The 82118-nt window shown below is 38.1% G+C and carries 63 protein-coding genes; 55 read left to right on the forward strand and 8 right to left on the reverse strand.

Features of this window, described 5'->3' with window-relative positions; genetic code table 11:
• Window positions 1-178: 178 nt before the first annotated feature.
• The gene (locus EDD61_RS09180; protein WP_008978117.1) at window positions 179-505 is read right to left on the reverse strand and encodes a MazG nucleotide pyrophosphohydrolase domain-containing protein; all 327 of its coding nucleotides are present in this window, start codon (window positions 503-505) and stop codon (window positions 179-181) included.
• Between the two features lie 199 nt (window positions 506-704).
• Window positions 705-941 (reverse strand): hypothetical protein, encoded by a 237-nt coding sequence (locus EDD61_RS09185; protein ID WP_132225105.1) that lies wholly within the window; start codon window positions 939-941, stop codon window positions 705-707.
• A gap of 236 nt (window positions 942-1177) precedes the next feature.
• On the opposite strand from EDD61_RS09185, the gene EDD61_RS09190 reads away from it, so the two are divergent.
• The 3 genes from EDD61_RS09190 (at window position 1178) to EDD61_RS09200 (ending at window position 14600) form a co-directional block, all read left to right on the forward strand.
• Window positions 1178-4987: a collagen binding domain-containing protein gene (locus tag EDD61_RS09190; RefSeq protein WP_165877203.1), complete on the forward strand. Its 3810-nt coding sequence runs from the start codon at window positions 1178-1180 to the stop codon at window positions 4985-4987.
• Between the two features lie 162 nt (window positions 4988-5149).
• Complete coding sequence (locus EDD61_RS09195; RefSeq protein WP_165877204.1) at window positions 5150-12763, forward strand: SpaA isopeptide-forming pilin-related protein; 7614 nt, start codon at window positions 5150-5152, stop codon at window positions 12761-12763.
• 241 nt (window positions 12764-13004) lie between these two features.
• Window positions 13005-14600, forward strand: a complete 1596-nt coding sequence (locus tag EDD61_RS09200; RefSeq protein WP_132225111.1) for an ABC-F family ATP-binding cassette domain-containing protein — start codon at window positions 13005-13007, stop codon at window positions 14598-14600.
• 139 nt (window positions 14601-14739) lie between these two features.
• Here EDD61_RS09200 and EDD61_RS09205 read toward each other — a convergent pair whose 3' ends face one another.
• Complete coding sequence (locus tag EDD61_RS09205) at window positions 14740-16095, reverse strand: MATE family efflux transporter (RefSeq protein ID WP_008690402.1); 1356 nt, start codon at window positions 16093-16095, stop codon at window positions 14740-14742.
• Between the two features lie 194 nt (window positions 16096-16289).
• The gene (locus EDD61_RS09210; RefSeq protein ID WP_132225113.1) at window positions 16290-18998 is read right to left on the reverse strand and encodes a sensor domain-containing phosphodiesterase; all 2709 of its coding nucleotides are present in this window, start codon (window positions 18996-18998) and stop codon (window positions 16290-16292) included.
• A 373-nt stretch (window positions 18999-19371) separates the two neighbouring features.
• Here EDD61_RS09210 and rpsF point away from each other — a divergent pair, with 373 nt between their 5' ends.
• The 9 genes from rpsF to EDD61_RS09255 all read left to right on the forward strand — a co-directional run bounded on the left by rpsF (window position 19372) and on the right by EDD61_RS09255 (window position 27027).
• Window positions 19372-19665 carry a 30S ribosomal protein S6 gene (gene rpsF, locus EDD61_RS09215; RefSeq protein ID WP_008690404.1) on the forward strand — a complete coding sequence of 98 codons (294 nt, stop codon included), beginning with the start codon at window positions 19372-19374 and terminating at the stop codon, window positions 19663-19665.
• A 22-nt stretch (window positions 19666-19687) separates the two neighbouring features.
• Window positions 19688-20155: a single-stranded DNA-binding protein gene (gene ssb, locus EDD61_RS09220; protein ID WP_008690405.1), complete on the forward strand. Its 468-nt coding sequence runs from the start codon at window positions 19688-19690 to the stop codon at window positions 20153-20155.
• Window positions 20156-20176: 21 nt separating this feature from the next.
• Window positions 20177-20407 (forward strand): 30S ribosomal protein S18, encoded by a 231-nt coding sequence (gene rpsR, locus EDD61_RS09225; RefSeq protein ID WP_008690406.1) that lies wholly within the window; start codon window positions 20177-20179, stop codon window positions 20405-20407.
• A 71-nt stretch (window positions 20408-20478) separates the two neighbouring features.
• Complete coding sequence (locus tag EDD61_RS09230; protein WP_132225115.1) at window positions 20479-21414, forward strand: DUF2232 domain-containing protein; 936 nt, start codon at window positions 20479-20481, stop codon at window positions 21412-21414.
• Window positions 21392-23383 carry a GGDEF domain-containing protein gene (locus EDD61_RS09235; protein ID WP_132225117.1) on the forward strand — a complete coding sequence of 664 codons (1992 nt, stop codon included), beginning with the start codon at window positions 21392-21394 and terminating at the stop codon, window positions 23381-23383. The genes EDD61_RS09230 and EDD61_RS09235 overlap by 23 nt, the downstream gene beginning before the upstream one ends.
• Window positions 23361-23807 carry a 50S ribosomal protein L9 gene (rplI, locus tag EDD61_RS09240; protein ID WP_008690412.1) on the forward strand — a complete coding sequence of 149 codons (447 nt, stop codon included), beginning with the start codon at window positions 23361-23363 and terminating at the stop codon, window positions 23805-23807. Before EDD61_RS09235 ends, rplI begins: the two co-directional genes overlap by 23 nt.
• Window positions 23808-23815: 8 nt before the next feature.
• On the forward strand, window positions 23816-25162 hold the full coding sequence (dnaB, locus tag EDD61_RS09245; RefSeq protein WP_008690414.1) for a replicative DNA helicase: 1347 nt from the start codon (window positions 23816-23818) through the stop codon (window positions 25160-25162).
• Window positions 25163-25183: 21 nt separating this feature from the next.
• Window positions 25184-25942: an MBL fold metallo-hydrolase gene (locus EDD61_RS09250; RefSeq protein WP_008690417.1), complete on the forward strand. Its 759-nt coding sequence runs from the start codon at window positions 25184-25186 to the stop codon at window positions 25940-25942.
• Window positions 25939-27027, forward strand: a complete 1089-nt coding sequence (locus EDD61_RS09255) for a S1C family serine protease (RefSeq protein WP_008690419.1) — start codon at window positions 25939-25941, stop codon at window positions 27025-27027. Before EDD61_RS09250 ends, EDD61_RS09255 begins: the two co-directional genes overlap by 4 nt.
• A gap of 97 nt (window positions 27028-27124) precedes the next feature.
• On the opposite strand, the gene EDD61_RS09260 is transcribed toward EDD61_RS09255, so the two are convergent.
• Window positions 27125-27961 carry a type II secretion system protein gene (locus EDD61_RS09260; RefSeq protein ID WP_132225119.1) on the reverse strand — a complete coding sequence of 279 codons (837 nt, stop codon included), beginning with the start codon at window positions 27959-27961 and terminating at the stop codon, window positions 27125-27127.
• A 94-nt stretch (window positions 27962-28055) separates the two neighbouring features.
• Between EDD61_RS09260 and rlmH the strand changes: the two genes are divergently transcribed.
• From rlmH to EDD61_RS09345, 18 genes are all read left to right on the forward strand, one after another.
• Window positions 28056-28532: a 23S rRNA (pseudouridine(1915)-N(3))-methyltransferase RlmH gene (gene rlmH, locus EDD61_RS09265; RefSeq protein ID WP_008690423.1), complete on the forward strand. Its 477-nt coding sequence runs from the start codon at window positions 28056-28058 to the stop codon at window positions 28530-28532.
• 14 nt (window positions 28533-28546) lie between these two features.
• On the forward strand, window positions 28547-29032 hold the full coding sequence (locus EDD61_RS14100; protein WP_243642712.1) for an SseB family protein: 486 nt from the start codon (window positions 28547-28549) through the stop codon (window positions 29030-29032).
• Window positions 29032-29628 carry an enhanced serine sensitivity protein SseB C-terminal domain-containing protein gene (locus EDD61_RS14105; protein WP_243642713.1) on the forward strand — a complete coding sequence of 199 codons (597 nt, stop codon included), beginning with the start codon at window positions 29032-29034 and terminating at the stop codon, window positions 29626-29628. The genes EDD61_RS14100 and EDD61_RS14105 overlap by 1 nt, the downstream gene beginning before the upstream one ends.
• A gap of 497 nt (window positions 29629-30125) precedes the next feature.
• Window positions 30126-31115, forward strand: coding sequence for an ABC transporter substrate-binding protein (locus tag EDD61_RS09275; RefSeq protein WP_008690425.1), 990 nt, complete (start codon window positions 30126-30128; stop codon window positions 31113-31115).
• A 25-nt stretch (window positions 31116-31140) separates the two neighbouring features.
• Complete coding sequence (locus tag EDD61_RS09280) at window positions 31141-32025, forward strand: ABC transporter permease (RefSeq protein WP_117547882.1); 885 nt, start codon at window positions 31141-31143, stop codon at window positions 32023-32025.
• Window positions 32009-32764 carry an ABC transporter ATP-binding protein gene (locus tag EDD61_RS09285; RefSeq protein WP_008690427.1) on the forward strand — a complete coding sequence of 252 codons (756 nt, stop codon included), beginning with the start codon at window positions 32009-32011 and terminating at the stop codon, window positions 32762-32764. The genes EDD61_RS09280 and EDD61_RS09285 overlap by 17 nt, the downstream gene beginning before the upstream one ends.
• 293 nt (window positions 32765-33057) lie before the next feature.
• On the forward strand, window positions 33058-34194 hold the full coding sequence (locus EDD61_RS09290) for a glucose-1-phosphate adenylyltransferase (RefSeq protein ID WP_117547883.1): 1137 nt from the start codon (window positions 33058-33060) through the stop codon (window positions 34192-34194).
• Between the two features lies 1 nt (window position 34195).
• The gene (gene glgD / locus EDD61_RS09295; RefSeq protein WP_132225121.1) at window positions 34196-35311 is read left to right on the forward strand and encodes a glucose-1-phosphate adenylyltransferase subunit GlgD; all 1116 of its coding nucleotides are present in this window, start codon (window positions 34196-34198) and stop codon (window positions 35309-35311) included.
• On the forward strand, window positions 35311-36750 hold the full coding sequence (glgA, locus tag EDD61_RS09300; RefSeq protein WP_008690432.1) for a glycogen synthase GlgA: 1440 nt from the start codon (window positions 35311-35313) through the stop codon (window positions 36748-36750). Before glgD ends, glgA begins: the two co-directional genes overlap by 1 nt.
• 252 nt (window positions 36751-37002) lie before the next feature.
• A complete protein-coding gene (locus EDD61_RS09305; protein ID WP_020990927.1) occupies window positions 37003-38514 on the forward strand; it encodes an IMP dehydrogenase in 1512 nt (503 codons plus the stop codon).
• A 210-nt stretch (window positions 38515-38724) separates the two neighbouring features.
• Complete coding sequence (locus tag EDD61_RS09310) at window positions 38725-41628, forward strand: sigma 54-interacting transcriptional regulator (RefSeq protein WP_243642714.1); 2904 nt, start codon at window positions 38725-38727, stop codon at window positions 41626-41628.
• Between the two features lie 152 nt (window positions 41629-41780).
• Window positions 41781-42215: a PTS sugar transporter subunit IIA gene (locus EDD61_RS09315; RefSeq protein WP_008690436.1), complete on the forward strand. Its 435-nt coding sequence runs from the start codon at window positions 41781-41783 to the stop codon at window positions 42213-42215.
• Entirely contained in the window at window positions 42209-42700 is a 492-nt protein-coding gene (locus tag EDD61_RS09320) for a PTS sugar transporter subunit IIB (RefSeq protein ID WP_008690437.1), read from the forward strand. The genes EDD61_RS09315 and EDD61_RS09320 overlap by 7 nt, the downstream gene beginning before the upstream one ends.
• On the forward strand, window positions 42697-43491 hold the full coding sequence (locus EDD61_RS09325; RefSeq protein ID WP_008690438.1) for a PTS mannose/fructose/sorbose/N-acetylgalactosamine transporter subunit IIC: 795 nt from the start codon (window positions 42697-42699) through the stop codon (window positions 43489-43491). The genes EDD61_RS09320 and EDD61_RS09325 overlap by 4 nt, the downstream gene beginning before the upstream one ends.
• Complete coding sequence (locus EDD61_RS09330) at window positions 43484-44305, forward strand: PTS system mannose/fructose/sorbose family transporter subunit IID (RefSeq protein ID WP_132225123.1); 822 nt, start codon at window positions 43484-43486, stop codon at window positions 44303-44305. Before EDD61_RS09325 ends, EDD61_RS09330 begins: the two co-directional genes overlap by 8 nt.
• Window positions 44306-44342: 37 nt before the next feature.
• The gene (locus EDD61_RS09335; RefSeq protein ID WP_008690440.1) at window positions 44343-45404 is read left to right on the forward strand and encodes an SIS domain-containing protein; all 1062 of its coding nucleotides are present in this window, start codon (window positions 44343-44345) and stop codon (window positions 45402-45404) included.
• Between the two features lie 93 nt (window positions 45405-45497).
• A complete protein-coding gene (locus tag EDD61_RS09340; RefSeq protein ID WP_008690442.1) occupies window positions 45498-45755 on the forward strand; it encodes an HPr family phosphocarrier protein in 258 nt (85 codons plus the stop codon).
• Window positions 45756-45764: 9 nt separating this feature from the next.
• On the forward strand, window positions 45765-46400 hold the full coding sequence (locus EDD61_RS09345; protein ID WP_008690445.1) for an HAD family hydrolase: 636 nt from the start codon (window positions 45765-45767) through the stop codon (window positions 46398-46400).
• Window positions 46401-46492: 92 nt separating this feature from the next.
• Here EDD61_RS09345 and EDD61_RS09350 read toward each other — a convergent pair whose 3' ends face one another.
• Window positions 46493-48070 carry a GGDEF domain-containing protein gene (locus EDD61_RS09350; protein WP_132225125.1) on the reverse strand — a complete coding sequence of 526 codons (1578 nt, stop codon included), beginning with the start codon at window positions 48068-48070 and terminating at the stop codon, window positions 46493-46495.
• Between the two features lie 229 nt (window positions 48071-48299).
• On the opposite strand from EDD61_RS09350, the gene EDD61_RS09355 reads away from it, so the two are divergent.
• Complete coding sequence (locus EDD61_RS09355; protein ID WP_008690448.1) at window positions 48300-49478, forward strand: phosphoglycerate kinase; 1179 nt, start codon at window positions 48300-48302, stop codon at window positions 49476-49478.
• Between the two features lie 25 nt (window positions 49479-49503).
• The gene (gene tpiA, locus EDD61_RS09360) at window positions 49504-50250 is read left to right on the forward strand and encodes a triose-phosphate isomerase (protein ID WP_008690451.1); all 747 of its coding nucleotides are present in this window, start codon (window positions 49504-49506) and stop codon (window positions 50248-50250) included.
• Between the two features lie 247 nt (window positions 50251-50497).
• On the opposite strand, the gene EDD61_RS09365 is transcribed toward tpiA, so the two are convergent.
• Window positions 50498-50980: a hypothetical protein gene (locus EDD61_RS09365; RefSeq protein ID WP_128125067.1), complete on the reverse strand. Its 483-nt coding sequence runs from the start codon at window positions 50978-50980 to the stop codon at window positions 50498-50500.
• Between the two features lie 170 nt (window positions 50981-51150).
• Between EDD61_RS09365 and EDD61_RS09370 the strand changes: the two genes are divergently transcribed.
• Complete coding sequence (locus tag EDD61_RS09370; RefSeq protein WP_008690455.1) at window positions 51151-51573, forward strand: PH domain-containing protein; 423 nt, start codon at window positions 51151-51153, stop codon at window positions 51571-51573.
• A gap of 46 nt (window positions 51574-51619) precedes the next feature.
• Here the strand turns inward: EDD61_RS09370 and EDD61_RS09375 are convergent, their stop codons facing one another.
• Window positions 51620-53293 (reverse strand): putative bifunctional diguanylate cyclase/phosphodiesterase, encoded by a 1674-nt coding sequence (locus EDD61_RS09375; RefSeq protein ID WP_132225129.1) that lies wholly within the window; start codon window positions 53291-53293, stop codon window positions 51620-51622.
• A gap of 210 nt (window positions 53294-53503) precedes the next feature.
• Between EDD61_RS09375 and EDD61_RS09380 the strand changes: the two genes are divergently transcribed.
• From EDD61_RS09380 to proC, 22 genes are all read left to right on the forward strand, one after another.
• On the forward strand, window positions 53504-54064 hold the full coding sequence (locus EDD61_RS09380; protein WP_017144746.1) for a VanZ family protein: 561 nt from the start codon (window positions 53504-53506) through the stop codon (window positions 54062-54064).
• 90 nt (window positions 54065-54154) lie between these two features.
• The gene (locus EDD61_RS09385; RefSeq protein ID WP_117547890.1) at window positions 54155-54817 is read left to right on the forward strand and encodes a response regulator transcription factor; all 663 of its coding nucleotides are present in this window, start codon (window positions 54155-54157) and stop codon (window positions 54815-54817) included.
• Window positions 54814-55806 (forward strand): sensor histidine kinase, encoded by a 993-nt coding sequence (locus EDD61_RS09390; protein ID WP_132225131.1) that lies wholly within the window; start codon window positions 54814-54816, stop codon window positions 55804-55806. The genes EDD61_RS09385 and EDD61_RS09390 overlap by 4 nt, the downstream gene beginning before the upstream one ends.
• Window positions 55807-55899: 93 nt before the next feature.
• Window positions 55900-56664: an ABC transporter ATP-binding protein gene (locus EDD61_RS09395; protein ID WP_117547892.1), complete on the forward strand. Its 765-nt coding sequence runs from the start codon at window positions 55900-55902 to the stop codon at window positions 56662-56664.
• Window positions 56651-58600 carry an ABC transporter permease gene (locus tag EDD61_RS09400; protein ID WP_132225133.1) on the forward strand — a complete coding sequence of 650 codons (1950 nt, stop codon included), beginning with the start codon at window positions 56651-56653 and terminating at the stop codon, window positions 58598-58600. Before EDD61_RS09395 ends, EDD61_RS09400 begins: the two co-directional genes overlap by 14 nt.
• A 199-nt stretch (window positions 58601-58799) precedes the next feature.
• Complete coding sequence (locus tag EDD61_RS09405; protein ID WP_008690463.1) at window positions 58800-59465, forward strand: site-2 protease family protein; 666 nt, start codon at window positions 58800-58802, stop codon at window positions 59463-59465.
• A 390-nt stretch (window positions 59466-59855) separates the two neighbouring features.
• Window positions 59856-60011, forward strand: a complete 156-nt coding sequence (locus EDD61_RS13840; protein WP_008690464.1) for a hypothetical protein — start codon at window positions 59856-59858, stop codon at window positions 60009-60011.
• Window positions 60008-60370 (forward strand): hypothetical protein, encoded by a 363-nt coding sequence (locus tag EDD61_RS09410; protein ID WP_132225135.1) that lies wholly within the window; start codon window positions 60008-60010, stop codon window positions 60368-60370. The genes EDD61_RS13840 and EDD61_RS09410 overlap by 4 nt, the downstream gene beginning before the upstream one ends.
• A 582-nt stretch (window positions 60371-60952) precedes the next feature.
• Window positions 60953-61396 carry a hypothetical protein gene (locus EDD61_RS09415; RefSeq protein WP_008690466.1) on the forward strand — a complete coding sequence of 148 codons (444 nt, stop codon included), beginning with the start codon at window positions 60953-60955 and terminating at the stop codon, window positions 61394-61396.
• Between the two features lie 11 nt (window positions 61397-61407).
• A complete protein-coding gene (locus tag EDD61_RS09420; RefSeq protein WP_008690467.1) occupies window positions 61408-61647 on the forward strand; it encodes a hypothetical protein in 240 nt (79 codons plus the stop codon).
• A gap of 573 nt (window positions 61648-62220) precedes the next feature.
• A complete protein-coding gene (locus EDD61_RS09425) occupies window positions 62221-69036 on the forward strand; it encodes a discoidin domain-containing protein (RefSeq protein WP_165877205.1) in 6816 nt (2271 codons plus the stop codon).
• Window positions 69037-69349: 313 nt separating this feature from the next.
• Window positions 69350-70546: an ABC transporter substrate-binding protein gene (locus tag EDD61_RS09430; RefSeq protein WP_132225139.1), complete on the forward strand. Its 1197-nt coding sequence runs from the start codon at window positions 69350-69352 to the stop codon at window positions 70544-70546.
• 96 nt (window positions 70547-70642) lie between these two features.
• On the forward strand, window positions 70643-71524 hold the full coding sequence (locus EDD61_RS09435; protein ID WP_008690473.1) for a branched-chain amino acid ABC transporter permease: 882 nt from the start codon (window positions 70643-70645) through the stop codon (window positions 71522-71524).
• A gap of 13 nt (window positions 71525-71537) precedes the next feature.
• On the forward strand, window positions 71538-72494 hold the full coding sequence (locus tag EDD61_RS09440; RefSeq protein WP_008690475.1) for a branched-chain amino acid ABC transporter permease: 957 nt from the start codon (window positions 71538-71540) through the stop codon (window positions 72492-72494).
• A 1-nt stretch (window position 72495) separates the two neighbouring features.
• Window positions 72496-73272: an ABC transporter ATP-binding protein gene (locus tag EDD61_RS09445; protein ID WP_008690476.1), complete on the forward strand. Its 777-nt coding sequence runs from the start codon at window positions 72496-72498 to the stop codon at window positions 73270-73272.
• Window positions 73273-73274: 2 nt separating this feature from the next.
• Window positions 73275-73979: an ABC transporter ATP-binding protein gene (locus EDD61_RS09450; protein ID WP_008978154.1), complete on the forward strand. Its 705-nt coding sequence runs from the start codon at window positions 73275-73277 to the stop codon at window positions 73977-73979.
• A 3-nt stretch (window positions 73980-73982) separates the two neighbouring features.
• Window positions 73983-74630 (forward strand): CBS and ACT domain-containing protein, encoded by a 648-nt coding sequence (locus EDD61_RS09455; RefSeq protein WP_132225141.1) that lies wholly within the window; start codon window positions 73983-73985, stop codon window positions 74628-74630.
• Between the two features lie 717 nt (window positions 74631-75347).
• Entirely contained in the window at window positions 75348-77510 is a 2163-nt protein-coding gene (gene nrdD, locus EDD61_RS09460) for an anaerobic ribonucleoside-triphosphate reductase (protein ID WP_132225143.1), read from the forward strand.
• An 11-nt stretch (window positions 77511-77521) separates the two neighbouring features.
• Window positions 77522-78049 (forward strand): anaerobic ribonucleoside-triphosphate reductase activating protein, encoded by a 528-nt coding sequence (gene nrdG, locus EDD61_RS09465; protein WP_008978156.1) that lies wholly within the window; start codon window positions 77522-77524, stop codon window positions 78047-78049.
• 137 nt (window positions 78050-78186) lie between these two features.
• Window positions 78187-79851 carry a hypothetical protein gene (locus EDD61_RS09470; RefSeq protein ID WP_132225145.1) on the forward strand — a complete coding sequence of 555 codons (1665 nt, stop codon included), beginning with the start codon at window positions 78187-78189 and terminating at the stop codon, window positions 79849-79851.
• Window positions 79852-80141: 290 nt separating this feature from the next.
• Window positions 80142-81194: a suppressor of fused domain protein gene (locus tag EDD61_RS09475; protein ID WP_132225147.1), complete on the forward strand. Its 1053-nt coding sequence runs from the start codon at window positions 80142-80144 to the stop codon at window positions 81192-81194.
• 11 nt (window positions 81195-81205) lie between these two features.
• Entirely contained in the window at window positions 81206-82009 is an 804-nt protein-coding gene (gene proC, locus EDD61_RS09480; protein ID WP_008978159.1) for a pyrroline-5-carboxylate reductase, read from the forward strand.
• Window positions 82010-82118: the final 109 nt, after the last annotated feature.

The raw sequence follows: 82118 nt of genomic DNA on the forward strand, positions 1-82118 counted from the left end.
ACTTATGGTTAATGAAATTTTTACATCTCGTATTGAAAAATATCTTAAATAGATGTCTTAATCAATTTTACTTACACACTTTTCTTGACAAACCCTGAATTTTTTACTGTGAAAAACAGCATAGCTTTTTCAGTATCTTTTTATAGCTATCATGAACTGTAATCAAACATCTTTTTATTTACCAACGCTTCATATTCTTTTCAAACTTATGAACATATGCCGTTTTTAATTCTTCGGATGAAATATCGTAACATAATAAAACATCATTGTAATACATCAGTACATCTGCTAATTCTTCAATCAAATCCTTTCTCAAATCTTCATCTTGACTGGCTTTTAATCCGCTATGCTTTTTTACAATATCAATTACTTCGCCAATTTCTCCAACCATCCATAGTAATTTGTTTTGCCCTACTTCAGCAGAAATACCTTCCCATTTGTCTTTGTATTTTTCTTGTAGTATTTTTTGCATTTCTTTCATTTCATTGATTGTAAATTCACTCATATAAATATCTCCTTCAAATTTCAATTTATCTTTGCCTGCATTATACCATGCCATTATAAGTACTGTAATTTTTTTCTGCTTTTGAAAAGCTAATAATAGCCTATACTTTGTAAAGGGTGCTATTCAGTATTGCATATGCAACAAGCCTTTGAAACTATAGACTAATAAGTTTTAAGGTAATCCGGCAGAAATGCAATGTCTATTGTTTACGGAATGGAAAAAGCCCCTCTTTCAAACGGCTTTCTTCCATAACGCTGTATTTCTTTGTATAAGTCGTTACATAAGACTCTTTCATTTGTTGTAATTTCGTTGTCATTTTCCCTGTTTTATTTCGCGGTTTTTCTGATAAATGCTGTATTTCTGTGGATTTACGCAATTTTGTATCTGTTTTTAGCTGAGAATTAGAGGTTATATAAATAGCGTCAATAACTAACAAACAAAAACCCCCATCCGTAAATGCAATAGGTGTGTGGATAGCTAAATCAGTAATTTGTTTAAAGCTATCATGTGTTCCAATAATATTTCGTCTTAATTTTTCCTTTTTTTTCTAGGACTATGCTATATTTGAAAACGTAAAAAAGAAAGGGATCATTAGTTATGAAAAGACGAAAAAAACGAAACATCAGGGCATTTCAAAACTTTTCAAGAAAACTTGTAGGAGTATTTGTTGTTATGCTCATGATCATATCTCTTTTTCCTAACAATTATTTGTATGCACAGGAAAAGGTAGAAACGAATAAGGAGCTGGTAAGTGAGGAACAAACAGCAAAGCAAGAGGAGCCTGTACTCAGGGAAAAGCTGGTATATGATGAAAACAGCGATATTCTGAAATGGCAACTGGAAGGTCTTTTGGTACAAACAAAAGACACTGTTTCAGAAATGATCCAAGTGAAAGAGGGCCATCTTGATGCTTCTAAGAAGGATTTGACACAATCTGATAAGTTACAGCTGTTGTTATCCTTTGCTGTGAAGACGATAGATGATGAAACCTATGTCGTGCAAGGAGATCAAGTATCCATCCAATTGCCGGAAAACCTAAGTGTGAAAAAGATAACAAAGCCTCAGCCTCTTTATGCTTATGAGAAAAGCCGTTATACAGAAAAGGGCTTTGATGAAACTAAAAAACAGGAGCAACTTGGGGAATATACTATTGATGAACAACATATCTTGCATATTACCTTCCTTAAAACCATTACAAAGGAAGATAAAAATGCAGTTTTTGCGTTGTTGCCAATAGATATAGCGCTTGCGCAATCGGCCTCCATTATAAGCATGCAACTGCAATCAAAAGATACGCTTGAGATACATTTCCCTGCTTATGTGGATGCTTCGCATAAACAAGATCCTAGCAATCCTTCTAACAATAAGCAGAACAATGATAAATCACCGACCCAGGAAACGATGGAAGAACATAAGGAACAAGCGAATCCTGTGGAGGCAGCCGGTTCAGAGAACGTTGATAACGATAAAAAAGATACATCCAAAACGAATCCATCGCAAATACAAAAAGAACAGAAGGATAAGCTTACCACACATGCGCCTGCGTATCACAGAATGACTTTACTGAGTGAACGCGTGGTTGAGCGTGTGAAACAGACATTGGCGACAAGCCCATATCGCATAACAATACAGGATGGCTTGCCAGATGGTTTTGAACAGGTAAAAATCAATATCCTAAATAAAAACGGAGGTTATAGCGCAGATGACGATGATCGTACAGTAGGTTTTAAATTTGAAGTATCCTTACAAGATGATACTTTGATTACGGCACTAGAACGCGTCTTAAGCACCCTGCCAAATGCTCCTGTCTTTCATGGGGATTATGAACAATATGATAAGGATATGCTGGCTTTTTTAAATCGTGAGGACGTAAAGAAGGCGTTGGCAAAGTTAGAATATACCTATCCATTGGGTGATTGTTTCAATGATGCGAATGTAGCGATAAAGGAACTGTACGATGATCTTGGAGATAAAATCGGCGAATACTGGGTAAGTGAGGGTGTTGTACATGTTGTATTCACTTATGACATGTATTATTATTCCAATGTTTCTGCGGTATGTAACTTTGACATTCCCCTTGATGAGGATGTTGCATTGGATGATACACCACAAGATGTAGAATTTGAAAATGGGAAGCTGATCATGAAGCAGATAGGAACAATCAACGATGGAGATGATTCTGAGAATGCTGCTAACTATAGCATTGATAAGGATGCGCCTTTAAAAGTCAGCGGTACCGAAATTTCTTATACGATTACGATCAAAGCCCTTACTGCTAAAAAAACATTAGAGAAGACATGGTTTGTGGATCGCATACCAGCGGGTTTAAAGGTAAAACAGCTATTCTTAGTAAACGGTAATGAAGAAACACCGATTACCAAGTATACATTGAAAGATGGCAATTTATCTTATCAGATAACAAAAGAAAATAGTAAAGAAATAGCTTTCCGTTTGGTATTAGAAGCGGATGATGAAACTTATCAAAAACTAATCAAAGCAGGCTCTATGGATACACCTTTTACCAATCAAGCATTTTTAAAAGATGAAAAACAGGCTGAAAATCTAGCCGAATCTAATGAAGTCGCAACACAGATGAAGGTCACCTTTTTGAAAAAAGAAGGAAAACAACAGGATTTGGAAGGTACGAAGTTTAATTGGACCATTCAGGCAGCTACGAAACTTCCTTATTTTAAAGAAGGCTATTTGGTAGATACTTTCTCTTACAGTGATCATATGTTGGCAAAAGGTTCAAGTCTTAACATCACAAGTAAAGGAAAGACCATTACATATCCTGTGGATGAGATAGCGATAAAAACCGCAAACATCCCTTATGAAGAGCTAACTGTTGAAAACATTAACGAAATTGGCGAAGGTACAAAGGAACCGTTCTATTATCTTTATGAAACAAAAGAAGCGAGTCCATTTGAAGATGAAACCTATCAAAAACAATGTGTTTTATTGATCCCATTTGATGACTATCATGGTATCAAAGAAAGCGAACAGGTAAAGATTCAGTATATCACAGAACTAAATCGGCATGGCTTAAGCATTGAGGATTACATCACGAACCATCATGATGATAATAAGCAGATTGGCAATAAGGTGAATCTGTTATGGAATAATCAAGGTGGAACTGGACCGAATCCGGCTACATGGGAAGATGTGGTAAACTTTAGTAAAGATGTGGATACCAATGTTGATGTGATGGATAAAAAAGGAACGTATTATGATCCGGCAACCCAGATGGCATATTGGGATCTGGAAATTAACCGTATGGGGGCCGTGATTCAGCCTGCACAAGGGAAAACACAGATTACAGTAGCTGATATTTTCTCTAAAGGTGCATATGATTTGCATTCCTTTCATATATCCTATACAGAATATCATCGTGATGATGCTTCTTCACAAACACAGGAAGTAAAAGATTTTGTCATTGCGGATAAAGATGCAGATAAGAAACAGTTGATATTAACAATGCCGGCATTTGATACAAATACATATCGCATTTATCATATTCAGGCAAAGCTGAAGGATCCTACAAGTCTTTCTCAACAAGGAGATGTGACCATATCAAACAGTGCTGTCATGGATGCTCAGGTGAACGGAAAACCAACTGATGTGACCATTTCGGCAGATATGCATATTAAAAATACACTTATCATCAAAGAACCTGTAAATGGATATGATTATAAAGCCCATGCCTTCACATGGAAGGTTATAGTAAATCCGAATAAATTGGATATCAAAGATGCTTCTGTAAAAGATATTTTGGAAAAACATACGAAATTTGGCAAGCTGGTAAGTGCGCTTGATCAGGATGGAAACGATGTGTCGGACAAAATCACATCACAATCAACGACAGAAGTACTTGATGGAGAAACACGAACGATTGAAACGTTTACGTTAGCAGATATAGCAGAAAAAAGCTATACGCTAGTCTATACGACGATTCTAGAGGATACTGATGTCTTAACGAATGTTACGGATAGTAAAGTATTTAACAATAAGGTCATTTTATCCGGTGATGTCATCGGCAGTGAAGATGTCAGTGCACCTATCGTAAATGCTACGGATACAGCGAAGATTGAAGTGAAAAACAATCAGATGGAAAAAGGCGGTATTTATGATTCGGAAGATGGCAGCATTACATGGACAATTATTATAAATAAAGATCAGGTTAATTTAAAAAATCTTATTTTTGTGGAAAATTTACGCGAACAATTGGCAGAAGACGAACCAAGCATTCAAACATTGGATCAAGATTCTCTGCACATTTATGAAGTTGGCATAAAAGAAGATGGTAGTATTTCTCCAGAAGAAAACGAGGTTACGCAAGATAAAGTAAATGATCTTACCATCAATGGTTATGATGGATTTACTTGGAAGTTTCCTACCGATGATACATCAACTTATAAATTGACTTTTAAAACCTATCTTAATGAATATGCGGCAGGTGCTACCATCGCCAATGAAGTGTACTAGAAAAATCCGGATGGAGACCCAGTCGAAGATTCAAATATAAGCGATGGCGGGTATGATGGAAGTTTTGATTTTAATGATAATGCCACAAAAAATCCACGACCAAAACTCGCTATTCGTAAGATCAGTACAAATAGCATTGATCCTGGCGAAAATAAAAATCATTTGTTGGATGATGCCGAATTTGAAATTAACGCATATGCCGTAGCAAAAGAAGCGGATGTATACGTACTTGGTGATGCGATCGAATCTTATAAAAAGATTAATGTTTCAACCGATGGCATGGCATATTTTCTGAATGTGATGAATAAAGAAAATGTCATTTATATGCTGCGTGAGACAGCATCACCAAAAGGATATAAGGCAATCGCAGAACCGCAGTTTTTCCGTTTTGTGGTAAAGGATGCACCGGATAAGGACAGTGTAGATAAGGTTTCTTATCAGGGGAAGGAATATCCGATATCACCTATTCTATATGGTGCAAATACACCTGTTCCACAAATAATTATTGAAGATGAACCTAATGATGATGCAGTATTTAGTTTTACGAAAAAAATACCGGCACTTGTTAAGGATGGGAAAGTAAGTGAGTATCAAAATGCCGGAAAAGGCATTACGTTTCGTCTGCATGCCATTCATCAATTGGAAGGCAAAGTGAAAGATCGCTATGTCAAAACCGATGATGATGGCAAAGTTACGATTGAGAATTTAGATGCGGGAGAATACACACTTACCGAAATCGCTACAGATACCAATTTAGATGTTGGAGGAAGCTTACAAGTTAATGTAACAATTCAAGCGGATGGCACCTATGCTTTTGCTTTCAGTGGAGCTGCCAACCATGGTTTAAGCTACCAAGACAATCATACTTTATACAACGATTATGTAAAAGGTTCCTTTACGTTTAAGAAATATGCAGCTTATCAAAACGGTGAGCAGCAACAGATTGTTAAAGATAATAAAGAACCTTTAGAAGGTGTTCACTTTACGTTAAAAGCGACAGGAACAACACCAACAAATCAAGGATATACAAGTAATGCCGTTTCTTTGTCCGATGGCAGTGTTACCTTTGCTAATCTGCCGGTTGGAGAATATGAATTACAGGAAGAAAAGAAAGATGGCTATGAACAAAACAGCATAACGTATAAGGTTACCATCAGTGAAGAAGAAGGCGATCAGCTTGTTATTGATGAAGATGGCAAAGTGTATAAGAGTAAAAAAGCGAAGAGTGTCATTTCACCAGAACTTCAAGATCGTGTGCTGACCAATACACCGGAAAAAGGCAGTGTGATTCTGCATAAGGTAATTGACAGTCAGAAGAGTGGCTTGTTAGGGCTTAATGGGAAACCTTTGCAGCAAGTATCTTTTGGTTTGTATCGTAAGATCGGAAATACCATTGCTGAAAAGCCATTGTATCTTAGTGAATCAAAAAGTGATGGCAGTGTTGTTTTCAAGGATGTGGAATATGGCGACTATGTATGCAAAGAACTCAGTGATTTACCACAGTTTAATAAAGTTGATGATATCACCATTCTACGTTCATCTTTCCTCTATGATAAAGAACATGCAACCTTTACGTATAAACAGGATGTTGCAAATGCGTTATATAGTAAAACATTACATGTTCATAAACAGGATCAAGATGGCAATGCCTTAGCAGATGTAAGCTTTGCTTTGTATCGTCGTGCTGTTATGCCGCTAGAGGAAGATAGCGAAGAAATAAGTTTATTACAGCCGGATGCAACAATTACAAGTTATTATCCTTATATGAAAAAGGTAATGACGACAAATGCTGATGGTAATTTTACCCTACATGAATTACCTGTTGGTGATTATTTGTTGATTGAAAATGGTGATCTGCAGGATTTACAAGACGGTCATAATAAAGTTGCTGTATATATGCATATTGAAAAAACAAAGGTAGAAGCGTATTATCATGATAATTTCGTACAGGAACTCATCGATCATGCTTATAATCTCAAGGCTGAAGATGTTACATTGGCGAATGGCTGGAAGGAGTTACCAGAAAAAGATGGATCTTATACTGTCATAAATCAGCGGAAATTTGCGTATGTCCAAGTTCAGAAGCAAACCGGTGAGTGGCAAGAGAACAACTTTGTCAAACCTTCTTACAGTAAGCCGTTAGAAGGCTGTGTATTCCAAGTAAATAAAGTAGTAGAACAAAAAGAAGTGCCTTATCTTCGATTAACAACCAATGCACAGGGTATGTTTCCAATCAGCGAAGATGGAAAACTTATCGGTAAGGATGAAAATAACAAGGAAGTGCGTAAACATTTATATTATGGCCGTTATACGATAGAAGAGATTGCCACTGTCACCGGCTATCAAATGATGAATGGTAAGGTTTCTTTTGATATTAATGATGAAAAGACAACCGCATCACATGGTGGAACGGTGTATATTTGTAATGAAGGGGCAGAACAGGGATATAGCATCGTAGGCGAAAGTGCTAATCAGAAAGCATTGATTAATACATATGTACGCCAAGCGATTACGCTACAAAAAAAGGGTATCGCGGATCGTAGTTTACTGGATGCCGTCTTCGCGATAAAAGATCAGGATACGATTGTGGCATATGTCAAGGCTGAGAAAGATAGCTATACACTAAGTGATACGTATCAGGATCATGTTGTACAAGCGACAAAAGATGGTATACCTTATTTGTATAAAGATGGTGATGTTTTTAAACTTTTAGCAGGTAATTATAGTATGGAAGAAATTGTTGTGCCCAAAGGATATCGCAAAGCCAGCTTGGAAGTGACAATTTCAAATACAGGAAAGGTAAGCTTCCACGATGTTCAAAACTGTCGCATGGAAGGAAATACGCTCTATGATCTTCCTATAGCGTTAGCGATTGATAAGTATGATACACAAGGAAAGCTTTTAACTGGAGCTAAGTTCGTTGTAAAAGGTGTATTTGCCGATCATACTACGGAAAAAACATTAGAAGATGCAAATCAAGCACAATTATTACCTAATACAGAATATCAGCTCATAGAAAGCAAAGCGCCAGATGGTTATCGCTGTACAAAGAAGCAGCCAATCATTCAATTTGATGTAAATGGAAAGGTTGAAGTAGTTAAGGATGAAGGCATTGTTCATGCAGAAGCAAATCGCCTGCAATTTCAAGATGATGCCATTCGCATTCAAGTGGTGAAAAAGGAACAGGGAAAAGACACGGGATTAGCAGATGCCTACTTTACTTTAAAAGGAACATTTGCTCATACCACGAAAACAGAAATTACGGATCTGAAGACAGATAAACAGGGAAAACTGGCTTTATATGATACAAATTGGAACCTAATTGGCGATCATTCCTATGAATTAATAGAAACAACGGCACCGCAAGGATATGCCTTGCCATCACAAAGTATCCATTTTACGGTCGATGCCTATGGTTACGTAACAGAAACGAAGGAACAAGAAGAGATCGTTGTTGAAAACATACCAATTCAGGTAACGTTGAAAAAGATTGATGCGACAAGTAAGCAGCCAATCAATGCGTCGTTTATCTTATTGGATAAGACGGCAGCGACTTCACAAAATATACAGACCCAAAACGGAACAATCGTTTTAACAAAGCTGTTGCAGGAACATGAATATGAAGTAATAGAAACAGCCGTGGATCAAGGGTATCTATTGCCTGCAGAAAAAGTCGCAAGCTTTCTTGTAAATACGGATGGTTCTTTAACGATGCGAAAAGGACAACTCCATGATAAGACCATCGAAATCATGAATGAAAGAATAGCAGGTAAACTACAGTTGAGCAAGTTGGATGATAAAACGAAACAACCGTTACAAAATGCTGAATTTACCTTATATGGGGAAGGGTATGAAAAACCCTTTACTACAGATGATATGGGAAGGATACAAGTAAGTGATCTGCCATGGGGCGAATATACTTTAAAAGAAACTCGGGCGCCGCATGGCTATAAGCTGAATCCAAAAGAATATCACTTTACAATTGATGCGCAGCACCTATCCATTGCCTATGTGCAAGCAGGTGCTATCACAAATACCGTCAATACATTTACGATTCAGAAAACAGATTTAAAAGGCAATCCATTATCACAAGCCATCTTTACGATAGAGGACTTAAGTGATCCTTCGAATAATGAGGTATTAGCTAAGGCGTTAGCGCAAAAAACAGGGGATCGTCTAAGCATCGAAGGGTTGTTAATTGCCAATCATCGATATGAACTCAGTGAACAACAAGCACCTTTAGGCTATCAACGTGAAAAAACTAAGGTACAATTCACAATGCAAAACGATGGAACCATAAAGGCGGATGGTGAATGGGATGCACACTATCAGATACTCGAGAATAGGGAAGGAATTCATCTGATGAATGCGCCAATTGTGGCTGATATGCAAAAGATAGCTGAACAGCAGCCGCAAGAGAATGTTATCTTTACCCTTACTCCAAAGAAGGATGCTATATTTAAGGATGGTACAACAAAGCCTAAAACATATCATACGGATGAAACAGGAACGATTGCTTTTGGTAAGGATGTACTACAAGGAAATGCATATTTGTTGCATGAAGAAAAAGCATTAAATGGTTTTACCTACGCAAAAGATGTAGAACTGCGCATAGATGCAGATGGCATGACTTTGTGGGATAATGAAAGGAAAGCAAAATGTGTAATTAAGGATAAAGCAATGGCCTTTCGTATCATCAAAACAGATGATCAAAAGAAGGCAATAGCCAACAAACTGTTTACCCTGCGTCAGCTTGACAGTGAGGCATCTTGGTCTTTGCTTAGTGATGAGCAAGGTGCATTAATAGAACGAAACAGTAAACAACCTGTTGCCGCAATCGTAGCAGCAGATGCTTCCTATACATTAAAAGAAGAATCAATGGATCATAGCAGTTATCTTGATCTGCACGATGAAATTCGTTTCACAATTACACGTGATGGTCTTTTCCATGATGTGCATTATGATGAAAAAGATGTAATAACCGTATCTGCTGATGGTAAGATGTTACAAGTTGAAAATAACAGGACAAACCTTAGCATTCAGAAAACAGATATGCAAAAGAATCCATTAATAGGCGCTGAATTAGCAATATTTGCAGATGTAGATGGTGTGATGGGTAAGACAATCGTCATGGTGGAAGGAAAAGCTTTAACTTGGACTTCTGATGGCAAGCCACATGAAATACGTGGATTACCGGTAGGCTGCTATTGGCTGAAAGAACTTACACCGCCATCCGGTTATACGACAGCTGATCCAATTTCGTTTATGTTAGATGCTCAAGGTGCTGTCACGATTCTCAGCGATCACTCCAAGGCAGAGGGAAACCTCATTACCATGCAGGATACAGCAATCATGGGTCAGTTTAAGATTCATAAAACCTCGTTGCAGAAAGAAGATATAGCGAATGTACAGTTTGATCTTTATAAAAAAGATGGAACAAAGATAGCAGAACATCTTACTACGGATATCCATGGTCTATGGGAAAGTCAACAGGCCGATATACAGCGTTTGGATAGTACCGCTAAGCTAAGTGATGGCTTAGCAGCCGGTGACTATTATCTGGTGGAGACACAGACTGCGGATGAATATCAACTGCCTTTTGATGAGGAAGCAAAAACGCACTTCACTATTCAAGGTAAAATTGAAGAAGAGATTGTCATGCAGCCAGATGTATTGACGATTGATATTCACAATAGGTCTTATCAGCGAAGTATAACAATTGTGAAAAAGGATCAGGAAGATGAAACTGCGATTGCGGATACCCGATTCAGTCTGCAAAGAGTTAAGGATGGAACAGGTAATGTTGTTGAAGAACCAAGTGTAGAAAAAACGACATTAGAGGATGGCAGTCTGCAATTCATAGTAAACCAAAAAGGAACGTATCTGCTTCGTGAAACACAGCCTGCGATTGGCTATGTGATCGAGGAAACACCCTATGAAGCAACCTTTGTGGTGGATGATAAGAGTGAAGCCCAAATCACTTTGAAGAATGGAAATACGGTTAAGAATCAACGTCAGTTAGGAACAATGCAACTGATGAAGAGTGATGCACTTTCTCTGGAAGCATTGAATGGTGCCGTCTTTGCCTTGTATCAAAATGGGCAAACATACGGTGAATTTACAACCGGAAATGAATATAGCAAAGATGCTCAAGGAAAATACCAAGCAAAAAGCACGGATACAGGATGCTTAACGATCCATGATTTGCCATGGGGCGATTATCGCATCGCAGAAGTAAAAGCACCTGCCGGTTATCAGCTAAAACAAAGGGAAGCATTCTTTACAATTGGTAAGAAAGGCAGCGAAATGCTGCTTGAGGTAAAAGGCTTAGCGATTACCAATTTAAAGACGAATGTTACCTTCCATAAACTAGCTTCTTATGTTGAAAGCTGTAGTGATGAGACATTAGGCACAAATGCACTTCCCCAAGATGCCAAAAAAGCATTAGCAGGAGCTGAATTCAGTGCTTATGATGAACAGGGAGTGTTAGTTAAAAAGGCGGTAAGTGATGCGACAGGAACAGTTGTATTTGAGAAATTGTTGGCTGATCACACATATACAATAAAGGAAACAAATGTACCAAAAGGGTTTGTCGACCCTGCTGATACCTATCAAATACATCTGGATGCTTCGGGACAGCCACAGGATATGATCAATTTGACAACCAAACAGGTGGTAAAAGATATTGTCAATGATGTATATCGCAAAGATATCGTATTAAAAAAAGTCAGTGAGAATGAACCGACAAAGGTGCTTCCAAATGCTGTGTATGGATTATATCGCATCGCTTCTATAGAGGATGAACATCCACAGCTGATTGCGACAGCTAAAACCGATGCACAAGGAATGTTGCGCTTTGAAGGGGTGTTATGGAATCAGCTTTATCAAATTCAGGAAATCGATGCACCAGTAGGCAGTTATTGTGCTAAATATCCTATAACTTTCCAATATATCATGAAAGACAATCAAATCATGATGGATATGCTGGATGATGGGCAAGGAAGCGTGAAACTGGATCCTACGGGTACTATGATTTGGTATGAAGCGGATGTAATAGTAAATGTGCACAAGGTGGATGCCGATGGAAAGGCATTGTCAAATGCAACTTTAGCCATTGTAGATAAAGATGGCAAGGTCCTTGAACGCTGGATATCCGACGGCAAAGCACATACAATCGTAAATACATTAACAGCTGGTGAAACGTATAGATTAAAAGAGATCAAAGCTCCTTACGGCTATCAGCTTGGGAAAGATATCTTTTTCACGATAACCGACAAAAAGGTTGGGGTGAAGGAAAACGATACGCAAGAAGTTACGATGCAGAATACCTTAACCTCGCTTACGATAGAGAAACGTGATAAGGATAGTAAACAACTGTTATCTGGTGCTGTATTTGCGATATACGATGCAGCTACGATGAAATTAGCGAAGGATTATCAAGGGAATGCTCTCACCTGGACTTCGCAAGGACGCGATAAATGCATCGGAATAGCTGAAGGAAATTATATCTTACGTGAAATAAATGCCCCAAAAGGCTATCAGACAGCGAAAGATCTGCCATTTACATTACAGAAAGATGGAACTATTCTGGTTGATGGAAACCGTGTAGATCAATTGATTGTTATGGATGAGCGAAAGGTTGATACAATGATCCAACCAGATCCTGAAGAAGTTAAGACATTTGATACATCTCATGTGTATGGCTATATGGGAATCTGTATCATGACGATGTTGGCACTTGGCATATTGTCAAAAAAGCGCCGACATAACGTATAAGGAAAGAAAAAGCTCTGATGTGTAAGAACAATTAACATATCGAGCTTTTTTCACTTTTAGATACTTTTTTGATAAGGAAAAGTGCATGGGACGCAAGAGCTTAGCAAAATGGATTTTTTGAATTAGTAATGCTAATTTATAAAGACATCATAAAAAGGATAGGAAAGTATCCTGGCGTGTGTATTTGTATTTCTGAAAGACACATGCTATAATGCACAGGCATGAAAAATGGAGGTTCTATATGATAGGGACAAACAATGTGAGCGTGCGTTTTGGTGCACGCACGTTATATAAGGATGTAAATTTAAAATTCACGGATGGTAATTGCTATGGGTTAATTGGCGCAAATGGAGCCGGTAAAAGTACTTTTCTAAAAGTGTTAAGTGGTGAATTAAAGCCGGATACCGGAGATGTTTTTACCGGACCGAATGAAACGGTTTTTACACTGGAACAGGATCATTACAAGTTTGAAGAATTTCCGGTGTTAGAAACTGTGATGATGGGAAATGAGCGCTTATATGCCATCATGAAAGAAAAAGAATACTTGTATACAAAAGAAGGCGAGTTTACCGATGAAGATGGAGTAAAAGCCGGAGAATTAGAAGAAGAATTTGCGAATCTTGATGGCTGGAATGCGGAAAGTGAAGCAGCCAACCTTTTGGAACAGTTGGATATACCGGTAAGCTTACATCAAGAATTGATGTCAGCCATGACGCCTGCACAAAAGGTTAAGATTCTGTTAGCGCAGGCATTGTTTGGCAAGCCAAATACACTGTTGTTAGATGAGCCTACCAATGGTTTAGATTTAAAATCCGTTGCCTGGCTGGAGCATTTTTTGATCAATTATGAAAGTACCGTTATCGTCGTATCGCATGATCGTCATTTCTTAAACAAGGTTTGTACGCATATCGCCGATGTGGATTTCGGAGGCATTAAGATTTACAGCGGTAACTATGATTTCTGGTATGAATCCAGTCAGCTGCTGGCAAAACAGATGAAAGATGCAAACAAGAAAAAAGAAGAAAAGATTAAAGAATTAGAAGCCTTTATTGCCCGATTCTCAGCGAATGCCGCAAAATCGAAACAGGCAACTTCACGTAAGAAAATCTTAGATAAGATTACGCTGGATGATTTACAGCCATCTACCAGAAGATATCCTTTTGTGGATTTTAAGCCGGAACGTGAATCAGGAAAAGCCATTTTATTTGTCGAAGATCTTTGTGCATCGATTGAAGGAAAAGAACTTTTGCATAACATTTCGTTTTCTTTAATGAATGGGGATAAGATTGCCCTGATCGGCAATCCTTTGCAAACTTCATTATTATTAAAACTTCTGGCGAAAGAAATAGAACCGGATAGTGGGAAAGTAGAAATTGGACAAACTATTACACCAAGCTATATCCCTGATGATAATGCTGCTTATTTTGAAGGGGAAGAAAGTATTTGTGACTGGCTGAGCCAGTACACGAGTATTGATGATATGAGTTATATTCGCGGGTTCTTAGGAAGAATGTTGTTTAGTGGGGAAGAAGCCTTAAAACCTGTCAATGTGTTATCCGGAGGCGAACGTGCTCGTTGTATGTTATCAAAAAGCATGTTGGAAGCACCGAATTTATTGTTGCTGGATGATCCTACCAACCATCTGGATCTGGAATCCATACAGGCTTTAAACAATGGCCTAATCAACTTTAAGGGAGAGATGGTCTTTACCTCTCATGACCATCAATTCATTCAAACAATCGCAAACCGTATTATTGAAATTCGCGAGGATGGCATCATTGATCGCCGCATGAGCTATGATGAATATTTAGAACGTGAATATGGTATTGAAGAGTAAATTCATCATGGCACTGCCTATAAAATTCATAAGCAATAATTATTTAAAATAAGCAAAAGAAAAGCTGATGTATATGTAATACCTTTATTGGTAAGAAACATAGAAACATCAGCTTTTTTTCTGAATGTAAGTAGACTTGTTAATACATGGAACGCTTCATCCAATTGCCTTTTTTATAATATAGGAAGAGCCATAAAGCACTGGCAGCCCATGTTAATGGCCAGCCCATAAAGACAACTCCGATATCATGGAAGATAGGAACACTTGCCAATATCCAGGTCATACGCATTCCACACCAGCAAGTAATCATGACAATCATAGGAATCGTGGTAATACCGGCACCGCGGATGATGCCGTTAAAGGCATGAGAAATAGCAAGGAAAATATAAAATGGAGCTAATACATGCATCATATACAAACCATAGGAAATAACCTTAGGATTATCAGAGAAGATGGATAATACCTGCTCACCGAATATTAACAATAAGGCTGAGATGGCGATGGTTGTGAGTAGGGACATGATGATACCAGAGCGTGCTCCCTGTTTCACACGATCATATTTCTTAGCTCCCATATTTTGTCCGGTAAAGGTTGTTAAAGCCATAGAATAGCTCATCACCGGTAAAATGGCAAAGCCATCAATCTTGGTATAAGCACCACAGCCAGCCATCGCTAAAGAGCCAAAGGCATTGATGTTACTTTGCACGATAACGTTTGAAAAGGAAACAACGCCGTTTTGAATACCACTCGGTAAGCCTAAGCGGATGATTTCAATCAACTTATCTTTATGAAAGCGAATCTTTTTTAAGGTGACTTTATATTCTTGTTTCGTTTTGATGAGTAATAAGAGGGTTAACACGGCACTGATGGTTTGAGCAATTAAGGTCGCCCAGCCTACGCCGGCTATGCCCATATCAAACACGATGACAAACAATAGATCCAGCAGGATATTGGTGATACTGGATACAATCAGAAAATATAATGGATTTTTAGAATCCCCAACAGCACGCAGGATACCACTGCCCATGTTGTACAACATAACGGATAGAATACCACCAAAATATATACGCAGATACAAAACAGAACTGCTCATAACATCTGATGGAGTTCCAATCCAACGCAATATGGTTGGAGAGAAGATGATTCCAAACAAGGTCATAAAGATACCGGCTGTCATAGTAAGGGCCAAAGAAGTATGAATACTGTCTTGTAAGCTTTCCATATTACGAGCGCCGAAATAACGAGAGATGATAACTCCAGCACCAACCGATAACCCCATGAAAAAGCTGACAAGCAGGTTAATAACGGGAGCACTGCTGCCAACAGCAGCTAAGGCCTGTGCACCTATATAATTACCAACAACGACAGAATCCACCGCATTATAAAGCTGTTGGAATAAATTGCCTAATAAAAGCGGCACGGAAAATAATAATAACTCTTTCCATATAACACCTTCTGTCATTAATCCTTTCTGTTTGGTTTTCTCCTGTTGCATGACATCACCTTACCCCTTATTTCTTATGGTTCTTTATTATACACCCGACTTTGAAAAAAAGATAGTTCACAAAATCATTCTCTTTCATAGAAGTTGCGGTTTTCTTTCATTTATCCTCAAAAAAACATCCTGCCCTATATTGGAGAAAGCTTGTGGCAGCTTACTAATATAAGACAGGATGGAGGGAAATGTGATTAGGATTTGGGGTGCATATACTTACGCTGATACTCATCAACAGGTAAAGGAATGCTGTAATAAAAGCCTTGAACAAGTGTTACACCGCAGGATGTGAGGGTCTGCAGCTGTTGCAGTGTTTCTATACCTTCAGCGATAATTGTAATATGTAATTCTTCACATAGTTTCATGATGGCAGTTACTATTTTTTGCGTCCGTGGATTACTGTCTAATTCATTGATGATACTCTTGTCTAGTTTCAAGACATCAAATGGAGCAGCGGATAATAATGCCAGATTGGCATACTCAGTACCAAAATCATCTAACGATATTTTAAAACCATGATGTTTTAATTCATGTATCAAAGTTATAAGGTCTTTATCAGAAAGATGATCGCCATGTTCACTAATTTCAATCTCCAGATAGGATGGAGCTACTTCATATTTTTGACAGATAGCTAATAAATCCTGAAGTAAGGTGGCTTTGATCATCGTTTGATGGGATAGATTAACGGAAATCGGGACAATCGTGGCATAGGCATCCAGCCACTCGCGAATGAGCATACAGATGCGTTCAAAGATGTAATAATCAATCACGGAAATCAGATGATGCTCGGCTAGCAGGGGCATAAAATCCCCTGGCGATATAATGGTTCCATCACGGTCTTCATAACGTATCAAAGCTTCGGCCCCAAACGCTTCTCCACTTGTCGAGCGAATTTTTGATTGCAGATACACATGAAAATGGTGCATAGCTATTTCTGCTTGTAACGTGTTGGGGTCAGAAAGATGCAACAATTCATCATTATAATGACGATAACGCTTTGTATTTTGACGATTCCGATAGAAAACACGTTTATCTTCATACATACAGGCATCTGCTTCGGCAATAAAATCATTGATGCCATCCGCCTGTGGTGACCAACGGCTGCCCAAAGCAAACTTCAGCATTTCCTGATCTTTGATAGAACCTCGCAGTTCACGGACTTGCCGCTGGAAAACATCTTGACTCAGGTTTGTGGATATGATAACAAATTCATCTCCTCCGATACGATAAATATCGGCCTGTGGGAAGACACGTCGCATATGTAAAGCCGCTTCGATGATAAGCTCATCGCCACGAGCATGTCCATACTTATCATTAATATCTTTTAAACCGTTGATATCCAGATAAACGACACCGACGGATTGATGAGAGTGCGCGATATGTTTTACATCTTCGATGTATCGGTTGCGATTATAGAACGAAGTTAATTCATCATGATAGCTTAAATGAGCCAGTTTCTTTTCTGCTTGATCTCGTTTGATGGTCAGCATGATAAAGTAACACAAGGTTTGTAACATCGAAGTAATATTTTGCATCATGTCCTTAGCTGGATTGTCAACTCCTAAGACAGCGATGATCTGATGATTACTTTCTAATGGAACAGCTACCATACGTTGGATGTTATGGTTTTGTAATATCTGATATTCTTCTTCAGAGAGCTTATTTATTTCCGCAAGATCACTGATGATAACGCTCCCCTTTTCACTAAAGGCCGAAAGCCAATGATGGATAACGGCTTGCGGGAGTTTAGCAAAATCTTGTTTGCGAGAAGCGATATGGGCATCACACCATTCTTGATTAGCAAACGGCATTTGATTATCAATGCTGATAAGGTACGTACAATCCGCTGTAAAGAATTTGCCGACGGCTTGTAACACGGCATGAATGCTGCTTGTGACATCTTGATTTTCATATAGATGATGAACACAGCGGACAATCATATTTTGCGCATCCAGCATGTTCTGTAATTGTTGTTTCTCTTTTTCATTTTCGGTCATGTCGAAAGCAATTTCCATACGTGCTTTACGTCCTTCCCACTCAATGAGACGATCTTTTAACAGGTAATGGCGTAAAGAGATGGGATTAGAAAATTCCCAGGTGATAATTTTGCCTTCATCCAATTGCGGATTTGTACAAAACGGACATGGCGAAGTTCTTCCCTGCAAAACTTCATAACATTTGCGTCCGTAAAAGTCTTTTGTATGGAAAGAACGCTGACCGGCTTCATTTAAAAAATATAATTCATAAGTTTCTAAATCGGCAATATACAAAGTTTCGGAGATTTCATTCATCGGAGCCTGTAATTGTTTTGCCAACAGCGATAAGGCTTCACTTTTTTTACGATTCTCAATTTCCACCTTTTCCATTTCTTGTTGGCGTTTACGCATTCGTGAAGTTATGGCGGCGACAAAAGCAACAATTGCCAAACAAAGAAGAATTTGTACCATCAGTATCCGCATGATCGAAGAGACGCGTTGCTCGGTATATATTTCAGCTTCTTTTACGGTATCATCACAGGCTTGAAAGTACTGTTCACTTAACCGTAGTAATTCGGCAGTATCCTTACTTTTGCGGACTTCTTTAATTTCCTCCTTGATTACAGCCCAATCTTTTTCAAGCTCCTGCAGCTGTTTTTGGTAGGTTTCATCATCCATGCGTGTTAATCCATTTGGTCCATCACCTGTTTGTAATTCGTTTAGGATTCCATCTAGCTTTTGAATAAGCGCATGATTTGTTTTGCCTGCCATTTCCTGTTTCACCAGAAGTTGCGTAGCTCCACGGACAACACCGGTATAATTAACCACGCGGGCATTTCCCTGCATGTTTCTGATAGCGTTTAAAGATAAAAAACCGGAAAGGATGAGGGAGAGTATCAGAATGGTGGGAATCAGCTTTTTCTGCATGGAAGACACCTCCTGCCTATACATCATTTCGATCATTGAGTGAGTATCTTTCTATATATCATACTATAAATAAGCAAAAAAAGGTAAAATTTTAGTGAATTCTATCGATGATAAAAAAGGATTTATCTAAGGGGAAGAGAATGAGGCTAGATAGCGTGGAAGTCTAAGTGAGCAGCCATGAGGAACGCTTCGAGAAAGAAAGGGTATCGTTTGAGCGTGACATGAGATGATCCAAGAAGAGAAAATACGAAAACTTTAAAATATCCCTTTACATTTCAAAAGCAACAATGCTATAATCAATAAACGGGTAGAAATCTCTACTCCCCGCTCTGCACATGAGGCAGGGCCATGAGACCATGAGGAGGTGTACAGAATGAAAAAATACGAAATCATGTACATTGTGAACGCATCTTTAGAAGACGCAGCACGCACGAAAGTGATGGATGGATTACATAAGATCATCACTGACCACAACGGAACTATCGATCAGGTAGACGAGTGGGGCGTAAAAGAGTTCGCATATGAAATCAAACACATGAACAAAGGTTACTATGTTGTTATCAATGTGACTGCTAACAATGAAGGTATTCACGAATTTGATCGTTTAGCACGTATCAACCACAACATCGTACGTTATATGATCGTTAAAACACAGGACGAAGAATAAGAAACAGGAAGGATGATGGACAATGATCAACCGTGTAGTATTAGTAGGACGCATGACAAAGGATCCGGTTTTACGTAAGACTGGAACAGGAGCCAGCGTAACATCCTTTACTGTAGCATGTGATCGCAGAATTAAGACCGAAGGACAGCCGACAGCGGATTTTATCAACTGTGTGTGCTGGAATAAAGTTGCTGATAATACGGCACAATTCACGCATAAAGGAAGCTTAGTTGGAGTGGAAGGAAGAATTCAGACACGCAGCTATGACGACCAGAGTGGAAGACGTGTCTATGTGACCGAAGTTGTCGCAGACTCTGTTCAATTTTTGGAGCCTAAGGGAACCAACAGTGCTGCAGCCGTTAATGCTTACACACCTGATTATGATGCAGGAAATCAAGGCTATCAGAGCGATAATGCATCACCGTCCTACTCCAGTGACTTTGCATCCAGCGATACATTGGATATCGCCAGTGATGATTTACCATTCTAATTGGTAGAAAGGAGATAAACTATGGCTTTCAAGAAACAGCGTATGGGACGCAAGAAAGTTTGCTATTTCACAAAAAACAAAATCGAATACATCGACTATAAAGATGTTGAATTATTAAAAAGATTTATTTCCGCAAACGGAAAGATCATCCCTAGACGTGTAACCGGAACACGCGCAAAATATCAGCGTATGCTGGCTACTGCTATCAAACGTGCACGTCAGATGGCTTTACTGCCTTACGTAAGCGAATAATATTCGTGTTAATGAAACCTCCAGCTGTTTTGGCAGATGGGGGTTTTTCTCTTAAGAAAGGAGGAGCACTTATGAACAATCAAACAAAAAAGATGACGGAAGGCGCGATGATGGTTGCGATTGTCGGTATGCTATTATTTATCAACCGTCAATTAGCTGGTATGCTAGAAATGGTCATGTATTGGGTCTTAACCTTTCCGATTTTAATGTATACCGCACGCTATGGAGTAAAAAGTGCATGCGTTCCTGCCATCAGTATGGTTCTGTTAAGCTTTATGATTGCCGCTCCGACAACGATCTTTTATCTGTTTAGCTGTGATGTAGTAGGCATCGTTTATGGTGCCGGGATAAGAAAGAAATGGAAGAATGGAACACTGTTACTTTGGACAGGGATATTCACGTTTGTTTCTTATCTGATTACTACCGTATTATTTGCGGCAATGTTTGGCTATGATCCGGCGGAAGATGTGGAAATGGTGAAGATGCTGTTAGACTTCATGCATATTGATATTGGGATACCACTTGCCAAAATCGTGATGTATGTTGTGATTGGCAGTGCGATCTTAATGACGGTTTTACAGACAATGTGCATTCATATGATTGCCAATGTCGTATTAAAACGCATGCATATCGAAACAAGAGCAATGAAGAGCATTTTTGAAATTAAGGTTCCCAAAAGTGTCGGATATACAATAATAATGATATGGGTTCTATTTTTAGTGCGAAATGTGCTAAAATTAAACCAAGATGTCTATGGGCTATTACTAGGTGTCTATGGAGCAGCGAGAATCTTTGCAATCGGTTATGGTGTTATGACCTTGCTTTGTATCCTATTGTTGTTTCGTAAACGCATCTTCTTATTATTTGTCATCATAGGCATGTTTCTGCCATATGTACAAGGTGCAATTGCTATCATCGGTGTTTTGGATATGATTGTCGATCTGCGTGGCATATGGTTAGAAGTACTGAAACGAGGTGTGGTACATGGAACGTCTGGAGAACATTAAGGTACAGATTGGAATCGTCATACTGGCACAGTTTGTTGCCTTATTTGCCTTATTTATGGCGGATATTGAAGGCGTTAAAATTTTACCGATGCTGATTTTGGTGATTATCAACTCTTTGGTTGTCATCTGGGTCGTCTATTGGTTTGAAAGTGATCGAGAACAGCGAGATATCGATATATCCAGAATTCTTGGACATGATGCAAAGGATGCCCTTTTAATAGGAGAAATGGGTATTATCACATATGATGAGCAATACTGCGCTACCTGGATGAGTGAATTGTTGCAAGAGCGCGGTGTGAATATCGTTGGAAAGAAGCTTACCAGCTGGATTGGCGATATCACAGAACTTTTTCAAGGAGAAGTTGACAGTATTACCGCACATGATGGTGAATATGTTTATGAAATAACTCGTAAAGAAAACGGGCAAGTATTATTTGTGAAAGATATTACCGAGTTTGCAAGGATATCCGAAAAATTTCAGGAAGATGGTATTGTCGCAGGACTGCTGCAACTGGATAATTACATGGAAATTCAACAATATGAGGATGAAACCAAGATGGCTCAGATCAATACTTGTCTGCGTCAGCCATTGGTTGAGTGGGCAGATAAATATGGCATGCTGATTCGTCGTTTGCGCAGTGATCGTTTCTTGGTTGTCTTAAATGAAAAAATATATCAGCAAGTCGTTGAAGATAAGTTTGCAATCTTAAATACAGTTCGTAAAAATGCTGAGGATATCGATGTTTCTATCACCTTGAGTATGGCCTTTGCACGTGGCACGGATGACTTTGCCCAACTGGATACGATGATCAGTGATTTGCTGGAATTGGCGCAGAGTCGCGGTGGTGATCAGGCCGCTGTGAAAAAATATGGAGAAAGTGTAAAATATTATGGCGGAAACAGTGAAGCTAGGGAAAAACGTTCAAAAGTTCGTGTCCGCGTGATGTCACAGGCTATTCGTGAGGCGATCATGGAGGCAAAACGGGTATTCGTGATTGGGCATCGGGATATGGATTTTGATTGTATGGGGGCTGCTTTGTGCATGTCACGTTTAGCAACTGCTTATAATAAAGAAAGCTATATCGTTTCGCAATCGTCAGGAATAGAACCGCAATTAGCGCAAGCTTTAACGGAATATGAAGATATCTTCAATGGGCGCCATCGCTTTCTACAAGATGAGGAAGCTGCCAGAATGATCGAAGATGAAGACTTGCTGATTGTTGTCGATCATAATAATCCCAAACAAACCGGCGCACCGTTGACATTGGAAGCTGCCAATCGCATCATTGTGATTGACCATCATCGAAGAAGTGAAGATTTTATCGGAAATCCATTATTAGTATATGTAGAAACAAGTGCCAGTTCCACTTGTGAATTAGCAGCCGAATTCCTGCCATATCAGACCAATCGCGTAAATCTGAGTGAGGAAGAAGCTACGTTGATGTATGTCGGTATTTTAGTCGATACGAATCGTTTCCGTAATCGTACCGGAAGCCGTACCTTTGAATCTGTAGCATATCTGAAAAAGCTTGGCATTGATCCGATAGCAGCAGAAAATATGCTAAAAGAAGACTTCCGCGATTTTGCGGCGAAGACGGAAATAATGAATTATTCACAGACCTATGCGGATAATATCATCATTGCCGCAGTGGAAAAAGATGCCCAAGTCAACCGTACGTTGATGTCGCAAGCAGCTGATAGTATGCTGGAAATCAAAGGTGTCGAGGCAAGTTTTGTTATTGCGCGTATTAATGAGAACGAATGTGGCGTTTCCGCGCGCAGTAAGGGTGTTGTGAATGTCCAGGTGATCATGGAAAAGATGCATGGAGGCGGACATTTTAATGCCGCGGCTTTACAACGCAAGGATACGAGTGTAAAAGCGTTGAAAGAAGAATTGAAAAAGAAGATTGATGAATATATAGAAGAAAACAAGGAGGAAACAAAGGATGAAAGTAATACTGCTAAGTGATGTGAAAAAAGTAGGTAAAAAAGGTGAAATCGTGGAAGTTAGTGACGGTTATGGCCGTAACTTCCTGTTAAATAAAAAGCTGGCTGTGCTCGCCACCAAAAAAAGTATGGAAATCTTAGATGAACAAAATCTGCAGCATGATTTAGAAGAAAAACAAAAAGAAGCAGATGCCCAAGCATTAAAACAAAAACTTACGAAAATTACCTTGGAATTTCATGTAAAAACAGGAGAAGGCGGAAGAGTATTTGGCAGTGTGTCAACCAAACAAATCGTAGAACAGTTACAGCGTGTACATGCTATCAAAATTGAAAAGCGTAAGTTTATCGATACCGATGCCATTACTTCTTTAGGTTATACCGATGTGAAAGTCGATTTATATAAGAATAAAGTTATCGGTGTAATACGTGTTCATGTGAACGGTTAGGAGGCAGTATGAGCAGAGAATTACCGCATAGTAATGAAGCGGAACAAGCCATCCTTGGCGGGATGATGGTATATCCCAGCGTTAGCGGCGTTGTATATGATCAGGGCTTAGAGCCTTCGGATTTCTATCTCGATATTCATCAGCGGATCTTCTCTGCCATGATGGATATTACCAATAGTGGAAAACCGGTCGATGTAACGACACTGATTGCCCGTTTGCAGGATATTGAACAATTACACTTGGTTGGCGGTGCTGACTATATCATCAAATTGAGTGATACCGCAATATCTGCGGCCAACAGTATGTATTATATTGAAATTATTAAAAGCCGTGCACATTTGCGCCGTTTAATAGAAACAGCACAGGAAATTGCCGAGGAAGGTTTTGACACGGCAAGTTCTTTAGACGATATTATGGATAAAGCTGAGCGTGATATTTTAAATGTAACAAGAGATCGCAAAGCAACGGATTTTAAAAGCAGTCGTGTTGTCATTTCCGATGTTATGCAGGAGCTGATCAAACTGCGCAACAGTGATTCTCATATTACCGGCATCAAGACCGGTTATACGGATCTTGATCGTATTACGAATGGTTTTCAAAGAGGCGATTTGATCATTTTGGCGGCTCGTCCAGCCATGGGAAAGACCGCTTTTGCGCTGAATCTGGCATTAAATGCATCTTTTTATAACACGGGAGCGATTGCCATCTTTTCCTTGGAAATGCCTGCTGAACAGCTGATGAAACGTATCCTGAGTGCGAAAAGTGCTGTGGAATCCAGTAAATTAAGAAGCGGTAATCTGATGGATGAAGAATTTAATAAACTAAATGAAGCTGCTAATGAATTAATGGCAAGCAAGCTGTTTGTCGATGATAGTTCAAATATCAAGGTCGGAGAAATCTTTTCCAAATGCCGTAAGCTGAAAAGTGAGCATGGCTTAGACTTAGTCGTGATTGACTACTTGCAGTTAATCAGTGGCAGTGGCCGTAGCGGTGGAGATAACCGACAGCAAGAAATTTCTGAAATCAGTCGATCCTTAAAACAACTTGCTCGTGAAATGCAATGTCCGGTCATTGCCTTATCACAGTTATCACGTTCGGTTGAAACACGTCCGGATAAGCATCCTATGTTATCCGATTTACGTGAGTCAGGAGCAATCGAGCAGGATGCCGATATTGTCATTTTCCTGTATCGTGATGAATACTATAATAAAGATAAAGAAGAAGAGAACACGAATGCAACCGATAAGACCGATGTTGATATATCAAAGCATCGTAACGGTGCTACCGGGCGTGTGGAACTGGCCTTTCAGAAATCCATATCGGCTTTCTTTAACATTGCCAGAGACAGCTATTAGAAGGGAAACGGTAAAACATTTATGAAGTTTGCGCTTTTGGCAAGCGGTTCTAAAGGGAACTGCTGCCTGATTAAACATAACGATACAAAACTGGTGATTGATTGTGGAAGTACCCGCAAATATCTGAAAGCCTGTTTTGAGCGTCTGCAATATGATCATTTATCATCCGATGCGATTCTGATTACCCATACGCATACCGATCATGTATCACAAATGAAGATGTTTCAATCCATTGATACCTATGCGACACAAGACATCGCAACCGATCATCTGCATGCCATACGTCCTTTTGAAAGCTTTGATATTAAGGATTTTCATATCACCGTTTTACCCATGAGCCATGATTGTGAGGGCACTGTCGGCTATGTCATAGAATGTGAAAACGAAAAAATGGTTTATGTGACAGATACCGGGTATATTAAAAAGGAAGTTAAGGATTATATTCGTGATGCTGATTATTATGTCTTTGAAAGTAATCATGATATTGAAATGCTGATGCAGACGTCACGTCCGGTTTATGTCAAACAGCGTATCATTAATGATTATGGACATTTGTGTAATGAAGACAGTGCGAACATATTAAGCGAGGTCATTTCAGAAGAAACGACAAAAGAAATCGTACTTGCCCATATCTCACAAGAAGGAAATACGCGTGATATGGCATTACGGACATTACAACAGACCTTCGATAAAAAACAAATACATCGTGAGCATATGCGCTTATATCCTGCAGATCAGTTTTCCATTTATGTAAGTGGAAATGGAGGTAAAAAGGAATGAAACGTTTTGTTGCCTTTATTCTGGTAGCCCTGCTTGGCTGGAATGTCTTACTCACCATTCAGGTGTTTCAGCTGAAACAGGAAACGGTGCCGCAAACAGATGCAACGACTGCTACAAACAACATCAAACAGGCCAGTGTGAATGTCACAAGCGATGTGACAAAACTGGTTGAACAAAGTGAGAATAAGGTAGTAACCATTACAGCCTCATCACGTGGGCAAACAATCGGAACCGGCAGTGGGGCAATTTATAAAGTTGAAGATAAAACCGTTTATATTATCACCAACAATCATGTGGTAGAAAACGGGGATGTGATGACGGTCACTTTTGCGAATGGCAAATCCGTGGAAAGTGAAATCGTTGGTATGGATAAGCTGACGGATCTGGCCTTATTGAAACTAAAGGTCGATTTTCAGGCAGAATCCTTTATCATGGGCGATTCTTCTTTAGTGAAAAAGGGCGAATATGTCATTGCCATGGGAAGTCCATTAGGCATTGAATATCAGGGAAGTGTATCTGGTGGCTTGATAAGCGGTGTCGATCGTCGTATGGAAATGGATATTGATAATAATGGAGTCGCGGATTGGGATGTGAATGTCCTACAGACAGATGCCGCTATTAACCCCGGCAACAGCGGTGGTCCATTGATCAATATGGCCGGTGAATTAATTGGCATTAATTCGATGAAAATTTCAGACGAATCTGTGGAAGGCTTCGGCTTTGCACTCCCGATTAATGAGGTTCTTCCGATTATTTCACAGTTGGAAAGAAACGGCAAAGTAGTACGTCCGATTTTAGGCATCAGTGTAGCGCCATTGGAACAACTTTCGCCATTTGAAAGAGCATATTTGGGCATCTCCATTCAACAAGATGAAGGCTTATTCATCGTGAATGTATCACGTAACTCACCGGCATCCAGAGCCGGCATTCAAGTTGGGGATGTATTGTTAGCATTTGATGGGAAAAAGGTAAACGATGTTAAGCAGTTCCGTCAATATCTTTACAGTAAAAAAGTCGGTGATAAGGTAACACTTGTCTATGAACACAATGGTAAAGAGAAAACAAAGGAAGTTACATTAAAATAAATTATAAAAGCAATCTTACGAAGAACAGTAAAATCAAATGTTCATGCGTAGATTGCTTTTTTTGTGTATAGCAAACAAAGTGTCCTTGCAATGGTGCTTATTCCCAAGTGGCATGTTCTACATCAAGGACTGGATACGTAACTTGTTGGTGGGTACTTTGATCCTCAGTTTTTTTAATTACAACGGGAACTTTTCCTTTCTTGATGGTCGGTTCGGTATGAAACTTACCGCCTTTTCCATAATCATACTGCACGATGTCAATTTGCTGCTGATGGGCATCTGCTATGGTAATCCGCCTTGTCGCAATAGTTATTTTACAATTGTTGTTATCGTTGTATATACGAAAACTATATGCATCTGCATCGATTCCGTTTTTCTCTAATTCGGCACGAATCTTGGAGCCGAAATTAGGCCCTTCACTATCAAGAGCACCGGTTTTATTCGGCGTTTGATCGGCTTTATAATAATACGAATACAGGATCTGATAAGCTTCTTTATCTTGATTTAGCAATTGCTTTATAATCTTATTGGCTTTCACAAAAGCATTATCATAGCTCTTTAAAAAGGTAAATTCCTGTTTTTCATCATTGTAAGAAAGATACTTATCTTCAATCTTCACAATAAAATCACCGGCATTATCTTGCGCTTTATTTAGATGAATTTCCAGCAATTCGCCTTCTACTTCGGCATCTTTCATGATCTTTTCCATGACTTCATCCGTCGACAATTTTTGTAATTCTTCCTTCATGTGCAGTCGTAAACCATAGTCTTTACTAACTACCAAGACATGTCTGGCTTCTTGCAACAGGCGGGAATCTTTTGCTTTTTGAACATAGCCGAGTATAGAAGGCGTGGCAATGGCCAGCAAAATTCCCAGAATGACTAATACTACAATAATTTCTATTAAGGTGAATCCTTGCCTCTTCTTTCGCATTAGATTTCCTCCTTTACTTATTTTATGGTATCATATTTTGGAAGACATGTAAGGAAAAGATTAAAAATTTATTTTATTGGAAAGGAAAACACGCATGATAAAAATAATTGCCGTCGGTAAAATCAAAGAGAAATTTGTGAAGGCACAAATTGCTGAATATGAAAAGCGGTTACGGCCCTTTACCAAATTAGAGATTATAGAAGTAAATGATGAAATCGCACCGCAAGCAAATAGTGAAGCACAAAATGCATTGGTGAAGGAAAAAGAGGGAGAACGTCTGTTAGCAAAAATAAAAGATCAGGAATATGTGATTCTGCTTGATCTATGGGGTGAGATGATAAACAGTGAAACCTTGGCTGATAAAATAGAAAAGTTACAGACTTATCAATCCAGTAATATTACCTTTGTGATTGCCGGTTCTTTAGGGCCTGGTAAAAAGGTAATCGACAGAGCGAATTGGCGTTGGAAATTATCAGATTTAACCTTTACGCATCAAATGACACGCGTCTTGGTGCTGGAACAGCTTTACCGTGCTTATATGATCTTACATCATAACCCATATCATAAATAAAGGAGAACTTGAAAATGAACAAACAGTTTAAAACAGATGCACAAGATTTTCTTAACAGTGTTCAGGTTCTGCGCGAAGTGCAGACACCGGAATCGGAAAATCATATGTATGATGAATTAATGCAGGTGAAATTCTTAATGCCAGTAGTAATTCACGGTGAACTTAAAGAAGGTGCAGATGGGAAACAAATATTGGATGAAAAAACGACGTTTACGTTTCCCTCCCTTGCGACAACAAAAGGCGATCAATATTTTATGGCATTTACAAGTGGAGAAGAGATGCAGAAATATCCAAACAAAGATAGGATGCATGCCTTGACGTTCACGTTCGATGATTATGCTAAGATTATCATTCAGAGTAAAGAAATAAAAGGATTTGTCGTAGATCCATACGGGATGAATATCGTCTATCCAAAAGAATTGGTTCTTTCTTTAAAGGAACAAAAGGAAATCAGAGAAAAGGACATAGAGAGCGCGTGCTTCATGCCCAGGAACATGTGATGATAGGAGAACCTGCGAAAGAGCCCAAGGAATTAAAAGCGGCTTTGAAAGCCTATGCGAAAAAAGATAAAATGATTCAAGCACTATATTTACAATTGATGATATATGAGGAACAACAAAGTTATGTCGTTGCAGTAGACGCAGATGCGACGAACCTTAAGGATGTGTTTGATCAATTAGCAGATGCCGGTAGAAAGCATTTAAAAGGGATGTATTTAGATTTCGTTGCTGTTCATAGTGAATTGGGCATTCATGTGGCAGAAAAAACAGAACCTTTTTATAAAAAGATGTTTTATAAGAAATTGGACATCCCTTTCTTAGCTGTTATTGAAGAATGTTTCCATCTGAAAGATGGACGCTGTGTCGTAGGTGTAAAGGTATTGCATGGAAAGCTTTCTGATAATGGTGAGATTAGTTGTTTGAATGAACAAAGGGAAAGGCTGTTTACTAGTTGTGTACAAGGAATTGAGTATGGCAGAGAAAGAGTGAAAGTCGCAAAAGTGAATGATACCGGACGATATGGCAGTCATTATGGGATTCTTATGAAAGATCATCCAGAGGATTTTAAAAAAGGTTATTTTTTGTCAGGTAAATGAAAATAAGAAAGTTAAGCAGCATTAATGAAAATGTTTTCAGAAATTATATTGAAAAATAATGTTGACATATGCAAATAAGAGGTGTATCCTAGAAGAAACCAAAGACAGAGAGATAAAACAAGATAGGTGCTTACAGAGAGTCCCATTAGCTGGAAAGGGATAGCGATGCCGTTTTGTAAATGGACTCTGGAGGGCAAGGGGAAACGCGGGAGCTTAGTATCCAAGACGTATGCCAACGTTATCAGGCTAGAAATGTTATTGCATTTTGAATGAGGTGGGTGTGAAAGTAACAAACACACCAAATCAGGTGGTACCGCAGATGAATGATACAGCATCTGTCCTGAAGTCAGAGGACTTTTAGGACGGATGCTTTTTTTGATAAAGGGAGGTGGTCATTGTGTTAAAAAACGCAGAAGAATGGCGATGGTGTATACATTATAACCATAACGTACAAGAAGAAAAGATAAAACACAATGTGAAAAGGAAGGGAAACTTATATGAAAAAATTATTGAAGATGGCAGCTGCAGCTGTCTTAGGAACAACGATGTTAGCAGGATGTGGCAACAGTAGCAAGGATGAAAAGGTGCCCACTGTATCCGTTGCCCAAATTGTAGAGCATAAATCATTAAATGAAATTCGTGACAGTTTTAAAGAAGAAATGAAAGCATTAGGGTATAAAGATGGAGAAAATATTAAGCTTGAATTTAAAGATGCCGGTAATCAGCAAAATACGCTAAATTCTATATTATCAACCTTTGCCGGTAATAACAGCGATGTAATCGTAGCGATAGCGACGCCAACAGCGGTAACGGCGGCAAATTACAGTGAGGATATTCCTGTTGTCTTCTCTGCTGTCAGTGATCCGATTGGTGCCGGCTTGATCACGGATTTAAAGAAACCGGATAAAAATATCACAGGAACAAGTGATGAAATTCAAGTTGATCAGATTTTAGCATTAGCATTAGAAATCGATCCATCCATGAAAACACTTGGTTTTATTTATAACAGCGGTGAAGCAAATTCGGTATCAAACCTAAAGAAAGCGAAAGCATTCTGTAAGCAACACGATATCAAATTGGTGGAAGGCAGTGGTAAAAATATCAGTGAAATTCAAAGTGCCATTTCGGTATTGACCGATCAATGCGATGCGATTTTTGCGCCCAATGATAATACGGTGGCAAGTTCCATCACCGCATTGGTTGAAACTGCAAATAAGAAAAAAGTGCCGGTATATACAGGCGCGGACTCCATGGTAAGTGATGGAGGCTTTGCGACGGTCGGCATTAATTATACGAACTTGGGAAAAGAAACCGCGAAAATGGTGGATCAAATCTTAAAAGGAAAAGCGGTTGCGGATATCCCGGTAAAAGTATTTAAAGATGATTTAAACACTTATATCAATGAAGATACGTTAAAAGCCTTGGGCATCCAGTTACCGGATACGGTGAAAAACCGTGAGAATCTGGTTATGATGAAGGGCGAATAAGCAATTTAAAGAGAGGATGAAGTGCATGTCATTAGCTGTTTTGCAAGACGCAATTGAATTAGGGATGATTTTCTCCATTATGTCATTGGGTGTCTTTCTGTCGTTTCGGGTATTAAATATACCGGATCTGACCATTGATGGAAGCTTTACGACTGGTTGTGCAATATCGGCAATCATCGCGCAAATGGGGCATCCGTTTCTCGGTGTTTTCATGGCTTTTGTGTTAGGCGCCATGGCAGGTGGAATTACCGGCATCTTACAAACGAAATGTCGCATACAGCCATTGTTAGCAGGCATTTTGACAATGACGGCACTGTATTCCATAAATCTGAAGATCATGGGCGGTCAGCCTAATATTTCGATCTTTGGAAAAACGACGATCTTCACTCCGTTAAAGGGAATCTTTGGCGCAAATACCAAAGCTTTCGTAATTCTTGTGATACTATTATTCCTGATGATCTTACTGTATGCCTTTTTAAAAACACAGCTTGGTATGAGTCTTCGTGCCACGGGAGATAACGAGGCTATGGTGCGGGCAAGCAGCATTAATTCCGATGCGATGAAAATCATGGGAATCACGTTAGCGAACGCGCTTGTGGCTTTTGCGGGAGGTATCTTTGCACAGTATCAAAACTTTGCGGATGTCAGTGGAGGCGTCGGTATGATGGTGGTCGGTCTTGCCAGTATTATTGTCGGTGAGGCCTTCTTCCGTAAAAAGACATTACCGTTTCAATTTGCGGCAGTCATCAGCGGTGCTATTGTTTACCGCTTTATCTTAACCTTTGCTCTGCAATTTGGCATTGGCGCAAGTGATTTAAACTTATTCTCAGCAATATTAGTGGCGCTTGCTATTTCATTGCCATATGTAAAAGGAAAGAAAAGGAGAAGAAAACATGCTGGACTTAAATGATGTATGTGTTACGTTTTATCCAAACACCAGTAATGAACGCATTGCTTTGGATCATTTATCTTTCCATATAGATGATGGTGATTTCATCAGTGTGTTAGGGACAAATGGTGCCGGTAAGAGTACCTTATTAAATGCAATCAGTGGTACGTTGGAATGTGATGCAGGAGAAATCATCTTGGATGGTCAGGATATCACTTATGCGCCCGAATATAAAAGAGCCAGAGTGATTGGGCGTTTATTTCAAGATCCGATGAAAGGCACGGCTCCCCATATGACGATTGAAGAAAATCTGGGACTGGCATATAGCCGAGGAAAACGTACGACGTTAAGTAAGGCTATCAAGAAAGGAGACCGTAAATTCTTTCTTGAACAATTAGCATCTTTAGGCTTGGGCTTGGAAGAGCGTATTACAACAAATGTCGGACTGCTCAGCGGTGGTCAGCGACAGGCCTTGACGCTTTTAATGGCAACCATCGTAACACCGAAATTATTACTGCTTGATGAGCATACAGCGGCTTTAGATCCGAAAACGGCCAAACAAGTGATGGACATCACAGAGCGTATGGTGAAAGAGCATCATATTACGACGCTTATGATTACACACAACATGAAACAGGCATTGGAATATGGCAATAAGACGATTATTTTAAATGAAGGAAAAATCGTAAAGGTCCTGGAAGGTGAAGAACGCCGGCAAACATCAGTAGATGATTTGTTGAATATGTATGATTTCGTTTAATTATACAATCGTATATGGAAGAAAATGGAATAAGAAATTGATAGGCATATGTTGCAACATACGTTAATATAATGAACATGCGGTTAATGAAGAGGACCATTTCGCCAAGGAGCTGGCAAAAAGGCACGGAAATTGGTTCTTGACAAAGCTGCATGTTTTTGCTTGATGACGAATTTTCACGAAAAAGGTTGAAAACGCATACATAATCTTCAATTTTCTAACAAAAAGGGTGGAAATTTAAAGCAAAAGCCTTTATACTTAATATATAGTAAATCCTAAAGGGGGGTTTCGACATGAGACAAAATAACATGCTGGCTATGATCTTGGCCGGAGGTCGAGGTACACGACTGTATGCCTTAACCAAAAAGATCGCAAAACCTGCAGTGTACTTTGGAGGGAAATACCGAATTATCGACTTCCCGTTAAGTAACTGTGCCAATTCTAACATCAATGTTGTTGGTGTGCTGACTCAATATGAAAGCGTATTGCTGAACTCATATGCGGCGGCTGGACAGCGTTGGGGTCTGGACGCAAAGGATAGTGGAGTATACGTGCTGCCTCCACGTGAAAAAGACGGAGCTGCTTTTGATGTATATCGCGGTACTGCCGATGCTATTTCACAGAACATTGATTTCATCGATCAGCAAAATCCGGAATATGTTCTGATTCTTTCCGGTGACCATATTTATAAGATGGATTATTCTAAAATGCTGGCTCACCATAAAGCATGTGATGCAGATGCCACAATTGCAGTATTGCCGGTTCCTATGAAAGAGGCAAGCCGTTTTGGTATCATGAATACGGATGAAACAGATCGTATTGTGGAATTTGAAGAAAAACCAGAAAAGCCAAAGAGCAACCTGGCTTCTATGGGTATTTACATCTTTAATTGGAAACAACTTCGTAAAATGTTGGTTGCTGATATGGATGATCCTAACAGTAATCATGACTTCGGTAAAGATATTATTCCTGCGATGTTGAATGAGAATAAGCGTTTATACGCATATCAATTCAAAGGCTATTGGAAAGATGTTGGAACTGTTGATTCTTTATGGGAAGCAAACATGGATTTGTTAAGTTCCAATAATGAATTAGATTTAAATGATCCGGATTGGAAGATTTATACAGAAGATGTTGCCACGGTTCCACACTTTATCGGACCAAAAGGCAAAGTTAATAATGCATATATTAATCAGGGTTGTGTCATCAATGGTGAAATTAATAACTCTGTCCTCTTCACAAGCGTAAAAGTAGCGGAAGGTGCGAAAGTTAATGACTCTGTGCTAATGCCAAATGTTGAAATCGGAGAAGGTGCAATCATTCATCGTGCGATTATCGCAGAAGGCGTGAAGGTAGATGCCGGTGCTGTTGTCGGCAGTCCTGACAGTGAAAATATTGAGCTGATCAGTAAGAGAGTGAGGGGTGAGTAATATGTGCAATGCATTTGGAATCGTAAATTATGAAGGACCTAATGTAAATGTCAAAGGAATGGAAGACTATCGCCCGGTATCCGCATTCTCCTTTTTGGGAAGATACCGTCTGATTGACTTTCCTATTTCTAATATGAGTAATAGTGGTGTTAACCACATCAAAGTGTTTGTTAAGACGAATCCTCGTTCTTTGATTGAACATCTGGGAACCGGCCGTCATTACAACATCAACTCAAAACGTGGAAAACTGCATATCCTGCCTGCAAAGAATATGGATGATGTGGATTTCTATAACAATGATATCAATTCCTATATGTTTAACATGCAGGCAATTGAAGATGTAAATCAGCCATATGTCATCCTTGCTCCTGCACATATGATTTATCGTCAGGATTTCTCAAATCTGTTGGATGCACATATTGAAAGCGGCGCAGATATTACCATGTTATATCAAAATGTGGATAACGCAAAAGAAGCTTTCATTAACTGTGATGTATTGAATTTAAATAAACAAAAAGGCGTTCTTTCTATTGAAAAGAATCGTGGGAACTCGAAGAGCAAAACAATTTCATTAGAAACTTACGTCATGAGTAAAGATTTGTTCATTTCGTTAGTGAAAAAGGCGGCTAATATATCATCATTATATTGGTTCCGTGATATTGTAAATGAAGAATGTTCAGAATTGGATATTCGTGGTGTGGCTCACCGTGGTTTTGTCGCATGTGTGAACGACTTCAAGAGTTACTTTAATGCGAATATTGATTTATTGGATTACGATAAGGCAATGGACTTGTTTAACAGTGACTGGCCAATCTATACACGTACAAATGACTCCTGTCCAACGCAGTACTATAGTGATGTCACCGTTCAAAACAGCATGGTTTCCAACGGTTGTATCGTTGAAGGCGACATTGCGAATAGTGTTATCGGACGTGGTGTTGTCATCAAAAAAGGCGCTGTTATCAAAAACAGTATTATCCTGCCTGGTGCCATCATCGGAGAAGATGTGCATATAGAAAATGTAGTAGTGGATAAGAAGGCTAGAATCGTTCGTAAAAAAGAATTGATCGGACATCCTGATCAGCCACTGTACGTGAAAAGGAATGATAAAATCTAATGGCAAGAATATTGATGGTCGCATCAGAAGGTCTTCCTTTTATTAAAAGTGGAGGGCTGGCAGATGTTGTAGGTTCCTTACCTCAGGAGCTGGTGAAAAAAGGACATGAAGTTCGTGTAATCATGCCTATGTATTTAAAAATAGCACAGAAGTTTCATGAGGAAATGCAGTTAGAGGCACAATATAGTGTATCCATTGCTTATCATGAAGTACCTGTGAATATTTGGTCTACAACACGTAAAGAAGTTAAATTTTATTTCGTAGAACATAAAGGATACTTTGAACGTGATGGCTTGTATGGTTATATCGATGATGGTGAGCGTTTTGCTTACTTCCAGAAAGCCGTATTAGAAATGTTGAATCAGCTGAATTACTTCCCGGAAATCATGCATTGTCATGATTGGCACACTGGTATGTTACCGGCAATGTGCAAAGAAGGGCACAGCTTTGATGAGCGTTATCGCAATATCCGCTTTGTTTATACGATTCATAATCTCGCATTCCAGGGTAATTTCGGACCTGAGATGCTGGATAGTTGCTTAGGCTTAGATTATCGTATTTTCGATAATGGCAATGTCCGCTATGACGGTGGCATCAGCTTTATGAAATCGGGTATCTTGTATGCGGATAAAGTAACAACGGTATCACCTACGTATTCACAGGAAATCTTAACACCACAGTATGGTGAACATATGGAAATGGTATTAAACATTCGTAAGTATGATTTATGGGGTATTACCAATGGCATCGATATTGAAATGTGGAATCCGATGAGTGATCCGGATGTACCATACCATTACAATAAAGTAAATGTAGCGAAAGAGAAAAAAGAAAATAAGATGGCATTACAGAAAGAACTTGGTCTTACGGTAGATCCTAATGTGATGTTGGTTGGGGCAGTATCTCGACTGACATGGCAAAAAGGTTTTTATCTGATGATGGAAAAACTTTCTGAAATCTGTGCAATGCCAATTCAAGTGGCCATCTTAGGTAGTGGGGAAAGCGGAATCGAAGAGAAAATGCGTCAGCTAGAAGAAGGCAATAAAGGTAAAATTGCATTCTATAACGGATACAGTGATTCTTTAGCACACCGTATTTATGCGGCAAGTGATTTATTCCTCATGCCATCTCTGTTTGAGCCATGTGGTATTTCACAGTTAATTTCCATGCGCTATGGAACATTACCATTAGTACGTGAAACAGGTGGATTGAAGGATACGGTAACTCCGTATAATGAGTTTGATAAGACTGGAAATGGATTCAGTTTTGCGAACTATAATTCAGATGAAATGGTGCAGGTTATGTATAATGCAATAGATGTATACTATAACCGTCCAGAGGATTGGAAGATTCTTGTACGCAATGCTATGAATACAGATGTCAGCTGGGAAAAGAGTGCTGAAACCTATTGTCAGTTATATGCCCAGTTACATCCTTAACCTGTAGATATAGGACAGCCTTTGTGCTGTCCTTTTCCTATTGAATGGATGTTTCAATAATCATCCCCATTTCCTTAAAGAGTGCCACATGTTAGAAAAGAGTGAAAAGGTAGAACTTTACCATCTGCCTCTGGTAATGAAAATCTTTTCAAAACTATATTGACTTCAAAACAGATAATCATTATAATGTATTAAAATATCAATTATAAATCGGGAAAGTTTATAAGTTGAGTAGAAAAGGAGATGTGAACTATGGCGTATTATTTTGAAGAACCCTCTCGTACTTTCAGCGAGTACCTATTGGTACCTGGATATTCCAGCTCTGATTGTACCCCAGTAAATGTTTCATTGAAAACACCTCTTGTAAAATTTAAAAAAGGGGAAGAACCTGCATTATCGTTAAATATCCCAATGGTATCTGCCATCATGCAGTCTGTATCCGGGGAGCGTATGGCATGTGCTTTAGCTAGAGAAGGAGGAATCTCCTTTATCTATGGTTCTCAGAGCGTAGAAGATGAGGCCGCAATGGTAAAGCGTGTAAAAATGACGAAGGCAGGTTTTGTTTACAGCGATTCCAACATTCGTCCGGATGCTACCTTACAGGATGTATTGGATCTGAAGGAAAGAACAGGTCATGCGACGATGGCCGTAACAGAAGATGGGACGGCGGAAGGAAAACTTGTAGGCATTATCACAAGCCGTGATTACCGTATTTCTCGTATGGATACAGCAATGAAAGTCAGTGAATTCATGACACCATTTGAAAAGCTGATCTATGGTAAAGATGGCTGTACTTTAAGTGAAGCAAATGATTTAATTTGGGAACATAAACTGAATCAGTTGCCGATCATTGATGAGGAACAGCATTTAAAAGCATTCGTATTCCGTAAAGACTATGATTCTCATAAAGAACATCCAAATGAATTGTTAGATAGCCAAAAACGTTATTTAGTTGGTGCCGGTATTAACACCAGAGATTATGAACAGCGTGTTCCTGCCTTGGTAGAAGCAGGTGCAGATGTATTATGTATTGACTCAAGTGAAGGCTTCAGTGAATGGCAGGCAATCACTTTAAAGTGGATTCGTGATCATTATGGTGACAGCGTAAAAGTCGGTGCCGGAAACGTTGTGGATGCTGAAGGTTTCCGTTTCTTAGCAGAAGCAGGTGCCGATTTTATCAAAATCGGTATCGGCGGAGGTAGTATCTGTATTACCCGTGAACAAAAAGGTATTGGACGCGGACAGGCTACAGCTACGATTGAAGTTGCGAAAGCACGTGATGAATATTATAAAGAAACAGGTATCTATATTCCTATTTGTAGCGATGGTGGTATCGTACACGATTACCATATTACCTTAGCATTGGCGATGGGAGCAGATTTCGTGATGTTAGGTCGTTATTTCTCTCGTTTTGAAGAATCACCGACAAAGAAGGTTACCATCAATGGTACATATATGAAGGAATATTGGGGTGAAGGCAGTGCCAGAGCACGTAACTGGCAGCGTTACGATATGGGAGGAAGTAAGAAACTTTCATTCGTAGAAGGTGTTGACTCTTATGTTCCATATGCGGGAGCATTGAAGGATAATGTCGATCTGACGTTAAGCAAGGTAAAACATACCATGTGTAATTGCGGTGCTTTGACGATTCCTGAATTACAGAAAAAAGCAAAAATTACACTTGTATCTTCTACATCTATCGTAGAAGGCGGCGCACACGATGTTGTCGTAAAGGATAATACGATTGATGCTAAAGTCAAATAACCATACGTTATATTCTGGCATAATCAACTATGTAAGATAATTAGGTAAAAAGATCACTTTGATGCAGACAATATGTTTGCAAGAAGTGGTCTTTTCTTTCTGCTCTGCACACGATGAATAGGAAAAGAAAAGATTCATTTTTTGAAAAAGTAAAGGTTACTAGAAAAGGTATCTAAAAACTCATTGTATATGTTATATAGAGGAGGTATAATGCAAGAAAGATATATACGTGATATGTATATTGGGGGTGCTTTTAATACAACCTTTTCGTTAGGAGAAAGGAATATACGTATGAATGATAAGGATATTCGGGAGAAATTACAGGAAACCTTACAAGTGGAATGCGAGCAATTAGAGAAGGATTTGCATTGGCAGGAAGAAAGATTAGAAACCCTTACCTCATCCTTTTTGAGTGCGCAATTTGCATGCAGCCGCAATTTGATTTCTCATTATATGAGTGAATTTCAACAAAAGGGTCTCGTCATTAAAACGAATACGCGTCCAGTATATTTTTTCTGGCGAAAAAGTTTAGAAAACCGCTTTGGCGTTATATTGAAAGCGGAGTTGTATGAAACGCTTGAAGATTTAAAGAACATATTAGAAAAAAAACAGCAGCATGCATTTCATAACCTAATCGGAGCAAATGATAGTCTTAGCTATGTGGTGGAACAATGCAAAGCAGCGATTAGCTATCCGGAGCATGGTCTTCCCATCTTATTACAAGGACCGACGGGAACCGGGAAAAGCCTGATTGCACAGTTAATGTACCAATATGGGGTTGAGATGGAAATACTGTCTAAAGACAGCCGTTTTATGACGATGAATTGTAGTGAATATGCAAACAATCCGGAGATGTTGATGACCAATCTTTTTGGTTATAAGAAGGGGTCTTATACCGGTGCGGAAAAAGATACCCAAGGGTTATTGGCTTTAGCGGATGGCGGTATCTTGTTTATGGATGAAGTGCATGGGTTAAAGCCGGAATGTCAGGAAAAAATCTTTCTTTTTATGGATAAAGGCATATATCATATGGTGGGGGATAATGATACTTGGTATGTATCAAATGCACGATTGATTTTTGCCACCACGGAACAACCGGATGAAGTCCTCTTAAAAACATTATTAAGAAGAATTCCGCTTATTGTGAAAGTGCCTTCGCTAGCAGAACGCCCTCTTCAAGAAAAACGGGAACTTTTACAGTTTTTAATTCAAGAAGAAGAGAAACATATTCAACGTAAAATTTCCATGTCTGACCTTGTCTTCCGTACATTAGAACGCCATACGTTTACAGGAAATATCGGAGAATTGAAAAATGTCATTCGCGCAAGTGTCGCCAAAGCATTCTTACGAAATCAAAAGGATATGGATGATGTCTCTTTGCATATATATGATTTATCAAGTGATTTATTAGAAAGTACCGGAAAAGATGTCACCTTGTATGATTACGATGATCGCGCGATGATTCACAGTGAAGATATGTTTTTGAGCATCCATAAAGATAGTCGCTTATATAATTTTAATGCATATCTGATTCACAAATTCCATACGTTGCATGCATATGAAAAAGATCTGAATGCTTATTTAGATAGCTGCTGTCTGAAATTGGAACAATATATCGATTCTTTATTTACTGAGCATACCTATCATTCTCCAAAGCTGGATATGATCAATCATCTATTGACCAATATCATGAATATTGTTATTCATAAATATGATTTAGAGAAATTTTCAAATAACGAAATCTCAATGATCGTACATTTTCTAAACGATTATATGCAAAGCCTTTCTTCAATTAATCAACTGAAAATACAGAATCGCAAGGAAGCTGAAGAACTTCAAAATCGTATCCATAATGAATACACAAATGAATACAATGTCATAGGTGATATCTGGCAGCTCATCTCAGATGCCTTAAGTTTTACCCCGGGTCCATTTGGTTATTTAGATTTATTTCTCTTTTTCCGTTATTTTAACCGTGAGATGGTTGCTTCTCCAATACCTGCTGTTATCATTGCCCATGGCTACGCGATAGCAAGCGGCATAGCAGAAGTGGCAAATCAATTATTGAAACAGCGGATATTTGATGCAATTGATATGCCGATTGAAAGTGATTTTAATGATACAGTAAAAAAATTAGGTGAATACATCAAAGGGAAAGAAAATTATAATGAAGTAATTGTTATGGTTGATATGGGGTCTTTAGAAGCGATTCATCAAAAAATGGAAGGCATGAAGCGTATGGATATTGGTATCATCAACAATGTCACAACAAAATTAGCGTTAGATATTGGCAGTATGATACTGGAAGAGATGCCGATTCAGGAAATCTTAAAGCAAGCGAGTCATCGCAATCAATATCGGTATGAATTTGTAAAAAATCGTAAAAAACAAGATGCTATTTTAGCGGTATGCGAAACGGGTATTGGCACAGCTGAAAAAATCAGTAAGCTAATGGAAGATTCTTTACCTAAGACCGTATCGATCGCCATGATACCCTATGACTATGATTCATTAGTGAAATCCGGAACGACATCATTGGTTTTTGAAAAATATAATGTCCTATTTACAGTCGGAACGAAAGATCCTAAAATCTTTGATGTGCCGTTTATCTCTTTGGAAGAGATGATCGAACAGAAAAGTGTGGAAAAGACGAATTCCGTGTTTGAAAGTATCATGCGGCCCGATCAGATTGAAACTTTTAATGAAAATATGATCAAAAATTTCTCAATGGATAATCTGTTGAGTTACTTAACGATTTTAGATAGTGATAAAATCATTGACAGTGTAGAAAAAATTATTAAGACAATTCAGAAAGAATTGCATATGAAATTAAGCAGCAGTGTCATTTTGGGACTGTATATTCACATCAGCTGTTTGATAGAACGCTTGATTATTAATAAAAATGTGACGAAATTTGAACATTTAGAAACTTTTGAAAAAACACAAACGGAATTTATACGCATTGTTAAAAAAGCATTCCATGATGTGGAACAGCATTACAATGTGAAAATACCGGTGTCGGAAATCGGCTATATCTATGAATGTATCTTTCAGCGTGATAGTGTCAAAGAAGTGGACGAGAGTGTCAACGAATTGTGGGATAGTATTGAATGATCCCTTCTCAGCATTTGTTTAGAAACTTTCTAAACCATGAAATCTCTCCTATTCATCGGGGAAATGTTATAAGCGTGTGACTTTGTATAAAGTTGGCACGCTTTTTGCTTATCATAGGTGAAGGACATAAAACAAGAAGGGAGGTAGAAACATTGCAGAATTTAATATTAGCTTCTCATGGCTCACTTGCCGAGGGTATGCTAAGCGCTGCGAATATGATCGTAGGTGATATTGAAGGAGTGGATGCTTATGGTTTAGATACCTATCACTCGCCACAAGATATTTATCAGCTGTTGAAGAAAAAAATCGCCGAAGATAACACACATGAATATATCATTCTGTGTGATATCTATGGTGGCAGTGTTCATAATCAGCTGATGCATCTCTGTGTTTATCCTAACGTATTTCTATTGACAGGCATGACATTATCTATTGTTTTAGAGTTGATTCTGGCGAATGAAACAGGGGATATCGAAGAAAAGCTTTTACAGGTAATTCAAAATGCAAAAGATAATATGCTTTTGTTTACTTACCAAAGAGTACATAATGCGATTGATAAAGGAATCGAGGATGAAAAATTATGGTAGAACTTTGTCGGATTGATGATCGTCTCCTGCATGGACAGGTGGCTGTGACTTGGGTTGGAGCAGTGGCACCGGAAGCAATTCTGATCGCCAATGATGAGGCTGCGACAAATGAGATGAGCAAGCTTGCGTTAAAGATGGCAAAACCGGCTGGTGTGAAACTGGCGGTTAAGACGATTGATGAAGCAGCTGCTCTTCTTAACAACCCAAAGGCAGCAAAGATCAAGATTTTTCTTATCACAAGAACTATTCAGGATACCTTACGACTTGTCAGTATGACAGATCAGATTCATCGTGTGAATATTGGTGGAGTCAAAAATAAGGAAGGAGGAAAGATGATAGCGGCTGCTGTATGTTTAGACAACGATGATTTACATGATTTGATGAAACTGCGCAAACGAGTTGATGAAGTAGAATTACGTATGGTTCCTACGGAACATAGAATCAGTATCGATAAATACTTACGAGAGGAGGAGGTTGAAGTATGATCGTTCAAGCACTACTTGTCGGAGTTACTGTTTGTTTACTGGACTTCTTGGATGTCTGGTTATGTAATCCGATGATCACACGACCACTTGTTGTCGGTACGGCAATGGGTATCGCTTTAGGGGATATTACAACAGGAGTACAGGTAGGGGCTTCATTGGAATTGGTATTTATGGGTGTTATGGCAATCGGCGGCACAGTGCCACCGGATTCCATTCATGGAACAGCTGTTGGGGCAGCTTATGCCATTATACTTGGTAAAGGTATTGAAACAGCAATTGCTTTAGCAGTACCGGCATCTATCGTTTGTCAAATGCTATTTGTTCCAGGCATTGGTATACGTTCTTTATTTACACCATATGTGGAACGTCAAGTAGAAAAAGGCAATTGGAAAGCTTTACAAAGAATATTCCCAGTAGTTTCAATATCCTATGAAATCTTTAATGGTACCATCTGTGGACTTGCTGTTTTCTTAGGTGCTGATGTCATGAGTGCTTTTATCGACAGTTTACCACAAACATTATTAGATGGCATGGGAGTAGCAGCGAATATGCTAGGTGCAGTCGGTTTTGGTTTATTGTTAAAGATGATGTGGCAAAAGAAACTTGCTGTTTATTTCTTCTTAGGATTTATCATGGCAGCATATTGTGGTATGCCTTTGATGTCAATCGCTTTACTTGGTGTCATTATTGTCATCGTTTTATTCTTTGAGGGTGAATTCAGTAAACGACATACGGTAAGTGAAACATCTCCAACAGTAAATGAGGGAGAGGAGGAATTATTCGATGATTAGAGAGAAATTTGGTTTGAATGAAGAAGATGGCAAATTAATGGCAAAAGTAGCAAGACGTTCACATCAAATTAATGCAGTGTATACATGGGAAAAATTTCAAGCTATGGGATATTTATGGACCATGATTCCTGTCATCAATAAGATGTACGATACTGAGGAAGAACGTATTGCAGGCTATAAACGACATTATGAACTCTTTAATACAAACCCGGTCGTCGGTGGGTTCATCACAGGACTAAATACGGCTATGGAAATGCAGGCAGCAAAGGATAAGGAGTTTGATAAAGCTTCAATTGCAGCTGTGCGTACATCCTTAATGGGACCATTTGCCGGCATCGGAGATTCTATTTTTCAAAGTACATGGCGTGTGATTACCATGGGAATCGGCTTAAGTCTTGCCAAGGATGGCAATATTCTGGGTCCCATTGTATTCTTAGTCTTATTTAATCTATTGGCAGAACCATGTCGTATCTTATTGCCTTATGTCGGCTTTAAGATGGGGTCTAAATTTATGTTGCAGGCTGAAGAAAGTGGTATCATGAGCTTTATCACCAAAGCTGCCAGCATTGTCGGACTTATGACCGTAGGAGCAATGACAGCGACAATGGTTTCCGTACAGATCGGTTATGTATTTACCATGAATGGCAGTGAATTAAAGATACAGGAAATGATTGATACCATTTTCCCTTGTTTATTGCCACTGTTATTGACCCTTGCTTGTTTTAAGTTCTTAAACAAGAACATCAAACCGACAACATTGATTGCCATCATTATGGTGCTTGGCATCGTCGGAAAATATATTGGTATCTTTTAAAAATATTGTGCTGAAATAGCAAAAGGAGGAGTAGCTAATGAATCTTATTGATACAATTCGTCGTGTTCCTAATCCCGTACGTAAAGTTTTAGAGGAAAGGAAAGCATTAACAAAAGATATGTTTGATTATTTAGGTGATCGCTTATCCACCATAAATGAAATTATCTTAATCGGCTCTGGAACCAGCCATACATCCTGTCAAACTTCTAAGGAGTTTGTGGAAACTGCAAGTGGCATTGCCTCTACAGCAATATTGCCCAACATCTTTTTAGCCAAACGGGTATTTAATCCAAATGGTTTATACATCTTCACATCGCAAAGTGGTACTTCTACTTTGGTAAATATCGCACAGCGTAAAATGAAAGAACTTGGTTATGCGACAGTAGCAATTACAGAAAGTGCCGAAACACCTTTGGCAAAAGAAAGTGGCTGCCATGTTCTGATGGAAACAGATAATGAGGAATTTGGCTGTCGAACGATCGGTTACTGTATGTCTGTATTTACGCATATGATCATTGCCATGGAAATCGGCTTAAAGCGCCAGGCATTAAGTGAAACAGAGTATGCAAAATATCTGGAAGATGCTCAAAAAGCGGCGGATATGCATCATGAAATCTGTGACAAAACGATGGAATGGTTTGATCGAAATAAATGGAAACTGATGAATAAGGATGGATTTGTTATCTATGGTGCCGGTACATTATATGGTACAGCATTGGAAGGCGCTTTAAAGGTTTTGGAGATTGCCAGAAGATTCTTATGTGTTGGTTATGATATGGATGATGGTATGCATGGACCTACCATGGGGTATACAAATCGTCATGCAGTCATCATTTTCGATGATGGCCACAATGAAAATATTACCAAAGGTTTGATTCGTTATGTCCGTGACAAAGTAGGCGATGCCTTCGTAATTGGCAATGACAGCAAACATCCATGTGATTTGGCTTTTGAACCTTTAAAAACACCATTTGTATTCTTACAATATGCGCCGGTAGTAGAAATTTTAGCAGCGCGGCTTGCCTATGACTATGGTATCAATATTAAGACGATTGGGCCATTACCTGAAGCAGGTTACTTTAATACACATGATGATTAAGTTATAATTATACAAAGGATGCTGATGTGAAAGAAGTGTTTCAATAATCATATCAGCATCTTTTTTATCAAAGCGATAAGATTAGGAGAAACTATGCAGAAATTAACATATAAAGTAAAAAAGATGATGGGCATTCATGCCAGGCCGGCTTCAGCATTAGCACAATTTGCCAGAATGTATCAAAGTGATATAAAACTATATTGCCAAAATCGATGTGCGAATGCGAAAAGAATGGTAGAAATAATGGAACTTAGTATTCATAAAGATGAAGAAATCCTATTTGAAATTTGTGGTGAGGACGAATGCCGCGTTGTGAAGGCGTTACAGCAATACTGCCACTCTTATTTATGAGGTGATAACATGTATAAAATGATTGTCTTTGATTGTGATGGCACGTTACTTGATTCTTCCGCTATGATTGCGATGATACAAAAGGGATATAGCTCCATGTTTCCTCAACGTAAGAAGCAGCCTTACGCGTTTTTTATTCCTTGTTATTATATGAGTGATGAGGAAAATCTGGCCTATTTACAGATACCGAAAAGCTGTAAACGGCAATTTGAAGAACTATGCTTTGGAAAGTGTGGAGATTTTTCTTCACATACGCATATCTTTGAAGGTATCCAAGAACTTTTACGACAACTGCTGGACGATGGGATTGCATTAGGAATAGCCACTTCGCGAAATACAACGGCTTTTTTAGAATTGCAATCTATGTTTGATGCAGATATCTTTTCAGCCTTTTCTAGTATTGGTACGCAGGATGTGGTAAAGCATACAAAACCGGCACCGGATGTTTTATATTACATTATGGAACAAACAAATTTGACTGCGCAAGAATTACTGTTCATTGGCGATTCTATCAACGATGCCCTTTGTGCGAAAGCTGCCGGTGTTGATTTTGCATGGGCAAAATGGGGAGTTGTCAGTGAAGAAGAACTACCCTATACGTATTGTTTATACGATCCTCAGGATGTTTATAACATCCTACGGTAACATCAATACATCTTAAAAATATAAAGCGCGATGATTTCGTTGCTATTTATTTTAATGCAAATGGCATCAAATAAAAAAGCTCTAAAGAGCTTTTAATACTGCTTATATTGATTCTTACCGGCAGACTTTGCTTTATATAAAGCAGCATCAGCCATGGTAAGGGCATCTTCATAACGGAATAGATCATCATTTTGAAAGATCGTAAAGCCACAGGAAATTGTCGCTTTTTCAGCAGCTTTATTCATCTTGTGCTCCATGCCGATTTGATCAAGTTCGGCATAGATATGATCGAGGTATTCACAGATATCTTCCTTTGTGATATTTACGCATAAGGTGATAAATTCATCACCGCCAAAACGTGCAGCAAAGAAACGCGAATCGCCGTTTTCATCCATACAGCGGGCAACGTTTTGTAACAGTTTATCCCCCATATGATGACCATAATAATCATTGAATTCTTTAAAATAATCCACATCGGCTACCACGATACCGATTGTTGATACATGCGGGTTTTTATGCATCGCACAGACCAGGGAATTAAAATAAGAACGATTAAACAGTCGGGTGAGACCATCAATTTTTATCTGCGCCTCTAACTGATTCTTCTCATTCCGGAAACGATCACGTTCTTTCATAATCTGGTTCATTTTAATCTTTTCTTTCATACTTTCTGACTTTGTCTTATTTGTCATATCCTCAACCAATTTTTGTAACATATAATATTGCTTATAGGAATTAATTAAGACATTTTCTAAATGGAAACACTCCGCATAGCGAATCCAATTACGATGCAATTGCAACTGTTGTTCGACATCATCCTCCAGACACATTTCTCCCATATACTGTAAATATTTTTCTGCTCGTTCCTGATCTTTGATTTGTAGGAGGATGGCAAAGATATCGCAGTAGAAGGTGAAATAATAGGTCCGGTTTTTATGTTTATGAAGATTGCTTTCACTGAAATAATCAGCAATTCGTTTGACGCTATCGACACGTTTGCTGGCATTGGCAAGGTACAATTCACATAAACGAATGACATGTGTCGACAATGGCGAAGCTTTAAAGGATACTAGTTCCGCCGCATATTCTTGATAACGTTTTATGGCTTTATCTAAATGTTCGTTAAAGATTTCTAACTGTATCAGATTTAAGATTACCAACAGATCGGCATGTGTCATAATGGTAGCTTTCTTATCCAAGAAGGTTTGATATGCCATCTTAATATAATACAGAGCTTCCTGATAATCTTCCTTTTGAAAAAACATCGTGGCAATATTGTTTAAAACTACCATTTTTTGATGCAGATCTTTTTCATTCTCCGCTAAGTTATAGGCATTTAATAAGTTTTGAATAGCATTTACTTCATCAAAATGAGAATTATAATACAAACCGGCAATGGTGTAGTTGCGTAGTAATAAATCAGTGTAATGATATTCTTCTCCCAGGTTTAATGCAATATGCAGATGTTTCAGACATGCTTCATGTTCACGAATCATCAGATGGTAATCGGCTAGAAAGGTGTGGGCAAAGGCGATGGCATGGGTATCTTTATGCGCTTCCCCTAATGTCAGAAGCTCATTTGCCAGTTGAAACTCATCATCCATATCCGCATTGCTATGCTGTACCAGCAGATTCATCAATTCCTCTTTTTTATGTTTATACTCATCCATATACATCCCTCTTTTTTATAACCATAATTTTTTGCTATGAATGTTTGATATCCATATTATACTATAAAAGCGTTAACAAAAATACTATTTATGTGGTTATTTTTCAGAATTTACCGGCGTTATCTTCTCTTGTTAAGAAATTGTGATTTTATTCGCAAATTCGCAAAATACGTTTACGAATAAGGCTCTTAGTGGTATAATAAGACCGTTACATAAGGAGGATTTTACAATGGCAAAGAGAACTGTAAAAGATTTAGATGTTGCTGGAAAACGCGTTATCGTAAGATGCGACTTCAACGTTCCAAGAAAAGATGGAAAAATTACAAATGACAACCGTATCATTCAGGCGTTACCTACAATTAAATACCTGATTGAAAACAATGCAAAAGTTATCTTGATGTCACACTTAGGTAAAGTAAAAACAGAAGAAGACAAAGCAAAAAACGATTTGCGTTGTGTAGCTGATCGTTTAAGTGAACTGGTTGATACTAAAGTTACTTTCGTACCAGTAACAAGAGGAAAAGAACTGGAAGATGCTGTTGCAGCATTGAACGATGGAGAAATCGTTGTTGTTCAGAATACTCGTTATGAAAAAGGCGAAAGCAAAAATGATCCTGAATTGGCTAAATACTGGGCTAGCTTAGGTGATTTGTTTGTAGAAGATGCATTTGGTAGCGTACACCGTGCACATGCTTCTACTGCTGGTATTGCATCTATTTTACCTAACGCATTAGGTTTCTTAGTAGAAAAAGAAGTAAAGATGCTGGGTGCTGCTGTTGACACTCCAGAACGTCCATTCGTTGCAATCATCGGTGGTGCTAAAGTATCTGATAAGATTGCTGTTGTTGACAACCTGCTGAAGAAAGCAGACAAAGTTCTGATCGGTGGCGGTATGGCTTATACATTCCTGAAAGCACAGGGTTACAATGTTGGAAAATCTTTAGTAGAAGAAGATAAGCTGGAATTGGCAAAAGAATATTTAGCTAAGGCTGAAGGTAAATTGATCCTGCCAGTTGATCATGTATGTGCTGATGCATTTGCAGAAGATGCAAACACAGTTGTTGCTGACAATGACAACATCCCTGCAGATTACATGGGCTTAGATATCGGACCTAAATCTATTGAACTGTACAAGAATGAATTAGCTGGTGCTAAGACTGTTGTATGGAACGGACCTATGGGTGTATTTGAAATGAAACCATTTGCTAAGGGTACTTTGGAAGTATGTACAGCAATTTCTGAATTACCAGGAGCTACAACAGTTATCGGTGGCGGAGATTCTGCAGCAGCGGCAATCCAGTTAGGATTCGCTGAAAAATTCTCTCATATTTCTACCGGTGGCGGAGCTTCTTTGGAATATATGGAAGGTAAAGAACTGCCAGGTATCGCTGTTATCAGTGATAAATAAAAAACATTAGAGGAGAAAATAAATCATGAGAAAACCAATTATTGTCGGAAACTGGAAAATGAATAAAACCATGAAGGAAACAAAAGAATTCATGGAAGCTGTAGATGGTGTTGCGGCAAGTGACAACGCTACCTATGGTATCGGTGCTCCTTATACTGCATTAGCTACAGCTGTTGCAGGTGCTAAAAACTTAATCGTAGCTGCTGAAAACTGCCATTTTGAAGATACAGGTGCTTTCACAGGAGAAGTTTCTGTACCTATGTTGCAGGAAGTTGGCGTTACACACTGTATCATTGGCCACTCTGAACGTCGTCAGATGTTTGGGGATACTGATGAAACCGTAAACAAAAAAGCAAAACGCTTAATTGATGCAGGTATCACACCAATTCTTTGCATTGGTGAAACAGAAGCACAGTATGATGCTGGTGAAACGGAAAAAGTTATCCGTGAACAGTTGAGTGGTTCTTTGGCTAACTTATGTCCAAAATGTGTTGGTAACATGGTTATCGCTTATGAACCAATCTGGGCAATCGGTACTGGCAAATCTGCTACAAAAGAAGATGCACAGAACTGCTGCGCTATCGTACGTGATCAGGTTCGTGTCATGTATGGTGATGAAGCTGCGGAAAATGTACGTGTACAGTACGGTGGATCTGTAAAACCTAACAACATCGTTGAATATATGGCTTGCCCAGATATCGATGGTGCATTGATTGGTGGAGCTAGCTTAAAAGCAGACAGCTTTATTGAAATCATCGAAAAAACAAAATAAGATCTTATAGGTGAAGGAGTAGAGCAATCTGCTCCTTTTTTCAATGTATGCAGTTCATAATCAACTAGCCTTTTTCATTTAAGATACAGTTTATCATTCATATTGTAAGCTTTTAATCAGAAAAATGCTTTGCTGTTATCTTAAGTAGGAGTACTATGGCAGTCTAAGCTCATTTAGCAAATAGCGTACATCAAAAAAGGAAAACCGCGCTAGTTTTCCTTTGTATTACATCGGCTTATGCCATTGCTTATCTGGTTTTCTTCTGCAATTGAGTTAGCGTCTTTTCCATATGACGTAGTAATTGTTTATAATGTGTCAGCTGCTCTGCTTCTTCTTTTGCCTTAGCTAAGGCTGTTTTGGCATCTGCCAGCTGTTTCTTCATAGCGACCAAATGATTTGTAGCATTAAGGAAAGCATTATAATTTGGATCATCAGGATTTCCCTGACAAGTATTAACTTTACAGATGAATTTTCCTACATACAAAGCTTTATCCATCGCATCATACATGGCACGCTCGGCTTCCTTGCTTTGATCTTCAAGTGTTGATAGTTTCTTTTTTACTTGATGACAATGCGCAATGTCTTTTTGTGTCTGTTGTATTAAGCTTTTTAATCGTTCCTTATCTTTCTTATATTGTTTTATATCCTCTGTTTCCATATGTTCTAAGATATTCTGGTATTCAGTCGGATAAACAAGTTTTGGTGTCTTGTTATTTTGATATAAAAACATAAGCAGCAGGCATATGCAAAGAACTGATAGGATTATCAAGCATTTAGGCTTTTTCGCGATGGTTTTAAGAGCTGGCATGTGCATCCCTTTCTTTCTTTTTTCTCTTGGTTGTAAGGCTTTTCTTTTTTAATAGAATCACGTATAATAGGTTATAAAAGAGGTAGATATTTATGAAAGTAAAGTCAAAGATAGGTGCGTTTTGGATAGCGGCGTTGATCTTTATGGCATTTTGTACATTTATGATGCTGCGCTTGGTGATACATCAAAAGGATATCGCTCTGGATGCCATAGAGTTACTGGCTGTTTTTTGTATAGATTTCTTATTACTGTGGGCAACCTTTGATACATGGTATGCATTTCAGGAAGATTATTTAGAAATCAAAAGTGCCTGCTTTTGTCATAAGAAAATACATTATTTTGCGATTACAAGTATTGAAGAAACACAGGCATCTTATTCCTCCGTGGCTTTATCAAATGATCGCTTGGATATCACTTATGTGAATGAAGCGCATGAGCAGGAAGAAATACTTATCTCACCGGTAAAAAAAGATGAGTTTATAGCGCAATTGAAGCATCGTTCTAAAATATTATAAGCAAAAGCTGCATTTCTGTTTTTATTTACAGTGCAATGCAGCTTTTTTACTGTTTGGCTGTGATATATTGTTTGTGAAAGGCTGCTTTCGAAATTGGTTTAGAGACATAGAATCCTTGAATGGTATCGGCTTGCAGCGTACAGACGGTATCCAACTCGTTCTTTTCTTCTACCCCTTCTACGGTAACTTCAATGTCAATGCTGTGACATAAAGAAATGACAGCATTGATAAAGGAGAGATTAAACGGATTGGTATGAATGGCATTGATAAAGGAACGATCAATTTTAACAATATCAGCAGGTGCCTGTGTCAACATTCCTAAGGAAGAATAACCAGAACCAAAGTCATCCATGGCGATACGGATATGCATTTTTCTTAAAGTGGAGAAGCATTCCCGTATTGGCCCCATATCGGTGACAAAATAGCTTTCAGTCAATTCTATAACAATATGTTCCGGAGCCAATTCATATTTTGCTAATAAGCTGCGAATGGTTTCTACGAAATCATCTTCTAATATTTGTAAGTACGATACGTTAACATTCATGATAAAATCTTTTATAAGATTGCTCCACTCTTTGCAAGTGGCAATCGCTTGCTCCAGAATCCATTTTCCAGCTTGGATGATCAAGCCGCTGGATTCTAAAACAGGGATAAATTCAATAGGTGAAATATCGCCGAATTTTTCACTTTTCCAACGCATTAAAGCTTCACTGCCTTGTATCTTCATGGTCTTCGTATGAAGCAATGGCTGATATACTACATAAAAATTACGCATCTGGTGTAACACATTATGATGTAATTCTTCATTGATGGCAATCTGATGCAGTTTCTGTTTAATTAAATCATCATTGAAAAAGGTACATGTATTTTTCCCTTTCTGTTTACTGGCTTCTAACGCACTGACGGCATATTTAATTAAGTCTAAATAGTCATTGCCATTTTCAGGAATCATAACGACTCCTGCTGAAACGGTACAATAATAGGAACCGGCATCGCTTTGATGCGGATGGTTGCTGTAAGCGTGTAGTTTTTGATAAAGCTCATCGGTTTTCTTTTCATCGGCTTCATCATAAACAATAGCAAATTGATCACCATCATAACGATAAATCTGCGCATCATAGGGCAGTAAACTTTGAATATCCTGAGCAAACTGACGTAAAACGATATCACCAAATACATGATTTTGTAACGTATTAATATGTGAGAAGTCATCAAGACCCAGTAACATCATACTGCCATGTTTTCCACTTTCCAACAGAATGGCTAAATGATCAATACAGCTTTTCTGAGTTAAAAGACCGGTGATATGGTCAATTCTTCCTTTGTCCTCTAAACGGGTGATCATCCCGGCAAACAGTAACGGTGTCCCATCCTGATCACGCTTTAATAAACCACGGCATACGATCCAGATCAATTCACCTTTGCGATTACGTATTTGATATTCTACATTATGCTCATCAGTATCTCCATTTAGCATACGGGCAATGGATTCATCATAACGTTTACGATCTTTATCGACAATAAGATCACCCCAGATAGGAACCAGTCCTTTTACTAAACGCCCGGGCAAATCAAAATCAAGATACATGTTTTCAGATATCAGAGATATATCGCTTTGCATGTCAACTAAATAGATGTAATCATCTGTACTGTTTACGATGGCATCATAAAAAAGGCTTGCATCTATATGAAACTGACGAAATAAATCTCTGTTATCCATAGCCATTCCTCTTCTTTCTCTTCTTCTAATATATCATGATTCCAATGAATTTCATAGAATAAAGAATAAATTTTATACCCGATAATATAACCAAACAAGTAAAAAAGATAACCATTATGTGAAGGCTTTCTTAAGATTTTGTGAAGTGTGGAATTAATGGTTGTCACACTTATGAATTTGTTTTAAAATAGGGCAAAGGTGATGAACTTTATGAAAAAGAAAAAGCATATGGGTATTCGTATTTTCTGCGCATTGTTATTTTTGGGTATCAGCGGTTCGGTTATGTTTAGTATTTACAAGCTGTCAGCAGAGAATGGTGCGCAATCAAATTTACGAAGTGAAATCGTTACGGAAAAAATCAAACAAGAAGTAAAGACAAGGCTAGAATCTTCTGAGAAGGGAATGCAGCTTTCGGAAAAAATAAAGTATTATGTCATTATGCATTCGCCATATGGCAGTGACTGGAATTCCAATATACGTAAACTGGCCCATTTCTCGATTTATTTTGCTTTAGCATGTGGTATTTATATCACCTTGGCCATTCTCGGTGTAAATAAGACCTTGCGCTTTTTATTAACTGTCGGTATCTGTTTCTGTTTTGCCTTTGGCGATGAGCTACATCAACGCTATACCGGCCGAACTTCGAGTATGAAGGATGTTTATCTAGATACGTTTGGAGCTCTTGTTTCAACTTGTATCTGGACGGTGCTTTCCTGGTTTGCCAGTGGCATTTCTTTGTTGGTACATAAGGTCAATGAGATGTATGAATAGTTCTTACAATATTGAAAGATGACAGCCGTCATCTTTTTCTTTCGTGTATAATGAGTTAGGACAAGTAACAACAAGAAAGGAAAGAGTGCCATGTATAAGATATTGCTCATTGAAGATGATGAAACAATCGTAAAAGAATTATCCGAGGTTTTGCGGCGGCAGGGATATGCTTGCTGTGTGTGGAATCTGACGGAAGATATGCAATCCTTGTTACAGCGCGAAGAACCGCATTGTATTCTGTTGGATATTAATCTTCCCCATACTGATGGTTTTGTATTATGCAAACAGATACGCTCTTTTTCCGGTGTGCCGATCATCTTTGTGACAAGTCGCAATACGGATATGGATGAGCTTTGCAGTATGACTTTAGGCGGGGATGATTTTATCACGAAACCATATAATATCAGTATCCTTTTAGCCCGCATCGCAGCTGTTTTAAAGCGCACGTATGCACATGGCGAAACCATTCTTACCCATCGCGGTGTATATCTTTTCGTTGCTCGCAGTGTTTTAGCTTATGAGGGTAAAGAGTGCGAATTGACAAAGAATGAATTGCGCATCTTATACAATTTATTTTGTCATAAAGGAGAAATCGTTGCCCGTGATGACTTGATTGATGATTTATGGGATAATAAACTATTTATTGATGATAATGCATTAAGTGTGAATATTACGAGAATACGTGCGAAACTAAAGGAACTCGGTGTAGAAGCGTTCATTCATACCAGACATCGACAGGGGTATTGGATATGAATGTAAGAGAAGTCTTTGCGCGACATGCTTTCTTTTTGATTCTTATGTTTTTATGGATGCTGTTATGTGATGGTGTTTTATATGGCATGGGCATAGCATGGGAAGTTTTAGCATTCTTGAATGTTATGAGTGGATGTATGGTTTGCGCATATTTAATAAAAGTAGGCAGACAGCGCAGCAAGCGGAAAAAAGAGATTGAACGAATTGCGCAGACATTGGATCAGAAATATTTATTACAGGAAGTCTTAGGACATGATAAAGATCCACAGGAACAGTTTTATGCTTACCTGCTTCGCCTTGGTAATAAAAGCATGTTGGAAAAAATCAGTGAAGTGAAAAGAGAACGATTGCAATATCAGGAATATGTGGAACAATGGGTACATGAAATTAAAACGCCTATTGCGGCATTAAAGCTGCAATGTGAGAATGTGCAGGATAAGCGCAAGCGGGATATGCTGCAACAAGTGGAGCGGGTAGAGCATTATGTGGAACAGGCATTATTTTATGCTCGCAGTGAAAATGTGGAAAAAGATTTACGAATACAGTATTGTGATTTGTATGATTGTTGCAGTGAGGCTTTGTTACAGTGCAAGTATTTATGCACAAGCGCTTTTTTACAAATTCATTTTGCTTTTACATCGGCAATTGTGGCAACCGATGAGAAGTGGGTTATTTTTATATTGAACCAATTGATTGAAAATGCTGTCAAGTATCGAAAAGAAAAAGCGCATTTATATTTATACATTACCCAGGATGCTTCCTATGTGACTTTACATGTGCAGGATAATGGGGCTGGTATTCCTATGCAGGATCAAACACGAATATTTGAAAAAGGATTCACGGGAGAAAATGGAAGAAAGCATAATCAACATGCGACTGGCATCGGTTTATACTTATGCAAACGACTGTGTGATGCGCTGCAGATAGAAATGATGGTACGTTCTAAGGAAGGCGTGTTTACCGATATGCAGCTACGCTTTCATAAATAAAAGTTCTTTCAACTTTGTAAGGACAGCGTAAGGAAACATCATACAAACAGAAAAGGGAAACCTTTATACTTAATGTGTAAAGGAGTGAGCAAGATGACATTATTAAGAGTTGAACACGTAGAAAAATATTATGGAAATGGCGGGAATTTATGTAAAGCCTTGGATGATATCAGCTTTACCATGGAACAAGGGGAATTTATGGCGGTGATGGGGGCAAGTGGCAGTGGAAAGACAACGTTATTAAATGTCATAGCTACCATCGATACACCAAGTGGCGGTGATATTTATGTGCAGGATGAAAATGTGTCTACGAAAAAGGAAGAAGCATTAGCTGCTTTTCGGAAACAACAGCTTGGCTTTATCTTTCAGGATCTAAATTTATTAAACACGCTGCGTATAGATGAAAATATCGCGCTTCCTTTAACGCTATTGCATTACGATACAAAGCAGATTGATGAAAAAGTGTTAAAGATGGCGCAGCGACTCGGTATTGAAGATGTATTGCTGAAATATCCATATGAAGTCAGTGGAGGACAGCGGCAGCGTTGTGCCTGTGCCAGAGCTATGATCCATCAGCCTTCCTTAATACTTGCAGATGAACCAACCGGAGCGTTAGATTCCCATGCGTCTTATTTATTTATGGAACAGCTTTTACAGCGTAATACAGAAGATCATGCTTCTATTTTGATGGTTACACATGATGCATTCAGTGCCTCTTATGCGAAACGAATTCTCTTTTTAAAGGACGGTAAAATTTTTAATGAACTATATCGCGGAGAATATAGCCGTTCATCATTTTATCAGAAGATTTTAGATGTCATGATGCTGTTAGGCGGTGATGTACATGCTATACGTTAAACTCACTTTACGTAATTTACAACGCAGTATGAAAGAATATGCCATCTTCATGTTAACGATGGTCATATCTATGATGTTGATGTATTCCTTTATGGCAGTAGCGTTCAGTGAACAAGTGCTACAGCTTAGCAAGCATATGGATGCATTTGCTCAGGTTATTTTGGTTGTATCTATGGGACTTGTTATTGTGATTGGCTGGTTGATTTCCTATATAGCGAACTTTATGTTACGAAAGCGCAGTCGAGAATTTGGCATGTATTTATTGATGGGGATGACGCGTAAACAAGTTTGTCGCATGTTTTTGTTGGAACAATTTTGCATGGGACTTTTTGCTTATGGCATTGGCTGTATCCTTGGTTTGTTTACCTTTCAAATCTTATTAGCCATCATTCAGCATATTTTTGGCATCGCTTATCAGTTTGCTTTTCGCTTTTCCATTCCAGCGGCAGGTGTTACCTTTCTCGCCTTTCTTATCCTATATGCATATGAATTGGTGAAAGAATATCGTATCTTGCATCATGTAAATATTCATACCCTGCTGTATCAGGATCAGCAAAATGAAACAGTGAAAAAAGGACGCCTCCATACGCTGATGTACATGCTTGGGGCGATTTTATGTGCAGCCGTGGGACTAAAGTTATTTTATGATGGCATGCGCAATGGAATACGTGATGTTGAAGAAACCAAAAAATTGTTACCGGCTGTCTTGCTGATCATTGCATCAATTTATGCTTGTTTTTTGGGACTCTCCGGTTTCTTGCAGCATTTTTTAGATCAGCATAAACAATTGAAGTATCAACACAATAGGATGTTTTTGTTGGGACGATTGCAAGGGCGGTTACGCTCAAATCGTATTGTATTGGCAACATTATCCTTATTGACCTTAGTGACGATTTGTTTTCTTTGCTTTGGCATGAAGTTCAAAGAAACAACGGATTTGACGATTCATAGTGCAGCTCCTTTTGATTTACAAGTGATTACCCAACATCAGCAATATATCAAAAAGGCGGCAGGATTTTTGGCTGAAAAAAAGCTTACTTATGAAGATCATACGTATCAAACTTATACACATCTTAGGGATGATGTAAAGGTGAAACAAACCTTTGCGAAAGCTTTGGATCATACGGCATATGATTCCACGTATTATCGGACAACGACCTTTATGCGTTATGCTGATGTACAACGATTATTGCAATTAAAAGGCAAAAAAGTACCTGCTTTAGAAAAGGATGAATACATGCTTGTTGTAAGTAAGAAGCAGCAGGAACTTATGGAAAGTTATTGCCGCAAGCATCCGTTTACCATCAATGGAAAGCTTATGAAACTGCGCTATGTCTGTACCGAGGAAATATTACAGACAATGTATTTTGTAGTTGTGCCTGATGTGTATGTGCAAGGAGTAAAAGGAGATACCTTTTATTATGTAGCGCAAAGTGCCAAAGAATTACCAAGTGCTTGGGAAGATCAACTTTATGAACGATGCAGCAATTCCCAGTTACAAGAGTATAGCAGTGTTCGTTTGCATAGCAGCTATGTGGAAACATCCATGTTTTCCTATGTGACCATTGTTTTTTGTTTATTCTATGCTGCTTTCATCTTCATCTGTGCTGCCGGTACCATCCTAGCAACGCAGCAATTAAGTGATCTTGAAGCCCAAAAATATGAGTATGCGCTTTTGCATAAAATGGGCGCATCACGCAAAACGTTATATCGTCTTTTACATTATCAGAATCTGTTGTATTTCCTATTGCCGTTGCTGCTGCCTGCTTTCTTTATGATTCCCATACTGAACAGCTTGGATATTATGTTTACCACAACCGATGCGACAACACCAATGTATATGTATTTAGGAATTACACTTGCATTGTTCTTTACCATTTATCTTGCTTATTATGCATTAACCTATATCAGCTGTCGTCGTAATTTGGATATATAGAATAATAAAAGTATCGCCCATACAAAGTTTGATCGTTGCTTTCTATATAGCATTACGCTCTTATTGGCAACAGACTCACGTTTTATATAGAGTGCTTGATCTATGATATTCTTGCTTTTACGCGCAGGATCAGAGCATTTCTTTACCTTTATGTATGAATCTGTTATACTATTGAATACTACCAGAAGGAGGAAACATCATGTTTGGTTATGATTTCAATAGTTTTCTGCGTGAAATGATTTATCTGATACCGGCCGTGGCAATTGCTTTGAGCTTTCATGAATTTGCTCATGCGTTTGTATCCTATAAGCTGGGTGATTATACGCAAAAGGAAAGAGGTCGTTTGACTTTAAATCCTTTAAAGCATCTGGATCCCATTGGTACTTTATGTTTGCTTTTCTTTCAATTTGGATGGGCCAAACCAGTGGAAGTAGATCCTTATTATTATCGTAATAAAAAAGAAGGCATGATCTGGACAGCCTTAGCTGGACCATTGATGAATATGCTGATTGGTTTTATCTGTGTATTCTTATGCTATTTGATGATTCGTTTTAATTTCTATAGCAATTATTCAGGTGCTGTTGCCGATTATCTGTTTCAATTGAGTTATATGACTGCACTGATTAACATTGGATTAGGTATCTTTAACTTAATACCATTACCGCCGCTTGATGGTTCTAAGATTTTAATGGGTGTTCTTAGTGAAGAAACTTATTTCAATTTGATGCGTTATGAAATGTATTTATCCTTCGCATTGATACTGGTTTTGGTCAGTGGTGTATTAGATGGCCCATTGTTTTATGCAAGAAGTGCGATCGTCAATTGTTTCTCAACAATCAGTCGTGTGTTATTAGGAATGGGGTAAACCTGTTCCTTTTTTTATGTGATGCAGGTGGAAGCAGATTGTTTTATGAAAGACGTCAATGTTTACATGACGTAAGAAGATGGAAAAGCAAAAATTAGATTATTCTGTGAATTTCATATTTGTGATACGAGTTTGATAATGAAAATTATAAATCAGTGAAAATTTTTTAGTTGATTAAGACTACTGTATATATCTTTTTAGAAGTAGATAAAGGTTTTTCTCTATACATTATCGTTTATAAGTTATTTGATAAATTTTGTAATGGAACTTCAAAATGGCAGTTAATTTTAAAGAATATTTATTTATCTATTTATTTTAGATATAAAAATTTACATTTTTAGATTTATTGCATATAATGATAATAGAAGAGATATAAGGAGGTTGATGCACATGAATAATGCATATCCTTACAATTATTATTTTACTGCCCACACAGTATTAACTTACAGTAGCGCGAACAGTATTTCAAGTATATCAACTAGTGAACCTTATGATATTCGCATAGTAAAACCTTTTCCTTCTCTGTCTGATGTAGATTTAAAATGATAAAAGAATTTTCTAGTATTAAAATAGATTTTTCGAATAACGCTTTTCAAATATTAAATGGGACAGAAGGAAAATATTCATTAAGTGAAATAGAAAGATGTGTTGTTTTAAATGAAAAAGCTAGTAAAAAAGGGAAACAAGCTCCCTTCTTAGCTTTAATGCCTAGCTCTGGCTTACCTACTGGAATATTATCAACTCCATATTTGTTTGTGGGTATAAAGATTATTATGAAAGATAATCGAAATTTAGCTGTCTATGTATCAAAAAATAATACACAGGTAGGAACAGAGCAGTATCAGAAAGATAATGATGAGGCTAAACAAATTGTAAAGTATCTGAAATCCAGAATAAACACTTGAATATGAAATACTTTGCAGATAAAGTAATGTCGGACCGTATGGTATCTAAGTTTTATCTGTTTTAGTATAAGAATACATAAGCTTTAAATAAGATGAAAATAGTAGAAAGACTTGTAAATATGAAGCATGTAAGAGGGATTTTACAGTATGATAAGTAAAAAGCAAATTGTAGAGGCATAAAAAAATAATTCGAGTAAACATGGAGTAAAATAATATTGAAAATAAAAAGCTGAAAATTTTAAGTGAAAAAAGAGTAAGATTTCGAAGAAAGATACCTTGCTTTTTTTTCGTGGTGTAAAGAAATCTGATAAATAAGGGAATTTTGTGAATACCTAGATGGTTGTATATGGAAAGTAATAATAAACTAAATTGTTAGTAGTGAAAAAATCATACTATTGTATTGCCTTTTCGGATCAATCAAAATTGTTTTTGGTAAAGGATAAATGCGTGAAATGATACAAACAGAGTATTCTTTTTTTCTATACATGACAGGTTTCTTCGTTATGACTTTCTTGTAATTTCATTCGATATAGGGTATTATGTTTGTGCGGTAACTAAAAGTAATTAAATTGGAGGATCATTATGAAAAAAAGATTTTTGGCTTTTCTAATGGTTACTTTTTTGTTATGCGGATGTACGAGTTATGAAAGAGATGAATCGGCTGGAGAAGTCATTCAAATATCTTTGGCGGATATGGAATCAATGATGAAAAAAGGGCAAGAATTTACGATTGCCTTTACGCAATCCATGTGTGGGTATTGTGAGGACTTCCACGAATTATTTGAAAACTATCGTCAGAACCATCATGTGGTACTCTATGAAGTGCCATTAGAAAGAGAAAAAGAACAACCTAATGTAAATAGGGCAATCATACAACAATATTTTCCGGAATTTGATAAAACACCAGGCATTTTTTATGCCAATGGAGGAAAATGTATTGATAGTATTCATCAATCACAAAGAATGACGGAAGAATTATTTGATAACTGGGTGAAAAAACATAAACTTGATAAAAAAGTAAATTAGAAAGAGGCTATATGAAAAACAAAAAGAATGTATATACGTATTTTTTTGTGTTATCCGTTTTATTGATTATATATATGGGGTACACATTATTTACGACCTATCAGCAATTAAGTGCCTATTGTAATAACTATAACACAACAATGGCAGCACAGTGGGGATATTGTCTACAAACATTCCTGGCGGCGATCGTACCGTGCTTAGTCTATGCGTCTACATGCTATGGAATAGGGTATATGATTAAAAATCACTAAGGAAAGATTTTATACTGTAAGGTATCGGATAAATCTGATAAGTTGCAGTTTTTTTATGGAAAACTAAATTAAGACAGCTATTAAAAAGTATATGTTCCTATAAAAAAAGGTAGAAATGATTAGAAATTCATTGCTATTTTCGCGAAAATTACATTTGTTACATTTACATTATTTACATCTTCATAACTAAAAAGTGTAAAAAGAATAATCAAAATTACAAACAGAAAGGGTTTACATTGATTTTACAAAGAACTAAAATAATATTGTCAGATGCATTCTATGTCATTTCTGATGTGATGAGGTGGATATCTGTTTTATTGTTCATGAACAGTTACCGCGTATATAAAAACTTATACTTTTTGATACAATCTGATAAAAGTCTAAAACCCTGCTTTTTTCAGGTTATTTTCTTTCAATGTATAAAAAAACAGTTAATTTCAAGTTGAAATTAACTGTGTAATAAAGTATATGATTTGAAACATGAACAATAATGCAGAAAATAAAGGGAGGTGTTATGGAGAACGACTATGATATTCATATTTTAATAATGGAAAGGAATTTATGGGAAGGAATATGAAGAAAAAATCTATATTAAAAAAGATAGGGCCAGCATCCCTGGCAACCGTCTTAGCTTTCAGCGGTGTTTGCTCCAGTAATTTCAATATTTTAAAGGTGCATGCAGAAGAAACAAATGCGGCCTTAGGGGCAATCACAAAAGTTGAAAAAACTGGGAAAAACAAAATTGTAATCACATATGAGAATGGTTATCAAGGACAAATAACATTCCTTGAAAATGGCATCTTCAGATTTAATATTGATCCTTCAGGTAAGTTTGATCAATATGCAACACCTAACAGTAAAGATCATATCGGTAAAATTCAGCAACAGCCTGATGATTCAGATGAATATACAAAGCCAGAAGCTACTGTTACCGATGGTGATATTTTAAAGATCAGTGCTGGTAATACGATTATTGAATTTAACAAAACAACGAGCTTGATGACAGTTAAAAGAGCAGATGGCACTATCGTTATGCAAGAAAGTGAACCACTTACAATTGCATCAGGTAAAACAAGCCAAAAACTGGCTGCTTCCGCTGATGAATATTTCTATGGCGGCGGTACACAGAATGGTCGTTTCTCACATAAAGGGCAGGTTATCAAGATTGCTATTGATAATACATGGGTAGATGGCAGTGTATCATCTCCGAATCCATTCTACTGGTCAACAAAAGGTTATGGTGTTTTAAGAAATACCTTTAAAACAGGAGCTTACGATTTCCAGAATAGTAATAGTGAGGAAGTTATCGCATCTCATGATGAAAAAGAATTTGATGCGTATTACTTTATTTCTGATGCAAACGATAATGCTAAAAAAGCAGAAGAACTGCTTAAGGATTATTATAAGGTTACCGGAAATGCTGTTTTATTACCGGAATATGCTTTCTACTTAGGGCATCTGAACTGTTACAATCGTGATGGCTGGTCAACTGAGCAAACAGATGCTACCTTGAAAAATGGTAAAACCGGTGGACATACGTATTGGAAATTGGAAGATGGCCTGAAATATTGGGAAAATGGTTTAACAGATGGATATATCTTAAAACCAGATGCTTATGCAGAAACGCTAAATGGTACCGGTCCATCGACTATGACAGATAAATTTAATGCAAAAAAAGGAACAACAGATGATATCTATAAATTCTCTGCCCGTGCTGTTATTGATGGACATGAAGATACCGATATGCCATTAGGTTGGTTCCTTCCAAATGATGGATATGGCTGTGGTTATGGTCAAAACGGCTATGAATACACAGGTGGTTCCATGGAAGAAAAAACAAAAGCAATTGATGCTAACGTACAAAACTTGAAAGAGTTTACAGATTATGCAACTTCCAAAGGTGTTACAACCGGTCTTTGGACGCAGAGTCAGTTAACTCCTTCAACAAGTTCAACACTGGAATATCAAAAACTTCGTGATTTTGATAAAGAAGTTAAAAAAGGCGGTATCACTACGCTGAAAACCGATGTTGCTTGGGTTGGTTCGGGTTATTCGTTTGGACTTGACGGTATCTCACGTGCGTATGATATCGTAACTGAAACTAAGAACAGACCAAACATTGTTACTTTGGATGGTTGGGCTGGTACACAGCGTTATGGAAGTATTTGGACAGGGGATCAGACTGGTGGCGATTGGGAATATATCCGTTTCCACATTCCAACGTATATTGGACAGAGCTTATCCGGTAATCCAAATATAGGTAGTGACATGGATGGAATCTTCGGTGGTGGAGATATCATTTCTACACGTGACTATCAGTGGAAAGCATTCACTCCACAGATGCTTGATATGGATGGTTGGGGAAACCGTGCTAAAAAACCATATTATAATGGTGACCCATATACTCCAATCAACAGAATGTATTTGAAAATGAAAGCTGAAATGATGCCTTATACATATACTTTGGCAAAAGAGGCTACGAATGGTTTGCCTATGATTCGTGCGATGTTCTTAGAATATCCTAATGAAGGAAATGCCTATAACAAACGTAATACAGAATATCAGTATATGTATGGTGACAGTTTCCTAGTAGCTCCTATTTATGAAAATCAGAAGAGTGATGAAAATGGAAACGATGTCAGAAACGGTATCTACCTGCCAGATAAAAATCAAATCTGGATTGATTACTTTACTGGTAAACAGTACAAAGGCGGACAAACTTTGAATGGCTTTGATGCACCACTTTGGAAACTACCATTATTTGTTAAAAACGGTTCTATCGTTCCTATGTATGAAGAAAACAACAACCCACAGCCTATTTCTGATACCAATAAAAATGGTTTGGATAAGACTAAACGTGTTGTTGAATTCTGGCCGGCAGGCTCTACAAGCTTCTCACTTTATGAAGATGATGGAAACTACATTGACAATAGCAATAAAGAAGAAGTATCTTACGGTGGAAGTGTCACAACAAAATTCACATCGAATGTAGAAGGAACAACAGCTACTTTGAAAGCAGAAAAATCTGTAGGCAGCTATACAGGATACAATAGCAACCGCAACACTACCTTTGTCGTAAATGTATCAAAAGAACCTACAAAAGTAACTGCGAAAAATGGAAGCAGTGAATTAGCACTTCAAAAAGTTACTTCTCAAGAAGAATTCGATAAAGCTAGCGGAAATGTATATTTCTATAACGATGCACCTAATCTGAACAAATATACAAAAGATACTGAAAACTTCAAAGTTGACATCACAGTAAATCCTAAACTGTATGTTAAATTTGCTAAAACAGATGTTGCTAGCAATGAACAGACGTTAGTCATTGAAGGTTTTGAAAATAAAGCAGATTTCTCAAAAGACGAAGTAAATAAAGATTTAGCGGCACCTGAATTAAGCTATGACAATGAATCATTAACACCAACAAGCATTCAGTTAAATTGGACTGCTGTTGATGGAGCTACTTCTTATGAACTTAAGGCGGATGGCGTAATTAACAGCGTTGGTACTGAAACTAGCTTCTTAGATAAAAACTTAGACTATCATTCTGCACATACGTATCAAATCCGTTCAAGAAATGCAGAAGGTTATTCTGAATGGAGTAATGAATTACAAGTTACAACTTTAGAAGACCCATGGAGAAATGTGCCAGAACAAAGTATTAAATGGGAGTATGGCGATCAGTGGGGTAAAATAGCGCATGCAAATGATAAAAACTTCAATACGATGTTCCATTCCACAGGGGATGCAACCGGCAAAGATCTTATTATTGATATGGGCTTAGCGTATCCACTTGATAAGTTTGAATACTATCCTCGTGGGGATGCGAATGATGGATCAGGTACTGTAGGAACAGGTTCTAATGGTACGGTACATCAGTTGGATGTTTCCATTAGTATGGATGGCTGGAACTGGATCAAAGTTCAAAATGGTGCAGAACATCCTTGGAGTTATACAAAGGGTGACAGCATTCAAGACAGTGTAAAAACAGTTGATTTAACTGGTAAAACAGCACGTTATGTAAAACTGAATGTAGTTGAATCTAACGGTAAATTCTTCGCAAGTAACGGTCTTTATGTTTATAAAGCTGATGGAAGCAAAGGCTTTGCTGTAGGAAGTAGTTTACAAAAACCTACCGTAACCGAAGGCGATTATACAAATATGAGTCAGTATATCGGTAGATCTAAATACTTCCAAAAGACAACCTTTGATGCACAGATCAAGGCACATGGTGCTGACATTAACTACAATGATGTATATGATGCTTATGATTATGCATTTACAATGTTCCAGTTAGATGGCGGAACTAAGAAAACGGGTAATGTAGCGGGTAACATGCTATTCATCCCTAGTGTAGAATCTGTAAAAGCCGGGGAAAAATTCACCGTTGATATTTATGGCGATAGTATGAAGAATGTCAATGGGTTAGGAGCATTAGTTTTCTATGACCCAGCTATGATCAAAGATGTGAAGACAAGCCAGAATCCATATATCGCTTCTATGGAAAATATGAGTATTGATACACCATTCGATGATGGAACAGGGGCTTTATTGAACTTGGCATTCATGAACAGAGGTGACAAGCCTTTAACAAGTGGTAACCATATCTTGGCAACTATCACAATGACTGCAAAACAGGATATTAATCTGAAGACAAAAGCGGCTGATTCTTTCTTAACGATTGAAAACGGCATCTTAATTGGACCAAACTATTCAACAGTGAAAGCTAAGATTAACGAAGAACCACAAATTCCTGATGCACCAGCGGTTAAAGATGTAACATTGAAACAAGAAGACGTTACAATGACAATAACAAATGAATTCTTGCCAACAGATGATGGTACAAACGTTGAAAAAATGATCAATGAAAAGAAATTTGATGGATTATTTAACGGTAACAAAGCTGATGGCGGCAGTGGCGCTGGATTTGACTTAGCTTGGGACATCAAAGGTTCTAACTTTAATGAAGAATATGTAACACTTCCATTAACATTACATGCTGCCTTGAAAGAAGAACAGACATTATCTAATATCAAGTTGTTCAATCGTGCAAATTTAGGAAATGGTGCGGTTGGCAAGGTGAAATATACGATCACTTATGCCGATGATTCTAAAGAAGAAAAAGAAATCACCGGCAAACAGTTAGAATATGCTTACGCTCCTGCAAAAGCAGATACAAAAGTTAAGAATGTCGATATTGAATTATTTGCTGCTGAAGGTGCTTCAAGCAAATATATGTCTATATCAGAGCTGGAATTCGTTCATGCAGACAAAGTAAGTGTTAAAGAAGTTATTTTAGATAAAGCGAATGCGACTGAATTATTCAAAGATGAAATTAGTCCTGTTAAAGCGTCAGTTACAACAGAACCTAACGCACCTGCTAATCAATACTATAAGGTTGAAAGCTCGGATCCTAGTGTTGCAAGTATTATTATGACTGGTGAAAGCACAAATATTTCATACCTTGTACGTACATTAAAGGCTGGTAAGACAACAATTACAGTTACATCGATCACAGATCCTAGCAAAAAGGCATCTTATGAATTAACTGTAAAAGAAGGTGTCAATACGACTGATTTAATGGCGGCAATTGAAAAAGGTAATAAATATAGCAGCCTTCTGTATACAGAAGATTCTTACAAAGTATTAACAGACGCTCTGAATGCGGCTGCAGATATGTTGAAGGATGGAAATTATACAAAATCACAGGTGGATAGTGCAACAACAAGTATCTTGAATGCGATTACTGGATTAGAAGTAAAACCATTGGATAAAGAACTGCTGATTAACAAAGAAGCTAGCAATAACAAAGATGGTGTAGTTGTTAAGAGTGTTTCAAGCGAAATCACAGCTGATGATGGCGAAGATGGAGCAGCTATTAATGTCTTAGACTACAATGAGGGTTCTTATTGGCATACAAACTATCTAGTAGCAGATGAAAGAAAAATGCCTCAGGATATTATATTTGATTTAGGCAAGGATTATACACTTAGCAATGTAACCTTCCTGCCTCGTCAGAGTAAAGGCGGAGCTAATGGCGATATCCTTAAAGCAGAAATTCAAGTTAGTGAAGATGGCAAAGAATTCAAATCTGTAGGTGTATTTGAATTTGATAACGATGGAAAATACTTAAGTAGTAGAGATTGGCAGCGAGCTGCATTTGTAGATACATCTGGAAGATATGTGAAGTTCATTGCATTAAGTACAGGTGGCGATACTATGAATGCATATGCTTCGATGGCAGAAATTCGTTTCTATGGTAAAGAGAATAAGCCTGTCGTTACTGTAGATAAATCTAAACTGGAAACAGCAATCAATGAAGCAGCTAAGCTGAAAGAAGAAGAATATACACCTGAAAGCTGGAAAGACTTTGCAAAAGCATTGCAAGCAGCTAAGGATGCATATCAATCTGAAACAGTTGATCAGACTGCTGTAGATAATGCTATTAAAGCATTGAATACGGCAAAAGATAAACTGGAAAAGAAGACTCCTAGTGTAGTTGATAAGACAATCTTGAAAGCAAAAATTGTATTTGCTGAACTATTAAAAGAGGAAGACTATACAAAAGCAACTTGGGCTGATTTTGCGAAAGCATTAAAAGCAGCGAAAGATGTGGATGCGAATGAGGATGCAACGCTTGAAGATATAAATACAGCAATTGCAAATCTGCAAAAAGCTATAGATGCTTTGGAAGAAATCAATGAAGTACCTCCTGTGAACCCAGAAACAGGAAAAGAAGCATTGAGAAAACTTGTGAACGATGCTGCAGGATTCAATAAAGACGAATATACTGCAGAAAGCTGGTCGATCTTTGAAAAAGCATTAGCTGACGCACAAAAGGTATTGGATGATAAGGATGCATCTGCTGAGCAAATCGAAAAAGCTCAAAACGCATTAACAAAAGCAATTACTGATTTGAAAGCCGCAGAAGCTCCAAAACCAGATGATCCAGATACTCCAGATACACCAGATACACCAGATACACCGGACACACCGGATACTCCAGATACTCCGGACACTCCAGATACACCGGACACTCCAGATACTCCGGATACACCGGATACTCCGGATACACCGGATACACCGGATACACCGGATACTCCAGATACACCGGACACTCCAGATACTCCAGATACTCCAGATACACCGGACACACCGGATACCCCAGAAAAACCAGATGATCCAACAAAACCAGTTGAGCCATCAAAACCAGGGGAAACTACAAAACCAGAAACTAACAAACCTGATGAAACAAAGAAGGATGAAGAAGAAGTACAAACTGGTGATACTACGAATACCGGCTTACTGGCTGGCACGATGTTAATTGCTGGAGCAGGTGCTGTAGTAGTAATGATGAAACGTAAAAAAGAAACTGACAATGAAGCGTAATACTGCGTTTTATGTCTAATTCTAAATGGATGGGCATGGTATAACGATGCCCATCTTTTTACTATCTTTATTCTTATTTATTACCAGGATTCATAAGTTTTTCAACCATCATGATATGAAAAAGAAATGGCAATTTATGGAAGGGTTGAGATGTTTTATGAGATGTCTTGTAATAAAATTAAAATGTTTCTGAAAATTATGAAAAAAATGCAGAAAGTGCTTGCAAAATGTTTGCATTGAGGTATAATAAGGATAATCAATTTCAAAAACGATGAATTTGAGGATATGGAAAATGTTAAAGGAGAGAATTGTTATGGGAAAAGGATTTAAGAAATTAATGGCCATGGCAGCAGTTTCCGCTATGACTTTGACAACACTTGCAGGTTGTGGAAGTGAGGATGCCGGAAGTGTTGGCGGCGGTGATACACTTAAATGGGGTGTCAATTATGAACAGTCTGGTACAGCAGCTACTTATGGTACCAGTCATGTAGAAGGTATCAAACTGGCAGTGAAGGAAATTAATGCAGCTGGCGGTGTTGATGTCGGTGGTACTAAGAAAAAGATTGAACTTGAAATCAAGGACAACAAAACAGATGATACCGAAATGCCTCAGGTATATAACACTTTAGTAGAAGATGGTAATACGGTGATCTTAGGACCAGCTATTTCATCACTTACAAAACAGGCCTTCTCGATGGCAGAAGAAAGTAAGATTCCAACGATTTCAGCATCTGCTACCGATGATATGGCAACTTTTAAAGCAGATGGCAAAACCGTACAGTCTTATGGCTATAAGATCTGTTACTCTGATTCCTTCCAGGGAAATGCCGTTGCGAAAGCTGCTATGGATAAAGGCTTTAAGAAAGTTATCGTTTATGCCGATAACTCCAGTGATTATGCAAAAGGTCTGACAAAAGTCTTCACAACAAAATTCAAAGAATTAGGTGGAACAATTGTTGGTACCGAAAATTATCAGAAGGGTGATAAAGACTTTACTTCCATTTTGACAAAAATCAAAAATAAAGATTTCGATGCTATCTTTGTACCAGGGTATTATGAAGAAGCTAGTCAGATCATCAAACAGGCTCGTGAAAACGGTATTGATAAACCAATCTTAGGACCTGATGGATTTGACTCACCTAAATTGAAAGAAGTTGCCGGTGCGAAAGCATTGAACAATGTATATTTCACAACACACTTCTCATTGAAAGAAAACAACGATAAGATCAGTAACTTCCTGAAAGCTTATAAAGATGAATATGGTAAAGAACCAGATACATTTGCAGCATTAGGTTATGACTTGGCTTATTTCGTTAAAGCAGCTACTGAAAAAGCAGGAACCGATGATCCTGAAAAAGTAAATACTGCAATTGCTGAATACAAAGACTTCACTGGTGTAACAGGAACATTCTCTATGGATAAGGATCACACTCCTATCAAATCTATTAAATTAGTATCATTAAAAGATGGAGAACAGGCTTCTGTTGAAAACGTAGACGTAACCAAATAAGACTATGATGGAAGCACGTAAATAAGGTGAAAGAACACTTTCACCTTATTTGACGTTTTTAAGAAGAGTAAATTCGTATACGAAAGGGGTATAAATATGACAATATTTCTGCAACAGCTGATCAATGGATTATCCGTCGGAAGTATCTTTGCGCTGATTGCACTGGGATATACCATGGTCTACGGGATTATCAAACTGATTAACTTTGCCCATGGGGATATCTATATGCTGGGTGCCTATGTGGGATTCTTCGCCTCAACATCACTTGGCTTGGGCTTTTTTCCAACCATGCTGTTAGCTATGGTGATTTGTATGGTGGCAGGTGTCTTGATTGAGAAGATTGCCTATAAACCACTTCGCCATGCATCACGCATCACTTCACTGATTACAGCTATCGGTGTTTCTTTGTTTCTGGAATATGCCATGATGTACTTCATGGGACCAAACATTCGTACATATCCAGCTGATTTCTTCCCACGTGAGGTATATACCTTTGCAGGATTACAGATTTCTAATCATCAGATTCTGATCTTTGTGACATCGATCTTATTGATGATTGCATTGCAGCTGATCGTGAAGAAGACAAAGATTGGTAAAGCGATGCGTGCGGTATCTACGGATCCGGATGCAGCAGCTTTAATGGGTATCAATGTAAACAATACCATTTCCTTTACCTTTGCCTTAGGTAGTGCCTTAGCTGGTGCTGCAGGTGTTATGATTGGTATGTATTATAATTCTATTGACCCATTGATGGGAATGATTCCGGGCCTAAAAGCCTTCATCGCAGCTGTCTTTGGTGGTATCGGCATTATTCCGGGCGCTATGCTTGGTGGAGAAGCTATCGGTATCTTGGAAACCTTAGCAAGTGGTTATGGTTTCTCGATGATAAAAGATGCCGTTGTATATTTGATTCTGATTGTCATTTTAATCATCAAACCAAGTGGTTTGTTAGGTAAGAATGTCAAGGAAAAGGTCTAGGAGGTGTACGTGTATGAAAAGTCAATTTACAAAACGTAATCTCATTTGGACAATCGTTGTTTGTGTAATCTTCAGTATCTTTCAGATTGCTATTAGTGGCAGAATGATTCCAAACACATATCAGGTAGCTATTATTACGATTGGTATTAATATTATTTTGGCGTTAGGCTTGAATTTGATTATCGGCTTTACCGGACAGTTCTCGTTAGGACATGCTGGGTTTATGTCCATTGGGGCATATTCGGCAGCTATCGTATTGGCGAAAATGCCAAACTTAACCGGTTTATTTGTTGGTATGTTAGTAGGTATGGCGATTACGGCTGTAGTTGCTTTGATTGTTGCCATTCCAACCTTGCGTTTACGTGGGGATTATTTGGCAATTGCCACTTTGGGATTTTCTGAAGTTATCCGTATCGCTATTCAAAATATGGAAATTACCGGTGGAGCAGCCGGCTTAAGTAATATTCCTAAGCTAACAACATTCCCTCTGGTATTTGTGTTTATTGTTATTTCGGTAATAGTAATTCATAACTTTATTCGTTCATCCCATGGACGCGCTTGTATTTCCGTTCGTGAAGATGAGATTGCCAGTGAATCCATGGGGATCAATACGACAAAATATAAAACCTTAGCATTTGTCATTGGTGCTATGTTGGCAAGTATTGCGGGTGCTTTATATGCGGCTTACTTTTATGTTTTAAAACCAACAACCTTTGGTTTCATGAAATCTATTGATATACTGGTCATTGTAGTATTTGGTGGTATGGGAAGCTTATCCGGCAGTATCCTTGCGGCGATTGTTTTGGGTATCATCAACCTTACCCTGCAAAGCTATTCGGAAATCCGTATGATCCTGTATGCTTTAGCCATTATCGTGATCATGGTCTATCGTCCGCAGGGATTGTTTGGCAGTAAGGAAGTTACCGATTTTCTGCCAAAGAAGTGGCAAAAGAAAAAGGAGGTAGACTAAGATGCCTTTACTTTCTGTAAAAAAATTAACGAAAAACTTTGATGGTCTTTGTGCCAATTCTAATATTAATATGGAAATCAATGAAGGTGAATTGGTTGGTCTGATCGGACCAAACGGTGCCGGTAAAACAACCTTATTCAATATGTTAACCGGTGTCTATGTGCCAAGTGAAGGTAGTATTGAATTCACAAAAGATGATAAACCAATTAAATTAAACGGCATTAAGCCATATAAAATCACTGCTTTAGGTTTAGCTAGAACCTTCCAGAATATTCGTCTGTTTAAGGATATGACCGTATTGGAAAATGTTCTGATTGCGATGAATAAAGATGTTGATTATGGCGTTATCACTGCCTTGTTGCGTCTTCCTAAGTATTATAAGAGTGAAATCGCCATGAAGAAAAAGGCAATGGAACTGTTAACAATCTTTCATCTGGAAGATAAATGCGAAGAGCTTGCCTGCAACTTGCCTTATGGAGAACAGCGACGTTTGGAGATCGCTCGTGCGATGGCCGCTAAACCAAAACTGTTATTCCTAGATGAACCGGCAGCCGGTATGAATCCACAGGAAACTGCTGAATTAACAGAATTAATTCGCTTTATCCGTGATGAATTTCATATCAGTATCTTATTGATTGAACATGATATGTCTTTGGTCATGAATCTGTGTGAACGAATTTATGTATTAGACTATGGAAAAATCATCGCATCCGGTGTACCGGAAGAAATCAAATCCAATAAGCGTGTTATTGAAGCTTATCTGGGTGAGGAGGTATAGGCATGCTGAAAATCGAGAATCTGCATATTAAATATGGGGCAATCCATGCCGTAAAAGGCATTGATATTGAAGTTAATGAAGGTGAAATTGTTACCTTGATCGGTGCGAATGGTGCCGGTAAGACAAGTATTCTGAAAGCCTTGTCGGGCTTGGTAAAGCCAAGTGAGGGAACCATTACCTATGATGGCAAAGTATTGAACAAGAAGAGCGCACAGGATATAATGAAAGCAGGAATCTCCCATGTACCGGAAGGCAGACGTATCTTTGCCGATATGACGGTATTAGAGAACCTTGAATTAGGTGCTTATCAACGTAAGGATAAAGAAGGCATCAAGAAAGATCTGGAAGCTGTTTATGAACGTTTCCCTATCTTAAAGGATCGTAGTAAACAAGCAGCAGGAACCTTATCCGGAGGAGAACAGCAGATGTTAGCCATGGGCAGAGCCTTGATGGCAAATCCTAAGATCTTATTGTTGGATGAGCCTAGTATGGGATTGGCACCCATTCTGGTAAAAGAAATCTTTAGTATTATCAAGGATATCAACGCCAAAGGGACAACGATTTTGTTAGTAGAACAAAATGCTCGTATGGCCTTATCCGTAGCTACCAGAGCCTATGTCATGGAAACCGGTAAGATCGTCATGAGTGGAACCGGACAAGAACTTGCGGATAGTGAAGAAATTCAGAAAGCATATTTAGGAGGATAAAGTATGTACGTAAAAAATCGAATGACAAAGAATCCAATATGTATTGACGTGAATGCGAAGATCAGTGATGTTGTTGACATCATGAGCGAAAAGAATCTGCACCGTATTCCGGTAGTCAGCGGCAAAAAATTGGTTGGCTTGGTTACGGAAGGCATGATCAGCAAGAAAGGTGCTTCTAAAGCTACTAGCCTGAGCATCTATGAGCTAAACTATCTATTATCTAAAACAAGTGTGGATGCCATCATGATTCGTGATGTGATTACCATTCATGAGGATCGTTTCTTAGAAGATGCGGCACTGTTGATGTTTAAACATGATATCGGTTGTCTGCCGGTTGTCAATGATGACAATGAGGTGGTTGGTATCCTAACTAGCAACGATGTGTTAAGCAGCTTCATAGATATCCTAGGTTATCGTACAAGTGGCAGTCGCGTCTGCGTAGAAGTAAAAGATGAGCTTGGAACCATTGGGGAATTAAGCAAGATCTTTGTGCGCAACAATTGCAATATCACGCACTTAGGTGTGTATAATCAGCATAATGGATATTCTGAGTTGATTTTCCGTATTGATACATTCCAGACAGATAATCTGGAAAAGGATCTGACAGAAAATGGCTATAAAGTTTTAAGTATTACAAAGAATCCTGCATAGGGTTCTTTTCTTTTGTCTTTATACATGCAGGTGGCAATGGTAAAATAAGGGAAGTCATAAAGAAAAAGATAGGATTATGGTCATGAACTGCGTATTTTGTATGTTTTCAGTAAAAATGAACTGCGTGTTTTGTATGTCTTGGTGAGAATTCAAGTGCGTATTTTGTATGTCTTGGTGTTGTGAACTACGTATTATGAAATGTTTACTAATTTATGTGCTTAAATTATCCTATCAAAATGCAATTTAAAAAGCTCAAGAATGCCTATAAAGATTAGGGTATCTTGAACTTATGAGATAGCGAGTTAATTATTTCTTTGCTTTCTTTGTTAAATATAAAATACCTATACAAGAGGCTATGATAGGAGTAGAAACAAGCAAGGCATCAGCGAATCAAATGGGGGTAATAATCAGGAAGTGGAGTCCATTTCTCCAGATCCTTTTTTTAACCGATACCTTCATGGGGGGGAGCTCTAAAAAGTTAACGGCATCTTTCTTTTTATGTTAATTTTACTACGATGATGATGTGAAAATAAAAAATATATTTTCATTCACAAAGGCTATTCCAAAAATAGAAAAGCGATGAACAAAGGCTTTCTTTTATTGAAAGTTTTCACTTGTGAAATATGGTGATAAAGTTCTTTAGCATGATACTTTATTTTCTTCACTTTTTCCTATATAATGCTAAAGGATATTAGGAATGATGAAGAGGTGTAGTGTATGAATATCATAAAGAGAAGTGGAAAGGAAGTTGTCTTCGACGCATCAAAAATTGAGGATGCTGTCTGTAAAGCAAATCAAAGTGTCACCCATATTTACCAGATGAGTGGTGAACAGATTGCTCAGATCGTAACAAATGTCACGGCATATTGTCAGCATCTGAATCGCAGTGCTACCGTAGAAGAAATTCAAGATAAGGTAGAAGAAGAAATCATGAAGCAGTCGGCTTTTAAGGTGGCCAATAATTATATTACTTACCGATATAAAAGGGAATTGGTAAGAAAGTCAAATTCAACAGATAAACAGATCTTAAGTTTGTTGGAATTTGAGAATGAAGATGTGGCACAAGAGAATTCTAATAAGAATCCTACCATTTCCAGCGTACAGCGTGACTATATGGCAGGAGAAGTAAGCAAGGATATTACGAAGCGTTTTTTATTGCCTCCGGAAATTGTAGAAGCACATGAAAAAGGTATTATCCATTTCCATGATTCGGATTATTTTGCTCAGCATATGCATAATTGTTGTTTGGTAAACTTAGAGGATATGCTGCAGAATGGTACGGTCATTGGGGAAACGATGATTGAAAAGCCACATAGCTTTTTAACAGCTTGTAACATCGCAACCCAGGCGATTGCACAAATTGCCTCTTGTCAGTATGGCGGGCAAAGTATCACCATGTCACATTTAGCACCGTTTGTACAGATCAGCCGTGAAAAATTCCAAAGGGAAGTACGTCGTGAAATGGAAACAACCGGGGTACAGGTAAGCGATGAAATTATCAATGAAATTGCAGAGCTGCGTGTAAAGCGTGAAATCAAACAAGGGGTACAGACAATTCAATATCAGGTCATTACGTTGATGACAACGAATGGACAGGCACCATTTATTACCATGTTCATGTATCTGAATGAAGTACCGGAAGGAAGACTGCGCGATGATTTGGCTTTGATCATTGAAGAAATGTTAAATCAGCGTATTCAAGGTGTAAAAAATGAACAGGGCGTTTATATTACACCGGCATTCCCAAAACTGATTTATGTATTGGAAGAAGATAATGTGAGCGAAGGAAGCAAATATTGGTATCTGACAAAATTAGCTGCAGAATGTACGGCAAAACGCATGGTTCCAGATTATATTTCCGAAAAGATCATGAAACAGCTGAAGGATGGCAATTGCTATACATGTATGGGATGTCGATCTTTCTTAACTGTATATAAGGATGAAAATGATCAATATAAATTCTATGGTCGTTTCAATCAAGGTGTTGTAACCTTAAACCTAGTGGATGTTGCTTGTTCCAGTGGAAAAGATATGAAGGAATTCTGGCGTATCTTGGATGAGCGTTTGGCATTATGTAAGGAAGCCTTGATGTGTCGCCATAATCGTTTAAAGGGAACACCAAGTGATGTGGCACCTATCCTTTGGCAGAATGGCGCTTTGGCCCGTTTAAAGAAGGGAGAAACCATTGATAAATTGTTATTTAATGGATATTCCACGATTTCTTTAGGCTATGCTGGCTTATGTGAAATGACACGCTATATGACAGGAAAACCTCATACGGATCCAGAAGCTACTCCATTTGCGTTAGAGGTTATGCAGTATTTGAATGATGCATGTGCAAAATGGAAGGCTGAAGAAAATATTGACTTCTCTTTATATGGCACACCATTAGAATCTACGACATATAAATTCTCAAAATGTTTACAGGAACGTTTTGGCATCATTGAAGGTGTAACGGATAAAAACTACATAACAAATAGCTATCATGTCCATGTGACGGAAGAAATCAATGCATTTGATAAATTGACTTTTGAGTCACAATTCCAGAAGCTATCTCCAGGTGGAGCAATCAGTTATGTGGAAGTACCGGATATGAAGAATAATATAGATGCTGTTTTAGCTGTTATGCAGCATATTTATGATCATATCATGTACGCTGAATTAAATACAAAGAGTGATTATTGTCAGGTTTGCGGCTTTGATGGAGAAATCCAGATCATTCGTGATGAGCATAATAAGCTTATCTGGGAATGTCCACACTGTCATAACCGTGATCAGGATAAGATGAATGTTGCCAGAAGAACATGTGGTTATATCGGTACACAGTTCTGGAATCAAGGAAGAACGCAGGAAATCAAAGAACGTGTCTTGCATCTGTAGGAGCAATCGCCATGTATTATGGAGCAATTAAAAAGTATGATATAGCCAATGGTCCCGGAGTACGCGTTAGTTTGTTTGTATCCGGATGTACAAATCGCTGTGCGCATTGTTTCCAACCGGAAACATGGGATTTTACCTATGGACAGCCATATACAGAAGAAAGTGAACAAGAAATACTGCAGGCATTGGCCTCTCCTTATATTAAAGGCTTAACAGTACTTGGCGGGGAACCGTTTGAATTCGAGAATCAAAAAGTGTTGGTAAAGCTATTAAGAAAAGTGCGCAAAGAATTGCCGGAAAAAGATATCTGGTGTTTTACCGGTTTTACATTGGATGAAGATTTAATTGTGCAAGGGAAACGATATGGCGAGGATACCGATGAAATGCTCTCGCTTATTGATGTGTTGGTCGATGGACGTTTTATCGAAGAGTTAAAGGATATTACTTTACGTTTCCGTGGTTCTAGCAATCAGCGTCTGATTGATATGAAGAAAACCAGAGAGTGTCATCACATCGTATTAATGGATGAGAAAAGATAGTGTATATAACTGTGAGTGAAGCTGATTTGCTCACAGTTTTCATATTATCTTTGTGAAAAACTTTGATAAGAAAACTTTCTGTATCTTTTGTGATAAATATGATATAGTAAGTACTATCAAAAAGTGAGGTGCGTTATATGAAAAAATATATGTTATTTATCATACCGGTATATCTGGTATATGTTTTCGGATATTTCTATGTCGTATTACCGCCATTAAACTGGCATGCGCCAGAGTTTTGGCAGTTTCTGATTTTTACCGTAGGACCAATCTTAATTATCACCCTGATTTTCTCTTTAACCAATCAGGGAATGCATGCATTTGATAGATTAAAAGGCAAATTCATAAAGCAGACGGTACATGATGCAACAGCAAAAACAAGCAATTGGAAAACCGCGGCAAAACTAAGTGCGATTGCTTTAGCCATCATGATTATCTTTCCTTTTGCGTCATCCTTAATCAGTTCAAAAATCTTCCATGCAAAAGAATATGCAAACCGTATTGCGGTGAAGGATGTAAAGTTTAAGGAAATTCCGGAAGTGGATTTCAAAAAGACACCCATCATTGATCGAGATAGCTCAATACGTCTGGGTGATAAGGTAATGGGCAATATGAGTGAATGGGTATCACAGTTTAATGTCAGTGATGAATATACACAGATTTCTTATAAAGACAGTGTGTATCGCGTGACCCCGTTAACCTACAATGGTTTCATTAAGTATTTTAAAAATAAAGGGAACGGGATTCCTGCTTATATCACGGTAGATAGTACAAGTGGAAAAACATCTTTGGTAAAATTAAAGGATTTGGGATTGGATGGAATGAAATATGTCCCATCGGCAATGTTTAATGAAAATCTGATGCGTCATTTACGTTTCCAACATCCAACTGAAATCTTTGGTTCTCCTTCTTTTGAAATTGATGAAAAAGGAAGACCTTGGTATATTTGTTCGACCTATACCTATAAAGGGGTAGGGGCGAAGAAGAGTGTAACAGGGGCAATTTTCCTTGATCCGATTACCGGTGAAAGTACAAAATATGATAAAGGAAAGATACCGACATGGGCTGACCGTATTTTCCCTGAATCACTGGTTATTAATGAATTAGATGAAAATGGTAGTTTGCAAGGCGGCTATTGGAATTCCGTGTTTGGACAAAATGGTGTGACCTTAACAAGTGAAGGCTATAATTATTTAGAAAAAGATGGCGATATTTGGCTGTATAGTGGTATTACATCTGCGAATGCCGATGAGTCCAACTTAGGCTTTGTATTAGTGAATCTGAGAACTCATGAAGCAATGAAGATTGCGACGGCCGGAGCAAATGAAACCAGCGCTATGAAGAGTGCACAATCCGAAGTGAAAAACTATGGCTATGAGTCTACTTTCCCATTATTGATCAATATCAAAGGCAACCCAGTGTATTTAATGTCATTGAAAGACAATGGCTTGATTAAGATGTATGCGACAGTTTCAGCAGTTGATTATCAAAAGGTTGCGACCGTATCCAGTGATGAAGGCTTGGATGCCTTGTTTAAAAAGACTTTGAACCTGTTAGGTACGTCCAGTGACAATATCAGTGCCGAAAGTATGAAGACGGCAACGATTGTGGTGAAATCTATTGAAAAACTAAATGTGGAAGGAAATACATTATATTATATTCAGGCAGAGAACAATGAAATCTTTAAGATCTCCTTTACAACGAAATATGAGAATCAGCTGGTATTCTTAAAACCAAAGGATAAGCTGAATATCACTTATGTTGATACGGAAGGAATTAAAACGATTAAAGAAATTAAATAAGCAAGGAAGTGGAGCAATCATCTAAGCAATAGGATGAAAGCTTCACTTTTTGTTATGCTTGTATGCTTTAGCAACCATACACTATGCAAAACACTGTAATCGCGTTTTCTAGGTTGAGTATGATGAGAAAGAATAGGTGGCTCTATCAAAATATAAGCAGAAAGCTCATAAGTTATTTAACAATATGATGTTTCTTTCCAATGAGCAAGAATCAAATGACTATTTTCTTTGAACAACTGTTCATCGTCTGCGATATCTTGTATAATAATAGAAAGAAATAGGAGGCTGTTATGGAGCAAATAAAAGAAGAAAGTTTGGCGTTTTCACAATCACCGCTATGTCCGATTGCGGCAGATGTTATCAGTGATGGTGAAAGCATCTATTTCTATATGTATGATTTGGATTATGAACAACAGCGTTTAATTGCCCGCAGTGCGTGTTGGGTCAAAAATCTGAAAGCAGCACCGGATGCGTTTGATCAGGATGCGATTGCTAAGGATCATCAGCCTATGCTGCCAAAGCAATTTTTGCAGGATCCAACAGATATTTCACCTTGGGATGAAGACAATATTGAAATTGTTTGGAGCAAAGAAGGGCATATCGCAGCTTTATATTATCAAAAAGAGCTCTACAGCATTATCCCAAGCTGGGCTGATGGAAAAAGTTTTAGCGGGTATACTCGTAATTTGAAAGAAAATACGATGGTAGGATGGAAGCTGATGGATGCTTATGAAGCTTTAGCACCACGCATGCAGGCAGGTAAGGCCTTCTGGGCACAGGAATTTAATGAGGTATGGAAAGCTTATCATACACCTTACTTTGAAGATTTGTGTAAGATCTTTGGCAAGGCAAGCAACTGTTATGATTTGCATAAGGATCAATTTCCAAGCCGTCTGTTAATGACCTTTGAAAAGGATGAAGTCCTATATGCATTTACAATTGGTGTGGGAATGTTTGCGATGCCAAATGCAGATAGCTATTATGATGATTATGAATCTTATGCACGTAGTGAGTTTGCTATCGCCTTAAGAAAAGATGTATATAGCGCAGATGAGCAAATGGAAGTCTTTGCAAAAATTGCCGGTTTATGCGAGCTGCCTTGGAAACAAATGGATTGTCTGGCTGATCAGCATACCTTGGATATGCAGTTTCATGATACATCGTATTGCATATTGTTAGATGATGATCATTTTGCCGACGCTTTAGCTTTATCAATTAAAAAACAAGGTGTCCATCTGACATGGATTCATCCAATTACACAAGAAGAGTTTAAACAAACAAAGGATGAACAGCAAAAAGCTGTTTTATTGGGAAAACTGATACAGGAACCCCATACACGATAGGAGGAACACATATGAAAACAATTGGATTTATTGGCTGTGGCAATATGGGAAAAGCTATGGTAGAAGGCATTATGAAGGCACAGTTAGTGGATGGCGATCATATGATCGTCAGTAATCAGCATCCAGAGAAACTGGAAACATTAAGCAGAACTTATGATTTATATATCAGTGACAATGAAACCGTAGCCTGCAATGCGGATATTTTATTTCTTGCTGTCAAACCGCATATGTATGGCAAGATTATTGAAGAAATACGAGAGCATGTGAAACCAAATGCAATCATGGTGAATATCGCTGCCGGTGTTACCTTAGCAGATCTGTATGCAATGTTTCATCGTAAGGTGAAAGCAGTAAAAGCGATGCCCAATACCCCTGCTTTTGTTGGTGAGGCAATGAGTGCACTAGCGTTTGGAGAGATGATGAGTAAGGATGATAAAGAAGATATCATTGATATCTTTGAAAGCTTTGGACAATGTGCAGAAGTACAGGAGTCAATGATGGAGGCGGTAACGGTAGTCAGTGGTTCTTCACCGGCATACATGTTTATGATTTTGGAAGCTATGGCAGATGAGGCGGTGTTAGAGGGCATGCCGCGAAAAGATGCTTATAAATTTGCGGCACAAGCCATGCTTGGTTCTGCTAAAATGTTATTAGAAACCGGGAAACATCCCGGCGAGCTTAAAGATATGGTTTGTTCACCGGGCGGTACGACCATTGAGGCTGTCATGAAAATGGAAGAAAAAGGTTTGCGTAGTGCCATCATGGAAGGTATGCGAGCTTGTGCGGATAAAAGTCGTAAGATGACAAAGAAATAACGAAGATAGGGATGAATGATATGATCCCTCTAAAGTAGACAACGGAAATAAATAAAAGGTTGTTTATGAAAGGAGGGATCTTTTCTTATGGGAAGGAAAAGCAAATACA

Origin of the sequence: Longicatena caecimuris (genome assembly GCF_004341945.1) — a bacterium.
GTDB classification, from domain to species: Bacteria; Bacillota_I; Bacilli_A; order Erysipelotrichales; family Erysipelotrichaceae; genus Longicatena; species Longicatena caecimuris.

Coding starts and splice junctions, on each gene's coding strand:
- glgA (WP_008690432.1), top strand. CDS start 35,311: ATGGCAAGAATATTGATGGTCGCATCAGAAGGTCTTCCTTTTATTAAA.
- nrdD (WP_132225143.1), top strand. CDS start 75,348: ATGAATATCATAAAGAGAAGTGGAAAGGAAGTTGTCTTCGACGCATCA.
- EDD61_RS09275 (WP_008690425.1), top strand. CDS start 30,126: ATGAAAAAATTATTGAAGATGGCAGCTGCAGCTGTCTTAGGAACAACG.
- EDD61_RS09230 (WP_132225115.1), top strand. CDS start 20,479: ATGAACAATCAAACAAAAAAGATGACGGAAGGCGCGATGATGGTTGCG.
- EDD61_RS09430 (WP_132225139.1), top strand. CDS start 69,350: ATGGGAAAAGGATTTAAGAAATTAATGGCCATGGCAGCAGTTTCCGCT.
- rpsF (WP_008690404.1), top strand. CDS start 19,372: ATGAAAAAATACGAAATCATGTACATTGTGAACGCATCTTTAGAAGAC.
- nrdG (WP_008978156.1), top strand. CDS start 77,522: ATGTATTATGGAGCAATTAAAAAGTATGATATAGCCAATGGTCCCGGA.
- EDD61_RS09470 (WP_132225145.1), top strand. CDS start 78,187: ATGAAAAAATATATGTTATTTATCATACCGGTATATCTGGTATATGTT.
- dnaB (WP_008690414.1), top strand. CDS start 23,816: ATGAGCAGAGAATTACCGCATAGTAATGAAGCGGAACAAGCCATCCTT.
- EDD61_RS09180 (WP_008978117.1), bottom strand. CDS start 505: ATGAGTGAATTTACAATCAATGAAATGAAAGAAATGCAAAAAATACTA.
- EDD61_RS09410 (WP_132225135.1), top strand. CDS start 60,008: ATGATAAAAGAATTTTCTAGTATTAAAATAGATTTTTCGAATAACGCT.
- EDD61_RS09380 (WP_017144746.1), top strand. CDS start 53,504: ATGAAAAAGAAAAAGCATATGGGTATTCGTATTTTCTGCGCATTGTTA.
- EDD61_RS09305 (WP_020990927.1), top strand. CDS start 37,003: ATGGCGTATTATTTTGAAGAACCCTCTCGTACTTTCAGCGAGTACCTA.
- EDD61_RS09435 (WP_008690473.1), top strand. CDS start 70,643: ATGACAATATTTCTGCAACAGCTGATCAATGGATTATCCGTCGGAAGT.
- EDD61_RS09205 (WP_008690402.1), bottom strand. CDS start 16,095: ATGCAACAGGAGAAAACCAAACAGAAAGGATTAATGACAGAAGGTGTT.
- rpsR (WP_008690406.1), top strand. CDS start 20,177: ATGGCTTTCAAGAAACAGCGTATGGGACGCAAGAAAGTTTGCTATTTC.
- EDD61_RS09335 (WP_008690440.1), top strand. CDS start 44,343: ATGAATCTTATTGATACAATTCGTCGTGTTCCTAATCCCGTACGTAAA.
- EDD61_RS09255 (WP_008690419.1), top strand. CDS start 25,939: ATGAAACGTTTTGTTGCCTTTATTCTGGTAGCCCTGCTTGGCTGGAAT.
- EDD61_RS09475 (WP_132225147.1), top strand. CDS start 80,142: ATGGAGCAAATAAAAGAAGAAAGTTTGGCGTTTTCACAATCACCGCTA.
- EDD61_RS09310 (WP_243642714.1), top strand. CDS start 38,725: ATGCAAGAAAGATATATACGTGATATGTATATTGGGGGTGCTTTTAAT.
- glgD (WP_132225121.1), top strand. CDS start 34,196: ATGTGCAATGCATTTGGAATCGTAAATTATGAAGGACCTAATGTAAAT.
- EDD61_RS09425 (WP_165877205.1), top strand. CDS start 62,221: ATGAAGAAAAAATCTATATTAAAAAAGATAGGGCCAGCATCCCTGGCA.
- EDD61_RS09320 (WP_008690437.1), top strand. CDS start 42,209: ATGGTAGAACTTTGTCGGATTGATGATCGTCTCCTGCATGGACAGGTG.
- EDD61_RS09415 (WP_008690466.1), top strand. CDS start 60,953: ATGAAAAAAAGATTTTTGGCTTTTCTAATGGTTACTTTTTTGTTATGC.
- EDD61_RS09370 (WP_008690455.1), top strand. CDS start 51,151: ATGAAAGTAAAGTCAAAGATAGGTGCGTTTTGGATAGCGGCGTTGATC.
- EDD61_RS09200 (WP_132225111.1), top strand. CDS start 13,005: ATGATAGGGACAAACAATGTGAGCGTGCGTTTTGGTGCACGCACGTTA.
- EDD61_RS14100 (WP_243642712.1), top strand. CDS start 28,547: ATGAACAAACAGTTTAAAACAGATGCACAAGATTTTCTTAACAGTGTT.
- EDD61_RS09395 (WP_117547892.1), top strand. CDS start 55,900: ATGACATTATTAAGAGTTGAACACGTAGAAAAATATTATGGAAATGGC.
- EDD61_RS09350 (WP_132225125.1), bottom strand. CDS start 48,070: ATGGATGAGTATAAACATAAAAAAGAGGAATTGATGAATCTGCTGGTA.
- rplI (WP_008690412.1), top strand. CDS start 23,361: ATGAAAGTAATACTGCTAAGTGATGTGAAAAAAGTAGGTAAAAAAGGT.
- EDD61_RS09365 (WP_128125067.1), bottom strand. CDS start 50,980: ATGTTTTTATATCAAAATAACAAGACACCAAAACTTGTTTATCCGACT.
- EDD61_RS09375 (WP_132225129.1), bottom strand. CDS start 53,293: ATGGATAACAGAGATTTATTTCGTCAGTTTCATATAGATGCAAGCCTT.
- EDD61_RS09385 (WP_117547890.1), top strand. CDS start 54,155: ATGTATAAGATATTGCTCATTGAAGATGATGAAACAATCGTAAAAGAA.
- EDD61_RS09400 (WP_132225133.1), top strand. CDS start 56,651: ATGCTATACGTTAAACTCACTTTACGTAATTTACAACGCAGTATGAAA.
- EDD61_RS13840 (WP_008690464.1), top strand. CDS start 59,856: ATGAATAATGCATATCCTTACAATTATTATTTTACTGCCCACACAGTA.
- EDD61_RS09355 (WP_008690448.1), top strand. CDS start 48,300: ATGGCAAAGAGAACTGTAAAAGATTTAGATGTTGCTGGAAAACGCGTT.
- EDD61_RS09290 (WP_117547883.1), top strand. CDS start 33,058: ATGAGACAAAATAACATGCTGGCTATGATCTTGGCCGGAGGTCGAGGT.
- EDD61_RS09260 (WP_132225119.1), bottom strand. CDS start 27,961: ATGCGAAAGAAGAGGCAAGGATTCACCTTAATAGAAATTATTGTAGTA.
- EDD61_RS09455 (WP_132225141.1), top strand. CDS start 73,983: ATGTACGTAAAAAATCGAATGACAAAGAATCCAATATGTATTGACGTG.
- EDD61_RS09210 (WP_132225113.1), bottom strand. CDS start 18,998: ATGCAGAAAAAGCTGATTCCCACCATTCTGATACTCTCCCTCATCCTT.
- EDD61_RS09345 (WP_008690445.1), top strand. CDS start 45,765: ATGTATAAAATGATTGTCTTTGATTGTGATGGCACGTTACTTGATTCT.
- EDD61_RS09235 (WP_132225117.1), top strand. CDS start 21,392: ATGGAACGTCTGGAGAACATTAAGGTACAGATTGGAATCGTCATACTG.
- EDD61_RS09390 (WP_132225131.1), top strand. CDS start 54,814: ATGAATGTAAGAGAAGTCTTTGCGCGACATGCTTTCTTTTTGATTCTT.
- EDD61_RS09190 (WP_165877203.1), top strand. CDS start 1,178: ATGCTCATGATCATATCTCTTTTTCCTAACAATTATTTGTATGCACAG.
- EDD61_RS14105 (WP_243642713.1), top strand. CDS start 29,032: ATGATAGGAGAACCTGCGAAAGAGCCCAAGGAATTAAAAGCGGCTTTG.
- EDD61_RS09250 (WP_008690417.1), top strand. CDS start 25,184: ATGAAGTTTGCGCTTTTGGCAAGCGGTTCTAAAGGGAACTGCTGCCTG.
- rlmH (WP_008690423.1), top strand. CDS start 28,056: ATGATAAAAATAATTGCCGTCGGTAAAATCAAAGAGAAATTTGTGAAG.
- ssb (WP_008690405.1), top strand. CDS start 19,688: ATGATCAACCGTGTAGTATTAGTAGGACGCATGACAAAGGATCCGGTT.
- EDD61_RS09325 (WP_008690438.1), top strand. CDS start 42,697: ATGATCGTTCAAGCACTACTTGTCGGAGTTACTGTTTGTTTACTGGAC.
- EDD61_RS09285 (WP_008690427.1), top strand. CDS start 32,009: ATGCTGGACTTAAATGATGTATGTGTTACGTTTTATCCAAACACCAGT.
- EDD61_RS09330 (WP_132225123.1), top strand. CDS start 43,484: ATGATTAGAGAGAAATTTGGTTTGAATGAAGAAGATGGCAAATTAATG.
- proC (WP_008978159.1), top strand. CDS start 81,206: ATGAAAACAATTGGATTTATTGGCTGTGGCAATATGGGAAAAGCTATG.
- EDD61_RS09405 (WP_008690463.1), top strand. CDS start 58,800: ATGTTTGGTTATGATTTCAATAGTTTTCTGCGTGAAATGATTTATCTG.
- tpiA (WP_008690451.1), top strand. CDS start 49,504: ATGAGAAAACCAATTATTGTCGGAAACTGGAAAATGAATAAAACCATG.
- EDD61_RS09445 (WP_008690476.1), top strand. CDS start 72,496: ATGCCTTTACTTTCTGTAAAAAAATTAACGAAAAACTTTGATGGTCTT.
- EDD61_RS09340 (WP_008690442.1), top strand. CDS start 45,498: ATGCAGAAATTAACATATAAAGTAAAAAAGATGATGGGCATTCATGCC.
- EDD61_RS09440 (WP_008690475.1), top strand. CDS start 71,538: ATGAAAAGTCAATTTACAAAACGTAATCTCATTTGGACAATCGTTGTT.
- EDD61_RS09280 (WP_117547882.1), top strand. CDS start 31,141: ATGTCATTAGCTGTTTTGCAAGACGCAATTGAATTAGGGATGATTTTC.
- EDD61_RS09420 (WP_008690467.1), top strand. CDS start 61,408: ATGAAAAACAAAAAGAATGTATATACGTATTTTTTTGTGTTATCCGTT.
- EDD61_RS09450 (WP_008978154.1), top strand. CDS start 73,275: ATGCTGAAAATCGAGAATCTGCATATTAAATATGGGGCAATCCATGCC.